At 50.0% G+C, this 115,343-nt stretch carries 110 protein-coding genes, 2 tRNA genes and 1 other RNA gene; 62 read left to right on the top strand and 51 right to left on the bottom strand.

The window, feature by feature from the left end; translation table 11 throughout:
• Positions 1-140: 140 nt before the first annotated feature.
• The 6 genes from lnt to miaB all read right to left on the bottom strand — a co-directional run bounded on the left by lnt (position 141) and on the right by miaB (position 7,414).
• Entirely contained in the window at positions 141-1,628 is a 1,488-nt protein-coding gene (gene lnt, locus AAC007_RS06050; RefSeq protein WP_339675249.1) for an apolipoprotein N-acyltransferase, read from the bottom strand.
• A 263-nt stretch (positions 1,629-1,891) separates the two neighbouring features.
• Positions 1,892-3,511 (bottom strand): FMN-binding glutamate synthase family protein, encoded by a 1,620-nt coding sequence (locus tag AAC007_RS06045; protein ID WP_339675247.1) that lies wholly within the window; start codon positions 3,509-3,511, stop codon positions 1,892-1,894.
• Between the two features lie 124 nt (positions 3,512-3,635).
• Positions 3,636-4,487 (bottom strand): transporter associated domain-containing protein, encoded by an 852-nt coding sequence (locus AAC007_RS06040; protein ID WP_339675245.1) that lies wholly within the window; start codon positions 4,485-4,487, stop codon positions 3,636-3,638.
• Positions 4,488-4,504: 17 nt separating this feature from the next.
• The gene (ybeY, locus tag AAC007_RS06035; protein ID WP_295876141.1) at positions 4,505-4,975 is read right to left on the bottom strand and encodes an rRNA maturation RNase YbeY; all 471 of its coding nucleotides are present in this window, start codon (positions 4,973-4,975) and stop codon (positions 4,505-4,507) included.
• Positions 4,972-5,958, bottom strand: coding sequence for a PhoH family protein (locus AAC007_RS06030; RefSeq protein WP_295876138.1), 987 nt, complete (start codon positions 5,956-5,958; stop codon positions 4,972-4,974). Before AAC007_RS06030 ends, ybeY begins: the two co-directional genes overlap by 4 nt.
• Positions 5,959-6,025: 67 nt before the next feature.
• A complete protein-coding gene (gene miaB / locus AAC007_RS06025; RefSeq protein ID WP_296434953.1) occupies positions 6,026-7,414 on the bottom strand; it encodes a tRNA (N6-isopentenyl adenosine(37)-C2)-methylthiotransferase MiaB in 1,389 nt (462 codons plus the stop codon).
• A 190-nt stretch (positions 7,415-7,604) separates the two neighbouring features.
• Between miaB and AAC007_RS06020 the strand changes: the two genes are divergently transcribed.
• Positions 7,605-7,949: a DUF1820 family protein gene (locus AAC007_RS06020; protein WP_295876132.1), complete on the top strand. Its 345-nt coding sequence runs from the start codon at positions 7,605-7,607 to the stop codon at positions 7,947-7,949.
• An 82-nt stretch (positions 7,950-8,031) separates the two neighbouring features.
• Here AAC007_RS06020 and AAC007_RS06015 read toward each other — a convergent pair whose 3' ends face one another.
• From AAC007_RS06015 to AAC007_RS05945, 15 genes are all read right to left on the bottom strand, one after another.
• Positions 8,032-9,309 carry an aminotransferase class I/II-fold pyridoxal phosphate-dependent enzyme gene (locus AAC007_RS06015; protein ID WP_339675243.1) on the bottom strand — a complete coding sequence of 426 codons (1,278 nt, stop codon included), beginning with the start codon at positions 9,307-9,309 and terminating at the stop codon, positions 8,032-8,034.
• Positions 9,310-9,467: 158 nt separating this feature from the next.
• Positions 9,468-10,958, bottom strand: a complete 1,491-nt coding sequence (locus tag AAC007_RS06010) for a DUF1631 family protein (RefSeq protein WP_339675241.1) — start codon at positions 10,956-10,958, stop codon at positions 9,468-9,470.
• Between the two features lie 118 nt (positions 10,959-11,076).
• Positions 11,077-12,048 (bottom strand): tRNA 5-methoxyuridine(34)/uridine 5-oxyacetic acid(34) synthase CmoB, encoded by a 972-nt coding sequence (gene cmoB, locus AAC007_RS06005; RefSeq protein WP_339675239.1) that lies wholly within the window; start codon positions 12,046-12,048, stop codon positions 11,077-11,079.
• Positions 12,045-12,767, bottom strand: a complete 723-nt coding sequence (gene cmoA / locus AAC007_RS06000; RefSeq protein WP_339675237.1) for a carboxy-S-adenosyl-L-methionine synthase CmoA — start codon at positions 12,765-12,767, stop codon at positions 12,045-12,047. The genes cmoB and cmoA overlap by 4 nt, the downstream gene beginning before the upstream one ends.
• A 449-nt stretch (positions 12,768-13,216) precedes the next feature.
• Positions 13,217-14,923 (bottom strand): Ig-like domain-containing protein, encoded by a 1,707-nt coding sequence (locus AAC007_RS05995; protein WP_339675235.1) that lies wholly within the window; start codon positions 14,921-14,923, stop codon positions 13,217-13,219.
• A gap of 224 nt (positions 14,924-15,147) precedes the next feature.
• Positions 15,148-16,389: a DUF3047 domain-containing protein gene (locus AAC007_RS05990; RefSeq protein ID WP_339675232.1), complete on the bottom strand. Its 1,242-nt coding sequence runs from the start codon at positions 16,387-16,389 to the stop codon at positions 15,148-15,150.
• A 1,088-nt stretch (positions 16,390-17,477) separates the two neighbouring features.
• Positions 17,478-17,554 (bottom strand) — tRNA-Met (locus tag AAC007_RS05985).
• Positions 17,555-17,628: 74 nt separating this feature from the next.
• The gene (gene ychF / locus AAC007_RS05980; protein WP_295876116.1) at positions 17,629-18,720 is read right to left on the bottom strand and encodes a redox-regulated ATPase YchF; all 1,092 of its coding nucleotides are present in this window, start codon (positions 18,718-18,720) and stop codon (positions 17,629-17,631) included.
• Positions 18,721-18,726: 6 nt separating this feature from the next.
• A complete protein-coding gene (gene pth, locus AAC007_RS05975; RefSeq protein ID WP_296435057.1) occupies positions 18,727-19,314 on the bottom strand; it encodes an aminoacyl-tRNA hydrolase in 588 nt (195 codons plus the stop codon).
• Positions 19,315-19,353: 39 nt separating this feature from the next.
• Positions 19,354-19,986: a 50S ribosomal protein L25/general stress protein Ctc gene (locus AAC007_RS05970; RefSeq protein WP_339675229.1), complete on the bottom strand. Its 633-nt coding sequence runs from the start codon at positions 19,984-19,986 to the stop codon at positions 19,354-19,356.
• Between the two features lie 87 nt (positions 19,987-20,073).
• A complete protein-coding gene (locus AAC007_RS05965; RefSeq protein WP_255558321.1) occupies positions 20,074-21,009 on the bottom strand; it encodes a ribose-phosphate diphosphokinase in 936 nt (311 codons plus the stop codon).
• A gap of 144 nt (positions 21,010-21,153) precedes the next feature.
• A tRNA-Gln gene (locus AAC007_RS05960) sits at positions 21,154-21,228 on the bottom strand.
• Between the two features lie 22 nt (positions 21,229-21,250).
• On the bottom strand, positions 21,251-22,096 hold the full coding sequence (gene ispE, locus AAC007_RS05955) for a 4-(cytidine 5'-diphospho)-2-C-methyl-D-erythritol kinase (RefSeq protein ID WP_296435056.1): 846 nt from the start codon (positions 22,094-22,096) through the stop codon (positions 21,251-21,253).
• On the bottom strand, positions 22,096-22,671 hold the full coding sequence (lolB, locus tag AAC007_RS05950) for a lipoprotein insertase outer membrane protein LolB (protein ID WP_339675227.1): 576 nt from the start codon (positions 22,669-22,671) through the stop codon (positions 22,096-22,098). The genes ispE and lolB overlap by 1 nt, the downstream gene beginning before the upstream one ends.
• Before the next feature lie 7 nt (positions 22,672-22,678).
• On the bottom strand, positions 22,679-24,445 hold the full coding sequence (locus AAC007_RS05945; protein ID WP_339675226.1) for a tetratricopeptide repeat protein: 1,767 nt from the start codon (positions 24,443-24,445) through the stop codon (positions 22,679-22,681).
• Positions 24,446-24,627: 182 nt separating this feature from the next.
• On the opposite strand from AAC007_RS05945, the gene hemA reads away from it, so the two are divergent.
• The 6 genes from hemA (at position 24,628) to rhlB (ending at position 30,970) form a co-directional block, all read left to right on the top strand.
• Positions 24,628-25,899 (top strand): glutamyl-tRNA reductase, encoded by a 1,272-nt coding sequence (hemA, locus tag AAC007_RS05940; RefSeq protein WP_296435052.1) that lies wholly within the window; start codon positions 24,628-24,630, stop codon positions 25,897-25,899.
• A gap of 32 nt (positions 25,900-25,931) precedes the next feature.
• On the top strand, positions 25,932-27,014 hold the full coding sequence (gene prfA / locus AAC007_RS05935) for a peptide chain release factor 1 (RefSeq protein WP_295876096.1): 1,083 nt from the start codon (positions 25,932-25,934) through the stop codon (positions 27,012-27,014).
• Positions 27,014-27,874 carry a peptide chain release factor N(5)-glutamine methyltransferase gene (prmC, locus tag AAC007_RS05930; protein ID WP_339675224.1) on the top strand — a complete coding sequence of 287 codons (861 nt, stop codon included), beginning with the start codon at positions 27,014-27,016 and terminating at the stop codon, positions 27,872-27,874. Before prfA ends, prmC begins: the two co-directional genes overlap by 1 nt.
• Positions 27,874-28,623 carry a molybdopterin-synthase adenylyltransferase MoeB gene (gene moeB, locus AAC007_RS05925; RefSeq protein ID WP_339675386.1) on the top strand — a complete coding sequence of 250 codons (750 nt, stop codon included), beginning with the start codon at positions 27,874-27,876 and terminating at the stop codon, positions 28,621-28,623. Before prmC ends, moeB begins: the two co-directional genes overlap by 1 nt.
• Positions 28,624-28,686: 63 nt before the next feature.
• Positions 28,687-29,541, top strand: coding sequence for a DoxX family protein (locus tag AAC007_RS05920; protein WP_339675223.1), 855 nt, complete (start codon positions 28,687-28,689; stop codon positions 29,539-29,541).
• A 133-nt stretch (positions 29,542-29,674) separates the two neighbouring features.
• Positions 29,675-30,970, top strand: a complete 1,296-nt coding sequence (gene rhlB / locus AAC007_RS05915; protein ID WP_339675221.1) for an ATP-dependent RNA helicase RhlB — start codon at positions 29,675-29,677, stop codon at positions 30,968-30,970.
• Positions 30,971-31,039: 69 nt separating this feature from the next.
• Here rhlB and cysZ read toward each other — a convergent pair whose 3' ends face one another.
• Positions 31,040-31,771, bottom strand: a complete 732-nt coding sequence (gene cysZ / locus AAC007_RS05910; protein ID WP_295876087.1) for a sulfate transporter CysZ — start codon at positions 31,769-31,771, stop codon at positions 31,040-31,042.
• Positions 31,772-31,934: 163 nt separating this feature from the next.
• On the opposite strand from cysZ, the gene AAC007_RS05905 reads away from it, so the two are divergent.
• Positions 31,935-32,300 carry a hypothetical protein gene (locus tag AAC007_RS05905; RefSeq protein ID WP_295876084.1) on the top strand — a complete coding sequence of 122 codons (366 nt, stop codon included), beginning with the start codon at positions 31,935-31,937 and terminating at the stop codon, positions 32,298-32,300.
• On the opposite strand, the gene AAC007_RS05900 is transcribed toward AAC007_RS05905, so the two are convergent.
• Positions 32,301-32,519, bottom strand: coding sequence for a cysteine-rich CWC family protein (locus AAC007_RS05900; protein ID WP_295876083.1), 219 nt, complete (start codon positions 32,517-32,519; stop codon positions 32,301-32,303). It abuts the gene before it with no gap.
• 30 nt (positions 32,520-32,549) lie between these two features.
• Between AAC007_RS05900 and smrA the strand changes: the two genes are divergently transcribed.
• Positions 32,550-33,131, top strand: a complete 582-nt coding sequence (gene smrA / locus AAC007_RS05895) for a DNA endonuclease SmrA (RefSeq protein WP_296435049.1) — start codon at positions 32,550-32,552, stop codon at positions 33,129-33,131.
• 8 nt (positions 33,132-33,139) lie between these two features.
• Here smrA and AAC007_RS05890 read toward each other — a convergent pair whose 3' ends face one another.
• The 4 genes from AAC007_RS05890 to gatC all read right to left on the bottom strand — a co-directional run bounded on the left by AAC007_RS05890 (position 33,140) and on the right by gatC (position 36,855).
• Entirely contained in the window at positions 33,140-33,430 is a 291-nt protein-coding gene (locus AAC007_RS05890; RefSeq protein ID WP_219042471.1) for a PA4642 family protein, read from the bottom strand.
• A 32-nt stretch (positions 33,431-33,462) separates the two neighbouring features.
• Positions 33,463-34,911: an Asp-tRNA(Asn)/Glu-tRNA(Gln) amidotransferase subunit GatB gene (gene gatB, locus AAC007_RS05885; RefSeq protein ID WP_295876077.1), complete on the bottom strand. Its 1,449-nt coding sequence runs from the start codon at positions 34,909-34,911 to the stop codon at positions 33,463-33,465.
• A gap of 11 nt (positions 34,912-34,922) precedes the next feature.
• Complete coding sequence (gene gatA / locus AAC007_RS05880) at positions 34,923-36,377, bottom strand: Asp-tRNA(Asn)/Glu-tRNA(Gln) amidotransferase subunit GatA (protein ID WP_339675217.1); 1,455 nt, start codon at positions 36,375-36,377, stop codon at positions 34,923-34,925.
• 79 nt (positions 36,378-36,456) lie between these two features.
• Positions 36,457-36,855 (bottom strand): Asp-tRNA(Asn)/Glu-tRNA(Gln) amidotransferase subunit GatC, encoded by a 399-nt coding sequence (gene gatC, locus AAC007_RS05875; RefSeq protein ID WP_339675216.1) that lies wholly within the window; start codon positions 36,853-36,855, stop codon positions 36,457-36,459.
• Positions 36,856-37,003: 148 nt separating this feature from the next.
• Between gatC and AAC007_RS05870 the strand changes: the two genes are divergently transcribed.
• The 7 genes from AAC007_RS05870 to AAC007_RS05840 all read left to right on the top strand — a co-directional run bounded on the left by AAC007_RS05870 (position 37,004) and on the right by AAC007_RS05840 (position 46,190).
• Positions 37,004-38,041, top strand: coding sequence for a rod shape-determining protein (locus AAC007_RS05870; RefSeq protein ID WP_339675214.1), 1,038 nt, complete (start codon positions 37,004-37,006; stop codon positions 38,039-38,041).
• An 84-nt stretch (positions 38,042-38,125) separates the two neighbouring features.
• Complete coding sequence (mreC, locus tag AAC007_RS05865; RefSeq protein ID WP_339675212.1) at positions 38,126-38,908, top strand: rod shape-determining protein MreC; 783 nt, start codon at positions 38,126-38,128, stop codon at positions 38,906-38,908.
• A gap of 3 nt (positions 38,909-38,911) precedes the next feature.
• Positions 38,912-39,397 carry a rod shape-determining protein MreD gene (gene mreD / locus AAC007_RS05860; RefSeq protein WP_219042467.1) on the top strand — a complete coding sequence of 162 codons (486 nt, stop codon included), beginning with the start codon at positions 38,912-38,914 and terminating at the stop codon, positions 39,395-39,397.
• Between the two features lie 2 nt (positions 39,398-39,399).
• Positions 39,400-39,972: a nucleoside triphosphate pyrophosphatase gene (locus AAC007_RS05855; protein WP_339675209.1), complete on the top strand. Its 573-nt coding sequence runs from the start codon at positions 39,400-39,402 to the stop codon at positions 39,970-39,972.
• Between the two features lie 9 nt (positions 39,973-39,981).
• On the top strand, positions 39,982-41,445 hold the full coding sequence (gene rng, locus AAC007_RS05850; protein WP_295876058.1) for a ribonuclease G: 1,464 nt from the start codon (positions 39,982-39,984) through the stop codon (positions 41,443-41,445).
• A 32-nt stretch (positions 41,446-41,477) separates the two neighbouring features.
• A complete protein-coding gene (locus AAC007_RS05845; RefSeq protein WP_339675206.1) occupies positions 41,478-45,323 on the top strand; it encodes a YhdP family protein in 3,846 nt (1,281 codons plus the stop codon).
• Between the two features lie 45 nt (positions 45,324-45,368).
• Positions 45,369-46,190 carry a carbon-nitrogen hydrolase family protein gene (locus AAC007_RS05840; protein WP_295876053.1) on the top strand — a complete coding sequence of 274 codons (822 nt, stop codon included), beginning with the start codon at positions 45,369-45,371 and terminating at the stop codon, positions 46,188-46,190.
• A 10-nt stretch (positions 46,191-46,200) separates the two neighbouring features.
• On the opposite strand, the gene yjgA is transcribed toward AAC007_RS05840, so the two are convergent.
• From yjgA to AAC007_RS05780, 12 genes are all read right to left on the bottom strand, one after another.
• On the bottom strand, positions 46,201-46,710 hold the full coding sequence (yjgA, locus tag AAC007_RS05835; protein WP_219042462.1) for a ribosome biogenesis factor YjgA: 510 nt from the start codon (positions 46,708-46,710) through the stop codon (positions 46,201-46,203).
• Positions 46,711-46,750: 40 nt separating this feature from the next.
• On the bottom strand, positions 46,751-48,109 hold the full coding sequence (gene mgtE, locus AAC007_RS05830; protein ID WP_219042461.1) for a magnesium transporter: 1,359 nt from the start codon (positions 48,107-48,109) through the stop codon (positions 46,751-46,753).
• A 145-nt stretch (positions 48,110-48,254) separates the two neighbouring features.
• Positions 48,255-48,524, bottom strand: a complete 270-nt coding sequence (locus AAC007_RS05825; protein ID WP_219042460.1) for an HPr family phosphocarrier protein — start codon at positions 48,522-48,524, stop codon at positions 48,255-48,257.
• 10 nt (positions 48,525-48,534) lie between these two features.
• A complete protein-coding gene (rapZ, locus tag AAC007_RS05820) occupies positions 48,535-49,389 on the bottom strand; it encodes an RNase adapter RapZ (RefSeq protein ID WP_339675203.1) in 855 nt (284 codons plus the stop codon).
• A 1-nt stretch (position 49,390) separates the two neighbouring features.
• Positions 49,391-49,840, bottom strand: coding sequence for a PTS sugar transporter subunit IIA (locus tag AAC007_RS05815; protein ID WP_339675201.1), 450 nt, complete (start codon positions 49,838-49,840; stop codon positions 49,391-49,393).
• A gap of 38 nt (positions 49,841-49,878) precedes the next feature.
• A complete protein-coding gene (raiA, locus tag AAC007_RS05810) occupies positions 49,879-50,166 on the bottom strand; it encodes a ribosome-associated translation inhibitor RaiA (protein ID WP_103683591.1) in 288 nt (95 codons plus the stop codon).
• A 214-nt stretch (positions 50,167-50,380) separates the two neighbouring features.
• Positions 50,381-51,871 (bottom strand): RNA polymerase factor sigma-54, encoded by a 1,491-nt coding sequence (locus AAC007_RS05805; RefSeq protein WP_295876035.1) that lies wholly within the window; start codon positions 51,869-51,871, stop codon positions 50,381-50,383.
• Positions 51,872-52,013: 142 nt separating this feature from the next.
• Entirely contained in the window at positions 52,014-52,739 is a 726-nt protein-coding gene (gene lptB, locus AAC007_RS05800; RefSeq protein WP_295876033.1) for an LPS export ABC transporter ATP-binding protein, read from the bottom strand.
• Positions 52,740-52,741: 2 nt separating this feature from the next.
• Positions 52,742-53,341: a lipopolysaccharide transport periplasmic protein LptA gene (gene lptA / locus AAC007_RS05795; RefSeq protein ID WP_339675197.1), complete on the bottom strand. Its 600-nt coding sequence runs from the start codon at positions 53,339-53,341 to the stop codon at positions 52,742-52,744.
• On the bottom strand, positions 53,328-53,828 hold the full coding sequence (lptC, locus tag AAC007_RS05790; RefSeq protein WP_339675195.1) for an LPS export ABC transporter periplasmic protein LptC: 501 nt from the start codon (positions 53,826-53,828) through the stop codon (positions 53,328-53,330). The genes lptA and lptC overlap by 14 nt, the downstream gene beginning before the upstream one ends.
• 71 nt (positions 53,829-53,899) lie before the next feature.
• Positions 53,900-54,421: an HAD family hydrolase gene (locus tag AAC007_RS05785; RefSeq protein ID WP_295876025.1), complete on the bottom strand. Its 522-nt coding sequence runs from the start codon at positions 54,419-54,421 to the stop codon at positions 53,900-53,902.
• 14 nt (positions 54,422-54,435) lie between these two features.
• A complete protein-coding gene (locus AAC007_RS05780; RefSeq protein WP_295876022.1) occupies positions 54,436-55,410 on the bottom strand; it encodes a KpsF/GutQ family sugar-phosphate isomerase in 975 nt (324 codons plus the stop codon).
• A 192-nt stretch (positions 55,411-55,602) separates the two neighbouring features.
• Between AAC007_RS05780 and AAC007_RS05775 the strand changes: the two genes are divergently transcribed.
• From AAC007_RS05775 to hisC, 6 genes are all read left to right on the top strand, one after another.
• Positions 55,603-56,274, top strand: coding sequence for an ABC transporter substrate-binding protein (locus AAC007_RS05775; RefSeq protein ID WP_339675193.1), 672 nt, complete (start codon positions 55,603-55,605; stop codon positions 56,272-56,274).
• A 115-nt stretch (positions 56,275-56,389) separates the two neighbouring features.
• A complete protein-coding gene (locus AAC007_RS05770; protein WP_295876017.1) occupies positions 56,390-56,623 on the top strand; it encodes a BolA/IbaG family iron-sulfur metabolism protein in 234 nt (77 codons plus the stop codon).
• A 27-nt stretch (positions 56,624-56,650) separates the two neighbouring features.
• Entirely contained in the window at positions 56,651-57,916 is a 1,266-nt protein-coding gene (murA, locus tag AAC007_RS05765; protein ID WP_339675190.1) for a UDP-N-acetylglucosamine 1-carboxyvinyltransferase, read from the top strand.
• A 27-nt stretch (positions 57,917-57,943) separates the two neighbouring features.
• On the top strand, positions 57,944-58,609 hold the full coding sequence (gene hisG / locus AAC007_RS05760) for an ATP phosphoribosyltransferase (protein WP_339675188.1): 666 nt from the start codon (positions 57,944-57,946) through the stop codon (positions 58,607-58,609).
• Positions 58,602-59,921, top strand: coding sequence for a histidinol dehydrogenase (gene hisD, locus AAC007_RS05755; protein WP_339675187.1), 1,320 nt, complete (start codon positions 58,602-58,604; stop codon positions 59,919-59,921). The genes hisG and hisD overlap by 8 nt, the downstream gene beginning before the upstream one ends.
• Positions 59,914-60,978 carry a histidinol-phosphate transaminase gene (gene hisC, locus AAC007_RS05750; RefSeq protein ID WP_339675185.1) on the top strand — a complete coding sequence of 355 codons (1,065 nt, stop codon included), beginning with the start codon at positions 59,914-59,916 and terminating at the stop codon, positions 60,976-60,978. The genes hisD and hisC overlap by 8 nt, the downstream gene beginning before the upstream one ends.
• A gap of 8 nt (positions 60,979-60,986) precedes the next feature.
• Here hisC and AAC007_RS05745 read toward each other — a convergent pair whose 3' ends face one another.
• Positions 60,987-62,030 (bottom strand): trypsin-like peptidase domain-containing protein, encoded by a 1,044-nt coding sequence (locus tag AAC007_RS05745; RefSeq protein ID WP_295876004.1) that lies wholly within the window; start codon positions 62,028-62,030, stop codon positions 60,987-60,989.
• 106 nt (positions 62,031-62,136) lie between these two features.
• Here AAC007_RS05745 and AAC007_RS05740 point away from each other — a divergent pair, with 106 nt between their 5' ends.
• Positions 62,137-62,898: a Nif3-like dinuclear metal center hexameric protein gene (locus tag AAC007_RS05740; protein WP_339675183.1), complete on the top strand. Its 762-nt coding sequence runs from the start codon at positions 62,137-62,139 to the stop codon at positions 62,896-62,898.
• 46 nt (positions 62,899-62,944) lie between these two features.
• Here the strand turns inward: AAC007_RS05740 and AAC007_RS05735 are convergent, their stop codons facing one another.
• Positions 62,945-63,421, bottom strand: a complete 477-nt coding sequence (locus AAC007_RS05735; protein WP_219042444.1) for a DUF1043 family protein — start codon at positions 63,419-63,421, stop codon at positions 62,945-62,947.
• Between the two features lie 148 nt (positions 63,422-63,569).
• Between AAC007_RS05735 and zapE the strand changes: the two genes are divergently transcribed.
• The 7 genes from zapE to AAC007_RS05700 all read left to right on the top strand — a co-directional run bounded on the left by zapE (position 63,570) and on the right by AAC007_RS05700 (position 69,699).
• Positions 63,570-64,679 (top strand): cell division protein ZapE, encoded by a 1,110-nt coding sequence (gene zapE, locus AAC007_RS05730; protein ID WP_295875997.1) that lies wholly within the window; start codon positions 63,570-63,572, stop codon positions 64,677-64,679.
• Between the two features lie 107 nt (positions 64,680-64,786).
• Entirely contained in the window at positions 64,787-65,215 is a 429-nt protein-coding gene (gene rplM / locus AAC007_RS05725; protein WP_219042442.1) for a 50S ribosomal protein L13, read from the top strand.
• Positions 65,216-65,227: 12 nt separating this feature from the next.
• Positions 65,228-65,620, top strand: a complete 393-nt coding sequence (rpsI, locus tag AAC007_RS05720) for a 30S ribosomal protein S9 (RefSeq protein ID WP_159239103.1) — start codon at positions 65,228-65,230, stop codon at positions 65,618-65,620.
• Positions 65,621-65,859: 239 nt separating this feature from the next.
• Positions 65,860-66,456, top strand: a complete 597-nt coding sequence (petA, locus tag AAC007_RS05715) for a ubiquinol-cytochrome c reductase iron-sulfur subunit (protein WP_295875991.1) — start codon at positions 65,860-65,862, stop codon at positions 66,454-66,456.
• Positions 66,456-68,513 carry a ubiquinol-cytochrome c reductase gene (locus AAC007_RS05710; RefSeq protein ID WP_295875988.1) on the top strand — a complete coding sequence of 686 codons (2,058 nt, stop codon included), beginning with the start codon at positions 66,456-66,458 and terminating at the stop codon, positions 68,511-68,513. The genes petA and AAC007_RS05710 overlap by 1 nt, the downstream gene beginning before the upstream one ends.
• 109 nt (positions 68,514-68,622) lie before the next feature.
• Positions 68,623-69,270, top strand: a complete 648-nt coding sequence (gene sspA, locus AAC007_RS05705) for a stringent starvation protein SspA (protein ID WP_339675172.1) — start codon at positions 68,623-68,625, stop codon at positions 69,268-69,270.
• Positions 69,271-69,288: 18 nt separating this feature from the next.
• A complete protein-coding gene (locus AAC007_RS05700; protein WP_339675171.1) occupies positions 69,289-69,699 on the top strand; it encodes a ClpXP protease specificity-enhancing factor in 411 nt (136 codons plus the stop codon).
• Positions 69,700-69,731: 32 nt separating this feature from the next.
• Here AAC007_RS05700 and AAC007_RS05695 read toward each other — a convergent pair whose 3' ends face one another.
• From AAC007_RS05695 to AAC007_RS05680, 4 genes are read right to left on the bottom strand one after another with little or no spacing between them, the layout of a single operon-like run.
• The gene (locus AAC007_RS05695) at positions 69,732-70,304 is read right to left on the bottom strand and encodes a BON domain-containing protein (RefSeq protein ID WP_339675170.1); all 573 of its coding nucleotides are present in this window, start codon (positions 70,302-70,304) and stop codon (positions 69,732-69,734) included.
• Positions 70,301-70,909 (bottom strand): SIS domain-containing protein, encoded by a 609-nt coding sequence (locus AAC007_RS05690; protein ID WP_295875978.1) that lies wholly within the window; start codon positions 70,907-70,909, stop codon positions 70,301-70,303. Before AAC007_RS05690 ends, AAC007_RS05695 begins: the two co-directional genes overlap by 4 nt.
• The gene (locus tag AAC007_RS05685; RefSeq protein ID WP_295875977.1) at positions 70,906-71,280 is read right to left on the bottom strand and encodes a YraN family protein; all 375 of its coding nucleotides are present in this window, start codon (positions 71,278-71,280) and stop codon (positions 70,906-70,908) included. The genes AAC007_RS05690 and AAC007_RS05685 overlap by 4 nt, the downstream gene beginning before the upstream one ends.
• Complete coding sequence (locus AAC007_RS05680; protein ID WP_339675166.1) at positions 71,270-73,186, bottom strand: penicillin-binding protein activator; 1,917 nt, start codon at positions 73,184-73,186, stop codon at positions 71,270-71,272. The genes AAC007_RS05685 and AAC007_RS05680 overlap by 11 nt, the downstream gene beginning before the upstream one ends.
• A 53-nt stretch (positions 73,187-73,239) precedes the next feature.
• On the opposite strand from AAC007_RS05680, the gene rsmI reads away from it, so the two are divergent.
• The 21 genes from rsmI to mutT all read left to right on the top strand — a co-directional run bounded on the left by rsmI (position 73,240) and on the right by mutT (position 97,097).
• Positions 73,240-74,082 carry a 16S rRNA (cytidine(1402)-2'-O)-methyltransferase gene (gene rsmI / locus AAC007_RS05675; protein ID WP_339675164.1) on the top strand — a complete coding sequence of 281 codons (843 nt, stop codon included), beginning with the start codon at positions 73,240-73,242 and terminating at the stop codon, positions 74,080-74,082.
• A 48-nt stretch (positions 74,083-74,130) separates the two neighbouring features.
• Positions 74,131-74,481, top strand: an RNA gene (rnpB, locus tag AAC007_RS05670) — RNase P RNA component class A.
• A 259-nt stretch (positions 74,482-74,740) separates the two neighbouring features.
• Positions 74,741-75,181: a division/cell wall cluster transcriptional repressor MraZ gene (mraZ, locus tag AAC007_RS05665; protein WP_159239346.1), complete on the top strand. Its 441-nt coding sequence runs from the start codon at positions 74,741-74,743 to the stop codon at positions 75,179-75,181.
• 5 nt (positions 75,182-75,186) lie between these two features.
• Positions 75,187-76,137 (top strand): 16S rRNA (cytosine(1402)-N(4))-methyltransferase RsmH, encoded by a 951-nt coding sequence (gene rsmH, locus AAC007_RS05660; RefSeq protein ID WP_296436523.1) that lies wholly within the window; start codon positions 75,187-75,189, stop codon positions 76,135-76,137.
• An 8-nt stretch (positions 76,138-76,145) separates the two neighbouring features.
• The gene (ftsL, locus tag AAC007_RS05655) at positions 76,146-76,496 is read left to right on the top strand and encodes a cell division protein FtsL (RefSeq protein WP_295875959.1); all 351 of its coding nucleotides are present in this window, start codon (positions 76,146-76,148) and stop codon (positions 76,494-76,496) included.
• A complete protein-coding gene (locus tag AAC007_RS05650) occupies positions 76,480-78,204 on the top strand; it encodes a penicillin-binding transpeptidase domain-containing protein (protein WP_295875957.1) in 1,725 nt (574 codons plus the stop codon). Before ftsL ends, AAC007_RS05650 begins: the two co-directional genes overlap by 17 nt.
• On the top strand, positions 78,204-79,682 hold the full coding sequence (locus AAC007_RS05645; RefSeq protein ID WP_296436526.1) for a UDP-N-acetylmuramoyl-L-alanyl-D-glutamate--2,6-diaminopimelate ligase: 1,479 nt from the start codon (positions 78,204-78,206) through the stop codon (positions 79,680-79,682). The genes AAC007_RS05650 and AAC007_RS05645 overlap by 1 nt, the downstream gene beginning before the upstream one ends.
• Positions 79,679-81,043, top strand: a complete 1,365-nt coding sequence (gene murF / locus AAC007_RS05640; protein ID WP_339675156.1) for a UDP-N-acetylmuramoyl-tripeptide--D-alanyl-D-alanine ligase — start codon at positions 79,679-79,681, stop codon at positions 81,041-81,043. The genes AAC007_RS05645 and murF overlap by 4 nt, the downstream gene beginning before the upstream one ends.
• On the top strand, positions 81,043-82,125 hold the full coding sequence (gene mraY, locus AAC007_RS05635; protein WP_296436528.1) for a phospho-N-acetylmuramoyl-pentapeptide-transferase: 1,083 nt from the start codon (positions 81,043-81,045) through the stop codon (positions 82,123-82,125). Before murF ends, mraY begins: the two co-directional genes overlap by 1 nt.
• 27 nt (positions 82,126-82,152) lie before the next feature.
• Positions 82,153-83,508 (top strand): UDP-N-acetylmuramoyl-L-alanine--D-glutamate ligase, encoded by a 1,356-nt coding sequence (gene murD, locus AAC007_RS05630; protein WP_339675154.1) that lies wholly within the window; start codon positions 82,153-82,155, stop codon positions 83,506-83,508.
• The gene (gene ftsW, locus AAC007_RS05625; RefSeq protein ID WP_295875940.1) at positions 83,505-84,644 is read left to right on the top strand and encodes a putative lipid II flippase FtsW; all 1,140 of its coding nucleotides are present in this window, start codon (positions 83,505-83,507) and stop codon (positions 84,642-84,644) included. Before murD ends, ftsW begins: the two co-directional genes overlap by 4 nt.
• The gene (gene murG / locus AAC007_RS05620; protein WP_339675150.1) at positions 84,634-85,719 is read left to right on the top strand and encodes an undecaprenyldiphospho-muramoylpentapeptide beta-N-acetylglucosaminyltransferase; all 1,086 of its coding nucleotides are present in this window, start codon (positions 84,634-84,636) and stop codon (positions 85,717-85,719) included. The genes ftsW and murG overlap by 11 nt, the downstream gene beginning before the upstream one ends.
• On the top strand, positions 85,709-87,127 hold the full coding sequence (gene murC, locus AAC007_RS05615) for a UDP-N-acetylmuramate--L-alanine ligase (protein WP_296436533.1): 1,419 nt from the start codon (positions 85,709-85,711) through the stop codon (positions 87,125-87,127). Before murG ends, murC begins: the two co-directional genes overlap by 11 nt.
• Positions 87,128-87,136: 9 nt before the next feature.
• Entirely contained in the window at positions 87,137-88,084 is a 948-nt protein-coding gene (locus AAC007_RS05610; protein ID WP_296436534.1) for a D-alanine--D-alanine ligase, read from the top strand.
• A complete protein-coding gene (locus AAC007_RS05605; protein ID WP_296436535.1) occupies positions 88,084-88,866 on the top strand; it encodes a cell division protein FtsQ/DivIB in 783 nt (260 codons plus the stop codon). Before AAC007_RS05610 ends, AAC007_RS05605 begins: the two co-directional genes overlap by 1 nt.
• 66 nt (positions 88,867-88,932) lie before the next feature.
• On the top strand, positions 88,933-90,162 hold the full coding sequence (gene ftsA / locus AAC007_RS05600; protein WP_103683629.1) for a cell division protein FtsA: 1,230 nt from the start codon (positions 88,933-88,935) through the stop codon (positions 90,160-90,162).
• Between the two features lie 60 nt (positions 90,163-90,222).
• The gene (ftsZ, locus tag AAC007_RS05595; RefSeq protein WP_219042421.1) at positions 90,223-91,380 is read left to right on the top strand and encodes a cell division protein FtsZ; all 1,158 of its coding nucleotides are present in this window, start codon (positions 90,223-90,225) and stop codon (positions 91,378-91,380) included.
• A gap of 108 nt (positions 91,381-91,488) precedes the next feature.
• Positions 91,489-92,400, top strand: coding sequence for a UDP-3-O-acyl-N-acetylglucosamine deacetylase (gene lpxC / locus AAC007_RS05590; RefSeq protein WP_219043090.1), 912 nt, complete (start codon positions 91,489-91,491; stop codon positions 92,398-92,400).
• Positions 92,401-92,736: 336 nt separating this feature from the next.
• A complete protein-coding gene (gene secA / locus AAC007_RS05585; protein WP_339675143.1) occupies positions 92,737-95,469 on the top strand; it encodes a preprotein translocase subunit SecA in 2,733 nt (910 codons plus the stop codon).
• A gap of 13 nt (positions 95,470-95,482) precedes the next feature.
• Complete coding sequence (argJ, locus tag AAC007_RS05580; RefSeq protein WP_339675141.1) at positions 95,483-96,703, top strand: bifunctional glutamate N-acetyltransferase/amino-acid acetyltransferase ArgJ; 1,221 nt, start codon at positions 95,483-95,485, stop codon at positions 96,701-96,703.
• Complete coding sequence (mutT, locus tag AAC007_RS05575) at positions 96,684-97,097, top strand: 8-oxo-dGTP diphosphatase MutT (protein WP_339675138.1); 414 nt, start codon at positions 96,684-96,686, stop codon at positions 97,095-97,097. The genes argJ and mutT overlap by 20 nt, the downstream gene beginning before the upstream one ends.
• 705 nt (positions 97,098-97,802) lie before the next feature.
• Here the strand turns inward: mutT and AAC007_RS05570 are convergent.
• From AAC007_RS05570 to pilB, 5 genes are all read right to left on the bottom strand, one after another.
• Positions 97,803-98,009 carry a DNA gyrase inhibitor YacG gene (locus AAC007_RS05570; RefSeq protein WP_339675137.1) on the bottom strand — a complete coding sequence of 69 codons (207 nt, stop codon included), beginning with the start codon at positions 98,007-98,009 and terminating at the stop codon, positions 97,803-97,805.
• On the bottom strand, positions 98,009-98,614 hold the full coding sequence (gene coaE / locus AAC007_RS05565) for a dephospho-CoA kinase (protein WP_339675136.1): 606 nt from the start codon (positions 98,612-98,614) through the stop codon (positions 98,009-98,011). The genes AAC007_RS05570 and coaE overlap by 1 nt, the downstream gene beginning before the upstream one ends.
• A 172-nt stretch (positions 98,615-98,786) precedes the next feature.
• Positions 98,787-99,671 (bottom strand): A24 family peptidase, encoded by an 885-nt coding sequence (locus AAC007_RS05560; RefSeq protein WP_339675134.1) that lies wholly within the window; start codon positions 99,669-99,671, stop codon positions 98,787-98,789.
• A gap of 57 nt (positions 99,672-99,728) precedes the next feature.
• Positions 99,729-100,943 carry a type II secretion system F family protein gene (locus AAC007_RS05555; RefSeq protein WP_339675132.1) on the bottom strand — a complete coding sequence of 405 codons (1,215 nt, stop codon included), beginning with the start codon at positions 100,941-100,943 and terminating at the stop codon, positions 99,729-99,731.
• 2 nt (positions 100,944-100,945) lie between these two features.
• Positions 100,946-102,664 carry a type IV-A pilus assembly ATPase PilB gene (gene pilB / locus AAC007_RS05550; RefSeq protein ID WP_339675131.1) on the bottom strand — a complete coding sequence of 573 codons (1,719 nt, stop codon included), beginning with the start codon at positions 102,662-102,664 and terminating at the stop codon, positions 100,946-100,948.
• A 355-nt stretch (positions 102,665-103,019) separates the two neighbouring features.
• Between pilB and AAC007_RS05545 the strand changes: the two genes are divergently transcribed.
• The 11 genes from AAC007_RS05545 (at position 103,020) to AAC007_RS05495 (ending at position 114,551) form a co-directional block, all read left to right on the top strand.
• Positions 103,020-103,514, top strand: coding sequence for a pilin (locus AAC007_RS05545; protein WP_339675129.1), 495 nt, complete (start codon positions 103,020-103,022; stop codon positions 103,512-103,514).
• Positions 103,515-103,686: 172 nt separating this feature from the next.
• Entirely contained in the window at positions 103,687-105,492 is a 1,806-nt protein-coding gene (locus tag AAC007_RS05540; RefSeq protein ID WP_339675127.1) for a hypothetical protein, read from the top strand.
• Positions 105,493-105,541: 49 nt separating this feature from the next.
• Complete coding sequence (gene tfpZ, locus AAC007_RS05535; RefSeq protein WP_339675125.1) at positions 105,542-106,300, top strand: TfpX/TfpZ family type IV pilin accessory protein; 759 nt, start codon at positions 105,542-105,544, stop codon at positions 106,298-106,300.
• A gap of 34 nt (positions 106,301-106,334) precedes the next feature.
• Positions 106,335-107,183: a glycosyltransferase family 2 protein gene (locus AAC007_RS05530; RefSeq protein ID WP_339675123.1), complete on the top strand. Its 849-nt coding sequence runs from the start codon at positions 106,335-106,337 to the stop codon at positions 107,181-107,183.
• Between the two features lie 70 nt (positions 107,184-107,253).
• Positions 107,254-108,969 carry an ABC transporter ATP-binding protein gene (locus tag AAC007_RS05525; RefSeq protein ID WP_339675122.1) on the top strand — a complete coding sequence of 572 codons (1,716 nt, stop codon included), beginning with the start codon at positions 107,254-107,256 and terminating at the stop codon, positions 108,967-108,969.
• The gene (locus AAC007_RS05520; RefSeq protein ID WP_339675120.1) at positions 108,966-110,117 is read left to right on the top strand and encodes a CDP-glycerol glycerophosphotransferase family protein; all 1,152 of its coding nucleotides are present in this window, start codon (positions 108,966-108,968) and stop codon (positions 110,115-110,117) included. The genes AAC007_RS05525 and AAC007_RS05520 overlap by 4 nt, the downstream gene beginning before the upstream one ends.
• Positions 110,118-110,126: 9 nt before the next feature.
• Positions 110,127-110,519: an adenylyltransferase/cytidyltransferase family protein gene (locus AAC007_RS05515; protein ID WP_339675118.1), complete on the top strand. Its 393-nt coding sequence runs from the start codon at positions 110,127-110,129 to the stop codon at positions 110,517-110,519.
• A gap of 2 nt (positions 110,520-110,521) precedes the next feature.
• Positions 110,522-111,349 carry a glycosyltransferase gene (locus AAC007_RS05510; protein WP_339675117.1) on the top strand — a complete coding sequence of 276 codons (828 nt, stop codon included), beginning with the start codon at positions 110,522-110,524 and terminating at the stop codon, positions 111,347-111,349.
• Positions 111,331-112,143, top strand: a complete 813-nt coding sequence (locus tag AAC007_RS05505; RefSeq protein WP_339675115.1) for a glycosyltransferase family 25 protein — start codon at positions 111,331-111,333, stop codon at positions 112,141-112,143. Before AAC007_RS05510 ends, AAC007_RS05505 begins: the two co-directional genes overlap by 19 nt.
• Before the next feature lie 10 nt (positions 112,144-112,153).
• Positions 112,154-113,065: a stealth conserved region 3 domain-containing protein gene (locus AAC007_RS05500; RefSeq protein WP_339675113.1), complete on the top strand. Its 912-nt coding sequence runs from the start codon at positions 112,154-112,156 to the stop codon at positions 113,063-113,065.
• Between the two features lie 16 nt (positions 113,066-113,081).
• Positions 113,082-114,551: a hypothetical protein gene (locus AAC007_RS05495; RefSeq protein WP_339675112.1), complete on the top strand. Its 1,470-nt coding sequence runs from the start codon at positions 113,082-113,084 to the stop codon at positions 114,549-114,551.
• Here AAC007_RS05495 and AAC007_RS05490 read toward each other — a convergent pair.
• Positions 114,510-115,310, bottom strand: a complete 801-nt coding sequence (locus AAC007_RS05490; RefSeq protein ID WP_339675110.1) for a sulfotransferase — start codon at positions 115,308-115,310, stop codon at positions 114,510-114,512. The genes AAC007_RS05495 and AAC007_RS05490 overlap by 42 nt on opposite strands.
• Between the last annotated feature and the right edge of the window lie 33 nt (positions 115,311-115,343).

Genomic DNA, 115,343 nt, shown 5'->3' with positions numbered 1-115,343 from the left:
GATCGCCGCTTTTTGGCGACCCGAAGGGTGAGGCACGTAGTGCCGAATAACTAAGTCGTCCAGCGAGGGCGAAACAAAAGCCAACAGAACACTATAAAAGTGGATATATAAATTGCCAGCTTAAAAACTATTCGCCTTGATCACGCCGGATTCGAGCGGCGTAAAAACCTTGCGCAGATCACTAATCCAAAACACAAAACAATAATCGGCGTTGAGCCATAACGCGTGAACGGCGTAGTGCCATTCCGGGCGTGAACAACGCCTTTTAAGTTGCCGGCAGTAAACGAGGGAATACGCGTCCGGATATTGCCATGGTGATCGACAATGGCGGTAATGCCTGTACTCGTTACGCGGATGAGTTCGCGACCGTTTTCCAGTGCGCGCATCTGCGCCATTTGCATGTGCTGGTCGGGTCCAATGGAGCGACCGAACCAGGCGTCGTTGCTTATGGTGAATAGCAGGTCACTGTGGCGGGCGCTTTGGGCTACTAAGTCTGGATACGCAATTTCGTAGCAGATGGAGGGTGCCAGCTGCCAGCCTTTGACTTGCAGGTGGCCTTGGTCCGGGCCGCCGCGCTTAAAGCTCGACATGGGGAGGTCGAAGAAGGCGATGAGGCCGCGAAGATAGTGGGCCAGCGGCACGTATTCGCCGAAGGGAACAAGGCGTTGTTTGTGGTATATGCCTTCGCCGCCACTGATGACCATTACCGAGTTGTGCATGTCTTCTTTTGTGCGGGTGGGTACGCCGGTAATAAGGGCGCTGTTATTGGCCTCGGCGCGTTCGGCGATGTATTCGAAATAAGACAGGGCGTTGTGATAAAGCGTTGGGATGGCCGCTTCAGGCCAAATTACTAGGTCGGAATCTGGCCACAGTTCTTCAGACGCCAGATCGTATTGCTCTAAAGTTGCCCAATACTGGGTGTAGGCCCATTTTTTTTCCTGCGAAATATTGGATTGCACGGCGCCTATGCGCAGTGGCGGCTTAGCGTCGGCGGTGGTCCATTCGTGATTTTGCAGTGAGAAACCCAAGGCGAATAAGGCAAGGCAGGCGGCGATGGTGGCATAGCCGTGGCGTTTTAATTGGGCGGGCGCGGTAATGCTAAAGGCGATGGCTGCGCCGCTTAGCGCGACCCAAAAACTCAGGCCGTAAACACCGATGACTGGCGACCATCCTGCCATAGCGGTATGTAGGTGGCCATAGCCCAGATAAAGCCAGGGAAAGCCGGTAAATATCCAGCCGCGCAGCCATTCCGCTAGCACCCACATTGCGGCAAAGCCCAAGGTTTTACCGGCGATACCATCGCGAATCCAGCGGCAGTAAATATAAGCAAATAGTGCGGGTACTAGGCCCAAACCTATGCAGAATAGTGCCGTCATAGGTATGGCTAGCGCGACGGAGGTGCCGCCAAAATCGTGCATGGCGACGTAAACCCACGACACGCCAGTGGCGAAGCTGGCACTGCCAAAGCTCCAGCCGAGCATGAATCCTTGTTTAGCTGTCGCGTTGTTCAAGCTGGCGGCGAGGGCGGCCATGACGATGATGGCTGTCCACCACCAATCAAAAGGAGCAAGTGAGAGAGTAAGGCTGGCGCCGGCGACTGCAACAAAAGCGTAGTGACTAATTTTCACAGGGGGTTGTTCCGGCCATTCATGTAAAAACGGAGGCCTAGCAGGTTGTTGATTTTCGTTTTCGAGGACGCCAATGCAAGCGGAAGGCCGCCCCGACAAAAACGGCCGAAATGAGGGAGTTTATGCATCATAAATGACCGATTTGAGTCCGTTTTAACCAACAGTAGGCGCTTTAGGCGACGCCGCAGTGACTACGCAGATAGAAAATCAACAACCTGCTAGTGTAGCGACGGCCTCGGTTGGGCGCTAGAGTAAGATGTGAATTAGCGTGGTCGGGCGTCTTTGCTCGCCGTGATAGGAATGGCCGAGCGGGTATGGCTCTCTATGTCGACGTCGTCGTCTGCGGTGCTGGCGATTAAGTATTCCGGCTTTGGCGTTTTTTCCGGGTAGCGGTCGGTCAAGGGTTCTGGGCTGCCGTTATTGTCTATTAAGTAAACGTGTCTGCGGGTTAAGGCACGGGCTTCTTTCACACCGCAGGAGTGGGCTATAACACCGACTTCATGCATCAGGTTTAGCGCGTAATTCTTAACGCGGGTGGCTTTGTTTTCTGGCACCAAGCCGCGCTGCAGTTCTGGGTCGTGGGTGGTAATGCCAGTGGGACAGGTGTTTTTATTGCATTGCAGCGCTTGTATGCAGCCGAGTGCAAACATAAAGCCGCGAGCACTTACGATGAAGTCTGCGCCAACACACAGTGCCCAGGCCGCTTCGGCGGGGTTGATCATTTTGCCCGAGGCGATGACTTTAATGCGCTTGCGCAAATTGTATTCATTTAATTTGTCGACCACCAAGGGCAGGCTGCGGCGAATGGGCAAGCCCACGTAGTCCATTAAGCTTTGCGGTGCTGCGCCGGTGCCACCGTCGGCGCTGTCGATGGTAATAAAATCGGGCGCATATTCCAGGCCGCGCTTGTGGATGGTTTCGCCGAGTTCGTCTAGCCACTCCGAAAAACCGATCACCGCTTTAAAGCCCACGGGTTTGCCGGTGACATTGCGAATTCTTAGCACCATGTCCAACAGTTCATCGATGTTGTGGATATCGGTGTGACCGTTGGGACTGATGGAGTCTTTGCCAATTTCGATGCCGCGAATTTTGGCGACTTCTTCGGTCACTTTGCCGCCGGGCAAGATGCCGCCTTTGCCGGGTTTTGCACCCTGGCTAAGTTTTATTTCAATCATTCGCACCTGGGGGTGAGCTGCGATGGCCTTGAGTTTTTCGTCGCTGAGATGACCCTCGGCGTCGCGCACCCCGTATTTGGCGGTGCCGATTTGAAACACGATGTCGCAGCCCGCTTCGAGGTGATAGGGTGACAGGCCGCCTTCACCGGTGTTGAGCCAAATGCCGGCTTCTTTTGCACCGGCGCTTAAAGCGCGGATGGCGGGTTTTGAAATGGCGCCAAAGCTCATGCCAGAAATATTGAAAATCGCTGAACTGGTATAGGGATGTTTTGCGAAGCCTTCGCCGATGGTCACCGCGTGGGTGGGGGCGGCGTCCTGGCTCAAGGTGGGAAACAGGCAATTCATAAACAATACTTCATTGCTCTGGTTTAGCGGTCGCGTTGAACCAAAGGCAATGGTGGTGTCGATGTTTTTTGCGGCGCGATAGACCCAGGAGCGCTGGGAGCGATTAAATGGCAGTTCTTCTCGATCCATGGCAAAAAAGTACTGCCTAAAGAATTCGCCAAGGTGTTCAAAAATATAGCGAAACCGGCCAATAACGGGATAGTTACGGCGAATGGCGTGTTGGGTCTGGGTGATGTCGCTGATGTAGATGTAGACTAGATAAATAGCGCCGAGCCCAAGCAGGAACAAAAATAACAGCGCGCTGTATTCAATGAAGCTACTGGCGATTTTATTGAGCGTATCTAGAGTTTGATCTTCGGACATGCTGGCCTCTACGCTGTTAAATATAAGCGATGCGTAAGTCCATTGTAGACCTTAATTGGGGTGTAAGTTCAAGCGGCGGAAGATTTCTCTCCCGCGCAGCAGAGATAATCCGATTAGGGCGCTGCTAGCTTTCGTCTAGTTTGCGCATTCTCAATAAATGGATCTGGCGGTTGTCGGCATTCACCACTTTGAATTCGAATTCTTCCAGGCGAGTAATTTCATTGCGGCTGGGAAGGTGACCAAATGCTTTGAGGAGCAGGCCGCCAATGGTGTCGAATTCTTCGTCGCTAAGACGCGCATTGAAATAATCGTTGAAGTCGTCAATGGGTGTGAGTGCTTGCACTACAAAGTCGTTGTCGGCAATTTTGCGGATTGGCAGGTCGTCGTCTTCGTCGTACTCGTCTTCAATTTCACCCACGATTTGCTCGAGAATGTCCTCGATGGTGATGAGGCCGGCGGCGCCGCCGTATTCGTCAATCACCACCGCCATGTGATGGCGTTTTTCGCGGAAATCCCGCAGCAAGACGTTTAGTCGTTTGCTTTCTGGCACGAGGGTGGCTGGGCGCAGAATGTCACGAATATCGATATCGGCGCTGTTCTCAAATTTCCACAACAGCGGCAACAAGTCCTTGGATAACAAAATACCCAAGACATTATCGAGGGTGTCACCGATAACGGGATATCTGGAGTGGCCGGTGTCGATAATGATGGGGAGGAGCTCGCTGAGGGGCTGGTCTGCCTTCAGTACCACCATTTGTGGCCGCGGAACCATAATTTCTCGGGCCTGCATATCACTGATATGCATCGCGCCTTCAACAATACTTATTGCATCGTCATCGATAACTTCGTTCTGTTTGGCGACAGCAAGCAGTTCAAACAGATCTTCCCGTGTTTTGGGTTCAGATGAAAAAGCATGGGCAATTTTCTCGATCCAAGATTTATCACTTGGATCGTTGCTAGATCGATCTTCGCTCATGGTTTTGGGTGCTGTCCTCACGAAATAGGGGTATAGGGGTTACTGATATCCAGTGTTTTTAGCAGCGCAATCTCCAGCGCTTCCATCTCTTCTGCTTCGTCATCGTCAATGTGGTCGAAGCCGAGCAGGTGGAGTGTACCGTGAATTACCATATGCGCCCAGTGGTCATGGCAGGCTTTGTGTTGCTCGCCGGCCTCGCGCTCTACCACTTCTTTGCAAATGGCGAGGTCGCCAAGCAAGGGTAACTCAAGTTCTGGAGGTAGATCTGCTGGGAACGATAATACATTAGTTGGGCCGGATTTCTGCCGGTACTGGGCATTTAAGTCGGCACTTTCCACTTCGTCGATCAGGCGAATGCTCAACTCAGCCTCTGTCCTTAGTCCCGCCAGAGCGGTTGTTGCCCACAGAATAAACTGGGCTTCGCTGGGCAGGTTGGCGGCATCGCAGGCGATTTGTAGATCGAGCTCCAAATCTATTGTTTGATTCATCGAGGCGCGCCGAATTCAGCTTCAAAGGCGGCATAGGCTTCTACAATGCGCTGTACTAGCGGGTGGCGCACCACGTCTTTGGCGGCGAAATGGGTCATGCTGATGCCTTCAATATCACCCAAGACGTTCATTACGTGCACGAGTCCCGACGGTGTGCCGCGGGGTAGATCAATCTGAGTAGCGTCGCCGGTAATGACCGCGGTTGAGCCGAAACCAATGCGGGTTAGAAACATTTTCATTTGTTCGCGGGTGGTGTTTTGCGCCTCGTCTAAAATGATATAGGAGTCATTTAGGGTCCGGCCGCGCATATAGGCCAGCGGTGCTATCTCAATAATATTGCGTTCAATCAGCTTGGTCACTGTCTCTATGCCGAGCATTTCGTACAGGGCATCGTACAGTGGCCGCAAATAGGGGTCGATTTTTTGGGCGAGGTCGCCAGGCAGAAAGCCCAGTTTTTCACCCGCTTCCACCGCGGGTCTAACGAGTAGAATGCGCTGCACTTCATTGGCGATTAAGGCTTCGACGGCGCAGGCTACGGCTAAATAGGTTTTGCCTGTACCGGCGGGGCCGATGCCGAAGTTTATATCGCAGCTTTGGATGGCTTTCACATAGAGTTGCTGGTTTTTGCCGCGGGGTTTAATACTGGCCTTTTTGGTTTGAATAAGCACCGGCAACTCGTCACTGCTGGCGGGGCTGCTGAGCTGTTCAATACCGGCTTCTTGCAGGTGTAGGTGCACGGTTTCGGTATTCAGCGCACTGCCATTTTGGCTTTCGTTATAAAGGTGCTTAAGTAGCTGCACGGCGTCATCTACCGCATTCGCTTGGCCGTTTATTTGAAAGGTATTCCCGCGCGCTGCAATACGCACTTGCAGGCGTTGCTCTATTAACTTGAGGTTGGCGTCCAGGTGGCCGCACAAATTGGCCAGCAGGCGGCTGTCGTTCGGTTCAAGAGTTAATACGCGTTGAATATCTTGTGCAGTCAATGGTTCACCGATTGTCGCCGTGGCGACGCAAATAAAAAGTGTAGATAGCTATTGAGCAAGGCACCGCTTAAGCGATCAGTTCGCCGCGCAGTGAATTGGCGTAGGCCTCTAAAATAGTAACGTCAGCAAATTGCCCTATTACCGTCTGATCTAAACAGGGGAAATTGACCACCCTATTATTCTCAGTACGGCCCTGCAATTCGCCCGGATCTTTGCGGGATACGCCCGTTACCAGAATGCGTTGTTGGCTGCCGACCATTTGGCGGCTGATTTGCGCCGCGTTTTGCAGAATATGGTGCTGCAGGGTGGCTAGTCGTTCTTTTTTAACTTCTTCTGGCGTCTCGTCTGGCAGTTGTGCTGCCGGCGTGCCGGGGCGAGCGCTGTATATGAAGCTAAAGGAATGATCAAAGCCGATGTCCCGTATCAATTGCATGGTGTCATTGAAGTCGTCATCAGTTTCGCCGGGGAAGCCGATGATAAAGTCAGACGACAGACTAATATTGGGGCGTATGGTTTTTAGCTTGGCAATTTTTGCACGGTATTCATCGGCGGTGTGGCCGCGCTTCATGGCCGCTAATATTCTGTCGCTGCCGTTTTGCACCGGCAAGTGTAAGTGGTCTACCAATTCAGGAACGGTGGCGTAGGCTTGGATCAGTGCCTCGCTAAACTCAACTGGATGCGAGGTGGTGTAGCGAATTCGGTCTATGCCGTCGACTTGCGCGACAAAGTGGATAAGCTCCGCAAAATCGACGATCTCGCCCTCGTGATTTTCACCGCGATAAGCATTGACGTTTTGGCCAAGCAAATTCACTTCACGCACACCCTTGGCAGCGAGTTGAGCGACTTCGGTAATGACGTCATCGAAGGGGCGGCTAACCTCTTCTCCGCGGGTATAGGGCACGACGCAGAAAGTGCAGTATTTAGAGCAGCCTTCCATAATGGAAACGAAGGCGCTGGGGCCGTCAACGCTGGGCTCAGGTAGCGAATCGAATTTTTCGATTTCTGGAAACGTGACATCGACGATGATTGGGCCATCTACTTTTTTGGCGTCGAGCATGCCGGGCACGCGGTGCAGGGTTTGCGGCCCAAAGATTAAGTCGACGTAGGGCGCGCGCTTACCAATATCGCTGCCTTCTTGACTGGCAACGCAACCGCCGACCCCAATTTTGAGATTCGGGTTTTTATCTTTAAGTTTTTTCCAGCGGCCGAGCTGATGAAAGACTTTTTCCTGCGCTTTTTCGCGGATTGAGCAGGTGTTTAGCAGTAGCACGTCGGCTTCGTTTGGGTCGTCGGTGCGTTCATAGCCGTGACTTGCACCCAGCAGATCTTGGATGCGCGCAGAATCGTATTCGTTCATCTGGCAGCCATGGGTTTTAATAAACAGCTTCTTAGGCTTGTCAGCGGCGAGGGCTGTCTCTGTCACCGAGGCGTTGGTTTGGGCGACATCATTTGACATAAGTTCTTCAGGCATAAGGCGCAAACAGGCTGCTAATAAAATTGGGCAGGCATTATAGCGAAAATGTCGCCTAAAACCCAGAAGTGCGGTGGATTTGGCAAATTTATGCTATGATCCGCGGCCCGGTTTTACGGTGTGTTTTAATCTTTATCTGTGCCCCACAGCTGTACCCAGAGACAATGGAAAGACTATGGCCCAAGCCCCTATTTATAAAGTCATTTTTCACAACAACAGCAAGGTTTACGAGCTTTATGCGCGCGCTATTTATCAAAGCGATATGTACGGCTTTATAGAAATTGAAGAGTTTGTGTTTGGTGAGCAAAGCCAGATTGTGGTGAATCCGGGTGAAGAAAAACTGAAAAATGAATTCAGTGGTGTGACGCGCAGCTATATTCCGATGCATTCAATCGTGCGGATTGATGAAGTAGAGAAAGAGGGCACCGGTAAAATCGTGGACTCTGACGGCAGTAGCAATGTGCGTCATTTTCCCAGTGTGCCAGGCCGGCCGATTACCCGTACGCCAGATCCCGAGTAAGCTGCATACTGCGCCAATTGGCGCAACCGTATATAAAAAAGGGTGCCAATTGGCACCCTTTTTTCGCTTGGCAACTAAGCGATTAACTTAGTCGCTGTTTTACAGAAGCTAATTTCACACAGGTGACAAATACCGCCATCGCGCGGTCGATTTCATCCAGGCTCGGCACGCTGGGGGCAATACGGATATTGCTGTTGGCGGGATCTTTGCCGTAGGGGAAGGTCGCACCCGCTGGGGTGAGTTTTACGCCGGCTTCAGCGGCCAATTTCACCACTTCTTTGGCGAGGCCGGGCAGGGTATCAAAGGACACAAAATAGCCGCCTTGTGGCTCGGTCCAGCTCGCCATGCCGGTATTACCCAATCCTTCACGCAGGTGCTTAAGCACAATATCAAAGCGCGGTTTGAGAACCTTGGCGTGCTGTTGCATATGCTCTTTGATACCGTCGGCATCTTTTAGAAGGCGAACGTGACGCAGCTGATTAATTTTGTCTGGGCCAATTTGCGACATGCCCAAGTGGTGGGTGAATGCTTTTAAATTAGCTTTCGACATTCCCGCAAAGGCGACGCCAGCGCCGGCATAGGTAATTTTTGAGGTGGAGCCAAATAAATAGGCGCTGTTTTCGGTGCCATATTTGCGGCAGCTGGTCATTAAATTGGCCAATTCCGGGGCGTCGTCACTGAGGCTGTGAACCGCGTAGGCGTTGTCCCAGAAAATACGGAAATTACTGCCGGCGATGTTGCCGAGCTGCGCGATCCGGTCAACCACGGCGTCTGAATACACCGTACCCGTTGGGTTGCTGAAGCGCGGTACGCACCAGATACCTTTGATTGATGGGTCGCTTTTTAGTAGCTGCTCAACGGCGTCCATATCTGGACCGTCGTCGTTTAACGCCACGGTCACTAGCTCAATACCCAAATGCTCACAGACACTGAAATGACGATCGTAGCCGGGAACCGGTGCGATAAATTTGACGGTGCTGCCTTCACTGTTCCAGCTAGCGCCAAGCTCGCCAAAGCCTTGGTGCAGACCAAACTGGGCGGCCATATACATCAAGGTTAAGCTGCTGTTGCCGCCGATCAGCGTTTCTTCGGCGCTGACGCCGAGTACATTGGCAAATAGACGTTTGCACTCTGGAATACCATCGAGGCCGCCGTAGTTGCGCAAATCTGTATTGCTTTCATTGCTTAGATCGCCGCCCAGAATGTCATTGATGGCGTCAGAGAGTGAAAGCTGTTCTGCGCTGGGCTTGCCGCGGGTCAGGTCAAGATTTAAACCAGAGGCTTTAAACTGTTGGTATTCCTGGGTCAGCGTAGATTCCCAGTCGCGCAGTTGTTCAGTAGTTGCTTGATCGAGTTGCAAAGTCATCACCTTAATGCGTGATCGCCATACGAAGCGATTGAACGTGTAGAAATTGGGTCGCGTTAGGCCGTGATGGCCAAACATGCGGGCGGGAAATTATATCTGCTTTTTATCGCTATCGACACCCGCCACCGCACATTTACTGTGCGCAGCGAGGCTTAGCGCATGGCGTCGGGCTTGTTAATGCTGACGCTGCGGCCGGATGCAATTAAGCGCAGCTGATGAAGCTCGTCGATTAATGCTTGTGAGGCTTGGTAGCTGTAATTTATGCGCTGTAAGCCATCGCTAAGCTCTGTTTCGATGTCTTTACTCATCGCTTTAGCGCGACGCAGTTCAGACCAGTCTGAATGGGGTTGTATATACCAAATAATATCGTCAATAAGCTGTAGGCTGCGACGCAAGGGCGCGCTGTTGCTGCCGTGGCGCAGCCAGTGATACAAGATGATCGTGGTCATGGGGCCGTAGAGCATATTATCGACACTGAGGGGAAGCGTAGTCGGTAGCGAGGCGGTTTTCTGGTCAAGCATTTCATGCACTTTTTTGCGCAAACGCGTTAAGCGCTTTTGGCCGACTTCGGCATTCAAACTGCGTTTGTCGTTGAGTTTGATACTTTGTATTAAGTGTTGGCAGCAGGCATCGATTTGCTCGCGAATCTGGTAAAACTGACTGGCATTGATGTTGTGGGCTGTCAGTTTTTTACAAATTATTTTAAGTTCGGCGTCAAATTGCTGGCGTTGATTTGCTTGCGCGTCATCCCATTGGCAGAGGGTGTTGATCACCTGCCGACAGATTTGTCTCGCGGGATGCAGCGGATGCATAAATGCATTGCGATCTTTTAGGGCCAGGCTGCTCACACTGGTTTGCAAGGTATTGAGTGAGCTCAATACACCTGGCGATAATCTGCGTTTGGTGGGCAGCAGTTGAAATATATTTGCGGCTGTCTCTAGTAGCTCTGCGTCGCTGGGCTCCATGACGACGGCGTTGTCACTGGCACGGCGTCGATGTGAGTGCAATTTGAGCAGGCGCTGCAGCCTTGTTTCAGTTAGCGCGCGATCCTGTGTCGAAAGATTGTTTTCGCTTAGTTGTTGCTTGATGTGGCTGATCCAAGCCTCGACGTTATGGGTTTGATTTTCGACTGGTAGCGATTCAAATAAATCATCGTAGAGCTTGTTCAATTCTTGAATTAACAGGCCTTGGAACATGGTTAGGGCGTGATGCCGGTGGGTGGCGTCTAGTTTTAGTGGCGCTAAAATCTGCTGGAATCCAGCGAGCACGGTTATCGGGGCAATGGCGCGACAAATATTGCTCAGTTGCGGCTTTTCTTTATCAAAATAGGCATCGGGTAATTTTTCAAGGCGCTGCGCGAGTCTATCTAGTGAAGGATGGCCACCGGCTTCATAGGCGCGGTTGGTGTTGAAGGCGCGATTGATATGATCGGCAAATAAACGAAATGCCTCATCTTGCCCCAGTTTAACGGCCTGTTGCTGTGCTAATAAGTTAGCTTGTTCTGTGGAATCACTGGCGGTGAGAGAGCGGCGATGAAAGTTGTCTTCAAGACGTTCAAAATAGCGGTACAGGTGCTCGCCGAACCACAATCTTGATTGCGATTTGAGGCGGTCGCTCAGAAGTCCTGTTCCAGTTTGCAGCATGATTTATTCCGCTGTGCCATTTCTTGAATTTATTTGGCACGTTTTCATACTTATAAGTTTCATCAACATATCACAAAAATGCCATTTTGTGGCTTTGTGAGTCAATTATGCGACGCTGTTACGGTTTTTCGGCAATGAAGGTAGCACGGCGCGGTGCGGGATAGCCCTCGATCGTTTGATTTGAATCTTCAGGATTGAGGAATTCTGCCAGCGAGTGGAAGGTCATCCACTCTGTGCTGCGCTGTTCTTCGCAAGTGGTTTGGCTAACGTCGATGAGCTGGGGGGATTTAAATCCCGCTTTTTTCAACCACGCTTCGAGTGTGTCAGTGGTAGGAATAAACCACACATTGCCCATTTTACTGTAGCGATCCTCGGGCACGAGAACTTGGCCTGGGCCACCTTCGATGACGAGGGTTTCTAATACTAATTGGCCGCCGCGGCGAAGGCTGTCGCGCAGTGCGATCAGGTGGTCAAAGGGCGAGCGCCGGTGGTACAAAATTCCCATAGAGAAGGTGGTGTCGAACGCTTGCAACTTCTCCGGCAAGTGTTCTATCCCCATCGGTAAAACGGCGACGCTGTTGTCACAAAGGTATTTTTGCAGCGCGAAATACTGCATCACAAACAAGGGGGTTGGGTCGATGCCGACGACGAGATTGGCGCCCGCGCCGCGCATTCGCCAACAGTGGTAGCCGCTGCCGCAGCCGACATCTAAGACATTGCGCCCAGCTAGCGGGGCAATGGCGTCCTTGAGTCGATCCCACTTCCAGTCCGACCGCCATTCGGTATCGATATGCACCCCAAACAGGTCATAGGGGCCTTTGCGCCACGGGTGGAGCCCTTTGAGCGCGTTGTGCAGCTGTTGACGCTGCTCTTCGTTGCTTGGGCCGTCGGCGCCGACGCGAGAGCGGTCTAAAGTAGTGGTTTCGGGACTGAGGTTGGGCAGTGCGGCTAGGGCATCTTTCCAGCGGGGTAGATCGCCGTAGCGGTCCTCGCTAAGTCCCGCCGCGATTTGCGCTGCTAGTGTTTGGCTCCAGCTTGTCAGCTCCGGTATTTCGTCTAGGCGGTTTAGGAATGCTTGGTAGTCGATCATTTTATGGCAACTAATGACGCAAAATTAAAACATTGGAACCAGACATCGATACTGCTAAAACCGGCGTCGCGGAGTCTTTGCTGGTGCTTGGCCAAGGTTTCAGGAATTAATACATCTTCTATCGCGCTGCGTTTCTGTGCAACTTCCAGCTCGCTGTAGCCATTTGCGCGTTTAAACGCATGGTGCAGATCGGTGTTTAATTCTTGTAAATGAGGGTCAGAAAATTGAATTTTTTCAGACAGAATTAAAATACCGCCAGGCCGCATCGCGTCGCTGATGGTTTGGATTAGCGCGGCGCGTTGTTCAGCCGGCACAAATTGTAGGGTGAAGTTGAGTACGACCACCGATGCGTTGGTGATCTGAGTATCTTGAATATTCTCGCAGCGCAGCGAAATCGATTGCGGTATATCTGCAATATAGTCTTCGCAGCGAGAAATCATCGCCGATGAATTGTCTACACCAATGATCTGACAATTGCGCTCGCCGATTTCCCGCGCCATTGCGAGGGTGCTGGCGCCGAGCGAACAGCCAAGGTCATAGCAATTGCTTGCCGTTTGGGCGTATTTGCCCGCCATCACTCCCGTCATGGCAATGATCGTTGCGTAACCGGGGACTGAACGCTGAATCATGTCTGGAAAAACTTCGACTACATGCTCGTCAAAGGCAAAGCGCGCGAGGCTTGCTTGGGGCGTGGCGTAGAGGGTGTCGGGTTTGGTCATTGGATTTTAATTAGCTTATAAGTTCAAGGGCATTTTATCACAGGCCTCGGTCAAGATATTTAAAGTTGCATTTTGCTTCGGCGGTTAATGTGTCGTCGACAATTCAATTATTTTTGAATGCTTTCAATATGAAGTGGAAGTTTTCCGGCAGGGGATACTGTAAGGCGATCTTGTAGTCCCAACCTTGCGGGTTGGGACTGCTGCAAAAGTGAATGTTGCCGCGTCCTGCTATTCTAGCTTCCATTATGCCTGTGTTTCAGGTCGGCTGAAGGCACACCTACGCAAGGTACTAGTACTTCTTCAACTTGAAAATGACGTGTGACTCTGTAGGTTGGGTTGAGCGGTAGCGATACCCAACAAACGATGGTAGAGCATCCCACCATGTTGGGTTTCGTTCCTCAACCCAACCTACGAGCTTTGGCATTAGGCAACATCAATTTGAAAGAGTACTAGTGTTGCACTACGTTCGATAGATCCTTTGAGATTATACCAAGCGGTGTGGTTACGGTAACCGTGAATGTGCCTTCGCCGTCAGCCGCTCCGCGGCCGATTCGGAACGCGTAAATCGCCGGCCCTGAAAGATTGGTGGATATTTGAGTGTACGATGTAGTGCCTTGCAAGTTTCCTATAGTCGTCGATGCCGAAATAGTGGTTCCAGCAGGGGGTACCTGTCCGCGTTGATCAGATACCGAGACGATAACGGTTTCCACCTTATTGTAGATATCGATTGTTACTGGCTGGATATTAACAATTAAGCCGGAGCCTGATAGAACGATAACGATGCTTTCACGCAGAGTGATAGTGGAGGATGGGCTGCAGAGGTTGGGGCCCTTGCAGAGTAGGCCGTCAAACTTGCCATTTTTAAGGTCGAAGCCTCCGGTGGCCTCTGGGTTCTCATTGAAATTCACGTAGGGTTCGTTTGAGTCTCTAACGCCATTTTCGTTGTCGTCTCTGAATGCTTCGTCTAGGTCTTGTAAGAAAGGTAGTTCAGCATCATCGAATTGGCCATTTGAGGTTTCGCTGTCGATGAAGGACTCCTCTCCGACTGCTGTTGCCAAAACGGTGACACGACCATCGGCGGGACGAGGGTTTTGCGAACTTAATGTCACGCTGCAGGCCCCTGATACTGTCAAACAGCTGCCATCTACCGCAGCACCCTCGGCTTGAAAGGACACTGCGGTACCATCGGGCACAGGGTTGTTGTAACGGTCTGCTGCTCGAATGGTCAGCGTGGTCTTAGTGCCGTCATACTCAAAGCCTTCGATGTTGAGAGTGGTTGCGCTGAGAGAGAAGCTGTCGTTATCAGCAATACCTGTACTGACAACAAGAGCGCTTGATTGAGCGGAAGTAGTAATTCCATCTCGAGTGGCAGTAGCGGTAACACGCACAGCAGTAGCGACTGTTCCTGACGCCACCGTTGTACTGGCTATACCGTTGGCATCAGTAAGACCTGTTTCGTTACTGATAGTGATTCCGCCGGCGGTATTATCAAGAGAGAATGATACTTCTTGGTTGGGAACGGGGCCGCCAGTCGAGTTTGATACAAGAAAGGAAACTTTGGATTGCTCTGGAATCGCACCTGAGCCTTTTAGTCCAATCACACTAGGGGTGGCGGCGGTAAAGCCAATTGAGCCAAGGGGCGAGCTTACGGTCGTGATTCCAGCTTTTGCGGTGTAAGAAGTTAAGTCCACGCTAGTGAGGGCTGTTATGGTGTCGACGCCTTCGCAGCCTCTAGCGGTATAGGTCACGCTGGTGCTGCCATTGGTGTTAATGGTGGCGATGCTGGGTGAAACTTCAGCTTGGCCTGATACTATACAATTTGAGCTGAATTGAACTGTGATTGTGCCGTCGGGACTGGCTGCTTGTGTGGCTATTGGGTTTCCAACTTGATCGATCAAGGAGACTGATAACGTCGCGCTTTCACCCGCATCTAGGTCGGTTTGATTGGTGGCCATTGAGCCCACAGTAAAAGCATCGCCAGTGAATGAGCCGAACCGTACTGTGTTTGGATCGGATGATCCGTCGCCGTTTCCACCGCCGTCATTGTTACCGTTTCCGGGTATGAGCGTTGGGCCACCATCACTGCTTCCGCCTCCGCAGCCAGCAAACAAAAATACTGCAAACATTAATAGGCAGGCACGAAACAAGACCTTCATAGCGGATGTCCTCTATCTCTTAGTTGTTCTGTTGGGCCATGCTGGCCTTCAGATTATATATTTTCTTAGGTTAGCTCACTAAGTCCCTAAGTATGAAGGCATATTAGCGCAATTTGCTATTTTGTGCGGAAAACTTGTTGTCGGGACGGCAAAATAGCGTCAAAGAAGTATGTTCTGTGCAGTTGTGGTGGTGATTGTGCGGCTTTCGCCACCAGGCTGGTTTGTTAGTCGTAGATGATTTTTGTACCTTGTTCATTGCGCAAATTTATTTGACGATAGCGGCAACGGCCTTCACCTCGTTGGAACGCTGAATTCGCGATCAGCCACACGCCAACGACTTTGTTCGGAAGTGGTCCGCCAATAGCGCGTTGGTAATCAGCGAGGACATTGCGAGATTCGTTAAGCCAGTGTCCTAAATCTGCAGGATCATTTCGCAGAACCCAATGGGTTTCACGCTTATCCCACCACGGCAGCGGACACTGAAAAATAGTATCTATGTCGAGGTCGCTGCTCCACATATAGGTAAGATCAAGGCCGTTGTCGAACTCTAGCGCGATAGACAGGTAGTCATGCGTGGGTTGGATGTGCTCGGCCAATTTCGAAGGTAAAGCGTCAACCCACCACTGCCAGTTAAAGACTAAATCGCTGTTCAGCGCCAGATTCACTGGATACTGTAAGATCCCGCCATTCGCATGTGTGGCACAGCACAAGCTATTTTCTTTCTCTTGGTATATTTCGCTAGCACCTAAACGCCATAAGTAGTGCCAGCCTTTCGGCGCCTGAATAGGTTCTTTGAAGCGCGCTAGCACAGGGCCAAATAAATTCACATCAGCAGCCGCGGCCGCGGTTAAAGCGTCCTGTGCATCAACCTGCCAGCGCAGAACAGCTGCGGCGAACTCCCCATTAACCTTTAAGCTTGTAGTATCCGGATCGAATCCGCCTTGCGCATCTCCGAACTCACCAGGCACCGCAGCAATGAGTTCTAATGTGCCGCCTTGTTCTGCAGTAATAACGGCGCCGCCCAAAGGCAGTGTGTTGATATGCCCTTTGTTATCCCGATTGATGATGCGATACCACAGTCCGAAATTCGGGCCGATAACAACATCAAGTCTTCGCGATAGATATAGGCCGCCATCCCCCATCACGGTTATTGATTCGCCTGCTGCTAGATTAATGCCCGTATCCGTCCATTCTTGTGACCCGGCCGGTAAGGTAAATAGGTCGCAACTGGATAATTGTTTATCTAGAGCCTGCAGTCCGGCTTCAAGGCGTTGCCTAAAAGCAGTAGTTATGTCTTCAGCCTTTGCGGGCTGATTTTGCAGTCGAAAGCGTGAGCGAACATAGTGGGCGAAAGTGGGGAGCGGTGATGGGGCGTTTCTTTCTGGCGGGCTTGCCGGGTCACGGGGTTCTTGGTCACCTGTCAGGCCGAGAGTTTGATATAAGCGTTGCAAGACGGTAGATGGCATTTGTTGTTCCTGTATTGGCTTTCGCTGAGGTGTAGTCACTCGGAAGGCTTTTTGGTTTATATGTAGCTACGTGTCATTTTAGATTTGGTGTCTTGACTGACGCATTGGATATTAGTCGCAAATTTGTCGGGATGTTAGTTTGTTTTGGTCGTGCGGACGTTCTTATCCATCGCTCAAGTGTAGAGGGCTTTTCTGGGGGTGAAAAAACCACCCTTCGTTGAATTTTAGGGTGATGGTAGCAAGGGGCTTGCTGCGGATTGATCAATAACAGGCTAGGGCCTGTTATTGCCCCTTCGGGCGGCTGTGCCCGTCTAAAATGCTGACCGCATTTTATCATCCACCCGTCGAGTGTGGCGTACTTTTCTGGGGGCATAAAAAAACCACCGTTAGGTGGTCTTTTCGAATAATGGTAGCAAGGGGCGGATTAATCATAAGCAGACTAAGGTCTACTTATGCCCCTTCGGGCTGCGCCATGTATAAAAAGCATACATGGCTTGTCTAAAATGCTGGTCGCATTTTATCGAACCGCTGCGGCGGGCTGATCAATAACAGGCTGGGGCCCGTTATTGCCCCTTCGGGCGGCTGTGCCCGTCTAAAATGCTGACCGCATTTTATCATCCACCCGTCGAGTGTGGCGTACTTTTCTGGGGGCATAAAAAAACCACCGTTAGGTGGTCTTTTCGAATAATGGTAGCAAGGGGCGGATTAATCATAAGCAGACTAAGGTCTACTTATGCCCCTTCGGGCTGCGCCATGTATAAAAAGCATACATGGCTTGTTTAAAATGCTATTCGCATTTTATCGAACCGCGCGGCGGTTCTCATCCACCCATTGAGTGTGGTGTCCTTTCCGACAGCCGAAAAAAAACCACCGTTAGGTGGTCTTTTCGAATAATGGTAGCAAGGGGCGGGCTGCGGATTGATCAATAACTGGCTAGGGCCTGTTATTGCCCCTTCGGGCGGCTATCGCCGTCTAAAATGCTGGTCGCATTTTATCGAACCGCTGCGGCGGTTCTCATCCACCCGTCGAGTGTGGCGTACTTTTCTGGGGGCATAAAAAAACCACCGTTAGGTGGTCTTTTCGAATAATGGTAGCAAGGGGCGGATTCGAACCGCCGACCCCAACATTATGAGTGTTGTGCTCTAACCAACTGAGCTACCTTGCCACAGTCTCTCGTACGAGAGAAGGCGCGCATTTTCCAAGGATCGGCGCACCTTGTCAAGCGCGGATCAGTTCGCTTTACACATTGAAGCGGAAATGGACGACGTCGCCGTCTTTTACGACGTAGTCTTTGCCTTCTAGGCGCCATTTTCCAGCGTCTTTTGTGCCTTGTTCGCCTTTGTATTGTATGTAGTCGTTATAGGCAATCACTTCGGCGCGGATGAAGCCTTTTTCGAAGTCGGTGTGGATTACGCCTGCAGATTGTGGGGCGGTGGCGCCAACGGGAATGGTCCAAGCCCGAACTTCTTTTACGCCTGCGGTGAAGTAGGTTTGCAGGCCGAGTAATTGGTAGCCGGCGCGAATCACGCGATCTAGACCGGGCTCTTCCATGCCCAGGTCGGCGAGGAATTCGGCTTTTTCGCTGTCGTCTAGTTCGGCAATTTCTGATTCGAGTTTATTGCAAATCGGAACCACGATGGCGCCGTCTTCGGCGGCGATGGCGCGCAGCACGTCTAGGTGAGGGTTGTCTTCAAAGCCTTCTTCGTTGACGTTGGCGATGTACATGGTCGGTTTGATGGTGAGCAGGTGCAGGCTGCGGGTGCGGGCCATTTCGTCGGCGTCTAGACTCAGTGAGCGCACGGGCTTGCCTTGGTCTAGATGGGCGAGCAGCTTCTCGTATAGGTTTTTAAGTACGGTAGCGTCTTTGTCGCCGCTTCTGGCGACCCGAGCCACTTTTTGTAATTGTTTATCGATACTTTCCATATCGGCCAGTGCGAGCTCGGTATTGATAATCTCGATATCGGCGGCGGGGTCAATTTTGTTGGCGACGTGAATGATGTTGTCGTCTTCAAAGCAGCGCACAACGTGGGCGATGGCATCGGTCTCACGGATGTTGGCGAGGAATTTATTGCCTAGGCCTTCACCCTTTGAGGCGCCGGCAACTAAGCCTGCAATGTCAACAAACTCCATGGTGGCAGGCATGATGCGCTCAGGTTTCACGATTTCTGCCAGCGCGTGCAAGCGCGGGTCTGGCACCATGACGATGCCGGAGTTGGGCTCGATGGTGCAGAAAGGGAAATTGGCCGCGTCAATGCCTGCATTGGTGAGGGCATTGAAGAGGGTGGATTTGCCGACGTTTGGAAGTCCGACGATACCGCAGTTAAAACCCATGTGATATTACCCTTGTTTATAGCTGTGCAGTTGATTCATGGCTTTGGCCCAATCTCCGTTTACGGCGTCGGGCAGTGTTCGCAGTGCCTCATCGATACAGTGATCGATGCTTGTACGGTCATCGGCGGAAGGTTTGCCGAGTACATAATTGGTGACTTGTGACGCGTGGCCGGGATGGCCGATGCCGATTCTTAATCTGTGGAAATTACTATTATTGCCGAGTTGGGCGACGCTGTCGCGAAGACCGTTGTGACCACCGTGGCCGCCGCCTTTTTTATAGCGCGCGCTGCCGGCTGGAATATCCAGTTCGTCGTGGGCAATAAGTATGGATTCGGGCTCAATTTTATAAAAATTGGCGAGTGCGGCAATGGCTTGTCCGCTTCGATTCATGAAAGTGCTTGGAATAAGAAGGCGGAGATCGCTGCCCTGATATTGGATTCTGGCAGTTTCACCGTAGAACCGAGATTCGCTAGATAGCGTGCAGCCTTGTTGCCGAGCAAGCTCTGTAACGAACCAGGCGCCCGCATTGTGACGTGTATCTTGATATTGTGGGCCGGGGTTCGCCAAGCCTACTATCAGTTTTATCGTTTCCAATGGGACGCCTGTTACTGTTGGCCCCTAAGGGCCGTCAGCTTACTCTTCTGCTGAAGCTTCTTCTTCGTCATCGCTGCTGTCGCTAGCGCCGCGTGGCGCGTGTACAGTGGCAATAGCCAAGTCGTGATCTTCACCTAGTGCTAGTGCTGGGCTTTCTACGCCAGCAGGTAGCGTGAGGTCAGAAATGTGCAGGGTAGTGCCTGTTTCAATCAACGCCATGTCCACTTCAATGAACTCTGGTAGGTCTTTTGGTAAGCACTGAACTTCTAGATCAGTTGCGGCGTGAATAATGTTGCCGCCCTGAGTTTTAACACCAACACAGATATCTTCGTTCAGGAAGTGAAGCGGAACGTGCAGAGTGATTTTGGTGTTGGCATCAACACGCAAAAAGTCAGCATGGATCAGTTTCAATTTTGCTGGGTGGCGCTGCAAGTCTTTAAGTACAACAGATTCTTTTTTGCCATCGATGTCTAAAGTGACGACAGAAGTGAAGAAGGCTTCATCTTCCAAGAACCACAAGAAATCTTTGTGCAGAATGCTGATCATTTGTGGTGCGCTGCTGCCACCGTAAACAATCGCTGGTACTTCATTTTCCAGACGACGCAGGCGGCGGCTCGCACCTTTCCCTACGTCTGCGCGCGCTTTGGCGCTAACTGTGTAATCGCTAGACATAATAGTCTCCTTAATAACGCGAAAACCGCCGACTTGCGACCAGTGCGGCGGTAAATGTCGATGGCGCTGTTGTTAAATCGTTATGATTTAACGAAACAGAGCGCTTATCGACTCTTCATTACTAACCCGTCGAATTGACTCGGCCAGTAGATTTGCCAGGGTTAGCTGACGAATTTTAGTGCACTTTTTAGCTTCTTCTGACAGCGGAATGGTGTCGGTAACCACCAGTTCGTCTAGTTCAGAGCCATTGATATTCTTAATGGCGGCGCCGGATAATACAGGATGTGTACAGTAAGCGACAACTTTTGCTGCACCGTGCTGCTTTAGCGCTTCTGCTGCTTTGCATAATGTGCCGGCGGTATCGACCATGTCATCGACCAGCAAACAGGTTTTGCCTTGAACTTCACCGATGATATGCATGACTTGAGCAACACCCGCTTGCGGGCGGCGTTTGTCGATAATGGCAAGGTCGGCATCGTCCAATTGTTTGGCTACAGCGCGGGCGCGAACAACACCGCCGATATCTGGCGACACAACCATTTGGTTTTCGTATTGCTGGCGACTAATGTCGTCTAACAGGACGGGCGAACCGTAAACATTGTCTACCGGCACATCAAAGAAGCCCTGAATTTGCTCGGCGTGCAAGTCGACGGTTAGTACGCGGTCAATGCCCACGCCGCTCATCATGTCGGCAACGACTTTGGCGGATATTGGCACGCGCTGAGAGCGCACGCGGCGATCCTGGCGAGCGTAACCAAAATACGGTACCACGGCGGTAATACGACCAGCGGAGGCTCTGCGCATGGCGTCTGCCATCACGATGAGTTCCATCAGATTGTCATTGGTCGGTGCGCAGGTCGGTTGCAGAAGAAAGACGTCTGCGCCGCGTACGTTTTCATTTACCTCAACGTAAATTTCGCCGTCGCTAAACTTGCCTACCGTGGCATCGCCAAGGGGCAGGTGCAAATGCTCAACAACTTTACGTGCGAGTTCGGGATTGGCATTGCCGGTGAAGACCATCATCTTTGGCACGGTCAGAGTCCTGTTGGGCATGTGTTTTGAAAAATAAGGTGGTTGCCGCTTATATATCAAGCTAGGCTTATTCAGGTCGTTATTATACGCGACTGATTTTGATTACATGCCGCTTTTGGCGGCATGGTCTAAATATGGCTGGGGTGGTAGGACTCGAACCTACGGATGCTGAGATCAAAACCCAGTGCCTTACCACTTGGCGACACCCCAATAAACTTTTTACGATAACCTGCTAGAGTAAGCCCAGTGCACGATGCAGTGGCGAGGTATTAACACCTCGGGCAACAAAACCCTGAATATCATCGGGTCGCTGCTCGCAAACAGTCTGAGCTGTTATCTGATCTTCGAAGCTGGCGAACACGCATGCGCCTGTTCCAGTTAGCTTCGCGGGAGAGAATTGTTCCAGCCAAATCAAGGCTTTATCAATCTTTGGGTATAGTTTTCGAACCAGCGGTTCACAACTATTTCCGGTACCCCCCCCAAGAAAGGTCGCTATTTTGATCGGTGAGTCATGGCGTGTCAATTGTTCATGACAAAAAATTTCTGCTGTGGAGACGTGGCAGTCGGGCTTTATCACCACATACCAGAGTTCAGGGGTTTCCAGTGGCTCTAATTTCTCGCCAATTCCCTCCGCCCACGCGGTTTTGCCACGCACAAATACCGGAACGTCAGCGCCAAGTTCAAGCCCAATCTCCGCCAAGGTGTCGAGGCTGAGACCCAGCTGCCATAGCTTATTCAGCCCTAATAATGCGCTGGCGGCATCTGAGCTGCCGCCGCCGATACCGCCACCTAAGGGCAGGCGTTTGTCTAATTGGATGTCTGCGCCGCAGGCGATGTGCTTGCTATAGGCTTGCAGTTTGCGAGCGGCGCGAACCACTAAATTATCTTCTGAATTTACGCCACTTAGTTCACTGAGGAGGCGAATTTTGTCGTCGTCGCGGTGTTTGAGGGTCAGGGTGTCGCCGTAATCCAACAATTGAAACAGAGTTTGCAGCTCGTGATAGCCGTCTGGACGACGGCCGGTGATCTTTAGAAATAAATTAATTTTTGCGGGGCAGGGAAGGCTAAGTGTTTGCATTATTCGCGACAGAGTTTAGGCAGGTCCAGCCACTCACTAACGATTAGTGTCAGCTTGGTATTGGCTGAGTTGGCGGTAATTCTATTGGGCAGTTGGTGAAATGGCGTGCGGTATTGATACGTGATTTGCCAGCCAATTTGTGCCAGCTCTTCTAATTGACCGTTGGTATTTACGCGACCATCTAATTTTTCGGTGGGGGTGGGGCGACCTCTTACCCAATAGCGCAGAGCGTCAACTGGCAGTGGCCACTCGGCGCGACTGGCAAGTTCTTCGATGCTGTCTGCGTGAGTGGTTTCGCCGTTCTGTATTAAGGTAGCGCCTGCTTGGTCTGCAGATAACTCAATGCCGCCCGAGCCTAGCGGTCCGCTCAGGCGGATTCGGCCGCGCTCAGCATTACATTGCGACCAGTCAATCGTCGCGCTTTCCTGTTTGTTGTTATACCAAAGGCCGATTTTACCCTGTAACTGCCAGGTTTCAGATTCGCTATTGATTGGCGGCTTTGGCGGAGTTGCGCAGGCGCCGATGAGCAGTGTTGCTATTAGGGCAAGGCTTCGCAATATGAGCGATGTGGGCATAATTAACTTACTCATTGAAAAGATTTAGTTTGCGCAGTGTGTCGAGAATGATTGGGCTGTTGGGTGTGTCTTGTAAGCCCGCTTTCCAAACGGCTTTTGCGCGTTCCTTGTCGCCAGTTAACCACAGCGCCTCACCGAAATGTGCTGCGATCTCATGATCCTGTGTTTGTTTGAATGCTCTTTCTAGCAGTAAGACCGCTTCGTTAAGGTTGCCTTTCAGAAGCATTATCCAGCCATAGCTGTCGATAATCGCTGGGTCGTCGGGCTCAATTTCCAGCGCGCGCTTAACCAGTTGCTCCGCCTCGTCCAGGCGTGAGCTAAGATTGGCCAAGCTATAACCAAGCGCATTCAGCGCCGTTGCGTTCTTGGGGTCGCGGTCGATAATATACTGTAAATCGCTTTCTACAGCGTCAATATTGCCGAGCCTTTCGCTAAATAATGACCTCGCGTACCTAAGTTGTTCATCGTCAGGATAGCGGTTTAGCGCCTCACTGAGTAAGTCATAACCTGTTTGGTAGCGGGTTTCTTTGCGTAAGATTTCAGCCTCAAGCAGATAGATATGGATGGTTTGTTCCGGATGGTTTAGGCGCAGGGCTTTGAGTCGCGCCAAGGCTTTATCGATACCTTCGACGGCAAGACTGATACTGGCGATTCGCTGACTCGATTGATTGAATTCTTCGCTGCCGGTAGCTTGCAAGTAATGCTCTATCGCCTGGGGCCAGTTTTGATCTTCTTCGTCCAGTCTGCCAAGAATATAATTGGCGCGGCTGCGAAGTTCTGGCGTGTCGTTAAGCGACTTAAGTTGTTCTGCGACCTCGGCGGTGTTGCTTAACTCGCGATTAATAAGCATGAGTTCGAGCAGCAGATCGCGGTCGTTCGGGTTTTGTCTTCCTAGTTCTTCATATTGCGCCTTGGCCTGAAACAAGTCGACTTTCACAAGGCGGCGAGCGAGGTCGTGGCGCAGGCGTTTGTGGTGGGGATTTTGATCGACGGCATAGCGCAGTCTGGTCAGTGCTTCTTCGTCGCGGCCGAGTTGGCTAAGCGTGCGTGTTTCGATGAGGAGCGCATGGGGGTTGTCGGGCTCTTCATTTAATACTTCGCGGACAAGTATCAGGGCGGACTCTTCCTGCTTTTTGTACTGCAGTATTAGCGCCTTGGCAATTTTTAGCGAGTTGTCGCCAGGGTGTAGTTTAAGCTGGCGATTGAGCTCATCGAGAAATTCAAGTTGTTCGCTCTCAGTTCGTCCAAGCACGGTGGCGGCTAAGGCGGCGAAGTTACTGTCGCCGCCTAGCTCAAGTACTTTGACCATATACGGCAGGGCGGTAAGTGGGTTTTGGCTCTTGGCGAGTGACGACGATAAAATGAAGTACGCCTCTGCCGCCTCCGGTTCTTGGTCTACCCAGAGTTTGGCATACGTGGCGGCAATGTCATCACGGTCGAGGTATTGGGCTAATTTGGCAGTCGTAATGATGACACCCAAATCCCCGGTTTTTTCCGCTTGATAGGTGTAATTGTCCAGCGCGGTTTCAACGTCTTGGTTTCGCAGGGCGACCTCGGCCACCAGCAAATCAAAAAAAGCGTCCTCTGGAAATGGGCGTGTTGCTAACGCGGGCTTGGCACTGGCGGTCTTTTTAACAGTGGGCGACGGTTCTTGCTCGGACGTCAGTGCTGCGCAGCCACCGGTGGTGAGGATAGCTAGGCTCAGCATTAGGCTGGTAAGGATTTGGTGCATAGCGTAGTTGTCGGTACCGTGTTTAAAGGCCAATGTTAGCATGGCTCTCAGCTGGTGGTTAGGGTGCTGAATAGGACAGTTACCTAGGTATTTAATTCGCAGTGCGGGTGCTAGCTGCAGATTGTTTTGTAAAAGCAGGTAATAAAATCCACATTTGGCCCCTGTCTTGCTAAAATTCCCTGCTATTTTAGCTCCGCTCTGGAAATGCAGGTACTCGGCATCTAATGAATTTGCTCGTAATTGGCATTAATCACAATTCGGCCCCCGTTTCGATTCGCGAGCGGGTCGCGTTTGTGCCTGAGCAAATGCAGCAAGCTTTAAAGGACGCGGTGCTAAGTACGGGAGTGTCGGAGCTGGCGATTCTGTCCACCTGTAACCGCACTGAGCTGTATGGCATTGCTGATGATGATGGCGATGTAGTGGCGACTAGTATTTTGGAGTGGCTGGCGGCGTATCATCATATTGACCACGCTGAGCTGAGTGTCTGTCTCTACGATTACCGTCGCGATGGCGCCTTGAAGCATATGATGGAAGTCGCCGCGGGTTTGGATTCGATGGTGTTAGGTGAGCCGCAAATTTTAGGGCAAATGAAATCTGCCTATGCGGTTGCCGTTGAGGCGGGTACCGCCAACGGCTTATTGCACCGGATTTTTGCCCATGTTTTTTCCGTCGCCAAACGCGTGCGAACGGATACGGCGGTGGGGGCAAACCCGGTGTCGGTTGCCTACGCGGCGGTAAATTTAACCCAACACGTATTTTCTTCGCTGAGCAGCTGCACGGCCTTATTGATTGGCGCCGGTGAAACCATCGAGTTGGTCGCGCGGCACCTGCACGATAAAGGCATAAAACGCATTATCATTGCCAACCGCACCCTCGAACGGGCTCGGGAACTGGCGCAAAAGTTTGGCGCTGAAGCCGTTATGCTGTCGGATATTCCGCAAAGCCTTGTCGGTGCCGATATAGTAGTTGCGTCAACGGCGAGCCAGCTCCCAATATTGGGCAAGGGCGCTGTTGAGGGTGCCTTAAAAAAGCGTAAACACCGACCAATGGTGATGATTGATATTGCGGTGCCGCGAGATATTGAGCCGCAGGTTGCCGAGTTGGCGGACGTATACCTTTATACCGTCGATGATTTGCGCGAAATTGTTGAAGAGAACAAGCGCGCGCGTCAAGGTGAGGCGCTCAAGGCCGGGGATATCATTACTCTGGCGCTGGGAGAGTGGGAGTCCCAGTTGAAAACGCGAGATGCGGTCGGCACGGTACGAGATTATCGCGCCAAGGCTGAACAGTTGCGTGACTCAGAGCTTGATCGCGCGCTGCGCAATTTGGCGCGGGGCGATGACGCCGAACAAGTACTGGAGCAGCTCGCGCGCGGTTTAACAAATAAATTGATACACAGCCCGACCACCCAAATAAAAGAAGCGGGTGCCAAGGGGCGAACAGACCTTATTCATTGGGCACGAGAACTGTTTCAACTAAAAGACAGTGATTCGTAAGCACAAGACCCTAAACAACCAAGTGAGAAAATATGAAGGCCTCCATTGTCATTAAACTCGACAATTTGCTTGATCGTTACGAAGAGATAGGCGCCTTGTTGAGCGACGGTGAAATTATTGCCAATCAGGATCGCTTTCGCGGTTTGTCGAAAGAGTACGCTGAAATTGAGCCAGTCGTGGAAGCCTACGGTCGTTATCGGCAGATAACAGAAGACTTGGCCGAGGCGACGGCAATGCTGTCGGAAGATGACGCCGACATGCGCGCTATGGCTGAAGAAGAGGTCTCGTCGGCCAAGGAAAAGTTAGAGGCTTTAGAGTTAGAGCTGCAAACCTTATTGCTGCCCCGCGATCCTAACGATTCCCACAACGTGTTTTTGGAAATTCGCGCCGGTACTGGCGGTGATGAAGCCGCCATTTTTGCGGGGGATCTGTTTCGCATGTATTCCCGTTACGCCGAGCGTAAAGGTTGGCGAGTGGAAGTGCTTAGCGAGCGACACGGCGAACACGGCGGCTTTAAGGAGATTATTAGCCGCGTGGCGGGGCAGGAAGTGTACGGTCATCTCAAGTTTGAGTCCGGCGCGCACCGTGTTCAACGCGTGCCAGAAACCGAATCGCAGGGTCGTATCCACACGTCGGCATGCACGGTTGCGGTTATGGCTGAGCCAGAAGAGGCTGACCACATCGAGCTTAATAAGGGCGATTTGCGAATCGACACCTTTCGCTCAAGTGGCGCCGGTGGTCAGCACGTCAACACCACTGACTCGGCGGTGCGTATTGTGCACATTCCCACTGGTATCGTCGTTGAGTGCCAGGACGAGCGTTCGCAGCATAAGAATAAGGCGCGGGCAATGTCCTTGCTAGCCGCTAAGGTTAACGACGCCGCGAGCAGCAAACTGCAGGCAGATCAAGCAACCGAGCGCCGGAATTTGGTGGGAAGCGGAGATCGCTCGGAGCGTATTCGCACCTATAATTTCCCGCAGGGTCGGGTTACCGATCACCGTATCAATTTAACCCTGTATAAATTGGACGAGTTTGTGCAAGGCGATGTCGACTGCGTGGTGTCGCCTTTGCGTCAGGAATATCAGGCTGATCTTCTGGCGGCATTGGCGGAATAATGACCGGGTCCCTTGCTGCCAGCGGATTGACCATTGCAGCGGCGATGGCAAAACGGCAGCAGCTGCGTGGTGTTAGCGACACGCCGGATTTAGACGTCGCGCTGCTGCTATGTCATTGCATCGCCAAGCCGCGCAGCTATCTTTACAGTTGGCCAGAGCGTGAGCTCGAAGCTTCGCAAGAGCAGCAATTCCTCGCTTTATTAGATCGTCGTATTGCGGGCGAGCCGATAGCCCATATCTTGTGTGAGCGAGATTTTTGGTCGCTGCGCTTGGCGGTATCACCGCTGACCTTAATTCCCCGGCCAGATACCGAATGCTTGGTTGAGCGGGCGATAGATATGCTTGACGGGCAGCGGGCTCCGCGTGTTTTAGATCTAGGCACTGGCACTGGCGCAATCGCCTTGGCCATAGCATCTGAAAGAGCTGATGCAGTCGTACTAGCTACAGATTTTTCAGCCGAGGTATTAACCTTGGCCGAACAGAATCGCAACACCCTCAAGCTTAATCATGTACAGCTAATGTGTTCACACTGGTTTGAGTCGATACCCGCGCAGCGTTTTCACCTCATTGTGAGCAACCCCCCGTATATTGATCCGCAAGATCCCCATTTAATTGAGGGTGATGTTCGCTTTGAGCCGAAATCAGCGCTGGTTGCTGAGGATGGCGGCATGGCTGATTTACAACGCATTATTAGTGCTGCCCCCGACTACTTAGAGTCAGGCGGTAAGTTATTGCTTGAGCATGGTTACAATCAGGCTGAGCTTGTGCGTGAATGTTTGCGCGAGCGGGGCTTCGTAGGCGTTGGCTCGCAAGTCGACTACGGTGGCAATGAGCGAATTAGCTGGGGGATGTGGCAATGATGAATGACGAGCAATTACTGCGTTATAGCCGCCATATTCTGTTGCCAGATTTAGACATCGACGGTCAGCAAGCCTTATTAAATAGTAAGGTGTTGATTGTCGGAATGGGCGGCCTCGGATGCCCTGCGGCTTTATATCTTGCTGCATCAGGTGTTGGTGAATTGCATTTGGCCGACGATGACAAGGTTGAATTAAGTAACTTGCAGCGTCAAATTGCCCATGGTGAAGCGGATGTGGGCAGTTTCAAAGCTGAGTCGGTGGCCGCTAGTATTGCGGCCATTAATTCAGGCACCAAACTCAACGTTATGAATGTGCGTTTGGCGGGTGATACGCTGCTAGAGGCGGTTAAGTGTGTCGATGTGGTGGTGGACGCTAGCGATAACTTCAGTACCCGCTTTGCATTAAATAGCGCCTGCCTCGCAGCGCGCCGGCCGCTGGTATCGGGGGCTGCGATTCGCGGTGAGGCACAATTAAGCGTATTTGATTTTAGGCGCAATGACTCGCCTTGTTACCGCTGTCTTTATCATGAGGCGGACGATGCCGCTTTGAACTGCTCGGAAAGCGGCGTGCTTGCACCTATCGTGGGCATGATGGGCAGTATGCAAGCACTCGAGACACTAAAGTGTATAACCGGTATGGGTGAGGCCTTGGTGGGCCGTCTACTTATTATTGATGGTCTGAGTATGGATGTGCGACAACTAAACCTGCGCCGCGACCCAGAATGCCCCGCTTGCCAGACCCGCAATTAATCCTGCCGGTCGCAACATAAGATCGGGTATTGAAGTAAAAAAGAAGAATAGTGAGGGAGCACCATGAGACTTATTTTGAAGGCGTATTACTTTTTGCACGACGGCGTATTCACACTGTTCGCAAAACTCGATTTCGTCGCACCTTTTTTGATCCGTCTCTACCTGGCGCCGATTATGCTCGCGGCGGGCTTGTACAAATTACAGAATTTCGATGCAACTGCGATGTGGCTGGATCAAGGTTTGAAATTACCTTATCCGGAAGTGATGACCTATTTGGTGACGTACACAGAGTTGCTTGGCGGGTTTTTGCTGCTGTTAGGCTTGGCAGTGCGCTGGGTGAGTATCCCACTTATGGTCGCTATGTTGGTGGCGGCTTTCTCGGTGCATTGGGATAACGGCTGGTTTGCTATCGCGCCGAGCGACCCACTGACGAGTACGGCAAAGCCACTCGCCGACATCGGTATACCGATGGCGCAGCAGAGTATGGAGAATAGCATTGCTGTCGGCGAGCGCCTGGATCGCGCGAGCAGCATATTGGCTAACTATGGTCACTATGATTGGTTAACCGAGAAAGGTAATTTCGTCATCTTAAACAACGGTATTGAGTTTGCGGCGACCTACTTCATATTGCTGTTGAGCTTATTGTTTAGCGGTGGGGGGCGTTACCTAAGTTTTGACTATTATTTAGATCGTAATGCGAGGCAATATGTTAGGTCAAAGCGAGTTGAGGAAAAATCTGAGCCGGTTGTCGAAGTGAAGCCATCGTCGGCGGAAGCGCCAGCCGCATCGCGGGACGAATCACCAGAGCCACCGAGCGAAGAATTGCCAGAAGTGGCGCCAGAGAAGCAGAGTGAGGCGGATTCAGCAGTCCCTAATAAATTGCAGGAAAAGCAGGCTGGCACGATAGCAGTTGAATGATGATAGAATGGCTGATTATTGAGCAATGTAAGAAGAATGTATTTTGTTAAAAAAGTTGTTTGGATCAGGTAAATCCGCGCCGTCAGCGCCCGAAAACACGGCTGCTGCCGATACTGGAAGAGCTGTCAAATCAGTGAAGCCAGAAGTCAAAGACCGGCACGGCGATGGTCATAAGCGTAAGGGTCGAACCCAAAATAAGGCTGCCGTCCAAGAGCAGAGTAGCTGGTCAGTAAAAGAGTTTGAGGTGGCGCCGGAAGAGGGTAAAACCCGTTTTCATGACCTCGATCTCGACGAGACCTTAATGCACGGCATTGCCGACACAGGGTTTAAATACTGTTCGCCGATTCAGGCGGCGTCCTTGCCCCACACACTTCGTGGTAATGATGTGATTGGTAAGGCGCAAACCGGCACGGGTAAAACGGCGGCCTTTTTGATCACCATTTTTAACGACCTGCTGAATAACCCCATAGAAGAAGAGCGTTTTGCTGGTGAGCCCCGTGCACTGGTGATTGCACCTACGCGAGAGCTGGTGGTGCAAATTGGCGACGACGCCCGCAAGCTTGGTAAATATTGCGGCTTGAACGTGGTCACCCTTATCGGCGGTATGGATTACCAAAAGCAGCAAGATAAGCTAGCGGGCATGGTTGATATCGTGGTGGCAACGCCGGGTCGCTTACTGGACTTTGAAGGTCGTAAAGACCTTTATCTCGATCAAATTGAAATTTTGGTTATCGACGAAGCGGACCGGATGTTGGATATGGGGTTTATTCCCCAAGTGAAACGCATCGTGCGTTCATGTCCTAAGAAGAGCCATCGTCAGACATTGCTATTTAGTGCGACCTTCACCGACGATATTATTCGACTGACCGAGCAGTGGACGGAAGAGCCGATCAATATTGACATCGAGCCCGAAAGTGTAGCGACGGATACGGTTGATCAAAAAGTCTATTTGGTTGAGTCGCAGGATAAATTTAAATTGCTGCTGAATATTGTTCGCCATGAAAGTGCGACAAGTGTGATTATCTTTGCAAACCGCCGCGATGAGACTCGTCGCCTCTTTGAGAAAATGCAGAAGAATGGGATTCGCTGCGGTATTTTGTCGGGTGAAATTCCACAGAATAAGCGTTCGCGCACCCTGCAGCAGTTTAAAGACGGTGAAATTGAGTGCCTGGTAGCCACTGACGTGGCCGGCCGCGGTATTCACGTAAATGGCGTGAGCCACGTTATTAACTACACCCTGCCAGAAGACGCAGACGACTACGTGCATCGTATTGGCCGCACCGGTCGCGCCGGAGCAACAGGCACCTCGATAAGCTTTGCCTGCGAAGACGATGCCTTTCTGCTGCCGGGTATAGAGGCTGAGTTGGGTATGAAGTTGCCCTGCGAGCGGCCGCCAGAGCATTTGCTTAAAGATGGTGGCAAGTTTTAATACCGCCGGAACAGCAATGTATAGCGAGGCTAATTCCGCCTCGCTTGCAAAAAAAGCAGTGGCACAGCCCTAAGCTTTATCTTTTAAGCGCTCTACCCACATCAAGGTGCCACCGCAGACCGCGGCGGGCATAATAAATAAATTCAAAATTGGCACCATTGTGCCCAGCATGACTAACGCGCCAAAACTCGCGCTGGTGCCACGCTGGCTGGCAATACGTTTGCGCGCATCTTTAAAACTGAGTTTGTGATTGTCCATGGGATAGTCGCAATACTCGACAGCCATCATCCAGGAATTTAAGGCGAACCAGAGTAAGGGGGCCAGCGGCGAAATTACAAAGCTGGCGATCAGGGTGAGAATCGCAAAGCCGAGATAATAAAGTAATTTCTGGCATTCGCGGCCAATACTTTTCGGGAAGCTTGCAATGGCCATGGCAATGGTTTCGCGGCCAGACACCTCTTGACCGGTTAGCATTTCCTCTACTTTTTCTGCCAATAGGCCGTTAAATGGTGCCGCGATAATATTGGCCACTGTGCTGAATATATACATGACTATCGCTAGCACTAAAATCACTGCCAGCGGCCATAAAATCCAGCGCAAAAAGTCTAGCCAGCTGGGCAGCCACGCTATGACTTGATTGATCCATCCCGACATGGCGTCCAATGTCAGGGTGGTAAATGCGCCAAAGATGACAATATTGATTAATAGTGGGATGGCGACAAACAGGCGAATTCCCGGCTGGCGAATAATTTTGAAGCCGCGGAGTAAATAATCTGGGCCGCTTAGCGGGCGTGCATTCATAAGCCGATGTGCCTGTATCAATAAAAAAGTAATTGCGATTGTGGGATTGCTAGCCAGAAAGGAAGGCGCTAGCGTATCACTATGCCAACGTTATCGCGTTTGGTGGCGTGGGTAAAACGGCAACAAGCCAGAATTTAGGAATATTGACTGAGGGAAGGGTCTTATGAAAACAGTTTATGCAATGTACGCGGTGTTGATGATGAGTCTTTCTGCGACTTTACAGGCTGCTGATATTGGTGATTCGTACAATGTACTGTGCGAAAAAATGAAATCTTGCGCGCTGAAAAGCATTGGTGAGGCTGATTTAACGCCGGATGTACGGGCGATGGTGATGGCGAGCTTAGAGGGCGCATGCGTCGCTATTCAGCAGCAGGTTAGCAATGTGGCAGCGACGCATCCTCTGCATGGGGCGGCGAGTGCGTGTATGGACTCGATGACCACACTTAGCTGTGAAGAGCTTGAAAATAGTAGCGATGAAAAGACCCCCGAGTGCGCCCGCTATGAGAAAATGGCCGAGGCCTACCAGTAACTAACTAGTGAGTGGGCGGCCGCACTGCTTGCAGAGGCAGCGTTTTGAGTCGCCTTGTTGACGGGCTGTTCGTTTGGCATTTTCGCTAATCGCGGCGTTCATACACCAGCAGCTTGAGGGCTCTTCGCCGGCGGCGACTGCGCATTGATTGGCCTGTTCGCATAGCGGGCAGAGCGCGGGGTTAAAATTCGATGCAGGGCTGGTGCCGTTATTTGACATGATGAATCCTTTACATCGGAGGAGGTGAATATGAACGACGATGATCGATTGTTCGCTGAAGAGATGGTCGGTGTCAAACCGCTCGAGATTGAGCGGCGGGTTGTTATCAGAAAAGATGATGGCGGCGCGGTGAATATCGCCGCTCGTCGCGCCGCAGCGACAGCGCAAAGCAATGCCCGCAACTTTTTGTCGACGTCTGAAATTGAGTTGCTGGACCCTTACTATGTGCTGGAGTTTAAGCGCGAAGGGGTGCAGAACGGTGTATTTCGTCGCCTAAAGCAGGGTAAATATGCCATCGAGGCGCGGCTGGATTTGCACAAAATGACGGTTGAGCAGGCGCGCCTGCAGGTCTTTGAATTTATTCGCGAGGCGATGAAGGCAGATTTGCGCACTATTATGATTGTGCACGGGCGTGGTCATCACAGCGAGTCCACAGGAGCAGTGCTTAAGTCCTATGTAAACCGTTGGTTGCCTGAGATGGAAGAAGTGCAGGGATTTTGCAGTGCGCAGCCTCAGCATGGTGGCGCGGGCGCGGTGTATATCATGTTGCGGAAAAGTGAAAAGAAAAAACAGGAGAACCGCGACCGCTTAGCCCGCGGTCGCAGCGTTTAGGGCGGGGGTTAAACCGCGCCCTTATTTTCTAAAGCGGCGACATGCTCGCCTGAGTTGCGGTGTTCTTTGGCGTAACTCAGCACGGTGCGACCGCCCTTGTCGGTGGCGTTTAGATCGCGGCCGGTCTCCAAAAACATTTCAATGAACAGTTCAAAGTCATCCGCGCGCATGCTTTGGTAGGCCTTTAGCAGGGCGTGAAAGTCTCTGTTGGTACCGGCTTTGGGTTCTGAATCCAGAAACTCGCGAACCCGCGATTCGGTCCAGACTTCGTCGAGTACTTTTTCTTTGTCTTTTTTCATAATGATTTTTGCTACCTTAATTGCTGGCGATGTTAGCCGCCGAGTTTTTCATTTAAAAGAGAGTTGATCACGCCGGGGTTGGCTTGGCCTTTGGATGCTTTCATAATTTGGCCGACGAAAAAGCCCAGCATTTTCTTGCGTTTGCCTTCATCGGCGCCGCGGAATTGCTCAACTTGCTCGGGATTGGCGGCTAGCACTTCGTCAACCATCGCCCCCAGTGCGCCGCTGTCTGATACTTGTTTTAAGCCCTTGCTGTCGATGATGGCGTCGGCGCTATCGCCTTCTTTATTCCAAAGCGCATCAAAGACTTGCTTGGCGATTTTGCCGGAAATGCTATTGTCGCGAATACGCTGAATCAAACCGCCCAATTGTTCGGCAGTGACAGGGCTGGCGCTTATCGCGAGATTCTCGCGGTTTAGTGCGGCGGACAATTCACCGTTGACCCAGTTAGCGGCGAGTTTAGCATCGCCTGCACTGCTTGCCACGGCCTCGAAATAATCGGCAACGGGGCGCTCGCCGGTTAGCAAGCCTGCATCATAGGCAGATAGACCAAACTCTTCTTCAAAGCGCTGGCGCTTTGCATCGGGCAATTCCGGCATGCTGGCCAGAAGTTCATCGATTACCGATTGCTCGACATGAACTGGCAGCAAGTCTGGGCAGGGAAAGTAGCGATAATCGTTGGCTTCTTCTTTGCTGCGCATTGGCCGCGTTTCGTTTTTGTCGCTGTCGTAAAGTCGTGTTTCTTGTTTGACCTTGCCGCCGTCTTCAATCAGTTCTATCTGGCGTAACACCTCGGTTTTGATGGCGCGTTCAACAAAGCGGAAGGAGTTAATGTTTTTAAGCTCTGCTCGGGTGCCGTATTCCTCTTGGCCCTTGGGGCGAATTGACACGTTGGCGTCGCAGCGTAAGGAGCCCTGCGACATATCGCCGTCGGATATACCCAGGTAAGTCACAATAGAGTGGATCTTACGCAAATAAGCGACGGCCTCTTCGGCGCTGCGCATATCGGGTTCGGAGACAATTTCGATCAGTGGTGTGCCGGCGCGGTTTAGGTCGATACCTGACATACCCTGATAATCTTCGTGCAGGGATTTGCCAGCGTCTTCTTCCAGGTGGGCGTGGTGCACGCGAATACGGCGGGTGCTGCCGTCGCTCAAGGTGATTTCTACGATACCGGGACCGACGATGGGAAAGTCCATCTGGGTGGTCTGGTAGCCCTTGGGTAAGTCGGGATAGAAATAATTTTTGCGGTCAAACACCGAGTCGCGGCAAATGTCAGCATTGATGGCCAGACCAAATAAGATGGCCTTTTTTACCGCCTGTTCGTTTAGTACCGGCAAGGTGCCGGGCATGGCCAAGTCAACCGCGCTAGCTTGGGTGTTGGCGTCAGCGCCGAAGGCGGTGCTGGAGCCAGAGAAAATCTTAGATTTGGTGGTGAGCTGGACGTGAATTTCCAGACCAATTACAACTTCCCATTCCATAGTCGCTTTCCTTATACGCTGCCGGGAGCGGCTTGCTGGTGCCAGTTGCTGCGCTGTTGGTACTGATGCGCTGCGGCGAGCAGGGTGGTTTCGTCAAAATCCCGGCCGATTAATTGCAGGCCAATAGGCTTGCCCTTGGTAAAGCCGGCGGGCAATGAAATAGCAGGTAGGCCCGCCAGGTTAACGGCGATGGTGTAAATATCTTCCAGGTACATGGTGAGCGGGTCGCTGACTTTTTCACCCAAGGCAAACGCCGGGTTTGGGGTGGTGGGGCCGGCGATAATGTCTACGGATTTAAAGGCTTCATCAAAATCTTGCTTAATTAAGCGGCGAATTTGTTGGGCTTTGCGGTAGTAGGCATCGTAAAACCCGGAGGATAGAGCATAGGTGCCGATCAAAATACGACGCTTCACTTCCTCGCCAAAACCTTCGGCGCGGCTGCGGCAGTAGAGGTCGTCTAAATCTTTTGGGTTTTCGCAACGATATCCATAGCGTACGCCGTCGAAACGTGACAGATTAGCAGATGCTTCGGCGGGCGCGATAATATAGTAACAAGGCACCGCTAAATGAGTGTGTGGCAGGCTAATAGATTTGATTTCTGCGCCCATTTTACGAAATTCATCCAGCGACGCTTCTATCGCCGACGCAATTTCTGGGTCTAGGCCTTCACTAAAATATTCTTTTGGCACCCCGATTTTGAGCCCGCTGAGATCTTTGTTTAGACCGGCGGGGTAGTCGGGCACGGCCAGATCCATGCTGGTGCTGTCTCGGTGGTCAAAACCCGCCATAGCCTGCAGTAGCAAGGCATTGTCTTCGGCGGTTTTGGCCATTGGCCCGCCTTGGTCGAGGCTGGATGCGAAGGCAATCATTCCATAACGCGAAACACGTCCGTAGGTGGGTTTTAAGCCCGTCAGGCCGCAAAGCGCCGCCGGTTGGCGAATCGAACCGCCGGTGTCGGTGCCGGTGGCTGCGGGTGCGAGTCCCGCAGCGATAGCTGCCGCAGAGCCACCAGAGGAGCCGCCGGGCACGCAGTCGGTATTCCACGGGTTGCGAACGGGGCCGTAATAGCTGGTTTCGTTTGAGGAGCCCATGGCGAACTCGTCAAGATTGGTTTTGCCCAAGGTGACTACGCCGGCAGTGGCGAGTCGCTCAACGACGGTGGCGTTGTACGGCGCGATGAAGTTATCCAACATTTTTGACGCGCAGCTGGTGCGAACACCCCCGGTGCAGAAAATATCTTTATGGGCAATAGGCACGCCACACAGTGTACCGGCCGAGCCATTTTGGCGGGCTGCATCCGCAGCGCGAGCTTGCGCAAGTGCCTGTTCGGCGGTCACGGTGATAAAGCTATTGTAGTTGCTGTCGTGTTTATTAATGGCGTTAAGGTACTGCTGGGTAATTTCTTCGCTGGAAAATGTTTTTGCTTCCAGTCCGCGAAGAATGTCGGCAATCGTATGATTGGGCATAGTTCAGATTACTCATTATGGCTGCCGAATATAGGTGCGGCGGTAAATATGGTGCGTTGTTGCAATTAGCTGCAGCGTTTTATTCAATTACTTGAGGTACCAAATACAAACCGTCGGCGGTTTGTGGTGCGATTTTTTGAAAGTGCTCGCGCTGGTTGATTTCATTTACTTCGTCGGCGCGCAGACGTTGGGTGGCATCGTGTGGGTTTGCCATTGGAACTACATTGGTAGTGTCCACCGCTTGCATGGCGTCGACCATATTTAGAATATCGCCAATACGTTGGCTGAGTTCGGCGGTGTCTGATTCGGCGACGTTAATACGCGCTAGTCGCGCCAGCTTGGCAATGTCGTTTTGGTCTAAGCTCATGCTCACCCTTTTCATATTGATTGACGGCAACACAGACAGATTTCCGCTGCGCAAAATGAGGATTGCGTCGGAAATGCAATGAGCTTGCCGGTAAACCGTTAAACTTATCATATTTGCGCCTTGCCCTAAATCCCTGCCGTTGATAGAGTGGCAAAGTTTTTAATTTAGGGCCTCGCGATGTTGCCGGGCGGCAATCGCTCCCGGTCCGATTAGCCTGGTCCCTGCCCAAAAACGGGGCTGTATAAGGTGAAAATTACACATGTTTAAACGAATTCGCGGCATGTTCTCCAATGATCTTTCGATCGATCTTGGAACGGCAAATACTCTCATATATGTGCGTGGTCAGGGGATCGTTCTGGATGAACCCTCGGTAGTGGCAATCCGCGTACACAATGGTCAAAAAACAATCGAAGCCGTGGGTATGGAAGCCAAGCGGATGCTCGGGCGTACGCCTGGGAATATCACAGCAATTCGCCCTCTGAAAGACGGTGTTATTGCCGACTTCCAAGTGACTGAAAAAATGCTCCAGCATTTTATTAAATTGGTCCATCAAAATAGCTTTATTCGCCCTAGCCCTCGTGTCCTTGTTAGCGTGCCGTGCAAGAGTACACAAGTTGAGCGCAGAGCGATTCGCGAATCCGTGCTGAGTGCGGGTGCCCGCGAAGTGCGGTTAATTGAAGAGCCTATGGCCGCGGCGATTGGTGCGGGTCTGCGAGTTGACGAAGCCTCGGGCTCGATGGTTGTTGATATTGGTGGTGGTACCACTGAAATAGCGATTATCTCCCTAAATGGTGTGGTGTATTCCGATTCGGTTCGTGTTGGTGGTGACCGCTTTGATGAAGCCATCGTCACCCATGTGCGTCGCACCTACGGCAGCTTAATTGGTGATGCGACTGCCGAGCGTATCAAACAAGAAATTGGCTGCGCCTACCCTGGCAGCGAATTGCGTGAGATCGATGTGCGTGGTCGCAATCTCGCCGAGGGTATACCGCGTCGCTTTACCTTAAACAGCGATGAGATTTTGGAAGCCTTGCAGGAGCCATTGCAGGTGATTATTCAGGGTGTTAAACGCGCTCTTGAGCAGTCTCCTCCAGAGTTGGCGGCAGATATTGCTGAAACGGGTATTGTGTTGACTGGTGGCGGCGCCTTGTTGCGAGGCATCGATCAGTTAATCGCCGACGAGAGTGCGCTGCCGGTGATTATCGCTGAAGCCCCTTTAACCTGTGTTGCCCGCGGTGGTGGTAAAGCCTTAGAGATGATGGATCGCCATCATCTTGATATATTGTCTGCTGAGTAATAATGATTCGCCCCAAGGTGGGAGGAAGCAGCAATTAAGCCGGTATTTCGCAATGAATCCTCTGTTGGCGGTCGACTGCTGATTTTGGGTGGTCTTGCCTTGGTGCTGATTTTGATCGGTCAGCGCCTCGATTTTATGGCGCCACTACGCACCCAGTTGTCTCTCGTTGCGGCGCCGTTCTACTGGATTGTTGACGTGCCCAGCCGGATGGCCAGTCAGTTTGGCGACTCCTGGAGCAGCCGCAGCGAATTGCTAGCCGACAATGAGCGACTGCGATCTGAATCCCTTATTCTAAACGCCAAACTCCAGAAATATATCGAATTGCGTGCCGAGAACGTCCGTCTGCGCGAGCTGATGAATTCTGCCGAGCGAGTGAATGACACGGTTGTGGTGGCAGAGGTTGTCGCGGTTGCCTCTGATCCTAATCGCCATCAGCTGCTTGTTGATAAAGGCAGTCGCGATGGCGCTTTTGTTGGTCAGCCGGTGATCGACGCCAATGGCTTGCTTGGTCAAATTACCGATGTCGGTGTCCTTCAAAGCCGTGTTTTACTCATTACTGACAGCGCTCATGCGCTGCCTGTTCGTGTCAGCCGCAATGGCCTGCGAGCTATCGCAGAAGGCACTGGGTTGATTGACGAGTTGGCTTTGACCCATGTCGCCGCTACCACAGATATTCAAGTTGGCGATATGTTGGTAAGTTCGGGCCTTGGTGGTCGATTCCCCAGCGGCTATCCCGTCGGTGAGGTGATTGAAGTATCGATAGACCCAGGTAAACCGTTTGCTGAAGTTCGTGCCCGCCCCATGGCTCAGCTAGATCGCAGCCGCAACGTCTTACTGGTTTTCAGTGAGCAGAAGACTGAGGAGTAGCGCATGGAATCGCATGCGCATGGCTTGTGGTTTGTCGTTGTCACGATATTCATTGCTTTACTACTGAGTATTACCCCCCTTAGTCCTGATTTGTCTTGGGCTAGACCTGATTGGCTGTTACTTATATTAGTTTACTGGCTGCTGGCGCTTCCCGAGCGGGTCGGCGTTATTGTTTGCTGGCTTTGCGGCATTTTATTGGATGTATTGCAGGGCGGGGTATTGGGGCAAAACGCCTTTGCCTTCGCCGTGGTTGCTTACATCATACAAGTCTCCTATCAGCGCTTGCGGATGTTTAGTTTGCGCAAGCAGGCCGCCTTTGTTTTGCTACTCGAACTCTTCCATATTTTAGTTGATCAGTGGGCGCAAAATATAAATGGTGTTGCGCACACGCATTGGCTGGTATTTCTTCCCGCCTTAACAACCGGCTTATTGTGGCTATTTGTTCGACCAATAGTGGCATGGTGGCAGCGTTTGTTTGTGGTGTTTTAGCTTTGACGGCAAACATTGTAATCATTCTTGCGTCGGGATCACCGCGCCGCGCTGAATTACTCACGCAAATAGGGGTGAACTTTCAGGTAGTCCCTGCCGATATTGACGAAACCCCCGCGCAGGGAGAAGCGGCGGATGCCTACGTTCAGCGCATGGCGAGTGAAAAAGCGGCGGCGGTGGCTAAACTTTTTCCAAATCGCCTTGTGTTGGCGGCAGATACGTCAGTTATTGTTGATGGCGAAATTTGGGGAAAGCCCTTAAGTCGTCAACATGCTAAGGTGATGCTAAACAGTTTAAGTGGTCGTTCTCATCAGGTAATGACGGCACTCGCAGTGCACTCGGCTGGTGGCGTTGAACAGGATTTAAGCGTGACCGAGGTCGTGTTCGCAGAACTTAGCGCAGCGCAAATTGATACCTATGTCGACAGTGGAGACGCCGATGACAAAGCCGGTGCGTATGGTATACAAGGCGCAGCGGGACGCTTTGTTAAACACTTGAGTGGTAGCTATTCTGGTGTAATGGGTTTGCCATTATATGAAACAGCGGTTTTGCTGGACAAAGCCGGAATGAAGTAGAGCCAGGGAATGAGTGAAGAGATTCTAATCAATGTAACACCGGTGGAAACTCGGGTGGCGGTGGTCGAAAACGGTGTGCTGCAAGAAGTGTACATCGAGCGCAGTCGTTCGCGAGGTATCGTCGGCAACATCTACCAAGGCAAAGTGGTGCGGGTGCTACCTGGTATGCAGGCGGCATTTGTTGATATTGGTTTAGAGCGCACAAGTTTTATTCACGCTTCTGACATCGCCAGCTTAGACACTGAGACTGGCGAGCATGCGGATATTCGCAGCAAAATTCGCGAAGGTCAGTTGCTCACTGTGCAAGTGAGTAAAGATCCTATGGGGACCAAGGGCGCGCGCTTAACGACGCGTTTGTCGGTATCTTCCCGGTATTTGGTCTATATGCCTGGCGCTGCGCATATTGGTGTTTCCCACCGGATAGACGATGAGGATGAGCGCCAGCGACTGCGCGACATGCTCGAGGCAGCCGCGCGGGTGGATGACGAAGACCTGCGCGATGGCTATATTTTGCGTACCGCGGCAGAGGGCGCGGGCGATGATGAAATGCTTGCCGATGTCCAATTCTTGAAGCGCTTGTGGGCGGCGGTAGAACGCCGCATGAAACGCGATACGGCGCCCAGCGTAATCTATGAAGACTTGCCCTTGTTTATGCGCACAATGCGTGACTTGGTGCGGCCCGGCTTGGAAAAAATTCGTATTGATTCCCGCGAGAGTTTTCAACGGGTCGCCGAATTTGCTGAGGATTATCTGCCGGAGATCAGCTCGCAGCTTGAATACTATCCCGGTGAGCGGCCTATATTTGACCTCTATGGGGTAGAGGACGAAATTCAAAAAGCCCTTGGGCGCAAGGTGGAGCTTAAGTCCGGCGGTTATTTGATTATCGATCAAACCGAGGCTATGAGTACCATCGATATTAATACCGGCGCTTTCGTTGGTCATCGCAATCTAGAAGAAACCATATTTAAAACTAACCTTGAGGCCGCGGCGGCGTTGGCTCGCCAACTGCGGCTGCGAAATCTCGGCGGCATTATTATTATCGATTTCATCGATATGAAAGACCCTGAACATCGCCGCCAAGTGCTCCGTGCACTCGAGCGGGCAATGGAAAAGGACTACGCCAAAACGTCGATTACGGGCGTCTCTGAGTTGGGTTTAGTAGAAATGACCCGCAAACGTACCCGCGAAAGTCTTGAGCACATTCTCTGTGAGACCTGTCGCTACTGTCACGGTAGAGGTTCGCTTAAGTCGCCTGAAACCGTGTGTTATGAAGTTTTCAGGGAGATTTTACGAGAGTCACGGGCCTATGAGAGTAAGCGCTTGCTGGTGTTGGCGTCTCAGGAGGTAGTCGATCGACTGCTCGACGAAGAGTCGGCCAATGTCGCTGATCTTGAGGAGTTCATCGGCGCGAGTATTCGCTTTCAGGTAGAGGCGGTATATACCCAGGAGCAATATGATGTTGTTTTGCTTTGATGGGAGCCGTTGTTGACCGTGGGTGATTACTGATGCTGGTGCGGGCAGTTCGCCAACTTTACGCCTTGCTCTGGGGTGCTGCCTTGGTGTTGCTGGTGGTGTTGGCCTTGTATGCTAGCCTTGGCCGCCAGTACATTGGTTTGGTCGACCGCTACCAGCAAGATATTTTTGAGTTTATTGAAGGTTTTAGCAGTATTCAAATGCAGGCGGCCAGCCTCCAGGGAAGCTGGTCTGGTCTGTCTCCCGTTATAGACGTAAGCGATTTTCGTCTTGGCAGTCACGCTGCTGTTCATCTCGATCACGCCCGCATAGAAGTCGATGTCTTGTCCTCACTGCTGACGGGCACGCCGAAAGTACGTCAAATACAGGCGGGTACTCTCAGTATAGAGCTCGCGCAAGACAGTGAGGGACGTTGGCAAGTACCGGGATTGGTAGCGGATGATGCCGCTAGCGGCAGTCCAGATATGTTGATTGATTCGGTGCTGGGTGTCCGCAATGCCACCTTGGGTTTGTTTGCGGTCACGCTCAATTATGCAAACGGCGACGTAAAGTATATTAGTAGTCGAGATTTTTCTCTGCGTAGCGACGACAAATTCCGACGGGTGTTTGCGCAATTAAATACTGACAGCGACGGTGATATTCAAATGTCGCTGGAAGCTTACGGTGATCCCCGCAACACCGAAAGATTCAATGCCAGTGCCTATATGGTCATCGATGGCAGTCGGCTGTCGGCTATTGCGCCAATATTTCAGCAGAGTGCGCCCTTGTTTGACAGTGAGGTCAGCGGCGAGATCTGGATGAGCTGGCGACGAGGCCAGCGCATAAGTTTGAGCGGCGTGCTCAATGCACCAAAATTGGCTGTTGGGGTTTTGTGGGGCGCAGAAGACGACTTTTTAGAAGACGTAAATATGCGCTTTGCCGGCAGCCATCGCGATGGATTTTGGCGAGTTAGCTTTACCGAGTTTGACGCCCAGTGGCGGGAGCATCGTCTAGATTTGGCTGGTGTTTCGGTGCGTCATCCCGAGGATAAGCTGTGGCGGTTTACCTTACCGCAGTTAGAGGTGGCAGCGACAAACGCCCTTCTTACGGAAAGTGATATTTTGCCCGAGCATTTACAAGGGGTGTTGAGCGATTTAGCGCCGACTGGGCTGCTAGATCATATTGAATTTGACCTTATTACTGGCGATTCCGGTGTCGATAGTTTTGCGCTCAGGGCTGAAGCGGTGGATCTCAGTGTGCAGGCATGGCAGGGTGCACCCGGTGCCGAGGGCCTGACGGGTTATCTTGAAATAGGCCCTCAGCAGGGATTGTTGATGGTGGATTCTGAGGCTTTATCCCTGTCATTTCCGCATTTGTATGAGAAGGCATTTGCGCTAGATGATGTTAAGGCTGAACTGCGCTGGAGCTATGATGATCAGCGCCTAAATCTGTACAGTGGTTTAATCAATGCTGAAAGTAACGGCAAGACCTTGTCTGCACTGCTGCGATTGGATTTGCCCTTACACAAAGACGCTGCGCCCGACCCAGCGATGACACTGATTATCGGTGCGCGCGATATCGATGCCAGCGAGCACGACAGCTACACGCCGAATGTGCTCAGCGATGGATTGCATACCTGGCTGGCAGAGAGTATCCGCGCCGGTCGTGCCACCACAGCGGGATTTATTTATCACGGCTCATTATTAGCCCACGCAGAGCAGCATCCATCGGTGCAGTTGGATCTTGATCTTGAGAATGTTGAGTTGCGTTTTCAGAGCGATTGGCCAGCAGTCCACGCTGAAAAAGCGTCGTTGCTGATCGACAATGCCAATGTTGTAGCTCAGTCAAACTCGGCAATCATAAATGGTTTGTCGCTTGGCCCCTTAGATGTTCGGGTCGCGCCATTGGCAAGCGGCGATGCAGCGCTAGATGTCGCGACTAGCGCGAATCCGAGTTTCGCGCAGATAAAGAGTTTGCTCATCGATACGCCCCTGCACTCTTATCTTGGCAATACCTTTGATTCGTGGACCGGTGAAGGCGATGCAACGGTAGACTTCGGCTTGCACTTGGCGTTCGTTGGTGAGCTTATTCCCAAAGTGCGCGTTGATACAGATCTTGATATTAAGATGTTGGGTTTGCCTGATTTTCGTTTGGCACTGAGCGATGTGAAGGGGCATTTGCACTACGATTCTGACGGGGGGCTCAGCAGTAATAAATTGCAAGCCAATGTGTTTGAGCGACCAATTACCGGCACCATAAATCAGAATGGAAGCCAGGTTGATGTGGCGCTCGCTACTCATGTTGCTACTAAAGATATTGAGCAGTGGTTGCAAACTCCGGTGCTGCAATTTTTCAATGGCAGTAGCGATGTTCAGCTGCATATTCAGGCGGGAGGAGATCATCCCAGTCTCAAGCTTACGTCTGACTTGCAGGGAGTGGAAATTTCTCTGCCGCAGCCGTTCTATAAGGCTCCCGACGCGGTGCAAGCGCTAACGATAGTGCTGCCGTTTGGCGAAGAGCCACTGCTGCGGTTGGCAATTAACAATCAATTTAATCTAAATTTGGGCATAAGCGACGGTGCGGTATTCGGTGCTAATTTGACGCTGGGTAGTGGTGATATCGCCAGCGTTATGCCTAGGCCGCTGTTGGGGCAATTTAATGTTGATGGGGCTGTTGAATTCGCAACCTTTGAGCAGTGGCAACAGATTGCTAATCAATATCTGGTATCTGCTGTGCCGGGAGATGGTGCTGGATTGGTCTTATCCGTCAATGAGTTAAAGTTTGGTGCGGTCGATATTTTTGATCAATTGTTAACGGATGTGCGGCTGACACTTAGTGAAAATGTTGAACGTTGGCAGTTGCAAGTCGACAGCCAACAACTGGCTGGCGAACTGGTGTTTCCCCGAAACAGCTCGTTAATGGTTACGTCGATAGCCTTACAAAAATTAGATTTGCCTGCCTTTAGTGATCGGCCTGGATCGGGCGTGGAGGAGCTTGATCCGCGGACATTAATGAATGCCGATGTGAATATTGATCAGCTTACGGTTGGCGGCAAAGCATGGGGAAGTGTCGGTTTTGATCTGCGCACAGATGATTACGGAGCCCATTTCAATGCCCTGCGGGGAGAGCTTCGAGGTATTTCACTTGCGCCGCAAAGCGGTGAAAGCAGTTTACATTGGCTTCGTGACGATAGCGGCAGGCAGGTATCTCAGTTGCAAGGACAGTTTGCGGTGCAAAACTTGGGATCGGTGTTGACGGGCTTAGGCTATTCCAATGTGATGGAAACAAAGCGCGGCGAATTCGATGTTGATATTTCGTGGTCGAGTTCACCCATGAGTTGGGATATTTTGCGCAGCGATGGTAATTTTAGTTTTAGCTTTGAGGATGGTCGTTTTCTAAAAAGTTCAGATGCGGCCAGCGGCGCTTTACGAGTATTTAGCATTTTTAATATGGCTAATATTATCCGGCGTTTGAAGTTTGATTTTCGCGATGTGTTTAGCAAAGGTATTTATTTTGATTCTATGCGCGGCAGTCTGACGCTAAACGAGGGCATTGTGCGCCTGAATACGCCTTTAGATATCAAGGGCCCGTCTAGTCGCTTCCAGATGACTGGAAATATTAATTTGACCACCGACGTTCCCGATCTTCGCCTGGTGGCAACATTGCCAGTGGGTAGTAATTTACCTTGGGTGGCGGCGCTTGTCGGTGGTTTGCCTGCGGCGGCTGGCGCCTATGTGGTTAGCAAGGTGTTTGAAGAGCTGGTCGATAGTTTTTCAAGTGCGGTCTATGATATTTCTGGCACCATTCAACAGCCCGAGTTGACGTTCAAAAAGATCTTCGATGTGGATAATGACGACGTTCAACAAGCTTCACCCGAGGTCAGTGAAACTCTTGAGTGATCGGTTACTTAGTAGCTCATGAGCTAATTGTTGTGGGGGTAGATTATGGCTAGATCGACGTCGTTAGTTAAAGTTTCCGCGCTGCAAATGGTTTCTAGCAGCGATTTGGCTGTGAATTTACTGCGTGCAGAAGGGTTAATAGCGGAGGCAGCAAATGGCGGTGCAAAACTGGCCGTGTTGCCGGAGAATTTTGCGCTGTTTGGCAGTAAGCGAATTTTTGATCTAGCTGTCCAAGAAGCTGCTAGCGGTGATTTGCAATCACAACTTGCCCATTTAGCTGCGAAATATAAATTAACGCTGGTTGCCGGTACCATTCCAACCCCTGCTCCCGACGGGCGGGTATATGCGACGTCATTTGTTTACGGGCCGGACGGATGCTGCCTTGGTCAGTATCGAAAAATGCATTTATTTGATGCTGACGTCGCCGACGCTCAGGGTAGTTATCGAGAGTCGGACAGCTACGCACCGGGTGATGATGTGGTCGTGCTCGATACGCCGCTCGGTCGAATAGGTGTTGGTATTTGCTACGATTTGCGCTTTCCCGAACTATTTCGTCAGATGTTTGAATTAAAGGCCGATATTGTTGTTCTGCCCTCGGCGTTTACGCGCAGTACCGGGTGGGCGCATTGGTTGCCATTGTTGCGCGCCCGCGCGATAGAGAATCAATGTTTGGTGGTGGCGGCGAATCAAGGTGGTGTTCATGACGCCAAGCGTCAAACATCAGGTGGTTCTGTAATTATAGATAGTTGGGGGAGGGTGTTAGCTGAGGCAGGTCTTGGAGAGGTATGTATTCTCGCAGATTATGATTCAGCTGAGCAGAATGCGCTGCGTCTAAGGATGCCGGTCGCCCAGCATCGCCGTTTATAAAACGTTCCACTTAGTTTTTGGGCAAGTGCTCTTGCAGTTCTTTTAAGTATTGAAATAATTTGCGTTTGGCAGCGGGGGGCTTGTTGGCTTTCGCATCTTTGCCAATTTGTAAGATCAGTGTTCTGAGTCGCTGACGATCTGCGTCAGGGAATTGCGCGACTACTTTCTCTATCGCTGGTAACCCTTCTTCAACGATGTCATCTCGCAGGTCTTCCAAACGATGGAAGGCGCGCGCTAGTTCACGCTGTCCTTCTTCACGTTTAGTTAAGCCCGCCTCTATTTCGCTGAGGTCGATGCCGCGCATCAACTTGCCAATGTATTGCAACTGGCGGCGTAAGCCTTCTCGGCTGGTTAGGCGTCGTGCAGTTGCGATGGCCTCGCTAAGATGCTCGTCACGGATGGGTATCTTGGCTAACTCGTTATTACTGAGCTTGACCAGTTTTTCACCGAGCTCCTGCAGAGCCTGCATTTCTTTTTTTAGCGCGGTTTTACTGGGGCGTTCTAATTCTGATTCGGTCACGTTGCGATCCGTTTAATTCATTTAATATTGCTGGATTAAGCTAGCCGTAAAAATAGCTGGCGAGTCCGAGGAACGATAAAAAGCCAATGACGTCAGTCACGGTGGTAAGCACCACGCCACCTGCCAGAGCTGGGTCTATATTCAATGATTTCATCGCTAGCGGCAGTACTGCGCCAGCGAGAGCCGCAGTCAGTAAGTTAATAATAATCGCGGCACCGATTATGCCGCCCATTAAGGGGTCGTCAAACCACAGGGTGGTTGCACCGGCAACGATGATCGCCCAAACCACCCCATTAATGGCGCCGACTGCCATTTCTCGATTGATCAGCCAGCGGCTGTTGTCGCGGCTGATATGTCCCAATGCCATACCGCGAATGACCACGGTGAGTGTTTGGGTGCCGGCTACGCCTCCCATGCTTGCCACTATTGGCATTAGTACGGCGAGAGCGACGACTTTTTCGATGGTGCCTTCGAATAGATTAATTACCGCCGAGGCGATAAACGCGGTGAGCAAATTAATACCTAGCCACACGGCGCGGCGCGGCGCGGTGGTGAGAACGGCGGCAAAGGTATCTTCGTCCTCGTCCAAACCCGCCATACTCATTAATGAGTGGTCAGATTCTTCACGGATAACGTCGACGACGTCATCTATGGTGATACGGCCTAGCAGCAGGCTGTTGTCATCGACGACGGGGGCCGATACCCAGTCGTGTCTTGCGAAGAGCGTGGCGACCTCGCGCGAGGACATGCGAGCGGGGATGGGTTCCACCTCGGTGTCCATTATTTCTCGAACCGTGACGCTGGGGTCGGATACCAATAGTTTGCGCAGTGATAGCACGCCGATGTACTGATCATTGCGATTGACCACCAGCAAGCTATCGGTCATTTCTGGCAGTTGCTCGTGACGACGCAGATAACGCAATGCCACGTCTAGAGTAATATTTGGTCGTACCGTAATGGTGTCGGTGTTCATCAAACCACCGGCACTGTCCTCGTCGTAGGACAGGACGTGCTCGACTCGAATCCGATCTTGATGATCCATTGAGTCGAGAACTTCACGAATTACACGGTCGGGCAGCTGCTGGAGTATATCTGCGATATCATCCGCTTCGAGACCTTCGGTAATAGTCGCGACTTCTTCCGCGTCCATTTGACGCAGGAACTGGCTTTGAACTTCATCGTTAAGATGCTGGAGAATGTCGCCTTCATTCTCGATGTCGATCAGCTGCCACAGCACGCTACGAATTTTATGCGGAGTGGATTCTATTAAATGGGCAGCGTCAGCAGGGGGCAAACCGTTTAACATGCGACGGATTTGCAGAAAGCCCCCCGAACCCAAAGCTTCGTTTAGGGTTTTGAGTTGGCTCTCGGTTTGAAGCTTGTCAGCAGTCTGGGCCATACCTATCCCTAGCGTTTTATATAGGAGACTAGATTTACCTGAGCCATTAGGTGAAAAGAGAGTCTTGGTTAATTATCCTTTAAAGTGCTCTCTGCAACAATCCGCAGTAGTCGGCAACTAGCATAAATAAGTCATATTACGCTTATTATTCTGCTTCGCCGAAACGTTGAGAGATAATGTCGAGCACAGCAGATAGCGCTTCTTGTTCATCGCCACCATCGCAGCGCACGGTAATTTCGGTGCCTTTGCTAGCGGCTAACATCATCACGGCCATAATGCTTTTGCCGTCGACTGATTTGTCATTGATACTGATTTGAATATTGGCGGCAAATGCGCCTGTCGTTGCGACTAGCTTGGCGGCTGCGCGGGCATGTAAGCCGAGCTTGTTAATGATTATTATATTGGACTCGACCATCGTGGGTACTCTAGTGTAGTTCGCGATGGCGAACTTGCAGGTCTGGATGTGTCTTACGCAAGGCCTTGGCAAGCGTTTCAACCATGTATACTGAGCGATGTTGACCGCCCGTGCAACCGATGGCAATGGTGAAATAGCTGCGGTTGCTCGCCTCGATTTTAGGTAGCCAATGCTGCAAATATTGCAGGATGTCGTCGTACATCAGCATCACGTCTGCTTGGCTGCTCAAGTAGTTCTGTACTTCGCTATCTTGTCCGGTGAGTGTGCGGAGTCCATCTTGCCAGTGCGGATTGGATAGCATACGAAGATCGTAAACTAGGTCTGCATCAATCGGCAGACCGCGTTTAAACCCGAAGGATTTCAATTGTACGGCGAGCTTGCTGGCGTCTACCCCCAAAATACGATCGCGAATAGCTGCGCGTAGTTCGTGCACCGTCATGTCACTGCTGTCGATAGCTAATGACGCCTCAACCACGATGGGTTCGAGCAGCGTTGATTCAAGCTTTATTGCATCGGCAAGAGGCAGTGAATCGGTGGTTAGCGGATGCCGGCGTCGCGTTTCACTAAAGCGTTTTATTAACTTATCGTCGCCCGCATCTAAAAATACGATGCGCAGGTGGGCGTGTTTTTTAACTTCGTCGCACAGTGATTTAAATCGAGCTAATTCATCCTGAGAGTTGCGAGCATCGATGCAGACAGCGACTTGCTTGTGGACTTTCAGCGGGCTTTGCGAAAGCTCGCGAACCAGTGCGGGAAGCAGTGACACCGGTAAATTGTCGATAGCATAAAAGCCTTCGTCTTCTAATTGGTGGAGGGCCGTACTTTTCCCGGAGCCCGATCGACCGCTTAGAATGATGAGTTCCATTTTAGCTTGCTATCGCGCGCTTGAATAAGGCTTCGGTGTTCTCGGCGCTGCGCAACTTACTGCGGTAATCGGCTTCATTGAACGCGGTCGCTAGTGCGCCAAGTACTTTTAAATGCTCGTCGTGGGCCTCGGCGGGCACAATAAGCGCGAATATAAGATCGACGGGCTCGTCATCGACGGCCTCAAAATCAATGGCCTGTTCTAATTTGAGCAACATGCCGGTGATTTGAGTGCAGCGGCTGCTGCGGCAGTGTGGAATGGCGACACCGTGGCCTAAGCCTGTACTGCCTAGGCGTTCGCGGGCGAGTAACTCATTAAATAACTCGTCCGCATCAAACTCTGTGTTATCTGCTGCAATACCGGCAGCGATATATTCAAGTAAGCGTTTTTTACTGGTAACGGGCGCACCGTATTCGGTGCGCCCTTCTGTGAGTATTGAGTCAAGTGTCATGATAATTACGTGGTTAACTTCAGTGAGTATCGCGGGTCTTAGCGACCCAGCGATTTTTCTTTGTGTTTGATTAATTGGCGATCAAGTTTGTCGGTCAGGCTGTCAATTGCAGCATACATATCCTCTGATTCACAAGTAGCAAATAGGTCTGCACCTGCAACGTGTACTGTTGCCTCGGCCTTTTGAACGAGTTTTTCTACCGTCAGAGTGACATCGGTATTGGTGATATTGTCAAAGTGTCGCTGCAGTTTTGTGAGTTTATTGTTTACATAATCGCGGAGGGCGGGGGTAACGTCTACGTGATGACCACTTACAGTAATCTGCATATATTGCTCCTTCATCGCTAAAAAATGCTGGCGCCTCGCGGCGAGTTGCAACGTGCGGCGATCGTTAGATCACCACATTGTGAGATCTATGCACGAATTTCTTTTTGCCCGCTGGCTGCGGCATAAAGGGCAGTTAATTGGATATGGATTAATATCCTCATGTTTGCACTTTTCCTCGCCAGAGAACAAAATTCCGGCTCGTGTATGGCTCTCTTTAAACTAGTCGTTTCCGCTCATTAGAGGGCGGAATGACCAGTGATTCTCTGTATTTTGCAATGGTTCGCCGCGCAACTTGAATACCTTGTTCGGCGAGTAAGTCTGTGATTTTACTGTCGCTTAAAGGTTTGCGAGGGTTTTCCGCCGCAACCAATTTTTTGATCAGTGCCCGTATTGCTGTGCTCGAGCATTCGCCGCCAGTATCTGTAGATACATGACTTGAAAAGAAGAACTTTAGTTCAAAAATTCCGCGTGGCGTGTGCATGTATTTTTGGGTGGTGACCCGCGAAATAGTGGATTCATGCATGCCGACCGCCTCGGCAATATCGTGTAAAACCAGAGGCTTCATGGCTTCTTCGCCATATTCCAGGAAGCCGCGTTGGTACTCGACGATTTTTGTAGCTACTTTCATCAGGGTTTCATTGCGACTGATTAAGCTTTTAATGAACCACCGTGCTTCTTGGAGATTGTCGCGGATATAGTCATTGTCACTGGCATTGCTACTCTGCCGAGCCATTGATGCATACTGGGCATTGATTTGAATTTTTGGCGCAATATCGGGGTTTAGCTCTACCAACCAGCGTCCCTCTTTCTTGCTTACGAACACATCGGGAATAACGTACTCGGTGTCATCACTGCCTATCGCGTTGCCGGGAGTCGGATCTAGTGACTGAATAAGCTTTAGGATATCGCGTAGCTGATCTTCTTTTAAACGGCAGCGACGCATAATTTGATTGTAGTCGCGATTGCCGAGTTGAGCCATATATTGGCTTACGACTAAACACGCCTCATCGACGTAGGGCGTGTTGCGTGGCATTTGTTTGAGTTGAATCAACAGGCATTCTTGTAGATCTCGACCACCTACGCCTGGTGGGTCGAATTGTTGGATGAGGTGTAATACCGCATTTACTTCTTCTATCTCTATCGCGTCGTTGTCAAAGCCTTCTACAAGCTCTTCTGGATTGACGGTAAGTCTGCCTTTTTCATCGATGGCATCGATGATGGCGTCGGCGATCATTTGGTCTATATCGGACAGGCGGCTTAAGTTGAGTTGCCAGCGCAAATGATCTTGCAGGGAATCTGAGCTCGAGTGTCGATAGTCGTTGTTGTAGTCACTATCCTCACCAGAGGAGCTACTGCCGGAACCGCTACCGCTGGTTTGAAATACGTCGTCCCACTGGCTGTCCACCGGAAGATCTTCTGGAATATCACTGCGTTCAGCCCATTCGGTGTCGGCTTCAGGCTGAGGCGTTTCTATTTCATTGTCACCCGCTTTTTCGGGCTTTTTGGGTTCGGCTGAGGTGGGTTCGGTGTTGACCTCAATATCGCCGTCGTCGTCGCTGATTTCTAGCAGGGGGTTGGAGTCGAGAGCGGATTGGATTTCTTGTTGGAGGTCTAGAGTAGACAACTGTAATAAACGAATCGCCTGCTGCAGCTGGGGTGTCATTGTCAGGCTTTGGCCGACTTTTAGCTGTAGCGATTGTTTCATAGGCTATGGTTTCTACAACATGATTTAAGTGGTAACGCGAACGGTGTTTTGTTCTACCGGCAATTAAATGCCTCAATGTCAGTGTAGTCGTGACACCGATTCCCTGCAATACCTGTGCCGATTCATTTGTAAGGAACATTACTTACAATGTAAATTTGTCACCTAGGTAAATATCGCGAACGATCTGGTTGTTTAGCACCGTTTCGGCGTTGCCTTCAGCGACGATGCGGCCCTCTCCCACAATGTAGGCTTTATCGCAAATGTCTAAGGTTTCACGGACGTTGTGGTCGGTGATTAATACCCCAATCCCCCGTGCCTGCAGGTGTCTAACAATATTTTGAATGTCGTTAACGGAGATAGGATCGACGCCAGCAAAAGGCTCATCCAGTAAAATAAAGCTGGGTTCGGTGGCGAGTGCGCGAGCAATTTCTACCCGTCGACGCTCGCCGCCAGATAGCGCCATACCCTGGGATTTGCGGATATGCGTAATGTGGAACTCCTGCAGGAGTGCCTCAAGCTTATCTTTGCGCTGACTGCGATTTAGATCGCGTCTGGTTTCCAAAATGGCCATGATGTTGTCGGCCACGCTAAGTTTGCGAAAGATGGACGCTTCCTGGGGTAAATAACCTACACCGTGTTTTGCGCGGCCTTGAATCGACAGCTTAGTGAGGTCGCGGTCATCGAGCTGAATACTGCCGCGATCAGCGTTGACAATGCCCACGATCATGTAGAAACAGGTGGTTTTGCCTGCGCCGTTCGGGCCCAGTAAGCCGACGATTTCACCGCTACTAATCGTCAGCGACACATCCTTAATAATTTCGCGGCCTTTGTAGGCTTTGGCGAGGTTCTTAGCTTGTAAAACAGGCATGGTTATTGGGTTCCCTCTGCGGCAGGTGTTGGCGCCGCGTTGCTGCTTTCTGGGCTTGGGCTAGGTTCGGCAGCGCCTTTGTTATCGCCACTAGCGGGTGCGTCATCTGGCGCCGCTTGGGGTTGTAGCGTCATTTTGACGCGATTGTCTTTTTCATTGCTGCCGCCGTCAGCTATTACCATTTGCTTACGGCCGCTGTAGACGACTCTATCGCCCGAGATCTTGGAGCCCTGGTGGGTGATTGAAGCATTTCCTTGCAGCAGTATTTCTTCTTGCTGCAAGCTGTATTCAATACGCTGCGCGCTGGCAATAACCACGCCTTCTTCTGCGCGCGGTTGCTGTTCAAAATACGCGGGGCTGCCTTCGGCGATCACCTTTTCTACTTTGCGATCAGACTCGACGATAGTGAGCTTGTCAGCGCGAATTTTTAATGAGCCCTGGCTCATATTGACATTGCCGATATAGATACCCTGATTATTCTCGTATATCGCGCGGTCAGAGCTCAGGTTGATCGCTTTTTTGCGATCATCGGGAAGGCTGACTGCGATTTGGCTTACAGCGAGGAAAAGCGCGGCAGCAAGTGCGGCTTTAGTAGGGCTCATAGCGACCTTTTACCTGGTTTAGCAGTTCAACGCGCTCATCTTTCAGGCTGGCTTGCATGCCGATTGAGTTTGTTTTGCCGTTGCGTAATTTGAGCGTAAGCGCCAGTGACGTGCTTACCTCACTATTTTCAAGATTAATATTTAGTGCTTCTGTGGAAATTTCCGCCTGGCGAATTAGGTCTTTCACAATGACGGTATTTTCTAGTGTTAGTTGTTCGCCATTTTGTGAAAGTCGTCCCGACTGCGCGCTCGCGGTCCAAGGGCGCTGCTCGGCGATATTACCGATATAGTAGGGCTTTTGTAAGGTGATTGAACCGTCGGAAATTAGGCGCTCGGCGCTATTTGCTCGCCATTGATAGGCTATATCGCCGTTGCTGCTGTATTTAATGCCATTGACGTTAGTCAGGTGTGAGTCGGCATCGGGCGTGGCTTCAAATTGCTCTGTAATACTGAGCTTGCCGCTCTCGCTGTATTGAGTTAAATACACTACTGTCCCTGCTAGCGCGGTTATTGCCGATAGCACCGAAAGTAGTGTGAAAAAGTTAAAGCCTTTCATATTTAAAGGTATTGCTCTAGGGCGTCATTTAGCTTGCCTTGAGCCTTGAGAATGAGCTCGCATATTTCTCTTATCGCGCCATTGCCGCCCGCAGCTTTGGTTTGCCAATCGGCGTGACGAGCAACGTAGTAATGGCCGTTGGCTACGGTAATACCTAGACCAGCCTGGCGAATAGCAGAGAGGTCGGGCAAATCGTCGCCGACGTAGGCAATTTCTTCGAAGCTAAGTCCAAGGTCGCTTCGCAGCTCTTCGAGGGCAACGAGTTTGTCTTCGCGGCCCTGGTAGATTAATTCAATTTTAAGTTCTGCCGCGCGCCGTTTAAGCAGCTCCGAGCTGCGACCGGTTATAATAGCCGGCTTGATACCCGCATCGCGCAGTAATTTTATTCCTAAACCGTCGAGGATGCTAAAGGCCTTTATTTCCTCGCCGCTGTTGCCAAAATAAAGACTGCCGTCGGTTAGTACCCCGTCGACGTCCATCGCCAATAGTTTGATGGGTTTTGCTTTCTCGATAACGCTCTGCATTGCTTCTATATTCTCTATGCGACGCCTGCTTTTAGCAGGTCGTGAGTATGGATAACGCCGACTGGTTTGTGTTCGCTATCGACGGCCACCAGAACAGTAATTTTGTTATCTTCCATAATACGCAGCGCTTCTGCGGCCATCGTGCCGGGGCGGATGGTACGGCAATTGCGAGTCATAATGTCATCAATTGGGCTGCTGTGTATATCTATGCCGCGATCAATAGCTCGGCGTAAGTCGCCGTCTGTAAATATGCCGGCCAGCGCGCCCGATTTATCTACTACTGCAGTCATACCCAAACCTTTGCTGCTCATTTCCAGTAGAGCGCTGCTTAAGGCGCAGCCTAACTCAACGGAGGGTATGGCGGCGCCAGTATGCATTATGCTGTCGATTTTTAGCAGTAGTCGTCTGCCCAGTGCGCCACCGGGGTGAGACATTGCAAAGTCATTGGCCGTGAAACCGCGAGCCTCTAAAAGCGCAATCGCGAGAGCATCTCCCATTACGAGCGTTACCGTTGTACTGGATGTGGGGGCAAGATTGAGTGGACATGCTTCTTCGCTAACGCCTACGTTTAAGTGTACATCCGCGGTTGTGGCCAGTTCTGAGTCTGGTTTGCCTGTTAACGCAATGACGGGTACAGCGAGCAGTTTCAACAGCGGTAAAATAGTGATGAGTTCTGCAGTGGTCCCAGAATTAGAAAGGGCGATGACCACATCGCCAGCGGTGATCATTCCTAAATCGCCGTGACTGGCTTCACCGGGGTGAACAAAAAAAGCGGGGGTGCCGGTGCTGGCCAGGGTCGCCGCAATTTTATTGCCGATGTGCCCAGATTTGCCCATGCCGGTGACAACCACGCGGCCTTTGCATGCCAGTAAAATATCGCAGGCGCGTTCAAACGAGTCGTCGATCCGGTCAATTAAGACACTAACGGCGTCACGCTCCATGGTGATTACGCGTTGCGCTGACCCAATAAAGCTAGAATTATTGCTCACTCAGAATACCTTAGGTAGTTTGCGTCGCCCGTTCAGCTGGCGCTAATCCTGTGTATGATAATTTCCAATGTGACAAATTAACAGGTTTAGCTAAGGTCTGAATTGGGAGTCATTGGCGTAAAATGGGGTCTTAGCTCGCAGTTGCCCGTATTTTATTGGTAATGAAGCACGGATAAAAATTAAGGGGATGGTATGTGTAAAAAAATAGTAGTGGCATTATTTATGGTGTTTGGCCTGTTTTCACAGAGCTTTGCCGCCGACAAAGGCCCCTATGAGGTAGTTGCAGACACTACCCAAGAGTTGGTCAAAGTGATTGAGGATGCGCGTGGTTACATTGACACTGATCCGCAGCGCTTTACCAATGAAGTTCGGCGCATTATGGACGAAGTGGTGGACTTTCAAAGTTTTGCGCGGGGTATTATGGGTAAATATGGCAGTCGTGGTTACTACGAAAGCCTAAAAACGGAAGCCGAGCGTGCGCAGTTTCGCGAGCGCGTAATTCGGTTTACCGATAGTTTTAAAGACGGATTGATCAATACGTATTCAAAAGGCTTGCTTGGCTTTAATGGCAATCGTATTGAAGTGTTGCCATTGGCCGACGATGTGGATTTGTCAGGTAGCGTTGGTGTGCGCCAAGATATTTACGGTGAGCGCGCTAAGCCATATCAAGTTGTCTATACGCTTCGCCAAGGTTCAGATGGTGTCTGGAAATTGCGCAACGTGATTATTGAGGGCTTGAATTTAGGTCGGATTTATCAAAATCAGTTTAACGCCGCAGTTAAACAATATAATGGCGACATAGATAAGGTTATTGCGAACTGGACGGTTGCGCCGCAAGAGGTGATGGAAAAAACCGCAGAGTAACCTTCTTTTAATAGGCGAGGCGAGCCCTGACTAGGGTTTCGCCTCGCCATGTTCTCCGCAATTGCGTACAATTCCGCGCTTGTGCAAAGTAGTGGTAGGTAAGAGCGGGATGGGCATGCAAGTAGAACATATCGAACAGCGTCTTTTAGAGCATTTTCCCAGTAGTGAAGTTGCCGTGAATGGTGATGGCAGCCATTTTGACGTGCGCGTTGTTAGTGATGCCTTTGCCGGATTACGTGCGGTAAAGCGTCAGCAGCTTGTCTATGCTGCAGTCAATGATTGGATTCGGGATGGCTCTTTACACGCCATTAATATTAAAGCGTTGACCCCCGACGAAGCCCAATCTTAAGGCTAAGCGGAATTTCCAGGAGATTTCATGGATAAGTTGCTTATAACCGGCGGCGGGCCGTTGGCCGGCGAGATTCGTGTTTCCGGTTCAAAAAATGCAGCGCTGCCTATTTTGGCGGCTACATTATTGTCTAGCGAACCGGTGATGATTCGCAATCTGCCGCATTTGCATGACATTACCACCATGATTGCGCTACTGCGCAGCATGGGAACCGAATTGATTGTCGATGAAAATCTCGGCGTCGAAATTAATGGTTCAACAACCACCAAAACGACTGCCCCATACGAGTTGGTGAAAACCATGCGGGCCTCGATTTTAGTCTTGGGGCCCTTGTTGGCACATTTTGGCCATGCTCGGGTTTCTTTTCCTGGTGGTTGCGCTATCGGCAGCCGCCCGGTTGATCAGCATTTGCGTGGTTTAGAGGCCATGGGTGCGATAATTGATGTCGACGCCGGATATATTACGGCAACGGCACCCGAAGGTGGTTTGCGCGGCGCCCATGTCTTGTTTGATATGGTCACTGTTGGCGGCACTGAAAATGTCTTGATGGCCGCAGCACTGGCGAAAGGGCGCACGGTTTTAGAAAATGCCGCGCGAGAGCCCGAAATCGTTGATTTGGCAAACTGTCTTATCGCGATGGGAGCCAAGATCAGTGGGCACGGTAGTGCGACAATAATTGTTGACGGTGTAGAGCGTTTACATGGCTGCACCTATTCAGTTATGCCTGACCGCATTGAAGCCGGCACGTATTTGGTGGCAGCGGCGGCGACCCGGGGATCTATACGCTTGCGCGGAATAGGGCCTGAAACGCTAGAGGCAGTATTGGTAAAGCTCGTTGAGGCGGGTGCAAAAGTTGAATCCGGTGAAAATTGGATTACCCTCGATATGGAAGGGCGTCGGCCAAAAGCAGTTAATATTAAGACCGTCCCGTACCCGGGTTTTCCCACAGATATGCAGGCGCAGTTTACCGCGATGAATGCGGTTGCCGATGGGGTTTCCCATGTTACTGAAACCATATTTGAAAACCGCCTAATTCAAACCCATGAAATGAATCGAATGGGCGCTAAAATTAGTATAGAAGGCAATACCGCCATGATTACCGGCACCGAGCGTTTGAAAGCGGCGCCAGTTATGGCCAGTGATTTGCGCGCGTCGGCAAGTCTTGTAATTGCCGGTTTGGTTGCGGATGGGGATACGCTTGTGGATCGCATCTATCATATAGATCGTGGCTATGAATGCATTGAAGAGAAATTTCTTGCGCTCGGGGCCACTATTCGTCGCGTTGCCAATTAAATGCTTTACGGTACCTGGAGTTAATTTGTGGATCAGCCGGTTACTATTGCGCTCACCAAAGGGCGTATCTTAAAAGAAACTCTGCCATTGTTGGCGGAGGCGGGCATCGTGCCCGCCGAAGATATAAGCAGCAGTCGCAAGCTGATTTTTGAGACTAACCATTCACATATTCGTTTGATTGTTATTCGCGGCACCGATGTACCGACCTATGTAAAGCTGGGGTCGGCGGATATTGGTGTGGCGGGTAAAGATATGCTCTTGGAGGTCGGTGCGGGCGATATGTATGAGCCCTTAGATCTCAATATCGCTCGTTGTAAATTGATGACTGCCGGTCGTGTTGGTGAGTCCTTGCCACATGGTCGTGTGCGAGTTGCCACCAAGTTTGTGAATGTCGCTCGCCGGCACTTTGCAGAGCGTGGAATTCAAGTTGAGCTAATTAAGCTTTACGGTGCGATGGAATTGGCGCCCCTCATGGATTTAGCCGATTTAATTGTCGACATTGTGGATACGGGAAATACCCTGCGGGCCAACGGTATGGAACCGCGTGACATGATCGCCGATGTGAGTTCGCGTCTTGTCGTGAACAAGGCGGCGATGAAGCGTAAGCATAAGAGTATCCAAGATATTATCGCGAAGTTAACGGCTGCGGTGGAAGCCCGGCAGAGCGCGGCGGAGCTTGTCAGCAATGGCTGATACTCTAATAAGGCGTATGAGTAGTGCGGACCTCGATTTTGATGCGGCGCTGACGGCATTACTGGATTGGGAGTCGGTGTCGAACCCCTCGGTGGTGGCAACGGTGGCAGACGTACTTGCAAAAGTTCGCGGCGAGGGCGATGCCGCGATCCTTGAGTTCACGAGGCGTTTTGATAGCTGGGAACCCAACGTAGCGGCAGATTTGGAAATCCCGCAGAGTCGAATTCACGCCGCCCTTGCAAACATAAATGCGGATGTTCGCGCGGCCCTAGAAACGGCTGCGGAGCGAATAAAAACCTATCACCAGCATCAGCGCCAAGAGTCTTGGTCATATCGCGAAGCAGATGGCACTCTGTTGGGGCAGCAGATTACCGCCTTAGACCGCGTTGGCTTATACGTACCAGGTGGTAAGGCGACTTATCCGTCATCGGTATTAATGAATGCTATACCCGCTAAAGTAGCTGGCGTTGGCGAGTTGATTATGGTGTCGCCGATCCCCAAAGGCTTTGTTAATGACATGGTGTTGGCCGCTGCGGCTATAGCGGGTGTTGATCGCGTATTTACCATCGGCGGCGCCCAGGCAATTGCGGCACTGGCATACGGTTCAGAAACGATTCCTAAAGTTGATAAAATCGTCGGCCCCGGCAATATTTATGTCGCCACCGCTAAGCGGCAAGTGTTTGGCAGTGTCGGCTTGGATATGATTGCAGGTCCCTCTGAGATTCTAATCATCTGCGACGGTAAGACCGACCCTGATTGGATTGCGATGGATCTTTTTTCGCAGGCTGAACACGATGAAGATGCTCAATCGATATTGTTGAGTCCTGATGCCGACTTTTTAAATCAGGTTGAAGCGAGTATCAGTCGTTTGCTGCCGGAGTCTGAGCGTGCGGATATTATTCGCAGCTCTTTGGTGAGTCGCGGTGCGCTGGTGTTGGTTAACGACATGGATGATGCGATTGCAATTAGTAATCGAATAGCGCCAGAGCATCTAGAGTTATCTGTTGACGATGCGGAGCAGTGGCTGCCAAAAATACGCCATGCTGGCGCTATCTTTATGGGGCGTTATACACCAGAAGCCTTAGGGGATTACTGCGCTGGACCGAATCACGTGTTACCCACCTCTGGCACCGCGCGGTTTTCATCGCCGTTAGGTGTATACGATTTCCAGAAGCGCTCATCCTTGATCGCTTGCTCCGCGGCGGGTGCGTCTGAATTGGCTAAAGTTGCCTCGGTACTCGCGCGCGGGGAGTCCTTGCAGGCCCACGCCCGCAGCGCGGAATATCGCATATTAGGTGATTGTGATGAGTAGGTATTGGAGTCCATTCGTTAAAGATTTAGTGCCCTATGTTCCTGGGGAGCAGCCAAAGTTAAGTAAATTAACCAAGCTCAATACCAATGAAAACCCCTATGGACCTTCGCCAAAAGTACTTGAAGTTATTAGGGCTGAGGCGACTGCCGCGCTGCGCTTATACCCCGACCCGAATAGCGATGTGCTAAAAACGGCGATTGCGGATTACCACGGTGTTGCTACAGAGCAGGTATTTGTCGGCAACGGTTCTGATGAAGTCTTGGCGCATGTTTTTCATGGCTTGTTTCAGCACGGCAAGCCCTTGCTGTTTCCGGATATCACGTACAGTTTTTATCCCGTGTATTGCGGTTTGTATAAGATACCGTACGAGGTGATTCCGCTGGATGACAAGTTCCAGATTAAGATCGAGGAATACCGAGGTATTAATGGCGGGATTATTTTCCCGAACCCGAATGCGCCGACGGGGTGTTTCTTGTCGCTGGCAGAAATTGAACGGCTGCTGACAGTTAACAACGAAACAGTGGTTGTTATTGACGAGGCTTATGTTGATTTCGGCGGTGACTCTGCGATTTCCCTGGTTGATCGCTTTCCTAATTTGTTAGTGACGCAAACGCTGTCAAAGTCGCGCTCATTAGCGGGTTTGCGGGTTGGTTTTGCGGTTGGCCATCCAGATCTAATTGAGGCATTGGAGCGGATTAAAAATAGTTTTAATTCCTATCCATTAGATCGTCTGGCTCAGTTGGGTGCTGCGGCATCGTTTGCGGATGAGTCCTATTTTCAGCAAACCCGGCATGCGGTGATGTCTGAGCGTGAGGCGATGGTGACTCGTCTCGCGTCTTTTGATTTTCAGGTGTTGCCGTCTTCAGCCAATTTTGTATTTTGTCGGCATGTGAGTCGCGATGCCTCGGAGTTGGCGGCGGGGTTGCGAGAAGACGGTGTGATTGTTCGGCATTTTAAAATGCCGCGCATTGAGCAGTATCTCCGTATTACCGTAGGTCGACCCGAAGATAGTGAGGTGTTGTTCAAGTCGCTGCAGCGGCTTCTGGCGTCTGCGTAATTTGCGGCCTAGCTATTAGGCCGCATAGCCACTTCTGTTTCGATTGTGATTGTTTCTTCGCCGCGTAATAAAGCGATTCTCACTCTTTCGCCGGGCCGAGTGTAGGTGATGAGTTTCATGCCCGCATGGCCGTCGCCGACTTGTTCACCGTTTATATTAATGAGAATGTCACCAATTTTTAAACCGGCTTTTTCTGCTGGGCCACTGTTTGCTAGCGCGGTAATAATGACGCCATTAGTGCCCACGCCAACGGGTTGAACTTCAATGCCCAGCCAGCCCCGCAGTGGTCGACCATAGCTAATGAGATCGCTCATGGTACGGAGTGCTAAATCAGTTGGAATGGCTAAGCCGATACCAGTTGATCCGCCACTCTGGGTGTAAATCGCGGTGTTGATCCCGAGTAATCGACCTTTTGTATCGATAAGCGCGCCACCGGAGTTGCCGGGGTTGATTGCGGCGTCAGTTTGAATGAAATTTTCGAACTGGCTAAGGCCTAATCCGTAGCGACCGGTCGCGCTGACAATGCCTTGGGTTACAGTTTGGCCGAAGCCGTATGGGTTGCCGATGGCGAGCACGATGTTGCCGACGTGAATTTTTGATGGGTCGCCAATGGTTATACTGGTGAGGTTGTCTAAGTCGATTTTTAGGACGGCAAGGTCGGTGTCGGCATCGCTGCCGATAACGCTTGCTAGTGCTTGTCGGCCGTCATGAAGTAACACCAATATCTCGTCGGCACCTTTGATGACATGGTAATTCGTAAGCAAATATCCCGCATCACTGACAATGACGCCTGATCCTAGGCTGCGTTCCAGTTGCTGCTTTACGCGGCCGTTGCGGCTGAAAAAATGTTTGAATAGTGGGTCGTCGGCAAGTGGGTGGCGCTGTTCTACAACTTTGGTAGTGTAAATGTTGGCAACGGCCGGTGCCGCGTGTTCAACGGCGTAAACGTAGTCTTTGTCGCGATCTCTGGGTAGATAGGCGAGTATGCATAGGCCGAGTAAAATGCCGCAAATGGTGGGCCAGATCAGTGGTTTCAGGCTGTTCCGTGTCAAGTGTCGGTCCTCGCTGGGTGATTAAGTGGGGAAGCACTGGATGCTTGTCTTTATGGGGTGCTAGCCTAGCACGAAATGTGACATTTCAGAATTAATGTGAGGGTTTATGGCGGTTTCTCTTGGTGATTTGCTTGCTGCGGCAGATAACATTTTAGATCCAGCACAATTTAGCGATTACTGCCCGAATGGATTGCAGGTGGCGGGCAGTGAGACCGTTCGTCGTATCATCTCGGGCGTCACTGCTTCGCAGGCCCTAATTGAGGCCGCGATTGCAGAAAAGGCGGATGCCATCATGGTCCATCATGGTTATTTTTGGCGCGGCGAAGATCCCTGTATTGTCGGTATGAAGCGAAATCGACTCGCGTTATTACTCGCCAACAATATCAGTTTAATCGCCTATCACCTGCCATTGGATGCCCATCCGGTACTGGGCAATAACGCTCAGTTGGCCAAGCGGCTAGGTATTCATGTCGAGGGTGGACTTGAGCCTAATAACCCGCGGTCGGTGGGAAATGTTGGTCGCCTTTCTGCGCCAATGAGCGCAGAGGCGTTTGCGGCACACGTAGAGCTAGTGCTGGGGCGTAAGCCATTGTTAGAGGTAGGTCATGACCGACCTATTTCAACGATAGCTTGGTGTACGGGCGGTGCGCAGTCTTATATTGAAAAGGCGTTTGCCGCTGGTGTTGATGCGTATCTAAGCGGCGAGGTATCGGAGCCCACAATACTGGCCGCGCGGGAACTGGGTATTCACTATATTGCGGCGGGGCACCACGCTACCGAGCGCTATGGCATACAGGCTGTGGCGAAAAATCTGGCAGACCAATTTGATCTGTATCATCGATTTATAGATATCGACAATCCGGCCTAAGAACATTTAGGCCGGAAATAGTATGGTGATTTGGATGTGGTGTAGATTACGCGTGCGGAGAGACCGGCGGCTCAAGGTGTTCTTTGGGCTTCTTTTCTGAATCCATGCCGAACTCTTCGTGTAGAGCACCCTTTTTGCCGGGCTGCCGTGGAGCGTAATCTAGTGGTGGCGCTGCAGGGGCAAGTTTGCTCGGCTTGTTATCCAGTACTGGGCGGCCCTCAGGAATGGCCTGCAGAGGACTGATGCCGGTGCTGTGAAGATTTTGTGCGCCCTCCACAATATGGTTGTGAACACTGCGATAGCTTTCGGCCAGCTCGTTAAGTAGTTCACCCGTGCGGTCAAAGTGATGGCTGACTTCTTGTTGATAGTCTTGCTGTTGACGCTGCATATCATTGAATTGCTTTTCTAACGCTGCGCGGTTTTGTTGTTCAGGTCTCATTCGACCAACAATGAAATAGCCTACCGCTGCGCCGATGAGTAAGCAGATAATGGCGACGGCGATTAATGTATTGATGTCTTGCACAGAGGTTCCTCCGATGAGTCGACGTAGTTGTCACTCCTTCGCTACAGTATAACCCCTCGTTGGCTGGGGTTCAGTACTCCCGGATAAAAAATTGCCAATTGGGTTGTGGCTCGGTACAGTTGCGCCCGTCTTGAAAGAGGCTATACGAATGTCTACTCCCATACAGCGTTATCAGCACGATCTCACGCAGGCCGATTTTTCTTATGATCCGGCTCAGGAACATGCTGTGCAGTGTTTGCAGCGCTTATATGATGATCTGCTCGCTCAGCCCTCGCAGCGTGGTAGCAGCTTTTTTGCTCGTGTAGGGGCCAAGCTATCAGGGCGAAATACCCCTCCGCCGACGATTCGCGGGCTGTATTTTTGGGGTGGTGTAGGTCGAGGGAAGACGTATCTCATGGATACTTTTTTCGATACATTGCCTTTCGAAAACAAAATGCGCGCGCACTTTCACCGCTTTATGCAGCGAGTGCATCGCGAGTTGAAATCCCTGTCAGGTGAGAAAAACCCATTAGTCATTGTTGCTGATCGCATAGCCGACGAGGCGAGGGTGATTTGTTTTGATGAGTTCTTTGTATCAGATATCACCGATGCGATGATTCTGGCTGGCTTATTTGATCGGCTCTTCGCGCGCGGCGTGGTTCTTGTTGCGACGTCAAATATTGTTCCAGATGGTTTGTACAAAGATGGTTTGCAGCGGGCGCGGTTCTTACCCGCCATTGCCTTGATAAAAGATAGGGTTGATGTGGTTAACGTCGATGGTGGCGTGGATTATCGTCTGCGGGCGCTTGAACAGGCCGAGCTCTATTATCACCCATTGGGTGAGGCTGCGGATCAAAGTTTGGCCCTGAGTTTTAAGCGCTTGGCGCCTGAGGCTGCCAGTGCAGATCAGCTGCTTGATATCGAGGGGCGGCAGATTCAGGCCTTATTTGTCGCTGACGATGTTGCGTGGTTTGATTTTTCAGAGTTGTGTGATGGACCGCGCAGTCAGTATGATTATATCGAGCTGGCGCGGGTGTTCCATGCGGTACTTATTAGTAATGTCCCGCAAATGGGTGCTGGAAGGGATGATCAGGCGCGTCGTTTCATTAATTTGATAGATGAGTTTTACGACCGTAACGTTAAGCTGGTATTATCCGCCGCTGCACCGCTGGAGCAGTTGTATACTGGCGGTCGATTGGATTTCGAATTTGAGCGCACTCAGAGTCGCTTGCTTGAAATGCAATCAGAGGAATATCTGGCCTGCGAGCACCGGCCATAGGTCATTGAGAATTATGGCTTACAAAATCAATATTCCACTTGAAAAACCCTTGGCGCTTATGTAGTATTCGCGCTCTTTGTTCGGTACGGGCCCTATAGGCGAGAAACATGAAAACCTTAAGCGCAAAACCCAGTGACGTAATACACGACTGGTACGTAGTAGACGCCGCCGAAAAAACATTGGGTCGTTTGGCCAGTGAGATTGCGCATCGTTTGCGCGGTAAGCATAAGCCTGAATACACGCCTCATGTTGATACTGGCGATTATATCGTTGTTGTTAATGCGGAGAAGATTCGCGTTACTGGCAACAAAGCAACTGGCAAGATCTATCATCACCACACTGGTTATCCAGGTGGATTGAAGTCTATAAGCTTCGAAAAGTTGATTGATAAAGCCCCTGAGCGCGTGATCCAGGGTGCGGTAAAGGGTATGTTACCCAAGAATCCGCTGGGTCGTGCAATGTTTAAAAAATTGAAAGTCTACGCTGGAACTGAGCATCCCCATGCCGCTCAGCAGCCAGTTGAACTGAATATCTAACGGAAGCGCAATATGTCAGCCACCCAGTATTACGGTACAGGTCGCCGTAAAACCTCCTCAGCTCGTGTATTCCTGAAAGCAGGAACAGGTGCTATTTCAGTTAATGCTCGTACTCTTGACCAGTACTTTGGTCGTGAAGTTGCGCGTATGATCGTTCGTCAGCCGCTTGAGCTGGTCGAAATGGCTGAAAAGTTTGATGTGACTGTAACGGTTAGCGGTGGTGGTAGTTTTGGCCAGGCTGGCGCGATTCGTCACGGTATTACTCGTGCTCTTATGGAATACGACGAAGGTTTGCGCAGCGGTCTGCGTAAAGCTGGATACGTAACTCGCGATGCTCGCGAAGTTGAGCGTAAGAAAGTCGGTTTGCGTAAAGCACGTAAGAAGCCGCAATTCTCCAAGCGTTAACCGCGACGACCATCTGGTCTGTGGAGATTGCCGCTACGGCACTCGGAAAACGCCCACGAGCTTTTATGTGGGCGTTTTTTTTTGCTCAAGCAAAGGGCCTGATATAGGTCTTTGCTGCGCATTAATGTTGTCAGTAAGGGTCAAGTTCATTACTATTTGGCCCATTTGGAATTTTGGATTTGGCTCTGTTTCGAGAGGCGGGGCCTGCCTGAGTTTTCGTATATTATGGGGGAATCGTCATGAGCAATGACGGCATAAATACAGGGCGTCGACGCTTTCTGACGGCTGCAACATCCGTTGTGGGTGCCGCAGGCGCAGTCGGTATAGCAACACCCTTCGTGGGTTCTTGGAATCCAAGCGCTAAAGCAAAGGCTGCTGGTGCACCGGTAAAGGCTGATATCAGTAAGCTGGAGCCGGGCCAGATGGTTGTTGTCGAGTGGCGCGGTAAACCCGTTTATGTGGTGCGTCGTACTGAGGAGCAAGTTGCGGGCTTAAAGCAGCTTGATCAGTACATGAAAGATCCAGCCTCTGAGGGTTCCGAGCAGCCAGAGTACGTTGATTCAGCATCGCGTGCTATTCGCCCGGAATATCTTGTCCTTGTTGGTTTGTGTACCCACTTAGGTTGTGCGCCAAAGCATTACCCTGAGGTCGGTGTTCCCGATTTGGGCGGTAAGGCATGGCTTGGTGGTTTCTTTTGCCCATGTCACGGTTCACGTTTTGATTTGGCGGGACGCGTTTACCAAGGTTCGCCTGCGTCTCAAAACCTTGTTATTCCTCCGTATTCCTACGAGGGTGACAATGTGATTGTTATCGGTGTTGATCAGGGGGCTGCGTAATGATCAAAATGTTAGTGGGTCTGCGTGACTGGGTTGATGCCCGCCTACCTATTATGCGTGCGTGGGATACCCATATGGGTAAATACTATGCGCCGAAAAACTTCAATTTCTGGTATTTCTTTGGTGTCCTTTCTCTCGTTGTGCTGGTAAACCAGCTACTGACTGGTGTTTGGTTGACCATGAGCTTTACACCAAGCTCTGAAGAAGCATTTCGCTCTGTTGAATACATCATGCGGGATGTCGAGTTTGGCTGGATAATCCGTTACATGCACTCCACCGGCGCGTCAGCGTTTTTTGTTGTGGTGTATCTGCATATGTTCCGCGGCTTAATTTATGGCTCGTACAAAAAACCTCGGGAATTAATCTGGGTTTTTGGTATGTTCATTTTCTTGGCGCTGATGGCTGAAGCCTTTGTGGGATACGTGCTGCCATGGGGGCAAATGTCCTACTGGGGTGCACAGGTTATCATTTCCTTGTTCGGTGCTATTCCTGTTGTCGGTGAGGATATCGTGCAGTGGATTCGCGGTGACTACCTGATATCGGGTATTACCTTGAACCGCTTTTTTGCTCTTCATGTTGTTGCACTGCCAATTGTATTAATTGCGTTGGTTGTATTGCATCTACTTGCCTTGCACGAAGTGGGTTCTAACAACCCAGACGGCGTTGAAATTAAGAAGAATAAGGATGCCAATGGTATTCCTCTGGATGGCGTTGCCTTCCACCCCTATTACACCGTGCATGATTTAACGGCGATAGCGGTATTCATGTTCGTCTTCGCAGCTATTATCTTCTTTGGCCCGGAAATGGGTGGTTATTTCATCGAGTATGCGAACTTTGAAATTGCTAATGGTCTGAAAACGCCAGATCACATCGCGCCAGTTTGGTACTTCACACCGTTTTATTCGGTATTGCGCGCGGTTCCTGATAAGTTACTCGGCTTTATTGCCTTCGGTGCCTCGGTTGCGATTCTATTCTTGTTGCCATGGTTAGATCGCAGCCCTGTGAAGTCGATTCGCTACAAAGGCCGTGTGAGTAAAGCTGCAATCTTGATTTTTGTTGCTTCATTCCTGATCTTGGGTGTGCTTGGTGTGAAAGCGCCAACCGAAGCGCGTACTTTGCTGGCACGTATTTGTTCGGTTATTTATTTCGCCTTCTTCATTCTGATGCCTTTCTGGACCAAGTGGGAAGCGACTAAGCCTGAGCCAACCCGCACTACCGATAGCGGTATGGGCTTTTGGAAGAGTATGTTGGTGCTGTTGGTTGTAATCGTGCTGACGGTATTACCTCTCAAAGCCGCTGGTGCTGAGTCTGCATTTAACTGTGGCACCATGGCTTGCGATCAAATTGATACTGATGTGACTGACGAGGCGTCGCTGCAAAGCGGCGCTAAGACTTATATGAATTATTGTATGGGCTGTCATTCATTAGAATACGGTCGTTATCAGCGCACTGCAGATGATCTCGGTATTCCCGTTGATTTGTTTGAGCAAAACTTAAAGTTTGACGCAGACGCAAAAATTGGCTCGTTAATGACCAATGCGATGGCGGCGGATGATGCAAAAAAGTGGTTTGGCGCAGCACCTCCTGATCTGACCTTGGTTGCGCGAGCTCGCGGCACTGATTGGTTGTACACCTATCTTCGTACTTTCCATTCAGATCCGTCACGTCCTTGGGGTGTTAATAACAAAGTCTTTAAAGATGTTGGTATGCCGCATGTTTTAGTTGAATTGCAAGGTATGCCGCACTGCGCGCCAGGTCCGGTTCACGCGCACAATGGTGGTATACTTCGCGACCCATTAACGGGTGACGATGTATTGTTCGATGAAGACGGCAAGGCGTTAAATCCGTGTGGATCATTTACCTATTCTCCCGAAGGCGCTTTGAGCCCGGCTGAATATGATAAAGTAATCTATGATCTGGTTAACTTCTTGGATTACGTGGGTGAGCCTGCGCAAGCGAAAAGTAAGCGTATTGGTGTATTTGTGCTGCTGTTCATCACGCTGTTCTTTATATTCGCGTACTTGCTAAACCGTGAATATTGGAAAGATGTGCATTAAATTTTGCTACTAGTTTTTACGCTTTTGTAAGGGCTTGTAATAGTTGGCGGGTGGCTCTAGTTAGAGCTGCCCGTTTGTTGTTTTAGTTTTCTAATTTGAGGTGAGATCAATGGGCGTTGTAGCCAAGCGTTCTACCATGACTTTCTTTTCCGACGCAGCGAGTCATTACTGCCATCGGGTGAGAATCGTATTGGCCGAAAAAGGCGTGACTGTTGATATCGTCGATGTGAAGCCGGATAACCTGCCGGAAGAGGTCGCCGAACTAAATCCCTATAACTCTTTGCCAACCTTGGTTGATCGCGACTTGGCCTTGTATGAGTCCAAGGTCATGATGGAGTATTTGGATGAGCGGTTCCCGCATCCACCATTGTTGCCAGTTTACCCGGTAGCCCGCGGTGAAAGTCGCCAGTATATCTATCGTATAGAGCGGGATTGGTGTCGATTAGTTGACGAGCTTCTCGCTGGTAATAACCCGAAAAACGCCGAAAAGGCGCGCAAGGAATTACGTGACAGCTTGTTAACTGTGGCGCCAATTTTTGCAGAAAAACCCTTTTTTATGAGCGAAGAATTTACCTTGGTTGATTGCTGTTTGGCGCCTATTTTATGGCGTTTACCAGAGTTGGGTGTGGTGATTCCGCAAACCCGCCAGTCAAAACCTTTGTTTGACTATATGGAGCGGTTATTTGAGCGTCCGGCTTTCCAAGAAAGTCTGACTGAAAAAGAGCGTGAATTGCGTAGCGAGGCATCAGTAGCTTAATTTGCTGCTTGAATTTATATGGCAATGACGTCTAGTCGACCTTATATGATCAGAGCAATTTATGAGTGGGTGGTGGATAACAACTGCACACCCTATATTTTGGTGGATGCCCTGCGCGAAGGTGTTTTTGTTCCGCAGCAGTATGTCCAAGATGGTCAAATTGTTCTGAATATATCCCCCTCGGCGGTCATGGGGCTAAATGTCGGCAATGACATTCTCAGCTTCAGTGGTCGCTTTGGCGGTGTGTCACAAGAGGTAAGCGCGCCTGTCGGTGCTGTGCTAGGCGTATACGCTAAGGAAAATGGCCAAGGTATGTTGTTCGATGCGGAGGAGTCAACGCCACCTCCGCCGCCTACTGGTTCCCGCCCCTCGGCGAGTTTAAGCAAGCTCCCGACTAAATCTAAGCCAAGTCTCAAAGTCGTTAAATAGACTTGGCGACTTTTCAGCTTTCTTAATGAAAGTTAGTAGTATTCAAAAACCCGCACCACTTTTTGCACACCGCTAGTTTCACTAACAACAGTGGCGGCGGTGTCAGATTCTGCTTTAGATACCAAGCCCATTAAATAAACGATGCCGTTTTCGGTCACGACTTTAATCTTTGATGCATCTAACTGTTCGTTTAGTGATAATCGACTCTTTACTTTGGTGCTTATCCAGGCGTCATTGCTTCTGGCTAGCATGCTTACATCGGCCCCTACGCTTAGTTCGTTGTGCACTTTACGTACTTTTTTGACGCCGCTTGCAATCTCGCCAGCAAGTTGTCGTAGATCTTCGCTGGCGGTATTCCCTGTTAGTAATACGATAGCGTTGTGACTGGTGGCGCTAATACGAGATGCCTTTAGCGCGGGATCGGTTTTGTTGATGTTCACGAGAACCTTGGTTTCAATGATTTCATCGTCAACGTAACTGCCCAGGCTGCGGCTTCCTGGATCATCGGCAATGGGTTTGTCGGTGGTTGCGGTGATAATTTGCGTACATGCGCTCATGAATAGGGCGAGCGCCATCGTAAGGCTAAAACGTATAAAGAGGTTCATGCGTGGGGAGTTCCAAATAGTTGAGTGTCTATTAATTCGCAAATGCTGTGTACGGCAACGAGCTGAACTTCAATCGCTCTTGCACGGTCTTCGATCGGGAAAGTAAGTTCTATATCGTCTGGCAATAGCAGGGCGCTGGCATCGCCGCCTTTGACATTGCTGATTGAGACTACGCGCATATTTCGCTCGTGGGCTGCTTGTATTGCTCTAAGCGTAGCTGCTGCACCGCCGCCGTTATAGCAAAGGACCAGGCAGTCGCCTGTTTGCCCTAGCGCGCGTATCTGATTTGCGTAAATATCGTTGTAACTGGAATCGGCCGCTATTGCAGTTGCAGCGTCGGAGCTCAGCACCATCGCAGGCAATGCTGGGCGCTCATGTTGAAAGCTATTCAGTAAATTGGTAGCTAAATGGTGGGCAATTAAGCCGCTGTTGCCTTCTCCGCAGCAGATAATTTTGTGCTCCTGGAGCATGCTTTCTACAAGGCATTCGCTAGCCTGTGCAATGGCCTCGCCGAGGGCTTCCATGGTGTACATACAGCTCTCAATGTGGCGGTGAAATAAATCTACTACTTGCTCGGAATAGTCCACGGTAATTTTGTTTTTCACTCCTGAAACGCGTTTTCTAGCCAGTTAAAATGTAGTTTACCGCTTTTATCGTTACTTGCTTCAATGACATCGAAGCGGCAAGGTAGTTCAGTGTATGCGCCGCTGCTGAGGAAGTGGCGTGCGGTAAGAATTATGCGTTGTTGCTTCTTGCTGGTGACGGTTTCGGCTCCGCTACCAAAGAACGAATTTTCTCTGAAGCGCACCTCAACAAAAATAAGGTGGTTTTCTGACATCGCAATAAGATCGATTTCTCCAAAACGACTTCGGTAATTTTGGTGCAAAATCTTCAGCTTGTGCTTTTCGAGTAGTCGACGGGCTCCGCGTTCAGCCCTGTCTCCAATGTCTGCGCTTTTCAGAGACTTAAAAATCATTTTCCGCGTCTTTGCTAGCAATCCCCATTGGGTTGACGACAGCGATTCCGTCTTGAATTTCGGCTAGGGCCAGCTCGCGCTCTATTTGCCCAAGCGCATTCAGTGTAAGTGTACCGGTTTCGCCAAACACGCGTGCGCTCGCACCATTGCGTAATTGCTTGAGGCGCAAATGCAGTCGAAAGCTGTCTACACCTAGCGCGTACATCCTTTGGTAGGCGGAGCTTGATGGTATTCCAGTATTAATTTCTTGGCGGATTGCCGATTTCTCGTCAAATATCCAAGGTATGTCGATAAAGCGGACGCCATTAATATCTCGGTCTTTGCTGGGCGAATTACTGCCCCGATAGATGTGCGATGTTGCATACACCGGGATGTCACCAGCGTAGTGATAGGCGAGAAGAGGCTTAATTGCGCGGCCTTCGTTTGGTCTAGCTAGCAAAAATATGAAGTCTACGTCCGATCGCCGATAAGGCTCGTAGTTGGGATGTATGCCAATAATCTGCTGTAAGCGCTGTAGACGCTGTTGGCTTTTATCAATTTGTAAGGTGCTTTTAATGCGTTGCGAATAATTATTTTTCGACGCGTCGAAAGTTTGGCTGGCGACAATTCTGCCATTTAAACTCTGCCAGCGTTGGGCAAAAGCGGCCGCGACTTTCTGTCCCCATGTTCCTTCTGGCGTGAGAATAAGTGCGCGTGAATAGCCTTTGCTTATCGCGATATCAGCGATTTGCTCTGCCTCATCCTCTGGATTTAAACCGAACTGGTATAAGCCCTTGGGGAAGCGGTCGCCATCTATGCGATTGAGTGCCAGTGTCGGTACATTCATTGTGCTTGGATGGCTTGCGACCAAGGCACTTAGATTTTCTTTTTCCAGTGGGCCGATGACAAGCTTATTGCCACTGTCTAAAACCTGCTGATACAGGGTATTGATGTCGGTTGAATTACTATCATACTGGTTGATCTGAGGGACATTGCCGCCTTCATTTAAGGTTTCGTAATAAGCTGCGAAAAAGCCATCGCGAATCGCTTTGCCGTAAGCTGCTAAGCGGCCAGTAACTGGCAGAATCAGGGCAACTTGATCTGCGCGCTCAACAATCAAATCATTTAGTTTGTCCAGTCCGCCTGGGAGTGCGTTGTGGGCGGGATGCTGGGGCCAGTTGCGCAGCCATGCATCACGTTGTTTTACTTGGGCGTCGATATTGTTCTGATTGTCTTTAGCAATAGAGGCAAGTTCGAGCCAGCCGATATAGTCTCTATTGCTAGTACTATTGATATTTTTGACGAGCACCGTGGTCGGTATTTGCATTAGAGAGGCCCAAATCGATTCTCTATTGGCGGGCTGTTGGGAAGAGGTAAGTAGCGGATCGATAAATATCCGCTCGCGGGCGGCAGATAAATGGTCGCCTTCTATTTCGTATAAGGAGGCGCGGAGTTGGCTGTATTGCATTTGTCGACGAACCGGCGCTTCCAGCACGGCACGTTCTACTAGCGGCTCTGAAAGTTGCGCTAAGGCTTGTGCAAATTCGGCGTGACCGCGGTGAACTCGCGCTCGAATAATCGCTAAGCGTAGCGCTTGGTCTGCGGTAAGTTCCGGGGGAATCAATTCGCCGGTTACATCGTCTGCGCGCGCAAGTTCTCCTTCTCTTAGTAACACCTCAGCAGCTTGCAGTAATAGCTCTGTTGACTCATCGGGATCCAGGCTTTTGGCGTCTGTTAACCACTGTTCGGCGGTGGCGATATCTACAGTTGCGGGGTTGAACTCGCCGCTTGGCGTCGACACGGGACGGGGTTTAGCCGTGTACTTCTCGACGTTACTTGGCCTAGGCTTTGTTTGCGTAACGGGCGCTGAACTACAGCTCGCCAAGAGTGTGGCGATGAGTATAAGTATGAAAGTGCTTGTCTTCATTGATTGGCCGTTGTTAGTCTGCGCGGTCATGTAAGATTGAGTGAGGCTAGCCTGTGGATAATACCCCGACCCTCTATGTTGTTGCCACGCCGATAGGGAATTTATCGGACATGGTACCTCGAGCCGTAGAGATCCTACAAACAGTAGCACTCATTGCCGCTGAAGATACCCGTCACAGTCGCACGTTACTTGGTCATTTTGATATACGCACACCTGTTTGTGCCTATCACGATCACAGTAATAGCGCAGAGCTTGAGCGATTACTTGCTCATTTGCGCGGCGGTAAAAGTTTGGCATTGATTTCGGACGCGGGTACGCCGTTGGTATCAGACCCCGGCTACCGCTTAGTTGATTTGGCGCTGCGCGAAGGGATTAAAGTTGTTCCTATTCCGGGGGCATGTGCGGTGATTGCGGCCCTAAGTGTGGCTGGACTGCCATCTGATCGTTTTATGTTTGAAGGTTTTTTGCCTGCCAAACAGCACGCGAGGTTAACAGTGTTGAAAAGTTTGCAGCGTGAGCGCCGAACTATGATCTTTTATGAGGCGCCGCATCGGGTCCGAGATAGCCTCGCAGATATTAGTGCCGCAATCGGCGGGGATCGGCTTGTCGTATTGGCTAGGGAGATCACCAAGCTATTCGAAACAGTGAAGCGCCTGCCGGCATCAGAGCTTCATGACTGGGTCAGTGCAGATAGCAATCAGCAACGCGGTGAGTGTGTATTGTTAATAGAGGGCTTTAAGGGGGATGAGGGTATTCCCGCAGCGACAATTGATATGCTGAATATATTGCGGGCCGAATTGCCCTTGAAGCAGGCCGCCGCTTTGTGCTCAAAAATCAGTGGTCTCAAAAAAAACCAGTTATACCAATATGGATTAGACTTTCCGCTTCAGGATTAGCCTGAAATAGCGCTTGCTAAAGCCCAGACTACTGGTTATTCTTACAGTTGAGTCGGCCAGACGATCGCTCTTCAGTTTACTGTTGGGAGGAAAGTCCGGGCTCCGCAGGGCAAGGCGCCAGGTAACTCCTGGGAGGTGCGAGCCTACGGAAAGTGCAACAGAAAATACACCGCCTAAGTAGCGCAAGCTGCCGGTAAGGTTGAAATGGTGCGGTAAGAGCGCACCGCGCGACTGGCAACAGTTCGTGGCATGGTAAACCCCGCCTGGAGCAAGGCCAAATAGGAATCCTTTGCTGTGGCCCACAGTGGATTCGGGTAGGCTGCTAGAGGCTTGCGGTGACGCAGGTCCCAGATGAATGGTCGTCCAAGACAGAACCCGGCTTATCGGCCGACTCAACTTTCTTTCATTTCTCGCTAAAATATCCCCACACTTAATGTTCTACATTAAGTCGCTTCCTCATGTCTTTGTTTTATAGAAACTAGCTAAAAAAACTCAATTTCTATTGCCCGATTTATCACGCAAGTTACTGACACATTTACAAAAATTCCCTTCTACGCTGCTTGACACCTAGGCTTGCAAGTTCCTATAGTGTGCCCCAGTGGGTAAAAGTGGTTTTTCGTGGTATTTTGCGGTTTAAAAGCGGAGCTTGGTGGGAATTATGTTCCTCGGCAGTCATACAATCACAATGGATAGCAAGGGGCGCTTGGCGATACCAGCCAAAATTCGCGACGCCTTGATGTCTGCCTGTGACGGCCGTTTAGTGATAACCGCCCATACCGAAGAGCGCTGCTTACTGGTCTACCCCGAGCCTCAGTGGCTGGATTTACTGCCAAAGATCGAGGCGCTTCCCAATATTCACCGCAAAGCTCGGCTAGCGCAGCGCCTATTGCTGGGTTACGCAACACCTCTAGAAATGGACGGCAATGGGCGTGTACTTCTGTCTCAGCCATTACGTGATTACGCCGATCTTGATAAGAAGCTATTGCTGGTTGGTCAGGGTAAAAAACTAGAACTGTGGAGTGAATCTGGCTGGTTCGATTGGCTGGGTGCAGCGGGAGAGGGTGACATGCCAGAAGAAATGTTATCCCTTTCCCTTTAGCGAGAGTGGATAGCTTGGAACAGCATTTAACAGTACTGCTTGACGAGGCGGTCAGCGCGCTCGTAACCGATGCCAGCGGTCGTTACGTTGATGGCACGTTTGGTCGTGGTGGGCACAGCAGATTGATTCTCTCGCGGTTGGGCGTCGATGGCAGTTTATTGGGGATTGATAAAGACGCCCAGGCAATTGCCGAGGGTGAGCAGTTAGCGGCTGGTGATCACCGCTTTAGCATCGCACGCGGTTCATTTGCCGAGCTTGCGAAATTGGCACAAGAAGCGGATTTTGGCGGCCCATTTACTGGGGTGTTACTCGATTTAGGGGTGTCGTCCCCGCAGCTTGATCAAGCTGAGCGCGGCTTTAGTTTTATGCGCGATGGCGATCTCGATATGCGTATGGATACCGACAGCGGTATGAGTGCGGCGGAGTGGATTGCGACTGCTGAAGAGGCGGAAATGGTTCAGGTCTTGCGTGACTACGGCGAAGAGCGATTTGCCAAGCGCATTGTCAGGGCGATTATTGCTGCGCGGGAAGAGGCGCCGATTACGCGGACATTGCAGTTGGCAAAAATAGTTACTGAAGCAAATCCTGCTTGGGAAAAGCACAAGCATCCGGCGACTCGGAGTTTCCAAGCAATTAGAATTTTTATTAACAATGAATTGACCGATTTAGAAAGACTGCTCGGAAGTGTGGTTGATCAATTAGCGGTTGGCGGTCGTTTGGTCGTGATTAGTTTTCACTCTTTGGAAGATCGAATGGTTAAGCGTTTTATGCGGCGTCAATCCGAAGGTGACGATGTGCCGGCATATATACCGGTGACAGAAAGTGAGCGTAATCGCCGTTTAAAAATTATTGGTAAGGCAGTAAAGGCGTCAGAGCAAGAGGTCGAGGTGAATCCCCGTTCGCGCAGTGCAGTCATGCGAGTGGCAGAAAAACTAGCATACGACGAGTGTGCATAGGGGGATATATGCTGGGCAAAAAGCAGCGCAGCACAAATAAAAAGAATTATGTGCTAGCAGAGGCTGAAGTTCAGGCTCCTATCGGCGGCGTGGCTGTGCCGCTACTAATATTGCTAGTGATTATTTCGTGCATTGCCGTGGTTCAAAGTTCGCATAAGAGCCGGAAGTTATTTGGCCAGCTACAAGATTTACGTCGTGAAGCAATGTTGCTCGAAGAAGATTGGGGGCGTTTATTGCTCGAACAAAGTACATGGGCATCACCAGATCGCGTGCAAGATATGGCTGTTCAAAAATTAAAAATGCAAGCGCCTAAGGCGCGGGAAGTAAAAATGGTTGGGGGCTATGGGAAAGCAGGTTAAAGCACCTATTTCGCCGTGGCGTTTCCGCATCGTTGTGGGGGCGCTATTTGTGCTCGCCCTTCTTTTAGTATGGCGTACGCTAACGCTGCAAGTGTTAGATGTCGATCGTGGTTACGAGTTTTTGCAGGGGCAGGGCAATGCCCGTACAAATCGTACCGAGGTGATTCCAGCTCATCGTGGCATGATTTCAGATCGCAATGGCGAGCCCTTGGCGGTAAGTACTCCGGTTGCGTCTATTTGGGCAAACCCTCAAGAGTTAAAAAATGCGAAGGAAGAATGGGCTCGCCTAGCCAGCAGTTTAGAAATGAAGCCAGCTGAATTGTCGCGCCGTATAGCACGTTATAGCGGCAGTCAATTTATGTATCTGCGTCGCCACATGGCGCCCGCTGCGGCTCAGCAGATTATGCAAATGAAAGTGCCGGGTGTGTATTTGCAACGGGAGTACCGCAGATTTTATCCAGCGGGAGAGGTCACTGCGCATGTCCTTGGCTTTACCGATATCGACGATCGCGGCCAGGAAGGGTTGGAGCTTGCCTACGACGAATGGCTTAACGGCACACCGGGGCGCAAGCAGGTATTAAAAGATTTATACGGCAATATTATTAGGGAGATAGACGCCGGCGAGGCGGCTAGCCCCGGCAAAGATATACAGCTCAGTATAGATTTGCGTTTGCAATATCTTGCTTACAAAGAACTCAAGTCAGCAATCACCAAAACCGGCGCTAAAGCCGGTTCGGTCGTTATTATCGACAGCGAATCTGGTGAAGTGCTAGCAATGGTAAATCAGCCTTCATTCAACCCGAATAATCGGAGCCAGTTAGTGCCAGATGCGATGCGTAATCGCGCGGTAATAGATATGTTTGAGCCTGGCTCCACTGTTAAGCCGCTAACAATTGTTGCCGGTTTAGAAAGTGGTAAATACACGCCTGAAACTATTATTAATACCAATCCCGGTTATATAAAGGTCGGCCCGAAGGTCCTTGAGGATCACCGCAACTACGGTTCGATTACCGTTGCGGAGGTGTTGAAAAAATCTAGCCAAGTCGGGACAACTAAGATCGCTTTGTCACTCGATGAGAACGATGTTTGGGGCGTTTTTAATCGCTTTGGACTTGGTCGTTCAACTGGCTCGGGCTTTCCTGGTGAAAGCAACGGTATGTTGCCGAATAGACCAAATTGGCGTGCTATTGAACGCGCTACATTTGCATTTGGCTACGGTTTGACGGTAACAAATTTACAGCTTGCTCAGGCGTATTCTGTGTTTGCAAACCGCGGCATGTTTCAGCAGGTTTCGCTGCTCAAGCGAACCGAAAAGCCGGTTAAGCAACAAGTCATCTCAGCAAAAATAGCTCGGCAAGTTGTTTCAATGCTTGAGGAGGTGACCGAGCTGGGTGGCACTGCAACGCGAGCGCAAGTAGATGCCTATCGAATTGCCGGCAAAACGGGAACGTCTCATAAAGCTGAAGCCGGTGGGTACGCAAAGGATCGCTATTTCGCCTTGTTTGCAGGTGTCGCACCGGCAAGTAATCCTCGGATTGTGGCGGTAGTAACTATAGACGAACCCCATGGAGATTATTTTGGTGGTTTGGTTGCCGCACCGGTTTTTTCGAAAGTGGTGTCTGACGCTTTGCGCTTGTTAAATATTGCGCCGGATAACCTAGAGCCGGCTGACCCTAAACCTAAAGTGAAGGGAGATTCGGCGGCGTGATGGCAGACCAACAGGATTACACAGTGCCACGACTACTCGGCGATTTGCTAAGCGACTTGCCGCCGGAAGTTGCCGCCGTGCCGGTAACCGGCTTGGCACTGAACAGTCGCGACGTGCAAGCTGGCGATGTGTTCTTGGCGGTGCGTGGGCATACCGTCGATGGCCGAGATTATATTGATGCCGCGATTCATGCTGGCGCAGTTGCCGTGATAGCTGACGCGCCATTCGATCCCGCGCAGTGGTCATTACCCGTGGTCGTGGTTGATGATTTACTCGCAAAGTTGAGCGATATCGCTGGACGTTTTTATGGCAATCCATCTTCGCAACTTAAATTGATCGGTATTACCGGAACCAACGGTAAGACGAGTTGCGCGTGGATGGTTGCACAGTTACTAGAGGCAATCGGTGAACCCTGTGGCCTTATAGGTACATTGGGCAGTGGTCGTTTTGGGCGCTTAAGCAGCGGCGCCAATACGACTCCGGATGCGGTTTCTGTACAGGCAATTCTTGGTGATTGGCGCGATGGCGGTGCAAGTTGGGCGGCGATGGAAGTGTCGTCTCACGGCTTGGCGCAGCACCGTGTTGCCGCTTTAAACTTTGCCGCCGCAGTGTTTACCAACCTTAGCCAAGATCACCTTGATTACCACGGCTCGATGGAGGCCTATGGCGAAGAAAAAGCTCGGCTATTTGCTTGGTCGGGATTGCAGCTGGCGGTTATAAATCGGGATGACGAGTTTGGTCGCAAATTATTGGCTAGATCAACAGCGAAACAGATTATTGATTTTAGTGTTTTCGACGAAAGAGCAAAGGTATACGCAGAAAATGTGAGCTGCGACATGAATGGTATTCGTGCGCAATTACGCAGCGTCTGGGGTGATATAAGTATTAGCTCTCCTCTGTTGGGCGCATTTAACTTATCAAACTTACTGGCGGCGAGTGCCGCATTATTAGGTTTGGGTGTTCCCGCAAAAGATATCGAGGCGGCCTTGCCGTTATTGAAACCTGTGCCTGGCCGAATGGAGTGTTTACGTTCGGAAGATAATGTATTGGCCGTCGTTGACTACGCTCATACACCAGATGCACTGCAAAAAGTGTTGCAAACATTGCGCCCCGTTATTCTCGGAAAAATTATTTGTGTGATGGGTTGCGGTGGTGATCGAGATAAATCGAAGCGGCCGTTGATGGGTGCGATTGCTGAGCAATATGCAGATCAGGTTTGGGTGACTAACGATAATCCACGATCGGAATCTGCCGAGGGAATTATTGCCGATATCTGTGCGGGAATGAGTGAGAAACCATTTTTAGAGCTTGAGCGAGCGACCGCTATTCATGCAGCTATTGCGTCTGCAAAATCGGGTGATGTTGTTTTAGTAGCAGGTAAGGGGCACGAAGATTACCAAGAAATAGCTGGTCACAGATTGCCATTTAGCGATGTGCAATGTGTGCGTCTTGCTCTCGCCGCGAGGACGTCGCTGTGATTTCTGCGATGACCTTAGCGCAAATTGCGAACTGTGCCGACGGAAAGTTGTGCGGCGCAGATGTGCAAGTGCTGGGTTTATCGACAGACACTCGGAAAATTAAACTTGGCGATTTATTTGTTGCGCTGTCAGGCGAAAATTTTAACGGCAATAGATTTGTTGAAGACGCTAAAAAAAATGGGGCAATTGCCGCATTAGTTAGTGAATCAACGGATATTCTGCCCAGTGTGTTGGTCACAGACAGTCGTCGTGCTTTGGGATTGATCGCACGAGAAAATCGTCGCCAATTTTCTGGGTCGCTAGTTGCGGTTACTGGCAGTAGCGGGAAGACCAGCACCAAAGAAATGCTTGCAAGTATCTTTGCGCAGCACGGTGATGTATTCGCCACGCAAGGTAATTTAAATAATGAGATCGGCGTGCCATTGAGTTTGCTCGCTATCGAAGAAAAACATCGTTTTGCAGTGATCGAAATGGGCGCTGCCAAACAAGGTGATATTGCTTATTTATGTGAGTTTGCTGAGCCGGATATCGCGGTATTAACAAACGCACAGCCAGCGCATATTGCTGGCTTCGGATCACTGGAAGGTGTGGCGAAGACCAAGGGCGAGATATTTAGTAGTTTGCCGCAACATGGCCTTGCCGTCATAAACGCTGATGACACGTATTGCGAGTTGTGGCGGAGCATTGCCAAGCACGTGAAACAACGTCTATTCAGCCTTGTGCGTGAGGATGTCGATGTGTTTGCTCGTGATATTGATCTGAGTGTACCGGGAACGGTTCGGTTTGAATTGGTGAGTTTTAATGGCAGTGCAAGGGTGTGCATGCCTTTGTCGGGGCGCCATATGATAGCGAATGCATTGGCGGCAGCAGCGGCATCACTTTCCGCTGGTGTAAGCCTTGCAGACGTTGTTGCAGGCTTAGAGTCTATGCGCAGTGTCAGCGGGCGCCTGTTGCGGCGAGACGTAGCGGGTGTCGCAGTGATTGACGACAGTTATAACGCTAATTCTGGTTCGGTGCGCGCCGCGATTGATGTGTTAGCGAGTGGCGTTGGCAGGAAAGTACTTGTCATGGGGCATATGGCCGAGCTCGGTGCCGAGGCTGATTTGCGACACCGCGAGATTGCCGCATACGCCCGTGAGAATCGAATAGATGCGCTGTTTGTGGTGGGCGAGTTTGCTGAATTGATGGCCTCCGAATTCGGTGGAGAGAGTTTTGCCTTCGCTAAGAAGGCGGAACTGATTGCCAAGTTAGGTCGTTTTGTAAAATCGGGAGATACGGTATTGGTCAAGGGTTCGCGCAGCGCCGCGATGGAAGAAGTAGTTGACGCGCTCTCTGCGGAATTAGTAGGGAGTAATAGCTAATGTTGCTATTTCTATCTGAGTACCTAACTCAGCATATAAGCGGTTTTGCGGTATTTCAGTATCTGAGCTTTCGCGGCATTCTCGGCGTCTTAACGGCTTTGGCTATCTCTTTGTTAGTTGGCCCGTTCATGATACGTAAATTAAATTTCTATCAAATTGGCCAGGCGATCCGTGACGATGGTCCTAAGTCGCACCTGAGTAAATCAGGTACTCCAACGATGGGTGGCGCACTTATTTTAGTGGCGATTTTTACCAGCACCTTGTTGTGGTCAGATTTGCGGAATCCCTTTGTTTGGACCGTACTTGTGGTTACCGCAATATTTGGCGCAGTGGGCTGGGTAGATGACTATCGCAAGGTTATACAGCGCAATTCACGTGGGCTTCCAGCGCGCTGGAAGTATTTTTGGCAAAGTATTGCCGGCTTAGGTGCGGCTATCTTTTTATATGTAACCGCAGATAGTCCGGTCGACACCCAATTGTTTTTTCCGTTCTTCAAAAACGTGAGTTGGCAGATGGGCGCCTTTTTTATCGTGCTCACGTATTTCGTGATAGTTGGTTCCAGTAACGCAGTCAATTTGACCGACGGTTTGGATGGTTTGGCAATCTTGCCGACGGTTATGGTTGGTGCAGCTTTAGGTTTAATTGCCTACCTGACCGGTAACGTTAAGTTCGCGGAGTATTTGCACATTCCCTATGTGGCAGGTGCCGGTGAATTGATAGTTATATGCGGATCTTTGGCCGGCGCAGGCTTGGGATTCCTGTGGTTTAACACGTATCCCGCACAGGTTTTTATGGGCGATGTCGGCGCGCTTGCATTGGGCGCTGCACTGGGAACCGTTGCCGTTATTACGCGGCATGAAATTGTATTTTTTATCATGGGCGGCATTTTTGTATTAGAAACGGTGTCGGTCATTTTACAAGTCGCTTCCTTCAAATTAACGGGGCGACGTATTTTCCGTATGGCACCTATTCATCATCATTTTGAATTAAAGGGTTGGCCGGAACCACGTGTCATTGTGCGTTTCTGGATTATCACTGTGATGCTGGTGCTTTTCGGTTTGGCAACGTTAAAACTACGTTAAAATTTTTATTCGGGGTTGGTACAAAAAGTGAGTTTGATTGCATCCGACAATAGACGGGTCGTTATTGGTTTAGGTAATACCGGGCTTTCTATCGCCCGTTATTTTACCCGCCAAGGACTGTCTTTTGCGCTTGCAGATAGTCGAGATATCCCGCCCGGATTAGAAGAATTTCGGCGGGAGTTTTCCGGTGTTGAGCTCACCTTGGGCGAATTTTCCGAAGATCAATTTTTAAACGCAACCGAGCTCGTAATTAGTCCTGGTATTTCCCTGGCAGAGCCTGCTATTGCCGCGGCTAAGTCTCAAGGTGTTCATATATCTGGCGATATAGAGTGGTTCTGTCGCGAGGCTAAAGCGCCACTTGTCGCGATTACCGGGTCTAACGGTAAAAGCACAGTGACCACCTTGGTTGGCGAAATGGCCGCGTGCGAAGGGCGCCGGGTTGCGGTTGGCGGCAACCTCGGTACACCTGCGTTAGATTTGTTAGACGATAGTGTCGAGTTGTATGTGCTGGAGCTGTCGTCGTTTCAGCTAGAGCGTTGCGCTTCGGTAGGCGCGGAAGTGGCCACTGTATTGAATGTCAGTGAAGACCACTTAGATCATCACGGCAGTCTTATTAATTACCACCAAGCCAAGCACCGTATTTTCAGAGAGTGTAAGCAAGTCGTTATTAATCGTGACGATGCGCTGAGTACACCCTTGGTTCCCGATGGTGTAGTGAAGTGGAGCTTCGGATTGGGACGCTCAGATTTTCGGGCTTTCGGTTTGATGGAAAAAGATGGCGAACAGTATTTAGCCTTAGCGCGGGAACCATTACTTCCCGTAGCGGCAATGAAAATAGCGGGCTCGCACAATATTAGTAATGCGCTTGCGGCATTGGCACTGGGTAGTGCTGTTGGATTAGCTATGCCGGCGATGCTAACCGCGCTGTGCGAATTTAATGGCTTGGCGCATCGCTGTGAGTTTATAGCAGAAATTGCCGGTGTACGTTATTACAACGACTCCAAGGGTACTAATGTTGGCGCCGCAGTGTCGGCTCTGCGCGGTTTAGCAGGTTCTGGCAAGGTCGTATTGATTGCCGGCGGTATCGGCAAGGGCGCGGATTTTACGCCATTGATGAACGCTGCTGCAGATTCCGCCCGCGCGGCAGTATTTATTGGCGAGATGGCGCCAAAAATGCTTGAGCTTTTAGCCGGCAGAATTCCGGCTGCTATTTGCGACACCTTGTTGTCGGCGGTAAACGCAGCGGCAGATTATGCAGTCGACGGCGACGTGGTGCTGTTGTCGCCAGCGTGCGCAAGTTTCGATATGTTTAAAAACTACGAGCACCGCGGCGAAGTATTTAGCGAAGCCGTTAAATCTTTGGCAAGGGGAGTGTCTGTATGAGCTACCTGAGCAATAGTATTGCCGAGGTCAAGCAATTTGATCGCCATTTACAATTGATCATAGTTGCCTTGCTGGTGGTGGGGTTTGTCGCGATGACATCCGCATCGGTTGAGCACGCGGCGAGTCGCTACGACGACGCGTTCTATTTCGCTAAGCGCTATTTATTCCACTTTAGTTTGGCGTCAGTGCTTAGCCTTGTCATGTATCTCACGCCAATCGATGTGTGGGAGCGCAGCGGTTGGCTGTTGCTGTTGCTTGGCTTTGTGGTGTTGGCCTTGGTACTTATTCCCGGCGTTGGGCGCGAAGTTAATGGTAGTCGCCGCTGGATATCCCTAGGCCCAATAACCTTGCAAGCGTCTGAGTTTGTAAAGCTATGTGTGATCTTTTATCTGGCGGGCTACCTCGTGCGCAGACACGATGAGGTTCGTGAAAGTTGGTCAGGCTTTGTTAAACCTATGGCCCTGCTCTTTGCCGTGACCTTATTGCTAATGCTTGAGCCAGACTTTGGTGCAACCGTTGTCACCGCTGGCACCGCGTTTGTGATGATTTTTCTTGGCGGCGTAAAGCTAGGCCAGTTCTTGCTCGTAATTTTAAGTTGCGTTGCTGGCGCCGTCGCCATGGTGATTTTTGAGCCCTATCGGATGAAGCGCTTAACCGCGTTTACTGATCCGTGGGCAGATCAATTTAATACTGGCTATCAGTTAACCCAGTCATTGATTGCCTTTGGTCGCGGCCAATTTAGTGGTGTCGGTTTAGGAAATAGCGTACAGAAATTATTTTACTTGCCTGAAGCGCATACCGATTTTGTGTTCGCTATCTTTGCGGAAGAATTTGGTTTTTTAGGCACCTTATTAATTCTCGGTCTGTTTGTCGCCTTGATTGGGCGGATTTTATTTATTGGTCGATATGCAGAATCAATGGGCAAGCAATTTCACGCATTGGTGTCCTATGGGATTGCCATCATGATTAGCGGTCAGGCTTTTATCAATATGGGTGTAAATGCCGGATTGTTGCCGACCAAAGGACTGACATTGCCGTTCATGAGTTATGGCGGCAGTAGCTTAATGGTATGTATGGCAATGGTTGCATTGGTTGGACGAATCGAACGGGAATGTCGGAGGCAAGATGGCCGCTGAGCGAACCGTATTGATGATGGCCGGCGGCACCGGTGGCCATGTTTTCCCCGCATTAGCAGTAGCTAGCGCCTTGGCTGAACGCGGTGTCGCTGTGCACTGGTTGGGCACTGCTACAGGCATAGAGGCGCGTTTAGTGCCGGCTGCGGACTTACCTTTGCACTGTTTAAATATGTCAGGTGTGCGCGGCAAAAATCCTTTGTTTCGTGTTGTGGCGATATTCAAAGCGGGCTTGGCTGTGTTGCAAAGCATGCGCTTGATTCTAAAGTTGAAACCCTTTTGTGTGGTGGGCATGGGCGGTTACGCCTCTGGGCCAGGTGGGCTGGCCGCAAAATTATTGGGCGTGCCGGTGGTGATTCAAGAACAGAATGCGGTTGCAGGCACCACGAATCGCCTGTTAGCGAAAATTGCCAAGTTGTGTCTCACCGGATATCCCATCGCACTCGGCGGTATAAAGAATCGCTATATCGGTAATCCCGTCCGTCGTGAAATTGCGGCGCTGGATACACCGGCCGCAAGATGGCTTGAGCGCAGCGGACAATTGCGGGTATTGGTATTGGGGGGCAGCCTCGGCGCTAAACCAATCAACGATGTAGTGATTCAAACTTGGCAGGCATTGCCAGAAGCCGAGCGACCATTGTTGTGGCATCAAACTGGTCGCGACCACGAGCAGGCTGTGCTAGCGGCCTATGCCGAGGCTGATGTGGCCGTTCTGGCTGAAGCGTTTATTGACGATATGGCGGCGGCTTATAGTTGGGCGGATGTGGTGATTTGTCGCGCAGGTGCATTGACGGTTGCTGAGCTAGCTGCAGCCGGAGTGCCAGCAATATTAGTACCGCTGCCTCACGCCATAGATGACCATCAGCGCGCGAACGCGAAATGGTTTGCGGATGGCGGTGCAGGCGAAATTATTGATCAAAAAGAATTTACAGCCTCAGCGTTATTAGCGTGGCTGCAAAGTGAAAAGGCACAGCGGGGGAATCTGTTGAATAACGCGGAAGCGGCAAGACGGTTGGCAAAAATAGATGCTGCCGATGTCGCGGCAGATTACTGCATGGAGTTTGCCCATGAGTCCTAAGCACCCATTCGTTGTGCCAGAAATGCGCAGAGTTAAGCGCATACATTTTATCGGTATTGGCGGCGCTGGTATGTGCGGCATCGCTGAGGTGTTGCTAAATCTTGGGTACATTATTTCGGGTTCAGACTTAAAGGCATCGCCTAGTACCGCGCGGTTACAGCAGCTGGGTGCGCGGATCGCCTTCGGCCACCGTGGTGAGAATATTGGTGACTCCGATGTGGTAGTGGTGTCCAGCGCGATAAATGACGCCAATCCAGAAATTATTGCCGCACGCAGTAGCCGAGTTCCAATTGTTCGTCGTGCCGAAATGCTGGCTGAGTTAATGCGTTATCGCCACGGTATTGCCGTTGCGGGTACCCACGGAAAAACAACGACCACAAGTTTGATTACGTCTATTTTTGCAGAGGCTGGTCTAGATCCGACGTTTGTCATTGGTGGATTGGTGAATAGCGCTGGCACCAATGCAGCCTTGGGTGAGAGCCGCTATTTGGTAGCGGAGGCAGACGAGAGTGACGCGTCATTCTTACATTTGCAGCCCATGGTGTCGGTTATTACGAATATTGAAGCCGATCATATGGCGACCTATGGCGGCGACTTTAGCAAGTTGAAGCGGACCTTTATTGAGTTCCTCCACAATTTGCCATTTTACGGCATTGCAGTGGTTTGTATTGATGACCCGGTTGTTCGTGAGTTACTGCCCGATATTGGTCGTCCCACATTGACCTACGGGTTTAGCGACGACGCTGATTTTCGAATTCACTCCTTAGAAAAACAGGGAATGCAAAGTCGTTTTTCAGTAAGCCGTCCCGATGGCAGTGACCTGGCTCTGTGCATTCATCAGCCGGGTGTGCACAACGTGTTGAATGCCACTGCGGCGATAGCGGTGGCAAGTGATGAAGGCATATCTGCCGACGCGATTTGCGCCGGGATTGCCAATTTTCAAGGAGTTGGCCGACGCTTTCAGCGCTACGGCGAATTGGCGGTAAGCGAAGGTGAATTCATGTTAGTGGATGACTATGGTCACCACCCGACTGAAGTGGCGGCGACAATATCCGCAGCGCGTCAGGCATGGCCTGATCGTCGTTTGGTGATGCTGTATCAACCGCACCGTTTTAGTCGCACCAAAGATTTGTATGAGGATTTTGTGCGGGTGTTGTCGACAGTCGACAGCCTGCTGTTGTTAGACGTTTACTCCGCAGGTGAAGAGCCAATTGCTGGCGCGGACAGTCGCAGCTTGTGCAGGAGTATTCGTCTGCAGGGCAAGTTTGAGCCGGTGTTTGTGGAAAGTACTGAAGCAGCATTTGAAATTTTAAAAACACGTATTCGTCCTGGTGATGTATTGCTGACACAGGGCGCGGGAAATATTGGCGCCTTGGCGCAGCAATTGTCTGGTCAGGATTGGGTGTAGGTATTACTGATGAGTGATATGACGGTAGCGGAAATTAATAAAGCCATTGGCGGCAAGCTCGCGGTGCTGTTTGGTGGGCATTCAGCCGAGCGTGAAATTTCTTTAAAAAGCGGTGCCGCAGTGACGGCGGCGTTTCAACGCCAGGGGATTGCAGTTGAGGCCATCGATGTTGCTGATCGCGGATGGATGCAGCGTGTAGAGACAGATTTCAGTCATACGTTTATTGCGCTGCATGGTCCCGGAGGGGAAGACGGCACGGTGCAAGGTGCCCTGGAGTGCTTGGGTGTGACATACACCGGTAGCGGCGTAATGGCCTCTGCGCTGGCGATGGATAAGTTTCGCTGCAAATTGTTGTGGTTGGGTATGGGCTTGTCCACACCTAAGTTTATTGAGCTAACCGCGGCCAGTGATTGGGCGGCGATCATTGCCGACTTGGGTTCGGTGATAGTCAAGCCGGCTTGCGAAGGTTCAAGTATCGGCATGTCACGCGCAGCCAGCGCTGAAGAATTACAGAGCGCTTGGCAGGGCGCGCAGGCATACGGGCGTGTATTCGCTGAGCAGTGGGTGGTGGGCAGTGAGTTCACAGTAGCCATTTTAAATGGCGTGGCCTTGCCTGCAATAAAGCTGGAAACCGATGCGGCATTTTACGATTTCAACGCCAAGTATTTGTCGAATGATACGCGTTACTTGTGTCCCTGCGGATTGAGCGAGAGGGATGAATTGGAGTTGAGTGAATTGGCCTTAGCCGCATTTACTAGCTTGGGTTGTGACGGCTGGGGGCGCGTTGACGTAATGCGTGATGGCGAAGGTCGCTTCTATTTGCTGGAAGTGAATACCGTGCCGGGTATGACTGATCACAGTTTGGTGCCGATGGCGGCCAAACAGGCTGGCTTAGATTTTGAACAACTGGTGCGCGCAATTTTGGTAGCTAGCATCGGTGAGGGTGAGTTGGGCTAATGAAGCTTGTCAGCGTTAAGCATAATCGCTTTAAACGCAGCAAGCCGGAGCGCGGTGAGCGTAAACCAGTGTCGCGGGAATGGGGGCGCATTTTTAATCGCTTGCTGCTGCTGGCGGCAGTGATGGGGTTTATATACGGCGTGGAGCGCTTGGGCAGTCAGTTGGAATCTATCCCAGTTGATCGCGTGGTGTTTGCAGGTGACTTCCGCCACGTCAGCCGCGATGTGCTGGTGGATAGGGTGACCAGCCATTTGGCGGTGGGCTATATCGGTTTGGATCTGGAGGGTATTCAGAGTGAACTGGAGCAAGAGCCTTGGGTGTATAGAGCGATTGTGGAGCGAGTTTGGCCGCGAGAGCTAAAGATTACGATTGTTGAGGAGACGCCGATTGCCGCTTGGGGTAATGGCGGTTTACTGAATCATCGGGGCAAGATTTTTTTGCCAACAAAGGAAATACGTAGCGATGTGGATTTGCCATTGCTGAGCGGTCCGGACGGCAGTGCAATAGAAATTATGCGTCAGTACCGTTTGATGAGTCAGTTGTTGGGTGATGAGAATTTGGTACTGCAGCGTTTGCAAATGAATGATCGCGGTGCCTGGACTGCCACCTTAAATGGTGGTGCGGTATTGGTTTTAGGACGGCAGGAACCATTGGAAAAATTGCGTCGCTTTATGTGGGTTTACAAGCAGCAATTGGCGGCAGATTTTGAACGCTTAAAGCGGGTAGATACCCGTTACATCAATGGTTTGGCCGTGTCGTGGCACGAGTTGGAAGGTAGTTAAAGTAAATGGCTAAAGTAAGTGCGTTGCCGGTGCGGGACGGATCGCTAAATTGGGAGAAGCAAAGCAATGGCTAGTTCACATGCAAGCCGGATGATAGTCGGTCTGGATATTGGCACCTCGAAAGTGGTGGCTATCGTTGGGTCGATGAATGAAGACGGCAAGCTGGAAATTGTCGGCATTGGTTCGCATCCATCGCGAGGCCTTAAAAAAGGTGTGGTGGTTAATATCGAGTCGACGGTGCACTCCATTCAGCGCGCGATTGAAGAGGCGGAGCTGATGGCAGGCTGCGAGATTCACAGCGTTTACGTTGGTATCGCGGGCAACCATATACGCAGTTTGAATTCCCACGGCATTGTGGCAATTCGCGACCGCGAAGTGTTCCAGCTTGATCTCGACCGGGTTATTGACGCAGCGCAAGCCGTGGCGATTCCAGCGGATCAAAAAGTACTGCATATCTTGCCGCAGGAATTTGTTATCGACGAGCAAGAAGGCATTAAAGAACCGCTGGGGATGTCGGGTGTGCGCCTTGAGGCGAAAGTGCACTTGGTGACTTGTGCGGTGAACGCGGTTCAGAACATTGAGAAATGTATTCGGCGCTGCGGCCTCGAAGTTGAGGACGTCATTCTTGAGCAGCTGGCATCAAGCTACGCCGTGCTGACAGATGATGAAAAAGAACTCGGTGTTTGTCTGGTGGATATCGGCGGTGGTACCACCGATATCGCGATCTTTACGGACGGCGCGATTCGTCATACCGGTGTTATACCGATTGCGGGTGACCAGGTCACCAATGACATCGCCATGGCCTTGCGTACCCCGACCCAGTACGCCGAAGAAATCAAAATCAAGTACGCCTGCGCCCTAACGCAACTCGCGGGCGAGGGTGAAATGATCAAGGTGCCCAGTGTGGGTGATCGCGCTCCGCGTGAGCTTTCTCGCCAAGCGCTTGCCGAGGTAGTCGAGCCACGCTACGACGAACTCTTCACCTTGATCCAGGCGGAATTGCGCCGCAGCGGTTACGAGGATCTTTGCGCCGCGGGCATCGTGTTAACTGGTGGCACCTCAAAAATGGAAGGTGTTGTCGAGCTGGCGGAAGAAATTTTCCATATGCCAGTTCGTATCGGGGTTCCGCAAGACGCGCGTGGCTTAACCGATATTGTACGCAACCCCATATACGCAACGGGTGTTGGCTTACTGCATTACGGTATTAAACACCAGGCTGAACACGGCGGGCGCGGCCGCGTTCGCAGCGGTGGCTTTTTGGCGAATCTAAAACAGTGGATTCAAAACAATTTTTAACGATGTGATAGGCGGTCGCGTTGGCAGCGCGATTGATTATGCAAAAAGGGAGAAAAAACCATGTTTGAACTAGTAGATAACGTTCCTCAGAACGCAGTAATAAAAGTAGTAGGTGTTGGTGGCGGTGGAGGTAATGCTGTGAAGCATATGATTGCCTGCAACGTTGATGGTGTGGATTTTATCTGCGCCAATACCGATGCACAGGCACTGACCAATGTGTCTTCTAAAACTGTGCTGCAATTGGGCACAACCATTACCAAGGGTTTGGGTGCAGGTGCGAATCCTGAAATTGGCCGTCAGTCAGCGATGGAAGATCGCGACCGTATCGCCGAGGCGCTGCAAGGTGCTGATATGGTATTCATCACTGCCGGTATGGGCGGCGGCACGGGTACCGGTGCGGCGCCAGTAGTCGCGCAAGTCGCAAAAGAGCTCGGAATTCTGACTGTGGCAGTCGTTACCAAGCCCTTCCCGTTTGAGGGCAAGAAGCGCATGGCGGTGGCGCTGGAAGGTATGAAGGAGCTGCGTCAACACGTGGATTCCTTGATCACCATTCCGAACGAAAAGTTGCTGCCGGTTTTGGGTAAAAACACCAGTTTGCTCGATGCCTTTAAAGCCGCCAACGATGTACTGTTGGGTGCAGTACAGGGCATTGCGGATCTCATTATTCGCCCAGGTATGATTAACGTCGATTTCGCTGACGTACGCACCGTCATGTCTGAGATGGGTATGGCGATGATGGGCAGCGGTGTTGCTACCGGCGAAAATCGCGCTCGCGAAGCAGCGGAAGCCGCTATTCGCAGTCCATTGCTCGAAGATGTGAATTTGCAAGGGGCGCGCGGGATTTTGGTTAATATTACCGCAGGTCTAGATCTATCCCTAGGCGAGTTTAACGATGTCGGGGATACTATCGAGGAGTTTGCTTCCGAGAACGCGACAGTCGTGGTCGGAACTGTAATTGATCCCGATATGGTCGATGAATTACGCGTCACAGTGGTGGCAACAGGCCTGGATGGTTTGGGTCAAGAAGCACCGCTTAAAGTTGTTGAGTCACGACCTGTAGAGGCTCGCTCAACCGACTACCGTAAGCTTGATCGACCAACAGTAATGCGCAATAACCAGCAAGCGGCGGTTGCGCGAGATGTGGCTCCGGCGCCGATGGCAGATAAGGACATGGAATACTTGGATATTCCTGCGTTTCTGCGGCGTCAAGCCGATTAACTAGCTGTAGCCGGTGCAGCAGGGCGAAGTGCCAGCGATTTATCGCTAGCACATTAGTAACGTCGTCTCTGCAAATGTAGCCGTCCGGCCCATAGAGTGAGTATGAACATGATTAAACAACGCACCTTGCGCAACACCATCCGTGCCACCGGAATTGGTTTGCATACGGGGGAAAAGGTCTACCTGACGCTGAAGCCAGCGCCGGTTGATACCGGTGTGATTTTCCGTCGCACCGACTTGAATCCCGTTGTTGAAATCCATGCTCGCGCTGAAAATGTGGGTGATACAACGCTCTCTACCACGTTAATGAACGGTGACGTGAGAGTGTCGACGGTAGAACATTTGCTTTCTGCAATGGCTGGTTTGGGTATTGATAATGCCTATGTTGAAGTCAGTTCTTCGGAAGTGCCTATTATGGATGGCAGTGCGGGGCCTTTTGTATTTCTCATCCAGTCCGCTGGGATTGAGGAGCAAAATGCACCGAAGAAATTCATCCGTATCAAGCGTCCGGTGACAGTGAAGGATGGCGATAAAGTCGCGAGTTTCCTCCCTTTTGACGGCTTTAAAGTCTCTTTCACTATCGACTTTGATCATCCGGTCTTCAAAGACCGGACTGGTCATGCCGAGTTAGACTTCTCCAGCACCTCGTTTGTTAAAGAAGTGAGTCGGGCGCGGACCTTTGGGTTTATGCACGAGATTGAATATCTGCGTTCAAAAGGTTTGGCGCAGGGCGGCAGTGTTGACAACGCGATTGTTGTTGACGAATACCGCATTCTTAACGAAGACGGACTTCGTTATGAAGACGAGTTTGTAAAGCATAAGGTCTTAGATGCCATCGGTGATTTATATCTGCTGGGCACGAGTCTTATCGGCGAGTTTAAAGCGCACAAGTCGGGACACGGCTTGAATAATGTGTCGCTACGCGCCCTTATTAAAGATACCGATGCGTGGGAATGGGTAACATTTGAAGACCCCGCCGACGCACCGATTAGCTACATGGCGCCAGCTGCTGTCGCCTAGTTTTCCCTCCTCCATGCTTAGTCTGGCGTCGGTCTAAGCATGGTAATATTGTCTCATCTATGCGATATTGCGCCTCGGTGTTACGGTATAGCTTACTTCCAGCCTGCAGGTAACAAGCGCGATCTTTGGCGTTGATTCTTTTGGATATTAAGTCCGGAGCCGTCATCATATTTTCATTCGGACAATGTAGCTTGGTGCGGTTTTTGCGGGCTGTATAATTTAATGCGTTGCTTGGAGCTGAGTGTAGTGTCTGAGCTGACGATATTTAGAATGTCGACAATCTGCAAGCGCCCTCAATGATAGGGATATAATCCCGGGAACAGTAACGAATTCATCATGATTACAGCAGTAGTTAAGAAAGTTTTTGGTAGTAAAAATGACCGCGAACTCAAGCGGATGCGCAAGGTGGTGGCCAAGGTCAACGCCCTTGAAGAGGGCTTAACCACCCTGGATGATGCGTCTCTTGCGGCGAAAACCAGTGAGTTCAAGCAGCGCTTAAGCAGTGGCGAAACCCTAGATCAGATACTGCCTGAAGCGTTTGCTGTTTGTCGTGAAGCGAGCCGCCGAGTGATGGGAATGCGGCACTTTGACGTACAGCTTATCGGTGGCATCAGCCTACATGAAGGCACTATTGCAGAGATGCGCACCGGCGAAGGTAAAACCCTTGTGGCTACCTTGGCGGTTTATCTAAATGCCTTGGAAGGCAATGGCGTATTCGTGGTAACCGTCAACGATTACCTCGCGCAGCGCGATGCGAACTGGATGCGACCTCTTTATGAATTTTTAGGTTTAAGTGTTGGAATTATTCGCTCAGGCCAAGAGTCCGAGCAAAAGCGAGCAGCCTACCAAGCAGACATCACCTACGGCACCAACAACGAATTCGGCTTCGACTACCTACGCGATAATATGGCGTTTGCCATTAGCGATCGTTTTCAGCGCAGTTTGAATTACGCCATTATTGATGAAGTCGACTCGATCCTTATCGACGAAGCGCGTACCCCGCTTATTATTTCTGGTCCCGCCGAAGATAGTTCTAAGTTATACAAGCAAATTAACCTGTTTATTCCGTCGCTAATTCCCGCCGAAATGGATGAAGCCGGAAAGCCCTCTGACGAAGGTCACTACACCGTCGATGAAAAAATGCGCCAGGTGGAATTAACCGAGCACGGCCATCAGCTCGTCGAAGACATGCTTGTGCAGGCGAAATTGCTGGACGAAGGCGACAGCCTTTATGCGGCCGGAAACTTGAATTTACTCCATCATGTGAATTCGGCATTGCGCGCCCATGTTCTCTTCCATAACAACGTCGAATACATTATTCAGAATGATCAGGTTGTGCTGATTGATGAGCACACTGGTCGGACGATGGCGGGCCGCCGTTTATCTGAAGGTCTGCATCAAGCGATTGAAGCGAAAGAAGGTGTTACGGTTCAGGCCGAGAGCCAAACCCTGGCATCAACAACCTTCCAGAACTACTTCCGTCAGTTCGAAAAACTAGCGGGTATGACTGGGACCGCAGATACGGAAGCGTTTGAATTCCGTCAGATTTACGGCTTGGATGTCGTGGTGATTCCCACCAATAAGCCGAGTGCCCGTCGAGATTCTAATGATTTGGTGTACTTGACCAAAGAAGAGAAATACGACGCGATTGTAGAAGACGTTAAGGGTGTCGTTGAAAGTGGTGCGCCAATTCTGGTTGGTACAGCCTCTATCGAAACCTCTGAAGAAATGTCTCAGCGTTTTCAAAAAGCCGGTATTCAGCACAAAGTCCTCAACGCAAAATACCACGAGCAAGAAGCGGAAATCATTGCTCAGGCTGGACGTCCTGGCGTGGTAACAATTGCAACGAACATGGCGGGGCGCGGTACTGACATTGTGCTCGGCGGTAATGTTGATGTTGAAATAGCTCAGTTAGAAAACCCATCTGATGCGATGATCAACGAGCTTCGCGAAGCGTGGAAAATTCGTCACGAAAAAGTCATGCAAGCAGGCGGACTGCACATCGTTGGTACCGAGCGTCACGAGTCACGCCGGATAGATAACCAGTTGCGCGGACGTGCTGGTCGTCAGGGCGACCCCGGTGCGTCGCGTTTCTACCTGTCTCTGGAAGACAGCCTGATGCGTATATTCGCCTCTGATCGCGTGCGCGGCATTATGCAGGCGCTGGGATTAGAGAAGGGCGAAGCCATAGAGCATCGTATGGTTTCAAATGCAATTGAAAAAGCGCAGCGCAAAGTTGAAGGTCGTAACTTCGATATGCGTAAGCAGTTGCTTGAATACGATGACGTTGCCAACGACCAGCGCCAAATTATTTACCAGCAACGCAACGAACTGCTAGAAGCTGACGACATTAGCGAAATGCTCAAAGCTATTCGTTCCGATGTGGTCGGTGATGTTGTTGGCGAATATATACCGCCGCAAACCCTCGAAGAACAGTGGGATATCAGTGGACTTGAGCATCGTCTAGAGGCTGAGTTTGAGGTCAAACTGCCTATTCAACAGTGGCTAGATGAAGATCGTTCCGTGAATGAGTCAGTCATCCACGAGCGTGTTTACGAGGCGGTGGATCTCGCCTATGAAGCTAAGTGCGCTTTGGTTGGCGCCGATATGCGCAAGATAGAGCGACATATATTTCTGCAGGTCTTAGACACGTTGTGGAAAGAACACTTGGCGACTATGGATCACCTGCGTCATGGTATTCATTTGCGCGCTTTTGCTCAGAAGAATCCGAAGCAAGAATACAAGCGTGAAGCGTTTACATTGTTCCAACAAATGCTCGAAACGCTCAAGCATGATGTAGTTCGATTCTTATCGCATTTGCGCTTACAGCAAGATGAAAACTCCGAGGCTTTAGAACAGCAGCGCCGAGAAGAGCAAGCGAAGCGGGCGATGGAGTTTCAACATGCTGAATCTAGCGGCTTAAGTGTTGAAGAAGATGTCAGCGAACCAGAGCAGGCTGCGGCGCAGCCAGAAACCTTTGTGCGTGAAGCACCTAAAGTGGGACGCAACGAGCCATGCCCCTGTGGTTCTGGCAAAAAATACAAACAATGTCATGGCAAATTAGACTGAGGAAGACACCAGCATGGCGGTAGGTTCGGGTGATTTGGGTACATTGCATTCAGTCGATGGCGTGCGCATAGGGGTAGCAAGTGCCGGCATTAAAAAGGCAGGACGAATTGATACCGTTGTTTTCGAGTTAGCCGAAGGCAGTTCCGTTGCTGGCGTATTCACGCTTAATGCGTTCTGCGCGGCCCCCGTTACGGTTGCTAAAAAGCACCTTGCTGCAGACTCACCACGCTATTTGTTGATCAACACTGGCAACGCCAACGCTGGTACCGGAGTAATCGGTATGGCAGACGCGCACGCCTCTTGTGCAGCGTTAGCGGAACAGGTTGGGGTTGCTCCAGAGCAGATTTTACCTTTTTCTACTGGGGTTATTGGCGAAAAACTTCCCCTCGATAAACTTGTTGCCGCCATGCCCGCCGCAGTGACAGCGCTATCGGCAGATGCGTGGGAGCGGGCCGCTAACGGTATTATGACTACCGATACCCGCCCTAAAGCAACCTCAAGACAAATAGAGATCGACGGTCGTACCATCACTGTCACCGGTATATCCAAAGGTGCCGGTATGATTAAGCCTAATATGGCCACGATGCTGGGCTACGTTGCAACGGATGCCGCTATTGCGCCAGATGTATTGCAGGCGATGTTAGATGTCGCTGCAGATGCGTCGTTTAACCGCATTACTATCGACGGTGATACCTCAACAAACGACTCCTGTGTTTTGGTCGCAACAGGCAAGGCAGGCGGTGAAGTGCTGTCAGTATCGGAAGGTCAAACTTTCGAAAAGCTGCAAACGGTTTTCAACGAAGTCTTTCTTGAGCTGGCCCACGCCATTGTGCGCGACGGTGAAGGTGCTACCAAATTCGTCGCGGTAGAAGTGGCTGGTGCCAAGGATGTGTCAGAGTCGCTTAAGGTTGCCTATGCAGTTGCAGAGTCGCCTCTAGTGAAAACAGCGCTGTTTGCCAGCGACCCGAACTGGGGTCGTATATTGGCGGCGATTGGCCGTGCCGGTGTTGAAGCCTTGGATGTATCGATTTTAACAGTACACCTCGACGACGTATTGATTACCGAACACGGCGGCCGTGCGGCAAGCTATACCGAAGCGGCGGGCGCGGCGGTCATGAAGCAGTCCGAAATCACGATTCGTATTAATTTGAATCGCGGCCAGCACACCGAGACCGTGTGGACGACAGATTTCTCCTACGACTACGTCAAAATCAATGCCGAATACCGCAGCTAATAAACAGATACACGTTGCGGTAGGGGTCATCTATAACGCCCAAGGGCAGATACTTATCGCTCGTCGTCACGATGACGCACATCAAGGCGGCTTGTGGGAATTTCCCGGTGGTAAAGTTGAGCAGGGTGAAACAGTCTGTGATGCCCTGGCTCGCGAGTTGCACGAAGAGCTAGGAATCGTTGTCACCCCTTCGAGCTGTACCCCATTGCTAGAAATACGTCATGACTATAGCGATAAAGTTGTGTTTCTCGACGTGTGGGCAGTGTCAGGTTTTGAAGGCGAGCCAATCGGAAAGGAAGGTCAACCACTGCGCTGGGTGAGGCCGAGCACACTTCGTGAATACGAATTTCCAGCTGCTAATGTAGCAATTATCGACGTAATACAATCAGCGTAAAAGAGCCTGTAGGTTGGCGTAGAACAGAGCGAAACCCAACATGAGTGTGACACGACCCAACAATCGGAGTACGCCGCCACATCAATGTTGGGTTTCGTTCCTCTACCCAACCTACGTGCCTGAAGCCTGAAATACGTCATCTCCGACTAGGGATCCAAATGGGCGAAGCGAATACCTTTATATAACACACAACGTCATCCCCGACCCCGATCGGGGATCCAGTGTGAGCGTCAGCGAATGCCTTTAGCGTCGGACGCCAGACGTCTGACTTCTGACGTAACGGCGGAGTGCTACAAAGCCCGAGGTTATGGACCCTCAATCGAGTTGAGGATGAAGGCGGTGGTGCGCTGAGAATGACGCCACTACACCACGTCATCCCCGACCCCGATCGTGGATCCAGTGTGAGCGTCAGCGAATGCCTTTAGCGTCGGACGCCAGACGTCTGACTTCTGACGTAACGGCGGAGTGCTACAAAGCCCGAGGTTATGGATCCTCAATCGAGTTGAGGATGACGACGTTAGTGTGCTGAGAATGACGGCGGGTTAACGTCCGAAGCCAGAAATACGTCATCCCGCGGCTCTATAAAATGACGCCTCCCCCGACCGGGGACGCAAATGGGCGAAGCGAATACCTTTATATAACACACCACGTCATCCCCGACCCCGATCGGGGATCCAGTGTGAGCGTCAGCGAATGTCCTTTTTTCTAATAACCACCTTCCAAATCTTCGCTAAAAACATCCTCTAAGGGCTGTCCTGGAATAGCGTGATCCTCATTCGCCCATGCGACAAGATCATTATTCTTACATCGGGCAGAGCAAAAAGGACGGAACTCATTGCGGGTATCCCAAACCTGTTCCGTGCCGCAGTTAGGACACGCCACTACTGTGGGCTTCTTGCTTGCATTGGCCATTAATTCCCTCCCGCTAGTTCTAAAAATTGTTGGTGAAGCCGGGTGATTTGTCGGTCTAAATCAGTAAACCCTGAGGTATTGTCGATGACGTCTGTCGCAGCGGCTAATCGTTCTTCGCGTGTTGCTTGGCTCGCTATAATGCGCTCAACCTGCGCTTGTTCGTTACTGTCTCGTGTCATTGTGCGGGTCAATTGTACGGACTGCGGCACATCGACCACTACCAGGCGCTGGCAAAAACTTTGCTGTTTACTCTCGACGAGTAGCGGCGAGACATAAATACCGTAGGTGCTTTGAATCCCGCCGAGTTGTCTAAGTGTCTCATCTGCAATGAGTGGGTGTAGAAGAGACTCAAGCCAGATTTTTGCATTGGCGTCGGCAAAAATGGTTTGCCTAAGTGCTGCCCGATTGAGTTGTCCATCTTCTTGAATTAGATCATTGCCAAAACGCGACGTGATTTTTGCCAGTGCTTCGGTACCCGGCTCAACAACTTCTCGGGCAATCACATCGGCATCGACGATACCAATACCAAGCTTAGCAAAGCGATCAGAAACGGCGGTTTTGCCACTCCCGATACCACCGGTTAAACCTACTATTAAATTACTCATATTTGGTTTCGGTCATATTTAAATTTAGCTTTTTAATGAATTATGGATCCTAGGGGTTCCTGAGTAATGTCGCAAGCGAAGGGAGTTTAGACGTTGCCGGAGCGGAGTAAATGAGTATTCCGAGCACCGCAGACGTTCAAAATACCGAGCGCAGTAATTAGTCAGTAATTCCTCAGCGTAGGCCGGCGAAACCGAGGTAACCGTCAATGATGGCATCGCCCCAAAAGACTGCAATCCAGCCCGCTCCGGCCAAGTAAGGGCCAAAGGGCATTGGCGTCGACGTTGACTTGCGATTAAGTGCCAGGATAAGTCCGCCGCATACGGCGCCAACAACGGATGATAATAAAATAATCAGCGGCAGATACTGCCAGCCGAGCCAAGCGCCTAGCGCGGCGAGTAATTTAAAATCGCCGTAACCCATGCCTTCTTTGCCGGTAACGATTTTAAAGAGCCAGAAGACGCTCCATAAAATCATATACCCAGCCATTGCGCCCCATAGCGCATCGGTAATGGGGATGTGCCCAAATACGCTGTTATACAGCAGTCCTAGCCACAGTAGTGGCAGGGTGATTTGATCCGGCAATAACTGATGATCGATATCGATGACGGTAAGAATTAATAGCAGCCAGCTAAATAAAATAATCGCAAACGCGTAAGGAGTAATGCCAAAAATCAGCAGCGGCATAATACTGATAAGCGCTGTGATAACTTCAATAAGTGGGTAGCGGAGACTAATACTAACTTTACAATTCGCGCAGCGCCCGCGTAGGACGGCGTAGCTCACTACGGGGATATTTTGCCAAGCTTTAATTGGCGCATTGCAGGATGGACAGTGTGAATTGGGAATCGCTAAATTAAATTCAGTGGCTGGCGCCGGTGGGGTAGAAGGCTCACCGTCATTCAATAAATACTCACACTCTTCCCGCCAGTTAGCTTCCATCATTTTCGGTAGGCGGTATATGACTACGTTGAAGAAGCTGCCGATCAATAGTCCGAAAATACCAATTGTTGTGATGGTAAATACTGGGGCGCTTTCTAGAGCGGTAAAGAAATTCATACAATACTCAGCGGTAAATATGTAGTCGGGAGCGAATAGTGTTTCGGCAACACCTAATTACATTGCGGAACCCAGCATGAAGATTGGTAGATACATCGCAATCATTAGGCCCCCTACAAGCACGCCGAGTATCGACATAATAAACGGTTCAAGCAATGCGGTTAGAGTGTCGACCGCGTTATCTACTGCTTCTTCGTAGTGAGTTGCTACCTTGTCGAGCATTTCATCTAGTGAGCCAGATTCTTCACCAATGGAAACCATTTGCAGTAGCATGTTCGGGAAAAGATTGGTGAATTTAATCGATGAATACAAGGTTTGGCCTGTTGTTACATCATCTCTTATTTGAAAAATCGCTTTACTATATACCGCGTTACCGGCTGCTCCAGCAACTGAGCTAAGTGCGTCGACTAAAGGTACGCCGGCGCCGAAAGTGGTTGCCAAGGTTCGTGAAAATCGCGCAATAACAGAATTAAAAACGATATCACCAATTACAGGAATTTTAAGCGTTATTTTGTCTACCCAGTCGGAAAACGCTTGTGACTTTTGTCTAGCGGTTTTAAACGAGAACCCTGCCGCAATGGCTAAACCCAATAATATATACCAGTTCGCCTGCATCCATTCCGAGAGTGAGACAACCAGTTTGGTAAACGCGGGAAGGTCGGAGCCAAAGCTTTCGAACGTTGTGGCAAACGTGGGTACAACCTTAATGAGCAAAATTGCCGTTACGACTACCGCAACCACCATGACGGCAATCGGGTAGGTTAATGCTTTTTTGATTTTCGCCTTCAATGCTTCTGTCTTTTCTTTGTAGGTTGCGACTCTATCTAGCATTACTTCAAGCGTACCAGATTGTTCACCGGATGCGATTAAGCTACAAAATAGCTCATCAAAATACTTTGGATGCTTGGCGCATGCATTTGCGAAGCCGCCGCCAGACGCGACCTCGTTTTTTATGTCAACAACCAGCTCTTGCATGGTCGGATTTTCCACGCCTTCAGCTACAATGTCGAAACTTTGTACTAAAGGAACACCCGCTTTAAGCATGGTTGCCATTTGACGAGTAAAAATGGCGATATCAGCGGGCTTTATCGCCTTTTTGTTACTAAATAAAGGCTTGGGTTTGCGCTTCACATTTTTAGCAGCAATACCCTGCTTGCGAAGGTGCGCTTTTACTAAGGCACTAGACCCCGCTGTAAGTTCGCCTCGTGTTTTACGGCCCTGTTTATCTACGCCCTGCCAAACAAAGACCTGTGTTTTGGGTGCTGTTGCCATTATTAATCCTTGGTCACTCGGTTCACTTCTTCAAGGCTGGTTACACCCTGCGCGCACTTCTTTAGCGCTGATTGCCGTAAATTTGGAAATCCTTCCTTTTGCGCCTGTGCGGCAATTTCAATTGAATTGCCATTTTCCATAATAATACGAGAAATCTCCGGGGTGATGCGAACTACTTCGTAAATCCCTACGCGGCCTTTATACCCATTATTGCAGCGCTCGCAGCCTACTGGATGCATGATGGTTGCCTTTTCCAGTTGTTCTGCGGTAAATCCTTCTTCTATTAAGGTGTGCTGTGGCACATCTAGCGGAATGGCACACTCCTTACATAAGCGTCGCGCTAAGCGCTGGGCAATGATAAGGCTAACGGATGTTGCCACATTGAAAGCCGGTACGCCCATATTCAACAGTCGCGTTAAGGTCTCTGAGGCGCTATTGGTGTGAAGGGTAGATAGTACCAAGTGACCGGTTTGGGCCGCCTTAATGGCAATTTCCGCTGTTTCCAAATCACGAATCTCACCGACCATGATAATGTCAGGGTCTTGGCGCAAAAAAGAGCGCAGCGCTTCAGGAAAGCCGAGGCCAACTTTGGCGTTTACATGTACTTGGTTAATCCCTTCCAGGTTGATCTCTACCGGATCTTCAGCGGTGGATATATTGCGCTCAGGGGTATTAAGGATGTTAAGGCCGGTATAAAGAGAAACCGTTTTACCCGAGCCGGTAGGTCCAGTAACCAGAATCATGCCCTGTGGTTGATTCAGGGTTTTCATATACATATCTTTTTGGCTTGGCTCATAACCTAGAGCGTCAATGCCCATTTGGGCAGAGCTTGGGTCAAGTATCCGAAGTACAACCTTTTCGCCCCAAAGTGTCGGAAGGGTGTTAACCCGGAAGTCTATGGCGCGGGTTTTAGATAGCTTCATTTTGATCCGGCCATCCTGTGGCACTCGCCGCTCAGAAATGTCCATCTGTGACATAACCTTTAAGCGAGCGGCAAGGCGGTAGCCTAATGATGCAGGTGGTCGCGCTACTTCTTGTAATATGCCATCGGTACGAAAACGCACGCGGTAAATCTTTTCATAAGGTTCAAAGTGAATATCTGAAGCACCGCCGCGTATTGCATCTATAAGTACTTTGTTAATAAACTTAACCACCGGGGCTTCATCGGCACCCTTAAGATCAGCTTCCCCACCACCGTCTTCATCAACGGCTTCGATATCAAGATTTTCAAGGCTGACGTCGTCCATGTCGCCCAAGCTGTCGGCGAGGGATTCTTCTTGCGCGGAAAGGTATTTGTCGATGGCGGCATTGAGCGCCGCTTCCTCGACAATAATGGGTTCAGTCGTTAGACCGGTATGAAACTTAATTTGGTCTAGGGCATGGATATTTGTCGGGTCTGACATGCCAATAAACAAGCGTTTCCCGCGCTTCCAAAGCGGCAGTGTGCGGTGAAGTTTAATTAACTTGTTATCGATAATTTTTTGCGGGGCGAGCTCAGCGGTGTAGGAGCGCAAATCGATAAATGGAATACCAAACTCGTCTGCGGCTATCTCTGCTATCTTTACGCCATCGGCAAGCTGTTTGCTCACCAAATAAGACACTAAGCTCTTTTTGTCTTTCTGAGCGGTCTCCTGTGCTTTACGAACGGTATCCTCATCAAGAATCTCGTCGTAAACAAGGCGTCTGGCTAGGCCGTTTAAGGGCGTTATGGGGCTGTTCATAGCGTCACTTTATCGTTAAAAACGTAATGAAAACAGTATAGTGCCTATTATTAGATTAAGCACTACGCAGGGCGGTGGGATGAATTGTAGGTGTCATTTAAGAGATATAGATTCAGGCGGACGGAGAGTTTTCGCTACTTAGTGACGTTTTTTGTCAGTTAAGACGGATTTGTGTCTATATGGCGTGTTTGTACAGAACTACATAATGAAAGCTGGAATTGCCTGTGCTCCCATGTGTCACGCTTTTGCGCCATATTGTGGGCGGCTCCTGAATTGCTGGCACAAATATTGATAACCATACCGTTAGTGATGGATTTCTATCACAAGAAGAAATCAAAATTTAGCGGAGTTCATTATGAAGAAAGTTCAACAAGGTTTTACATTGATTGAATTGATGATCGTTATCGCGATTATCGGTATTTTGGCAGCGGTTGCCTTACCTGCTTACCAAGATTATACAATTCGCGCAAAAGTGTCTGAGGTAGTATTGGCAGCATCGCAGTGCCGTACCAGCATTACTGAAACGATTCAAAGCTCATCAGGCACAGCTTTACCTGTGGCCGGTGATTGGGGTTGTGAGCATACCGTTGCTGGAATTAATGCGACGAAATATGTTGCATCAATCGCGACTAGTGCGGCTGGTGTGATCACCGTTACGTCAAGTTCCGCAAGTGATTTGGGTGATGCAGCTAGCAAAGTTGTAAGTCTTGTGCCTATGAAAGACGCAACGAATACGATTGCTACCACTGACGTGGGTGTTGCAGTATACGGCTGGCGTTGTGGCTTAGGTACTGACGGTACTACTATGGATCCTAAATTCCTACCGGGTTCCTGTCGTGGTACTTTCTAAGCTTGCTTGACCCTTCTCCAATTATTTGGAGAGAAAATAGCCCCTTTTGGGGCTATTTTTTTTACTGGACGGAAAACTGCCAATGCACCCAGAATCGCAAGCGACTATAGCGCGAATAATGTTTGCTGGATTACTTGCTCTAGCTATTGTGTATTGGCCAGGAATTCACGGCATGTTTTTTATAGATGATGCCCTTAATTTTGAGGGTGTACTACAAGTTATAGATATTCCAAGTGCGATATATTATGTTTTCACCGGTCACGCCGGCCCCCTGGGACGTCCTGTCGCCTTAGCAAGTTTTTTACTTCATGGCGACGCTTACCCGAATAACCCCCTCCCATTTATTGGCGCTAATATCGCGATCCATTTAGGTAACGTTGCGCTATTGGCGTGGGCGATGCGTCGTTTACAAATTCAAGCTCCTGCTGTGCTTGGTACAAGTGTTTGGCTGGCTCCTATAGCGTCGTTGCTGTGGGGCGCGCTGCCAATATTGGCATCGACGTCGCTAATGGCAGTGCAAAGAATGACGTCGCTAAGTGCATTATTTATGTTGCTTGGCGTGCACTGCTATTTATACGCGCGAGTGAAAGCGCATGAGCGGAATTGCTGGGGCCTTTTTGCGTCAATTATTGGCATTGGTGTATGTACTTTGCTGGCAATGTTTACCAAGGAGAATGGAGCCCTATTGCCGTTGCTGCTATTGGCTATGCACGGCCTTTTATTCACCAAAGAAAAAAGTGTAATTGACGCGGGGGCTAAGCCTAAATTCTGCCGCTATGCTTTGACCGCGGCATTGTGTTTACCAAGTTTATTATTACTTGCCTATATAGTGAGTTGTATTCCAAGCGTAGAGGCAAGATATTGGAATCGGCCGTTTACCTTGTCTGAGCGTCTTGCCAGCCAAGTAGTTATTTTATGGGAGTATCTACGGGTGGCATTTCTCCCAAGATTTGCGGATATGAGCCCATTTGCAGATGACTACCCAATCCGTCATTTTTCAGACCGAATTGTTCAGCTTTCCCTGCTGGCATGGGGTGCTGTTTTTGCTGCTTCAATTCTGCTGTGGCGTAGACGAAAGCCCTTAGCGTTGTTTGCATTACTTTGGTATCTGTTTGGGCATTTAATCGAATCTAGTTTGTTTCCCTTGTATTTGTATTTTGAACATCGCAACTACATTCCAATTATTGGGCCTGTGCTGCTTTTAGTTGTCAGCGTTTTAAAGGCGCCGGTTTCAGCCAATTTGAAAATTACGGCTTCTATAATCTATACAGGTTTTCTAATTTTTGTACTTTGGCAGACAAGCTCCACATGGGGGAGTCGCCAGCTGATAGTGTGGGCGAAAGACCATCCAGATTCGCCGCGCGCCTTGCAATTAATGGCTGGTGCTTACATGAATGCGGGTCGAGTGGACGAGGTGCTGGCATTATATGGCGGGGCTTTGGAAAGAAACCCAAAACTAACGAGTGTTTCGGTGCAAGGTTTAAGGGCCAGTTGTTATGTGAAAACTGAGCGAGAGGCTACAACGCAGGCTTGGCTGGAGAGTGTCCGGCAGACATTACCATTCGGTGATTTTAGTTTGTTAACTATTTCGTCACTCGAGGCGGTTATGCGTTTGCAGCTACAGGGCCACTGCGCTGGACTGCAGTCAACTGACGTTTTAGAGCTTGTTGATTTGATCAAAAGCAATCCGGTATATCGTCGCGGTACCGATCCCAATCGATTGTCGGCTATTCGAGCTAATATTTATTTGGCAAGGGGTGACACAGAAGCGGCGATGATGGAAATGCGCAAAGGACTTGAAAAAAAACCAGACTTAGAAACAATTCAAGTATTGTATCGATTGCTCTTGGCCAATAAGGGTGATGTAGCCGGTAGGGAGTTTTTACAGTGGGCGCGAACGCTAAAACCGCGTACAAAGAACTCGTTAATAATGAAGCGTTGGCAGCGGGACTTGGCGGCGTTGGAAAGCGGAGCGTAATACGAGCTTTGAAGTCTAAGTCAGTTATTTTTGTATTGTGAGGCTGGATGTGTGGTACGCAAAATTAAAAGCATTTTCGACGCACTTTGTTATAACTGCATTAGTGGCGGGTATAGTTAGTTATTTGGTATTTAAACAGTGGTTTCCTGCGCCCTTTGCAAAAATGATGGATGCGGGAAGCCTTTTGATACTGGTGTTGACGTGCGACCTATTGCTGGGGCCCTTGGTTTCATTTGTTATATATAGCCCGCAAAAAAAAATGAAATCACTGCTAAGTGATTATGCGGTAGTGATTAGCATACAAATCGCGGCTTTGGCTTACGGGATGTCAACGGTAGTAGATTTGCGTCCAGTGTTTTTAGTATTTACAGCAGACCGTTACGTTGTCGTAAGTGCTGGGGAGTTGACTAAGCAGGAAATCAAGCAAGGGACTAGCCCTGAATTTCCAAAGGCTAGCTTTGGCGGCTACAGAACAGTATATGTCGAAAGAATAAGCGATCCTGAGAAGCAAATGGCGCTCATTATGTCGTCACTAGATGGCGGGCGAGATCTACAGCATGTGGTCGAAAATTATCACCCTGTAAGTGCTCATGTGCCCGATGTGCTAGCGCATGCAAAAACATTAGCTGAATTGGAAGAGAAGTTTCCAAGTATTGGTGAAGAGTTGAGTCGCGAGCTGCTAAGTATAGAAAGAGATAAAAATGATCTTTTGTGGTTGCCGGTGCAAGCTCAAAAGGCATTCTGGACCGCATTAGTAGATAAAAAGACCGCATTACCAGTTGGGTGGCTTGAATTAGATCCGCTGTAACTAAATAAAAGAGCATACGATAAATGGTAAAAATATGAATTTTTCGGTTGTCTTACCGGCAAAGAATGAAGCAGCTACAGTTGCTGTAGTAGCTGCGGCAATTAAAGAGCAGTTTCCTGAAGCAGAAATTATTGTTGTGAATGATGGCTCTACCGACGAAACGGGCCTATTAGCTAAATCTGCTGGCGCAATTGTCATCAACCACCCCTACTCGAAAGGAAATGGGGCGTCTATTAAGGCAGGTGCTAGAGCGGCAACGGGGAATGTTATTGTTTTTATGGACGCCGATGGCCAGCATGACCCCAAAGATATTAGTTCATTATTGGCGTTGATTGATGAGGGATATGATTTGGTGGTGGGAGCGCGTCAGTCGGGCTCCCAGGCAAGTGTCGGTCGTGGATTGGCGAACGGTTTATATAATAAGCTCGCAACATATATGACTGGTCATAAAGTAGAGGATCTAACATCGGGCTTTCGCGCGGTGCGTGCCGAGAAATTTAAAGAATTTCTTTACTTATTACCGAATGGTTTTTCCTACCCCACAACGAGCACAATGGCATTTTTTCGCGCGGGCTATTCAGTAAAGTATGTACCGATTCATGCTGCACAGAGGGAAGGGAAGAGCCATATTAAACCTTTGAAAGACGGTATGCGATTTTTGTTAATCATCTTCAAAGTAGCTACGCTGTATTCTCCGTTAAAATTATTTACGCCCGCGGCGGCATTCTTCTTTTTGCTTGGTTTGGGTTGGTATGGATATACATTCACTATAATGAGTAGGTTTACTAATATGAGCGCTCTGTTGTTAACCAGCGGGTTCATGTTGTTTATGATGGGTTTGATATCCGAGCAGATAACTGCGCTGATGTATAAGGAGCGCTGATGCAGCATCATGAGCAATTTGTACACAGGATCAGCCGTTTGCAATTACGCCTGTTTTTACGAGCTTGAAGATGTATTCGGCAATTAAATCCGCGTTCGCCTTGTTAGCTGCAAAGCAGCGGCGTGAATACTGGCTGGTTGCTGTTTTGTTGAGCATTACCGCCATAGCGGACTTGGTCGGTATTGCAGCCATCATCCCTGCCGTCACGTCGCTGATAGACTTTGAGAGAGCTGTTGAAAAGGGTTATTTGCATACCCTGTATCTGTGGTTGGGCAAGCCGGAGAAGCCGGTGTTTCTGGCGATGGTCACTGCTGGCGCCATCGGTTTTATCTGGGGCGGTGCCCTAATGACCACGCTGGGCGTCTTCGCCCGGCAGCGCTTTATCCGTAGGATAAGTGCAGATATTTCGGCAAGGGCTTTCAACCATTACATGGCCCAATCGATAGAGCCTTTTTACCAGCGCCCCGGGTCGGCGTTCTTGCGCAACGTCAACGGCGTCAGTGAGCGGGTGGCCGCGGGTATCATCGATTCCAGCTTCGTCATACTTTCCCGCGCCGTGCAGCTTGGTGTTATTGCTGCGTTGCTGATGGCCTTCAATGTTCGCGTCACCCTGTTTCTTCTGCTGATAATTGCGGGTGCTTATTTCCTGGTGTATTCGCTGATCAAAACAAAGCTGAAGCGCATGAGTGTAGAAAATTTCGAATCGCAGAAGCAGCTCAACCAGATGATTACTGGCAGCTATGCGGACTATCGGAACATTCATATTGATGGTCGCTTGAGAGATTACCTGGAGCATTTCCGGCAGATCAAAACAAGAACCTCCAGAAAAACGGCCAATATCGAAATTCTCGGTACCATTCCCCGCAACTTCATTGAGGTATTGGGGATGACGCTGTTGCTGATTGCAGCTTATTATCTGGGCAAGTCAGCAGAAAACACCCATCAATTGGTTGCGACAATTTCACTCTTTGCCGTTGCCGCCTATAAAATCCTTCCCGCTGCTCAGCAAATCTACCACGCCGTCAGCAAGGTCACCTGTGCCGCAGTGGTGCTTGAGAGTGTGAAAGAGGAATGGCAATCGCTGTCTTTCACGGCACAGGAGCCCGCACCATCCCGAGCGGTTGACGATTTCAGACAACTGAGTCTGGATGGGGTGTGCTATGCCCACCAGGGGCAGGACTGGGTGTTCCAGAATCTAACTGCCGATCTTACGCTTACCGGGGTAGTGCGAATAAACGGGCCGTCGGGTGCGGGTAAGACCACCCTTATTGAACTATTGGCCGGTTTGCGCAAGCCCCAGGCCGGGAAAATCCTTATAGATCGCGTAGATCTGAACGATATTCCCTTGCCCAAGTGGTGGGCTTCCATTGCCTACGTCAATCAAAGCGGCTACCTTTTTGAAGGCACTTTGCTGGACAATATCGCGGGTAGCGCCTGCGATGCGCCGCTGTATAACCGCATCTACGATATCTGCGGCTTGGATTCTCTGCCCGGTGAGACAATCAGCGAAGGTGCGACCAATCTCTCTGGCGGACAAAAATGTCGAGTGCTTATTGCCAGGGCGCTATATAAAAAGGCGCAACTGCTGTTCCTGGACGAGAGCCTTTCTCCATTGGATGTTGAATCGGCCAAGGCGATTCTGAGTGGCATTCAGCAGACCTTTCCTGCTTGTTGCATCTTTATCATCAGCCATAGAAGTGAGGAATTCGAGGAGGGGTATCAAGAATTGGTGCTCCAGCCTGCTAGTGCACAAACATCAATCACATCAAGTGCCAGCAAACAATGAAAGTCGATAAGCGCAATCCCTGGCACTGGCTATGGTTGGGGCTAATGACCTTCAACGCCTTGTTGGCGGTGCTTTTGCGGCGATTTATAGCCAGCAACAACCAAGTGGTGCTCTACGGTCACAAACTCAATGGTAATCTTGGTGCCATATACCGCGAGAGCTTGAAGTACGACGAGTTGAGCTTGACCTACCTCACCATGGATTACCCCTATTATCGGCAGCTAAAGAGGCAGGGCATATCGGTGGTCTGGGCAGGCAGCCCTCAGGCATTGAAACTAATCGTAAGAGCGAAAGCGCTTATCAGTGACCACGGCCTTCACTCGTTGGTCTTGCTGCTGGATTATTCCTCCTTAAGGTTTATTGATGTCTGGCATGGAATACCCTTCAAGGGCTTTGATAAAGATGATTTCAAAGTGCAACACCGATATGACGAAATCTGGGTGGCCTCAGAGTTTATGGCCGATCTGTATGAGAAAAAGTTTGGCTTTAAGCGACAAAAGCTGAAAGCGACTGGCTATGCTAGAACAGATGTGCTGGTCAATCCGGGAAAAATCAGCCGGGACGAGCTTATGCGTGAGTACGATATTCCAGTCACTGACAGAAAAGTGATTCTGTACGCGCCTACCTGGAAGCAAGACGACGCAGAGCGAAGCCTGTATCCCTTTGGCATGGTAGAGACTGAGTTTCTTCGTGAGCTCAGTCAAGTGGCTGAAGAGCACAGTTGCATCTTTCTGATACGGATGCATATGAATGCGTCGCAAGGCAGTAAGCAGTCCGAAAATATATATGCCGTACCTGCGGATAAATACCCAAATACAGAGCGACTGCTCTTGCTGACCGATATTCTGATATACGATTGGTCGTCGATAGTTTTTGACTTCCTGTTGCTGGATCGTCCAGCGATATACCTCGATGTGCCGCCGCCGTTCAGGAAGGGATTTAGTTTGGATGGAAGTTACAGATATGGTGAGGCAGTTAAAGACCTTGCTGAATTTAAGTTAGTGATCGCAGAATCCGTTGAAACTTTGGAGGCTGGATTGCCAAGCATTGATGAGCAGCGTGAAACGATAAAGACGTTGGTTTATCAACACTATGCTGATGGCTCGTCATCCGACAGGGCGTGCCAGGAAGTATTGAGAATTGTATGAGAGCTGCCCATGAGTAAAGTGGTGATAACATTTGGGACTTTTGATGTCTTTCATGTAGGGCATTTGCGCATTTTGCAAAAAGCTAGATCTTTAGGAGATCATCTGGTCGTAGGTGTGTCCACAGACGAACTAACTTTCAAGAAAAAGAAGCGACTTCCTGTTTACTCTCAAGAAGAAAGATATGAAATTATTTCGTCTTTAAAATCTGTGGACGAATGTTTCTTTGAGGAACGGTTAGAAGATAAAGGAAGCTATATTACCCGCTACAGTGCCGGGCTATTAGTGATGGGTGATGATTGGGAGGGGCGGTTCGATGAGTATAGTGATCTTTGTGAAATAGTTTATTTGAAGAGGACAAAAAGTATTTCCACTACTGCTATCATAGAGAAGATTCGGAGTTGATTTTGAGCAATTCCCCTAAATTTTCAGTGCTAATTGCGAGCTTTAACAGTGCCGAGTTTATAGCAGGTGCAATCAATAGCGTTCTAAGTCAGGATTATAAGCACTACGAAATTGTGATAGTTGATGATTGCTCAGAGGATGATTCTCTCGATATCATCAAGGAACTTAAAAGCGATAAAATAAAGGTATTTAGAAACAAGGAGAATTTCGGCACAGGCTACACAAAGCGAAAATGTGTAGAAGAGTCAAGCGGTGAAATATTCTGTTTCCTGGACTCTGATGATGAGCTTGCAAGCAACGCTTTGTCATTGATGGTGAAGTGCCACTTAGAAAACTCGCTGTGCTCGCTCGTTTATTCCAATTATTATGATTGTAATAGCGCTCTTCGAATCATTAAAAAAAATATAAGAAAAAGTGCCGGATCTTCTCGCTCTCATTTAGAAGTAGGAAAAATATCACATCTCGTATCGTGCAAGCGAAGGTTCTATGATAAAACTGAAGGCATTAATCCTGCGCTGAAACGAGCTCAAGACCATGACCTTTACTACAAAATGGAAGAAGTGGGAGAGATCAGGTATATAAATGAATTCCTCTATTTTTACAGGATGCATAAAAATAGTGCGAGTAGAGGGTCGCTGGATGCTCGTCTTCTATCTAGGCTCTGGCATTTTCGTGCTATGGAGGCTGCTTATAATCGTCGCGGACTGGATCAATCGGAATTGGAGTATCGTTTTCTCGAAATGGTTAAGGATGCCATCAAAAAGCATTCTTACACTAAGGTATTGGTAAGGCGTATTAGGGAAATTCTTGCATGTGCACTAATGAAATAGAGTGCTACGTAATCAATTTGGAACGAGATAAGCTTAAAAGAAGCTATATGAAGGAGCTTCTTTCGAATTTTTTCCCCTCGGCGATATTTTTCGATGCAATCGATGGGCGTTTGATTAAACCGAGCCAGAAAGTTGATCTATACAACTCGGTCGAAAGTAAAGCCAAGATAGGACGAGTACTTACTTCGGCCGAGATTGGTTGTGCTTTATCTCATATCGAAATCTATAAAAAAATAATTCTACAAAAAAAGAAATATGCATTGATTCTAGAAGATGATGTGGTTTTAGAGCCTGACTTTAAATTAGTATGCGCTGCGGCAGTTGAGCATCTTACTGATCCAGATATCATTTTTCTTGGGTCTCACACTTCATCGAATCGTCATAAAGACGTTTTCTTAAAAATATGGGGTAAGATGGAAATATCGTCTGGGCGTCATATAGGATTTCCTGCGGAGCCACCTTATGGTGCTTATGGGTATTTGCTATCAAGAGAAGCTGCAATAAAAATGCTTAATATTGTTTCTGATCTTTATCTTCCAATTGATCACTACACGTCTAATTCGGCGCTATTGGATATAAAAGTTGTAAAGCCATCTGTTGTCCGGGTAAGTTCAAAATTAGAATCTTTAAGTAATTTGAATGCTGACAGACACCGATTGCACCAGTCAAAATTACGAGTGTCAGATAAAAACAGGAAAAGGAAAAATGTTGTTATTGCTCTTGGGTTGTATCCGTTCTATAAGGCGTCTATAAAGAAAATACGAATTTTTATTAATATTATTAATCCGATATAGGTGGTCAGCGATGGAAGTGGATGTCGTCTACACTTGGGTTAACGATCAGGACCCCGATTGGTCTAGACTGCGCAGATTTGAGTCGAGGCGGTTGAGTGATGATGTGAGCTGGCATGAAAGTGTTAATTCAAATGCTCGCTTTTCAAACAGGTGGGAAATATATTATTCAATACGTTCATTGAAGAAGTACGCTAGTTGGGTAAATAGGATATACATTGTTACTAACTGTGAGGTCCCGCAAAGGATTCTAAATCTGGGCGTAGTGGTGGTTTCACACGAAGATATTTTTCCTGATTTGAATTGCCTTCCGAATTTTAATTCACGCGCTATCGAAAGTTGTCTCCACAAGATCGAAGGGTTGAGTGAGTATTTTTTATATCTAAATGATGATTTTTTTCTAGCCTCACACTCTGCGATTGATGATTTTTATTCTGCCGATGGTGTGGTGTCAGTATTTCCATCTAAACATGATATTGAGTATGACGGAAAGAATCTGAGGCCCGTTGACTATGCGGCGATTAAGGCTGGGCTGGAACTCAGTAAAGCTTACAATTTTCTGCCAAAAAAAAAGTTGCATCACGCTCCGTATGTTTTAAGAAGATCTGTTCTTTTTGAAATTGAGGATAAGTATGAGTCAGAGGTAAACGTTACTAGAGCAAATAAGTTCAAGCAGAAAAATGATTTCCCTTTGGCAACTACGTTTTTTGCATACTATGCTATCGCGACAGGGCGTGGCCTAGAAAAGCTGTTCCCTTGTCGGTACGTTGATATAGGGGATGGAAAATGTTTTTTGCTTCTTATATATATATTATGTGGGCTTAAAAAGTATAAATTCATTTGTCTGAATGAAGTGTGTTCGATGAGGTATTTTTCTTCTATTAGAGATATTTTTGTTGGATTTTTCATGAAGATTTATTTCTGAAAATATGGGTTCAAATATGACTTTAAAAAAAATCATGTTTCGTTTTTTGGGGATAAAGCTTTCTTTGTTGATGATTCGTCTCTTTAGTTTCGGTTTGTTTTTTTCCCGATCTAATGTTCAATACTTGTATCATTACGGGAATTCTTATCAGTTCAAAAAATATATGGAAAGATGTCGCTATTGCGGATTTGGAAAGGCAAAGTATGAGGTAGGGAAAATCTCTAAAATGGTTTACGAGTATGGTTATGGTGAGAGTCGGCTATTTGACTGCTTATCTAGCCTGTCTAATTCCCAGCCTAATAGTGGTTATGAGGCTTATAGAAAAATAAAATCGTTAATTTCGTGCATGAAACTGAGTCGCGCTAAAGCCAATTATTTGCTTTACAGAGATCAGCTTTCTCCCAAACAATCTAGGCGATTAAAGGAATTTTTTAGTAGGATTGAAGTTAATTTCCCAAATCTCAATTTTTTTGATGATGTATTCGAAAGAACTTTTTCAAGCGCTTGTGCTGGCGAGGTCGCTGTATATCTTCCAGGTGCCTTTTATCGAATCGATACTGATCTAGAGGGTGACTTGCAAGTATTTGATCAAATCATTCGGGTTTATAGCTTGCTGCTGAAATATCTGCATGATAATAAGTATACATATGATGTTAAGATTCAATATTTTGGGGTTACTATAAAAGAAGATGCTAATAAAGTGAGCGTGATTTCCTATCATACAGTTGGCTTTCGTAATCGAGGTATTCATGTCAAGGAGTCACCTTTTCCCTATTACTTCAATCTCGATAGGTATGGATATTCAGGCTGGTCTGAAATTGCCCATAAATTTAGCGAGAATCGCTATGTAACAGACTTCTCTTGCGCACATGATTTCTATGAGAATATTTATTCAGACTATGTGAAAAGTGGCCGTTCCAAATATGAGCAAAAGGAACTTACAAATTCGAATATAATGTCGACTGATTATTATTTTATTCCTCTCCAGGTTGTTGATGATGAAGTGGCATCGTTGTCAATCGTCTCTGTTCTGGATTTGATAGATAAGATAGATCGGTTGAGTTTAGATTATCCAGGGATTTTTGTCCTGAAGCGGCATCCTCGGTGTAAGAGTCCGGATGTTTCAAGGAGGTTGCGTAGTATGGAATCTCGCGGAAGGGTGGTAATCTCTGATAAGAATGTTCATGAGTTGATTCGTCATTGCAGGAAAGTAATTACTATAAATTCCGGCGTCGGGTTCGAGGCTCTTCTACATTTGAAGACTGTGGTGGCTTTCGGGAATAGTGACTATGTTTGGGCTTGTAGAAAGCTCAACTGTTTGAATGATTTGGAGAGAGAGGTTTTTTCCGAAAATTTCATAAATGAAGAATTCATAAAAAAGTATTTATTTATTTACTTCCAATATTATTTGTATAGGGTTGGTGATCCTTTAGATTTGGGTAGGCTAGGTTTTCCTAGGAAATCTATTGAGGATTCTTTTAATTAAATTTTCATTCTTGAGATTTATTTTTTTAAATTCTCCATATTGCTGAAGTTCGTGTATTGATTTTTCCCAAAGTTTAGGTGGGTCATTAAGGGTTGCATCTATTTTTTTGATGATTCTTGGGTTTAAAAATTCCCGTTCGAAATGATCGGTTGTTGATATGATTTGTGTGTCTATTTTTGTTAAATCTGAGGTAATGAATTCGCTTATCTTTTGGATGGTTGTATCTTGGCTGAATATTAAATCTTCATACTTTATGTGAAGGAGTTTTTTGTCTTTATTTAAAGAAAAATTCCACGCTTCAATCCATTCATTTATAGCCATTTCCGCCGTTTGATTTTTTGTCCAGGAGTCTTTTCCCTGCTTTGCATTGTGGCTCCTTCTTAGCATAGAGTTAACTACATCGTAAGGGTGTCGAGTGATGTGTATGTACTTGATATCGGGTAGTACATTCTCTACTCGCTGTAGGTCTAGTTTGTAATATTTCGGATACTTGTCTCCGTAGATTGCGTCGGTACCACAAGTATGGGGGAATGTTGTTTCATATAGACATTGAACTATTTTTGTGGCTGAAAATATTTTGGTCGGTGTCACAGCTAATATATCAGTGTTATTCCAATTTTCATTTTTTCCTTTCTTTCTCTCTATAGATTTTTTGAGCTCTTCTTCTCTATAAAATAGATCTTCTACTTTATCGACGAGTTTTCCTAAAGATATTTCATTGGTTATGCCAATGTTTCGTAAGCGCTCAATAAACCCCACTCTATTTATCCTTTGCAATCTCGGCTAAGGCAT

The sequence above is a fragment of the uncultured Zhongshania sp. genome, assembly GCF_963975605.1.
GTDB lineage: Bacteria > Pseudomonadota > Gammaproteobacteria > Pseudomonadales > Spongiibacteraceae > Spongiibacter > Spongiibacter aquimaris.
Note: the sequence above shows the minus strand (reverse complement) of the source record. Positions and strands in the feature narration are given on the sequence as shown.

Bases quoted from the DNA above. Each gene is read 5' to 3' on its own strand.
- AAC007_RS06045 (WP_339675247.1), bottom strand. From the start codon at position 3,511: ATGTCCGAAGATCAAACTCTAGATACGCTCAATAAAATCGCCAGTAGC.
- AAC007_RS06040 (WP_339675245.1), bottom strand. From the start codon at position 4,487: ATGAGCGAAGATCGATCTAGCAACGATCCAAGTGATAAATCTTGGATC.
- ybeY (WP_295876141.1), bottom strand. From the start codon at position 4,975: ATGAATCAAACAATAGATTTGGAGCTCGATCTACAAATCGCCTGCGAT.
- miaB (WP_296434953.1), bottom strand. From the start codon at position 7,414: ATGTCAAATGATGTCGCCCAAACCAACGCCTCGGTGACAGAGACAGCC.
- AAC007_RS06020 (WP_295876132.1), top strand. From the start codon at position 7,605: ATGGCCCAAGCCCCTATTTATAAAGTCATTTTTCACAACAACAGCAAG.
- AAC007_RS06010 (WP_339675241.1), bottom strand. From the start codon at position 10,958: ATGCTGCAAACTGGAACAGGACTTCTGAGCGACCGCCTCAAATCGCAA.
- cmoB (WP_339675239.1), bottom strand. From the start codon at position 12,048: ATGATCGACTACCAAGCATTCCTAAACCGCCTAGACGAAATACCGGAG.
- cmoA (WP_339675237.1), bottom strand. From the start codon at position 12,767: ATGACCAAACCCGACACCCTCTACGCCACGCCCCAAGCAAGCCTCGCG.
- AAC007_RS05995 (WP_339675235.1), bottom strand. From the start codon at position 14,923: ATGAAGGTCTTGTTTCGTGCCTGCCTATTAATGTTTGCAGTATTTTTG.
- AAC007_RS05990 (WP_339675232.1), bottom strand. From the start codon at position 16,389: ATGCCATCTACCGTCTTGCAACGCTTATATCAAACTCTCGGCCTGACA.
- ychF (WP_295876116.1), bottom strand. From the start codon at position 18,720: ATGGGTTTTAACTGCGGTATCGTCGGACTTCCAAACGTCGGCAAATCC.
- AAC007_RS05970 (WP_339675229.1), bottom strand. From the start codon at position 19,986: ATGTCTAGCGATTACACAGTTAGCGCCAAAGCGCGCGCAGACGTAGGG.
- AAC007_RS05965 (WP_255558321.1), bottom strand. From the start codon at position 21,009: ATGATGGTCTTCACCGGCAATGCCAATCCCGAACTCGCACGTAAAGTT.
- ispE (WP_296435056.1), bottom strand. From the start codon at position 22,096: ATGCAAACACTTAGCCTTCCCTGCCCCGCAAAAATTAATTTATTTCTA.
- lolB (WP_339675227.1), bottom strand. From the start codon at position 22,671: ATGCCCACATCGCTCATATTGCGAAGCCTTGCCCTAATAGCAACACTG.
- AAC007_RS05945 (WP_339675226.1), bottom strand. From the start codon at position 24,445: ATGCTAACATTGGCCTTTAAACACGGTACCGACAACTACGCTATGCAC.
- hemA (WP_296435052.1), top strand. From the start codon at position 24,628: ATGAATTTGCTCGTAATTGGCATTAATCACAATTCGGCCCCCGTTTCG.
- prfA (WP_295876096.1), top strand. From the start codon at position 25,932: ATGAAGGCCTCCATTGTCATTAAACTCGACAATTTGCTTGATCGTTAC.
- prmC (WP_339675224.1), top strand. From the start codon at position 27,014: ATGACCGGGTCCCTTGCTGCCAGCGGATTGACCATTGCAGCGGCGATG.
- moeB (WP_339675386.1), top strand. From the start codon at position 27,874: ATGAATGACGAGCAATTACTGCGTTATAGCCGCCATATTCTGTTGCCA.
- AAC007_RS05920 (WP_339675223.1), top strand. From the start codon at position 28,687: ATGAGACTTATTTTGAAGGCGTATTACTTTTTGCACGACGGCGTATTC.
- cysZ (WP_295876087.1), bottom strand. From the start codon at position 31,771: ATGAATGCACGCCCGCTAAGCGGCCCAGATTATTTACTCCGCGGCTTC.
- AAC007_RS05905 (WP_295876084.1), top strand. From the start codon at position 31,935: ATGAAAACAGTTTATGCAATGTACGCGGTGTTGATGATGAGTCTTTCT.
- AAC007_RS05900 (WP_295876083.1), bottom strand. From the start codon at position 32,519: ATGTCAAATAACGGCACCAGCCCTGCATCGAATTTTAACCCCGCGCTC.
- smrA (WP_296435049.1), top strand. From the start codon at position 32,550: ATGAACGACGATGATCGATTGTTCGCTGAAGAGATGGTCGGTGTCAAA.
- AAC007_RS05890 (WP_219042471.1), bottom strand. From the start codon at position 33,430: ATGAAAAAAGACAAAGAAAAAGTACTCGACGAAGTCTGGACCGAATCG.
- gatB (WP_295876077.1), bottom strand. From the start codon at position 34,911: ATGGAATGGGAAGTTGTAATTGGTCTGGAAATTCACGTCCAGCTCACC.
- gatA (WP_339675217.1), bottom strand. From the start codon at position 36,377: ATGCCCAATCATACGATTGCCGACATTCTTCGCGGACTGGAAGCAAAA.
- gatC (WP_339675216.1), bottom strand. From the start codon at position 36,855: ATGATAAGTTTAACGGTTTACCGGCAAGCTCATTGCATTTCCGACGCA.
- AAC007_RS05870 (WP_339675214.1), top strand. From the start codon at position 37,004: ATGTTTAAACGAATTCGCGGCATGTTCTCCAATGATCTTTCGATCGAT.
- mreD (WP_219042467.1), top strand. From the start codon at position 38,912: ATGGAATCGCATGCGCATGGCTTGTGGTTTGTCGTTGTCACGATATTC.
- rng (WP_295876058.1), top strand. From the start codon at position 39,982: ATGAGTGAAGAGATTCTAATCAATGTAACACCGGTGGAAACTCGGGTG.
- AAC007_RS05845 (WP_339675206.1), top strand. From the start codon at position 41,478: ATGCTGGTGCGGGCAGTTCGCCAACTTTACGCCTTGCTCTGGGGTGCT.
- AAC007_RS05840 (WP_295876053.1), top strand. From the start codon at position 45,369: ATGGCTAGATCGACGTCGTTAGTTAAAGTTTCCGCGCTGCAAATGGTT.
- mgtE (WP_219042461.1), bottom strand. From the start codon at position 48,109: ATGGCCCAGACTGCTGACAAGCTTCAAACCGAGAGCCAACTCAAAACC.
- AAC007_RS05825 (WP_219042460.1), bottom strand. From the start codon at position 48,524: ATGGTCGAGTCCAATATAATAATCATTAACAAGCTCGGCTTACATGCC.
- rapZ (WP_339675203.1), bottom strand. From the start codon at position 49,389: ATGGAACTCATCATTCTAAGCGGTCGATCGGGCTCCGGGAAAAGTACG.
- AAC007_RS05815 (WP_339675201.1), bottom strand. From the start codon at position 49,840: ATGACACTTGACTCAATACTCACAGAAGGGCGCACCGAATACGGTGCG.
- raiA (WP_103683591.1), bottom strand. From the start codon at position 50,166: ATGCAGATTACTGTAAGTGGTCATCACGTAGACGTTACCCCCGCCCTC.
- AAC007_RS05805 (WP_295876035.1), bottom strand. From the start codon at position 51,871: ATGAAACAATCGCTACAGCTAAAAGTCGGCCAAAGCCTGACAATGACA.
- lptB (WP_295876033.1), bottom strand. From the start codon at position 52,739: ATGCCTGTTTTACAAGCTAAGAACCTCGCCAAAGCCTACAAAGGCCGC.
- lptA (WP_339675197.1), bottom strand. From the start codon at position 53,341: ATGAGCCCTACTAAAGCCGCACTTGCTGCCGCGCTTTTCCTCGCTGTA.
- AAC007_RS05785 (WP_295876025.1), bottom strand. From the start codon at position 54,421: ATGCAGAGCGTTATCGAGAAAGCAAAACCCATCAAACTATTGGCGATG.
- AAC007_RS05775 (WP_339675193.1), top strand. From the start codon at position 55,603: ATGTGTAAAAAAATAGTAGTGGCATTATTTATGGTGTTTGGCCTGTTT.
- AAC007_RS05770 (WP_295876017.1), top strand. From the start codon at position 56,390: ATGCAAGTAGAACATATCGAACAGCGTCTTTTAGAGCATTTTCCCAGT.
- murA (WP_339675190.1), top strand. From the start codon at position 56,651: ATGGATAAGTTGCTTATAACCGGCGGCGGGCCGTTGGCCGGCGAGATT.
- hisD (WP_339675187.1), top strand. From the start codon at position 58,602: ATGGCTGATACTCTAATAAGGCGTATGAGTAGTGCGGACCTCGATTTT.
- hisC (WP_339675185.1), top strand. From the start codon at position 59,914: ATGAGTAGGTATTGGAGTCCATTCGTTAAAGATTTAGTGCCCTATGTT.
- AAC007_RS05740 (WP_339675183.1), top strand. From the start codon at position 62,137: ATGGCGGTTTCTCTTGGTGATTTGCTTGCTGCGGCAGATAACATTTTA.
- zapE (WP_295875997.1), top strand. From the start codon at position 63,570: ATGTCTACTCCCATACAGCGTTATCAGCACGATCTCACGCAGGCCGAT.
- rplM (WP_219042442.1), top strand. From the start codon at position 64,787: ATGAAAACCTTAAGCGCAAAACCCAGTGACGTAATACACGACTGGTAC.
- rpsI (WP_159239103.1), top strand. From the start codon at position 65,228: ATGTCAGCCACCCAGTATTACGGTACAGGTCGCCGTAAAACCTCCTCA.
- petA (WP_295875991.1), top strand. From the start codon at position 65,860: ATGAGCAATGACGGCATAAATACAGGGCGTCGACGCTTTCTGACGGCT.
- AAC007_RS05710 (WP_295875988.1), top strand. From the start codon at position 66,456: ATGATCAAAATGTTAGTGGGTCTGCGTGACTGGGTTGATGCCCGCCTA.
- sspA (WP_339675172.1), top strand. From the start codon at position 68,623: ATGGGCGTTGTAGCCAAGCGTTCTACCATGACTTTCTTTTCCGACGCA.
- AAC007_RS05700 (WP_339675171.1), top strand. From the start codon at position 69,289: ATGGCAATGACGTCTAGTCGACCTTATATGATCAGAGCAATTTATGAG.
- AAC007_RS05695 (WP_339675170.1), bottom strand. From the start codon at position 70,304: ATGAACCTCTTTATACGTTTTAGCCTTACGATGGCGCTCGCCCTATTC.
- AAC007_RS05685 (WP_295875977.1), bottom strand. From the start codon at position 71,280: ATGATTTTTAAGTCTCTGAAAAGCGCAGACATTGGAGACAGGGCTGAA.
- AAC007_RS05680 (WP_339675166.1), bottom strand. From the start codon at position 73,186: ATGAAGACAAGCACTTTCATACTTATACTCATCGCCACACTCTTGGCG.
- mraZ (WP_159239346.1), top strand. From the start codon at position 74,741: ATGTTCCTCGGCAGTCATACAATCACAATGGATAGCAAGGGGCGCTTG.
- ftsL (WP_295875959.1), top strand. From the start codon at position 76,146: ATGCTGGGCAAAAAGCAGCGCAGCACAAATAAAAAGAATTATGTGCTA.
- AAC007_RS05650 (WP_295875957.1), top strand. From the start codon at position 76,480: ATGGGAAAGCAGGTTAAAGCACCTATTTCGCCGTGGCGTTTCCGCATC.
- AAC007_RS05645 (WP_296436526.1), top strand. From the start codon at position 78,204: ATGGCAGACCAACAGGATTACACAGTGCCACGACTACTCGGCGATTTG.
- mraY (WP_296436528.1), top strand. From the start codon at position 81,043: ATGTTGCTATTTCTATCTGAGTACCTAACTCAGCATATAAGCGGTTTT.
- ftsW (WP_295875940.1), top strand. From the start codon at position 83,505: ATGAGCTACCTGAGCAATAGTATTGCCGAGGTCAAGCAATTTGATCGC.
- murG (WP_339675150.1), top strand. From the start codon at position 84,634: ATGGCCGCTGAGCGAACCGTATTGATGATGGCCGGCGGCACCGGTGGC.
- murC (WP_296436533.1), top strand. From the start codon at position 85,709: ATGAGTCCTAAGCACCCATTCGTTGTGCCAGAAATGCGCAGAGTTAAG.
- AAC007_RS05610 (WP_296436534.1), top strand. From the start codon at position 87,137: ATGAGTGATATGACGGTAGCGGAAATTAATAAAGCCATTGGCGGCAAG.
- AAC007_RS05605 (WP_296436535.1), top strand. From the start codon at position 88,084: ATGAAGCTTGTCAGCGTTAAGCATAATCGCTTTAAACGCAGCAAGCCG.
- ftsA (WP_103683629.1), top strand. From the start codon at position 88,933: ATGGCTAGTTCACATGCAAGCCGGATGATAGTCGGTCTGGATATTGGC.
- ftsZ (WP_219042421.1), top strand. From the start codon at position 90,223: ATGTTTGAACTAGTAGATAACGTTCCTCAGAACGCAGTAATAAAAGTA.
- lpxC (WP_219043090.1), top strand. From the start codon at position 91,489: ATGATTAAACAACGCACCTTGCGCAACACCATCCGTGCCACCGGAATT.
- secA (WP_339675143.1), top strand. From the start codon at position 92,737: ATGATTACAGCAGTAGTTAAGAAAGTTTTTGGTAGTAAAAATGACCGC.
- argJ (WP_339675141.1), top strand. From the start codon at position 95,483: ATGGCGGTAGGTTCGGGTGATTTGGGTACATTGCATTCAGTCGATGGC.
- mutT (WP_339675138.1), top strand. From the start codon at position 96,684: ATGCCGAATACCGCAGCTAATAAACAGATACACGTTGCGGTAGGGGTC.
- AAC007_RS05570 (WP_339675137.1), bottom strand. From the start codon at position 98,009: ATGGCCAATGCAAGCAAGAAGCCCACAGTAGTGGCGTGTCCTAACTGC.
- coaE (WP_339675136.1), bottom strand. From the start codon at position 98,614: ATGAGTAATTTAATAGTAGGTTTAACCGGTGGTATCGGGAGTGGCAAA.
- AAC007_RS05560 (WP_339675134.1), bottom strand. From the start codon at position 99,671: ATGAATTTCTTTACCGCTCTAGAAAGCGCCCCAGTATTTACCATCACA.
- AAC007_RS05555 (WP_339675132.1), bottom strand. From the start codon at position 100,943: ATGGCAACAGCACCCAAAACACAGGTCTTTGTTTGGCAGGGCGTAGAT.
- pilB (WP_339675131.1), bottom strand. From the start codon at position 102,664: ATGAACAGCCCCATAACGCCCTTAAACGGCCTAGCCAGACGCCTTGTT.
- AAC007_RS05545 (WP_339675129.1), top strand. From the start codon at position 103,020: ATGAAGAAAGTTCAACAAGGTTTTACATTGATTGAATTGATGATCGTT.
- AAC007_RS05540 (WP_339675127.1), top strand. From the start codon at position 103,687: ATGTTTTTTATAGATGATGCCCTTAATTTTGAGGGTGTACTACAAGTT.
- AAC007_RS05530 (WP_339675123.1), top strand. From the start codon at position 106,335: ATGAATTTTTCGGTTGTCTTACCGGCAAAGAATGAAGCAGCTACAGTT.
- AAC007_RS05525 (WP_339675122.1), top strand. From the start codon at position 107,254: ATGTATTCGGCAATTAAATCCGCGTTCGCCTTGTTAGCTGCAAAGCAG.
- AAC007_RS05520 (WP_339675120.1), top strand. From the start codon at position 108,966: ATGAAAGTCGATAAGCGCAATCCCTGGCACTGGCTATGGTTGGGGCTA.
- AAC007_RS05515 (WP_339675118.1), top strand. From the start codon at position 110,127: ATGAGTAAAGTGGTGATAACATTTGGGACTTTTGATGTCTTTCATGTA.
- AAC007_RS05505 (WP_339675115.1), top strand. From the start codon at position 111,331: ATGTGCACTAATGAAATAGAGTGCTACGTAATCAATTTGGAACGAGAT.
- AAC007_RS05500 (WP_339675113.1), top strand. From the start codon at position 112,154: ATGGAAGTGGATGTCGTCTACACTTGGGTTAACGATCAGGACCCCGAT.
- AAC007_RS05495 (WP_339675112.1), top strand. From the start codon at position 113,082: ATGACTTTAAAAAAAATCATGTTTCGTTTTTTGGGGATAAAGCTTTCT.